This window comes from Microvirga sp. BSC39 (assembly GCF_000739015.1).
Classification (GTDB): Bacteria; Pseudomonadota; Alphaproteobacteria; order Rhizobiales; family Beijerinckiaceae; genus Microvirga.
The window spans coordinates 1-109,726 of the sequence record NZ_JPUG01000080.1 but is presented as its reverse complement, the minus strand read 5'-3'; the positions used below and the strand labels follow the sequence as shown (position 1 = coordinate 109,726).

The 109,726-nt window shown below is 61.0% G+C and carries 101 protein-coding genes and 11 pseudogenes; 75 read left to right on the top strand and 37 right to left on the bottom strand.

The features are described 5' to 3' along the window. On the top strand, positions 1 to 1,170 hold a 1,170-nt coding region (locus MA07_RS27330), incomplete at its 5' end, for an AAA family ATPase (RefSeq protein WP_036359923.1). Positions 1,171 to 1,943: 773 nt separating this feature from the next. Here MA07_RS27330 and MA07_RS27325 read toward each other — a convergent pair. Then, on the bottom strand, positions 1,944 to 2,432 hold the full coding sequence (locus MA07_RS27325) for an IS110 family transposase (protein WP_036359920.1): 489 nt from the start codon (positions 2,430 to 2,432) through the stop codon (positions 1,944 to 1,946). A 694-nt stretch (positions 2,433 to 3,126) separates the two neighbouring features. On the opposite strand from MA07_RS27325, the gene MA07_RS27320 reads away from it, so the two are divergent. Genes MA07_RS27320 through MA07_RS27290 form a run of 7 tightly spaced genes read left to right on the top strand, consistent with a single transcriptional unit; the run spans position 3,127 to position 9,776 of the window. Next, entirely contained in the window at positions 3,127 to 6,003 is a 2,877-nt protein-coding gene (locus MA07_RS27320) for a monovalent cation/H+ antiporter subunit A (protein WP_036359916.1), read from the top strand. A 2-nt stretch (positions 6,004 to 6,005) separates the two neighbouring features. Then, positions 6,006 to 6,368 carry a Na+/H+ antiporter subunit C gene (locus tag MA07_RS27315; RefSeq protein ID WP_036359913.1) on the top strand — a complete coding sequence of 121 codons (363 nt, stop codon included), beginning with the start codon at positions 6,006 to 6,008 and terminating at the stop codon, positions 6,366 to 6,368. Beyond that, positions 6,365 to 7,900, top strand: a complete 1,536-nt coding sequence (locus MA07_RS27310; RefSeq protein ID WP_036359910.1) for a monovalent cation/H+ antiporter subunit D — start codon at positions 6,365 to 6,367, stop codon at positions 7,898 to 7,900. Before MA07_RS27315 ends, MA07_RS27310 begins: the two co-directional genes overlap by 4 nt. Then, positions 7,900 to 8,388, top strand: a complete 489-nt coding sequence (locus MA07_RS27305; RefSeq protein ID WP_036359907.1) for a Na+/H+ antiporter subunit E — start codon at positions 7,900 to 7,902, stop codon at positions 8,386 to 8,388. The genes MA07_RS27310 and MA07_RS27305 overlap by 1 nt, the downstream gene beginning before the upstream one ends. Further along, positions 8,385 to 8,654 carry a K+/H+ antiporter subunit F gene (locus MA07_RS27300; RefSeq protein WP_036359904.1) on the top strand — a complete coding sequence of 90 codons (270 nt, stop codon included), beginning with the start codon at positions 8,385 to 8,387 and terminating at the stop codon, positions 8,652 to 8,654. Before MA07_RS27305 ends, MA07_RS27300 begins: the two co-directional genes overlap by 4 nt. 8 nt (positions 8,655 to 8,662) lie before the next feature. Beyond that, entirely contained in the window at positions 8,663 to 9,061 is a 399-nt protein-coding gene (locus tag MA07_RS27295; protein WP_036359901.1) for a Na+/H+ antiporter subunit G, read from the top strand. 10 nt (positions 9,062 to 9,071) lie between these two features. After that, positions 9,072 to 9,776, top strand: a complete 705-nt coding sequence (locus MA07_RS27290) for a DUF502 domain-containing protein (RefSeq protein ID WP_036359898.1) — start codon at positions 9,072 to 9,074, stop codon at positions 9,774 to 9,776. 984 nt (positions 9,777 to 10,760) lie between these two features. Here the strand turns inward: MA07_RS27290 and MA07_RS29315 are convergent. The 6 genes and pseudogenes from MA07_RS29315 to nthA all read right to left on the bottom strand — a co-directional run. Further along, positions 10,761 to 11,117 (bottom strand): annotated as a pseudogene (locus MA07_RS29315) (IS481 family transposase); the annotation flags it as partial. A gap of 121 nt (positions 11,118 to 11,238) precedes the next feature. Continuing rightward, on the bottom strand, positions 11,239 to 11,754 hold the full coding sequence (locus MA07_RS27275) for an IS630 family transposase (RefSeq protein ID WP_081929198.1): 516 nt from the start codon (positions 11,752 to 11,754) through the stop codon (positions 11,239 to 11,241). A gap of 11 nt (positions 11,755 to 11,765) precedes the next feature. Continuing rightward, entirely contained in the window at positions 11,766 to 12,287 is a 522-nt protein-coding gene (locus MA07_RS27270; protein WP_036359990.1) for a helix-turn-helix domain-containing protein, read from the bottom strand. A 309-nt stretch (positions 12,288 to 12,596) separates the two neighbouring features. Further along, positions 12,597 to 12,995 (bottom strand): nitrile hydratase accessory protein, encoded by a 399-nt coding sequence (locus MA07_RS27265; protein WP_081929197.1) that lies wholly within the window; start codon positions 12,993 to 12,995, stop codon positions 12,597 to 12,599. Continuing rightward, positions 12,964 to 13,623, bottom strand: coding sequence for a nitrile hydratase subunit beta (gene nthB / locus MA07_RS27260; protein ID WP_036359887.1), 660 nt, complete (start codon positions 13,621 to 13,623; stop codon positions 12,964 to 12,966). The genes MA07_RS27265 and nthB overlap by 32 nt, the downstream gene beginning before the upstream one ends. Then, the gene (gene nthA / locus MA07_RS27255; RefSeq protein ID WP_036359884.1) at positions 13,620 to 14,246 is read right to left on the bottom strand and encodes a nitrile hydratase subunit alpha; all 627 of its coding nucleotides are present in this window, start codon (positions 14,244 to 14,246) and stop codon (positions 13,620 to 13,622) included. Before nthA ends, nthB begins: the two co-directional genes overlap by 4 nt. Before the next feature lie 840 nt (positions 14,247 to 15,086). Here nthA and MA07_RS27250 point away from each other — a divergent pair. After that, the gene (locus MA07_RS27250; protein ID WP_036359881.1) at positions 15,087 to 16,514 is read left to right on the top strand and encodes an aldehyde dehydrogenase family protein; all 1,428 of its coding nucleotides are present in this window, start codon (positions 15,087 to 15,089) and stop codon (positions 16,512 to 16,514) included. Between the two features lie 387 nt (positions 16,515 to 16,901). Here the strand turns inward: MA07_RS27250 and MA07_RS27245 are convergent, their stop codons facing one another. Further along, complete coding sequence (locus MA07_RS27245; protein WP_244445370.1) at positions 16,902 to 17,141, bottom strand: PhzF family phenazine biosynthesis protein; 240 nt, start codon at positions 17,139 to 17,141, stop codon at positions 16,902 to 16,904. A 55-nt stretch (positions 17,142 to 17,196) separates the two neighbouring features. Between MA07_RS27245 and MA07_RS30560 the strand changes: the two are divergent. The 7 genes and pseudogenes from MA07_RS30560 to MA07_RS30360 form a co-directional block, all read left to right on the top strand. Then, positions 17,197 to 17,295: pseudogene (locus MA07_RS30560) on the top strand (IS6 family transposase); the annotation flags it as partial. A 357-nt stretch (positions 17,296 to 17,652) separates the two neighbouring features. After that, positions 17,653 to 18,615, top strand: coding sequence for an AraC family transcriptional regulator (locus tag MA07_RS29305; protein ID WP_081929196.1), 963 nt, complete (start codon positions 17,653 to 17,655; stop codon positions 18,613 to 18,615). Positions 18,616 to 19,184: 569 nt separating this feature from the next. Beyond that, the gene (locus MA07_RS28275) at positions 19,185 to 20,786 is read left to right on the top strand and encodes a calcium-binding protein (RefSeq protein WP_052003613.1); all 1,602 of its coding nucleotides are present in this window, start codon (positions 19,185 to 19,187) and stop codon (positions 20,784 to 20,786) included. A gap of 218 nt (positions 20,787 to 21,004) precedes the next feature. Beyond that, positions 21,005 to 21,490, top strand: a pseudogene (locus MA07_RS31350) (alpha/beta hydrolase fold domain-containing protein); the annotation flags it as partial. A gap of 93 nt (positions 21,491 to 21,583) precedes the next feature. After that, positions 21,584 to 21,739 (top strand): hypothetical protein, encoded by a 156-nt coding sequence (locus MA07_RS30370; protein WP_160195513.1) that lies wholly within the window; start codon positions 21,584 to 21,586, stop codon positions 21,737 to 21,739. Between the two features lie 573 nt (positions 21,740 to 22,312). Next, positions 22,313 to 22,522 (top strand): hypothetical protein, encoded by a 210-nt coding sequence (locus MA07_RS30365; RefSeq protein WP_036359875.1) that lies wholly within the window; start codon positions 22,313 to 22,315, stop codon positions 22,520 to 22,522. Then, the gene (locus MA07_RS30360; RefSeq protein ID WP_052003611.1) at positions 22,522 to 23,133 is read left to right on the top strand and encodes a DUF3124 domain-containing protein; all 612 of its coding nucleotides are present in this window, start codon (positions 22,522 to 22,524) and stop codon (positions 23,131 to 23,133) included. The genes MA07_RS30365 and MA07_RS30360 overlap by 1 nt, the downstream gene beginning before the upstream one ends. 33 nt (positions 23,134 to 23,166) lie before the next feature. Here MA07_RS30360 and MA07_RS31305 read toward each other — a convergent pair whose 3' ends face one another. The 3 genes and pseudogenes from MA07_RS31305 to MA07_RS31345 form a co-directional block, all read right to left on the bottom strand. Next, positions 23,167 to 23,298: a hypothetical protein gene (locus MA07_RS31305; RefSeq protein WP_280114263.1), complete on the bottom strand. Its 132-nt coding sequence runs from the start codon at positions 23,296 to 23,298 to the stop codon at positions 23,167 to 23,169. Between the two features lie 64 nt (positions 23,299 to 23,362). Beyond that, positions 23,363 to 25,888 carry a cation:proton antiporter gene (locus tag MA07_RS27220; RefSeq protein WP_081929195.1) on the bottom strand — a complete coding sequence of 842 codons (2,526 nt, stop codon included), beginning with the start codon at positions 25,886 to 25,888 and terminating at the stop codon, positions 23,363 to 23,365. A gap of 152 nt (positions 25,889 to 26,040) precedes the next feature. Further along, a pseudogene (locus tag MA07_RS31345) lies at positions 26,041 to 26,868 on the bottom strand (universal stress protein); the annotation flags it as partial. A gap of 232 nt (positions 26,869 to 27,100) precedes the next feature. Here MA07_RS31345 and MA07_RS27210 point away from each other — a divergent pair. The 14 genes and pseudogenes from MA07_RS27210 to zupT all read left to right on the top strand — a co-directional run bounded on the left by MA07_RS27210 (position 27,101) and on the right by zupT (position 36,650). Further along, positions 27,101 to 27,469, top strand: a complete 369-nt coding sequence (locus MA07_RS27210) for a sulfite exporter TauE/SafE family protein (protein ID WP_081929194.1) — start codon at positions 27,101 to 27,103, stop codon at positions 27,467 to 27,469. A 151-nt stretch (positions 27,470 to 27,620) separates the two neighbouring features. Further along, a complete protein-coding gene (locus MA07_RS27205) occupies positions 27,621 to 27,881 on the top strand; it encodes a hypothetical protein (RefSeq protein WP_036359872.1) in 261 nt (86 codons plus the stop codon). Positions 27,882 to 28,054: 173 nt separating this feature from the next. Beyond that, a complete protein-coding gene (locus tag MA07_RS29870) occupies positions 28,055 to 28,549 on the top strand; it encodes a hypothetical protein (protein WP_152569044.1) in 495 nt (164 codons plus the stop codon). After that, a complete protein-coding gene (locus tag MA07_RS27195) occupies positions 28,546 to 29,091 on the top strand; it encodes a sigma-70 family RNA polymerase sigma factor (RefSeq protein ID WP_036359867.1) in 546 nt (181 codons plus the stop codon). Before MA07_RS29870 ends, MA07_RS27195 begins: the two co-directional genes overlap by 4 nt. Further along, positions 29,084 to 29,845: an anti-sigma factor gene (locus MA07_RS27190; protein ID WP_036359865.1), complete on the top strand. Its 762-nt coding sequence runs from the start codon at positions 29,084 to 29,086 to the stop codon at positions 29,843 to 29,845. The genes MA07_RS27195 and MA07_RS27190 overlap by 8 nt, the downstream gene beginning before the upstream one ends. 20 nt (positions 29,846 to 29,865) lie before the next feature. After that, entirely contained in the window at positions 29,866 to 30,582 is a 717-nt protein-coding gene (locus tag MA07_RS27185) for a Bax inhibitor-1/YccA family protein (protein WP_036359862.1), read from the top strand. 31 nt (positions 30,583 to 30,613) lie between these two features. Continuing rightward, entirely contained in the window at positions 30,614 to 31,198 is a 585-nt protein-coding gene (locus MA07_RS27180) for a DUF2076 family protein (protein ID WP_036359859.1), read from the top strand. A gap of 122 nt (positions 31,199 to 31,320) precedes the next feature. Then, a complete protein-coding gene (locus tag MA07_RS29295) occupies positions 31,321 to 31,854 on the top strand; it encodes a PRC-barrel domain-containing protein (protein ID WP_160195512.1) in 534 nt (177 codons plus the stop codon). Positions 31,855 to 32,006: 152 nt separating this feature from the next. Continuing rightward, a complete protein-coding gene (locus MA07_RS27165; RefSeq protein WP_036359850.1) occupies positions 32,007 to 32,675 on the top strand; it encodes an exopolysaccharide biosynthesis protein in 669 nt (222 codons plus the stop codon). A 72-nt stretch (positions 32,676 to 32,747) separates the two neighbouring features. Next, complete coding sequence (locus MA07_RS27160; protein WP_036359848.1) at positions 32,748 to 34,040, top strand: hemolysin family protein; 1,293 nt, start codon at positions 32,748 to 32,750, stop codon at positions 34,038 to 34,040. A gap of 2 nt (positions 34,041 to 34,042) precedes the next feature. Further along, complete coding sequence (locus MA07_RS27155) at positions 34,043 to 34,510, top strand: hypothetical protein (protein ID WP_036359845.1); 468 nt, start codon at positions 34,043 to 34,045, stop codon at positions 34,508 to 34,510. 39 nt (positions 34,511 to 34,549) lie between these two features. Then, positions 34,550 to 35,307, top strand: a pseudogene (locus tag MA07_RS27150) (TerC family protein). Between the two features lie 71 nt (positions 35,308 to 35,378). After that, positions 35,379 to 35,834 carry a hypothetical protein gene (locus tag MA07_RS27145; protein ID WP_052003608.1) on the top strand — a complete coding sequence of 152 codons (456 nt, stop codon included), beginning with the start codon at positions 35,379 to 35,381 and terminating at the stop codon, positions 35,832 to 35,834. A 21-nt stretch (positions 35,835 to 35,855) separates the two neighbouring features. Next, a complete protein-coding gene (gene zupT, locus MA07_RS27140) occupies positions 35,856 to 36,650 on the top strand; it encodes a zinc transporter ZupT (protein WP_036359842.1) in 795 nt (264 codons plus the stop codon). 514 nt (positions 36,651 to 37,164) lie between these two features. Here the strand turns inward: zupT and MA07_RS27135 are convergent. Then, positions 37,165 to 37,845, bottom strand: a complete 681-nt coding sequence (locus tag MA07_RS27135) for a TetR/AcrR family transcriptional regulator (protein ID WP_052003607.1) — start codon at positions 37,843 to 37,845, stop codon at positions 37,165 to 37,167. 98 nt (positions 37,846 to 37,943) lie between these two features. Between MA07_RS27135 and MA07_RS27130 the strand changes: the two genes are divergently transcribed. The 5 genes and pseudogenes from MA07_RS27130 to MA07_RS31085 all read left to right on the top strand — a co-directional run. Further along, a complete protein-coding gene (locus MA07_RS27130; RefSeq protein ID WP_036359839.1) occupies positions 37,944 to 38,390 on the top strand; it encodes a hypothetical protein in 447 nt (148 codons plus the stop codon). Positions 38,391 to 38,399: 9 nt separating this feature from the next. Beyond that, positions 38,400 to 38,843, top strand: a complete 444-nt coding sequence (locus MA07_RS31290) for an NAD-dependent epimerase/dehydratase family protein (protein WP_348270428.1) — start codon at positions 38,400 to 38,402, stop codon at positions 38,841 to 38,843. Between the two features lie 20 nt (positions 38,844 to 38,863). Beyond that, positions 38,864 to 39,301: an NAD-dependent epimerase/dehydratase family protein gene (locus MA07_RS31285; protein ID WP_348270427.1), complete on the top strand. Its 438-nt coding sequence runs from the start codon at positions 38,864 to 38,866 to the stop codon at positions 39,299 to 39,301. Positions 39,302 to 39,639: 338 nt separating this feature from the next. Next, positions 39,640 to 40,044 (top strand): nuclear transport factor 2 family protein, encoded by a 405-nt coding sequence (locus MA07_RS27120; protein WP_036359836.1) that lies wholly within the window; start codon positions 39,640 to 39,642, stop codon positions 40,042 to 40,044. Between the two features lie 15 nt (positions 40,045 to 40,059). Continuing rightward, positions 40,060 to 40,134 (top strand): annotated as a pseudogene (locus MA07_RS31085) (L,D-transpeptidase); the annotation flags it as partial. Between the two features lie 391 nt (positions 40,135 to 40,525). On the opposite strand, the gene MA07_RS27115 reads toward MA07_RS31085, so the two are convergent. Next, a complete protein-coding gene (locus MA07_RS27115) occupies positions 40,526 to 41,413 on the bottom strand; it encodes a PhzF family phenazine biosynthesis protein (RefSeq protein ID WP_036359833.1) in 888 nt (295 codons plus the stop codon). A gap of 513 nt (positions 41,414 to 41,926) precedes the next feature. Then, positions 41,927 to 42,091: a hypothetical protein gene (locus MA07_RS30355; RefSeq protein ID WP_160195511.1), complete on the bottom strand. Its 165-nt coding sequence runs from the start codon at positions 42,089 to 42,091 to the stop codon at positions 41,927 to 41,929. Positions 42,092 to 42,698: 607 nt separating this feature from the next. Between MA07_RS30355 and MA07_RS27105 the strand changes: the two genes are divergently transcribed. Further along, a complete protein-coding gene (locus MA07_RS27105) occupies positions 42,699 to 42,977 on the top strand; it encodes a glutathione S-transferase C-terminal domain-containing protein (protein WP_280114260.1) in 279 nt (92 codons plus the stop codon). Positions 42,978 to 42,985: 8 nt separating this feature from the next. Here the strand turns inward: MA07_RS27105 and MA07_RS27100 are convergent, their stop codons facing one another. Further along, positions 42,986 to 43,966: a LysR family transcriptional regulator gene (locus MA07_RS27100; RefSeq protein ID WP_052003603.1), complete on the bottom strand. Its 981-nt coding sequence runs from the start codon at positions 43,964 to 43,966 to the stop codon at positions 42,986 to 42,988. A gap of 99 nt (positions 43,967 to 44,065) precedes the next feature. Here MA07_RS27100 and MA07_RS27095 point away from each other — a divergent pair, with 99 nt between their 5' ends. Then, positions 44,066 to 45,076: an NAD(P)-dependent alcohol dehydrogenase gene (locus MA07_RS27095; protein WP_036359831.1), complete on the top strand. Its 1,011-nt coding sequence runs from the start codon at positions 44,066 to 44,068 to the stop codon at positions 45,074 to 45,076. A gap of 274 nt (positions 45,077 to 45,350) precedes the next feature. On the opposite strand, the gene MA07_RS27090 is transcribed toward MA07_RS27095, so the two are convergent. Further along, positions 45,351 to 46,085 carry an SDR family oxidoreductase gene (locus tag MA07_RS27090; protein ID WP_036359828.1) on the bottom strand — a complete coding sequence of 245 codons (735 nt, stop codon included), beginning with the start codon at positions 46,083 to 46,085 and terminating at the stop codon, positions 45,351 to 45,353. 120 nt (positions 46,086 to 46,205) lie between these two features. Between MA07_RS27090 and MA07_RS27085 the strand changes: the two genes are divergently transcribed. Further along, positions 46,206 to 47,099 carry a LysR family transcriptional regulator gene (locus tag MA07_RS27085; RefSeq protein WP_200879438.1) on the top strand — a complete coding sequence of 298 codons (894 nt, stop codon included), beginning with the start codon at positions 46,206 to 46,208 and terminating at the stop codon, positions 47,097 to 47,099. Positions 47,100 to 47,304: 205 nt separating this feature from the next. Here MA07_RS27085 and MA07_RS31080 read toward each other — a convergent pair. The 4 genes and pseudogenes from MA07_RS31080 to MA07_RS27065 all read right to left on the bottom strand — a co-directional run. Then, a pseudogene (locus MA07_RS31080) lies at positions 47,305 to 47,458 on the bottom strand (IS3 family transposase); the annotation flags it as partial. A 23-nt stretch (positions 47,459 to 47,481) separates the two neighbouring features. Further along, a complete protein-coding gene (locus MA07_RS27075; RefSeq protein ID WP_081929192.1) occupies positions 47,482 to 47,967 on the bottom strand; it encodes a LysR substrate-binding domain-containing protein in 486 nt (161 codons plus the stop codon). Between the two features lie 55 nt (positions 47,968 to 48,022). Continuing rightward, positions 48,023 to 48,694, bottom strand: a complete 672-nt coding sequence (locus MA07_RS27070) for a transglutaminase-like cysteine peptidase (protein ID WP_081929191.1) — start codon at positions 48,692 to 48,694, stop codon at positions 48,023 to 48,025. Between the two features lie 204 nt (positions 48,695 to 48,898). Further along, positions 48,899 to 49,441 (bottom strand): MucR family transcriptional regulator, encoded by a 543-nt coding sequence (locus tag MA07_RS27065; protein ID WP_052003601.1) that lies wholly within the window; start codon positions 49,439 to 49,441, stop codon positions 48,899 to 48,901. A gap of 259 nt (positions 49,442 to 49,700) precedes the next feature. Between MA07_RS27065 and MA07_RS27060 the strand changes: the two genes are divergently transcribed. Beyond that, the gene (locus MA07_RS27060) at positions 49,701 to 49,931 is read left to right on the top strand and encodes a hypothetical protein (RefSeq protein ID WP_036359823.1); all 231 of its coding nucleotides are present in this window, start codon (positions 49,701 to 49,703) and stop codon (positions 49,929 to 49,931) included. A gap of 817 nt (positions 49,932 to 50,748) precedes the next feature. On the opposite strand, the gene MA07_RS27045 is transcribed toward MA07_RS27060, so the two are convergent. Further along, the gene (locus MA07_RS27045; RefSeq protein WP_152569042.1) at positions 50,749 to 51,858 is read right to left on the bottom strand and encodes a hypothetical protein; all 1,110 of its coding nucleotides are present in this window, start codon (positions 51,856 to 51,858) and stop codon (positions 50,749 to 50,751) included. 580 nt (positions 51,859 to 52,438) lie between these two features. Between MA07_RS27045 and MA07_RS31280 the strand changes: the two genes are divergently transcribed. After that, positions 52,439 to 56,173: an EAL domain-containing protein gene (locus tag MA07_RS31280; protein WP_081929190.1), complete on the top strand. Its 3,735-nt coding sequence runs from the start codon at positions 52,439 to 52,441 to the stop codon at positions 56,171 to 56,173. A 147-nt stretch (positions 56,174 to 56,320) separates the two neighbouring features. Beyond that, positions 56,321 to 56,557 carry a hypothetical protein gene (locus MA07_RS27035; RefSeq protein ID WP_036359812.1) on the top strand — a complete coding sequence of 79 codons (237 nt, stop codon included), beginning with the start codon at positions 56,321 to 56,323 and terminating at the stop codon, positions 56,555 to 56,557. 293 nt (positions 56,558 to 56,850) lie between these two features. On the opposite strand, the gene MA07_RS27030 is transcribed toward MA07_RS27035, so the two are convergent. Continuing rightward, positions 56,851 to 57,549 (bottom strand): IS6 family transposase, encoded by a 699-nt coding sequence (locus tag MA07_RS27030; protein WP_036359955.1) that lies wholly within the window; start codon positions 57,547 to 57,549, stop codon positions 56,851 to 56,853. A gap of 121 nt (positions 57,550 to 57,670) precedes the next feature. Here MA07_RS27030 and MA07_RS27025 point away from each other — a divergent pair, with 121 nt between their 5' ends. After that, on the top strand, positions 57,671 to 58,720 hold the full coding sequence (locus MA07_RS27025) for an IS110 family transposase (protein ID WP_036359808.1): 1,050 nt from the start codon (positions 57,671 to 57,673) through the stop codon (positions 58,718 to 58,720). A gap of 785 nt (positions 58,721 to 59,505) precedes the next feature. Here MA07_RS27025 and MA07_RS27020 read toward each other — a convergent pair. The 3 genes from MA07_RS27020 to MA07_RS27010 form a co-directional block, all read right to left on the bottom strand. Continuing rightward, complete coding sequence (locus tag MA07_RS27020) at positions 59,506 to 61,647, bottom strand: helicase-related protein (RefSeq protein ID WP_036359805.1); 2,142 nt, start codon at positions 61,645 to 61,647, stop codon at positions 59,506 to 59,508. A gap of 68 nt (positions 61,648 to 61,715) precedes the next feature. Further along, on the bottom strand, positions 61,716 to 62,522 hold the full coding sequence (locus tag MA07_RS27015; RefSeq protein ID WP_244445363.1) for an EcsC family protein: 807 nt from the start codon (positions 62,520 to 62,522) through the stop codon (positions 61,716 to 61,718). A gap of 184 nt (positions 62,523 to 62,706) precedes the next feature. Then, a complete protein-coding gene (locus MA07_RS27010; protein WP_036359802.1) occupies positions 62,707 to 63,519 on the bottom strand; it encodes an IclR family transcriptional regulator in 813 nt (270 codons plus the stop codon). 179 nt (positions 63,520 to 63,698) lie between these two features. Between MA07_RS27010 and MA07_RS27005 the strand changes: the two genes are divergently transcribed. From MA07_RS27005 to MA07_RS26935, 16 genes and pseudogenes are all read left to right on the top strand, one after another. Then, positions 63,699 to 64,766: an ABC transporter ATP-binding protein gene (locus MA07_RS27005; RefSeq protein ID WP_036359799.1), complete on the top strand. Its 1,068-nt coding sequence runs from the start codon at positions 63,699 to 63,701 to the stop codon at positions 64,764 to 64,766. Between the two features lie 9 nt (positions 64,767 to 64,775). Next, entirely contained in the window at positions 64,776 to 65,636 is an 861-nt protein-coding gene (locus tag MA07_RS27000) for an ABC transporter permease (RefSeq protein ID WP_152569041.1), read from the top strand. Positions 65,637 to 65,640: 4 nt separating this feature from the next. Next, a complete protein-coding gene (locus tag MA07_RS26995) occupies positions 65,641 to 66,435 on the top strand; it encodes an ABC transporter permease (protein WP_036359796.1) in 795 nt (264 codons plus the stop codon). 10 nt (positions 66,436 to 66,445) lie between these two features. Beyond that, a complete protein-coding gene (locus MA07_RS26990; RefSeq protein WP_036359793.1) occupies positions 66,446 to 66,736 on the top strand; it encodes a (2Fe-2S)-binding protein in 291 nt (96 codons plus the stop codon). Continuing rightward, positions 66,733 to 68,109 carry an NAD(P)/FAD-dependent oxidoreductase gene (locus MA07_RS26985; protein ID WP_036359790.1) on the top strand — a complete coding sequence of 459 codons (1,377 nt, stop codon included), beginning with the start codon at positions 66,733 to 66,735 and terminating at the stop codon, positions 68,107 to 68,109. The genes MA07_RS26990 and MA07_RS26985 overlap by 4 nt, the downstream gene beginning before the upstream one ends. Next, entirely contained in the window at positions 68,106 to 69,281 is a 1,176-nt protein-coding gene (locus MA07_RS26980) for an FAD-dependent oxidoreductase (RefSeq protein ID WP_036359788.1), read from the top strand. Before MA07_RS26985 ends, MA07_RS26980 begins: the two co-directional genes overlap by 4 nt. Continuing rightward, positions 69,278 to 70,330, top strand: coding sequence for an ABC transporter substrate-binding protein (locus MA07_RS26975; RefSeq protein WP_052003598.1), 1,053 nt, complete (start codon positions 69,278 to 69,280; stop codon positions 70,328 to 70,330). Before MA07_RS26980 ends, MA07_RS26975 begins: the two co-directional genes overlap by 4 nt. A gap of 826 nt (positions 70,331 to 71,156) precedes the next feature. Next, positions 71,157 to 72,962, top strand: a complete 1,806-nt coding sequence (locus MA07_RS29285; protein WP_081929189.1) for a histidine kinase — start codon at positions 71,157 to 71,159, stop codon at positions 72,960 to 72,962. After that, entirely contained in the window at positions 72,959 to 73,624 is a 666-nt protein-coding gene (locus tag MA07_RS26965) for a response regulator transcription factor (protein ID WP_052003597.1), read from the top strand. The genes MA07_RS29285 and MA07_RS26965 overlap by 4 nt, the downstream gene beginning before the upstream one ends. A gap of 416 nt (positions 73,625 to 74,040) precedes the next feature. After that, on the top strand, positions 74,041 to 74,256 hold the full coding sequence (locus tag MA07_RS26960; protein WP_036359783.1) for a hypothetical protein: 216 nt from the start codon (positions 74,041 to 74,043) through the stop codon (positions 74,254 to 74,256). A 54-nt stretch (positions 74,257 to 74,310) separates the two neighbouring features. Continuing rightward, on the top strand, positions 74,311 to 75,090 hold the full coding sequence (locus tag MA07_RS26955) for an outer membrane protein (protein WP_036359780.1): 780 nt from the start codon (positions 74,311 to 74,313) through the stop codon (positions 75,088 to 75,090). 81 nt (positions 75,091 to 75,171) lie between these two features. Then, the gene (locus MA07_RS29850) at positions 75,172 to 75,669 is read left to right on the top strand and encodes a hypothetical protein (RefSeq protein ID WP_152569039.1); all 498 of its coding nucleotides are present in this window, start codon (positions 75,172 to 75,174) and stop codon (positions 75,667 to 75,669) included. A 1,483-nt stretch (positions 75,670 to 77,152) separates the two neighbouring features. After that, on the top strand, positions 77,153 to 78,133 hold the full coding sequence (locus MA07_RS26945; RefSeq protein ID WP_036359775.1) for a histidine kinase dimerization/phosphoacceptor domain -containing protein: 981 nt from the start codon (positions 77,153 to 77,155) through the stop codon (positions 78,131 to 78,133). Between the two features lie 173 nt (positions 78,134 to 78,306). After that, on the top strand, positions 78,307 to 78,462 hold the full coding sequence (locus MA07_RS30350) for a glutathione binding-like protein (protein ID WP_160195510.1): 156 nt from the start codon (positions 78,307 to 78,309) through the stop codon (positions 78,460 to 78,462). 146 nt (positions 78,463 to 78,608) lie between these two features. Then, positions 78,609 to 79,013 (top strand): acyl-CoA thioester hydrolase YciA, encoded by a 405-nt coding sequence (yciA, locus tag MA07_RS26940; RefSeq protein WP_036359771.1) that lies wholly within the window; start codon positions 78,609 to 78,611, stop codon positions 79,011 to 79,013. A gap of 263 nt (positions 79,014 to 79,276) precedes the next feature. Further along, positions 79,277 to 79,857 (top strand): annotated as a pseudogene (locus MA07_RS26935) (alpha-ketoglutarate-dependent dioxygenase AlkB). Positions 79,858 to 79,892: 35 nt separating this feature from the next. Here MA07_RS26935 and MA07_RS26930 read toward each other — a convergent pair. Further along, on the bottom strand, positions 79,893 to 80,543 hold the full coding sequence (locus MA07_RS26930) for an EcsC family protein (protein WP_244445362.1): 651 nt from the start codon (positions 80,541 to 80,543) through the stop codon (positions 79,893 to 79,895). 349 nt (positions 80,544 to 80,892) lie between these two features. Here MA07_RS26930 and MA07_RS26925 point away from each other — a divergent pair, with 349 nt between their 5' ends. Then, positions 80,893 to 81,672 (top strand): DUF72 domain-containing protein, encoded by a 780-nt coding sequence (locus MA07_RS26925; protein ID WP_052003596.1) that lies wholly within the window; start codon positions 80,893 to 80,895, stop codon positions 81,670 to 81,672. 493 nt (positions 81,673 to 82,165) lie between these two features. Here MA07_RS26925 and MA07_RS26920 read toward each other — a convergent pair whose 3' ends face one another. The 3 genes from MA07_RS26920 to MA07_RS26910 all read right to left on the bottom strand — a co-directional run bounded on the left by MA07_RS26920 (position 82,166) and on the right by MA07_RS26910 (position 83,777). Beyond that, positions 82,166 to 82,438, bottom strand: a complete 273-nt coding sequence (locus tag MA07_RS26920; RefSeq protein ID WP_152569037.1) for a hypothetical protein — start codon at positions 82,436 to 82,438, stop codon at positions 82,166 to 82,168. Between the two features lie 162 nt (positions 82,439 to 82,600). Then, complete coding sequence (locus MA07_RS26915; RefSeq protein WP_160195509.1) at positions 82,601 to 82,981, bottom strand: cupin domain-containing protein; 381 nt, start codon at positions 82,979 to 82,981, stop codon at positions 82,601 to 82,603. A gap of 34 nt (positions 82,982 to 83,015) precedes the next feature. Then, positions 83,016 to 83,777: a Crp/Fnr family transcriptional regulator gene (locus MA07_RS26910; protein ID WP_244445361.1), complete on the bottom strand. Its 762-nt coding sequence runs from the start codon at positions 83,775 to 83,777 to the stop codon at positions 83,016 to 83,018. 221 nt (positions 83,778 to 83,998) lie between these two features. Between MA07_RS26910 and MA07_RS26905 the strand changes: the two genes are divergently transcribed. The 5 genes from MA07_RS26905 (at position 83,999) to MA07_RS26880 (ending at position 90,343) form a co-directional block, all read left to right on the top strand. Then, a complete protein-coding gene (locus MA07_RS26905) occupies positions 83,999 to 84,718 on the top strand; it encodes a Crp/Fnr family transcriptional regulator (protein ID WP_036359762.1) in 720 nt (239 codons plus the stop codon). A 493-nt stretch (positions 84,719 to 85,211) separates the two neighbouring features. Then, a complete protein-coding gene (locus tag MA07_RS26895; RefSeq protein ID WP_036359754.1) occupies positions 85,212 to 85,928 on the top strand; it encodes a Crp/Fnr family transcriptional regulator in 717 nt (238 codons plus the stop codon). Between the two features lie 176 nt (positions 85,929 to 86,104). Further along, the gene (locus MA07_RS26890) at positions 86,105 to 86,863 is read left to right on the top strand and encodes a Crp/Fnr family transcriptional regulator (RefSeq protein WP_348270429.1); all 759 of its coding nucleotides are present in this window, start codon (positions 86,105 to 86,107) and stop codon (positions 86,861 to 86,863) included. Between the two features lie 495 nt (positions 86,864 to 87,358). Continuing rightward, positions 87,359 to 89,989 (top strand): LuxR family transcriptional regulator, encoded by a 2,631-nt coding sequence (locus tag MA07_RS26885; RefSeq protein ID WP_052003593.1) that lies wholly within the window; start codon positions 87,359 to 87,361, stop codon positions 89,987 to 89,989. Between the two features lie 81 nt (positions 89,990 to 90,070). Beyond that, the gene (locus MA07_RS26880; RefSeq protein ID WP_036359748.1) at positions 90,071 to 90,343 is read left to right on the top strand and encodes a DUF4242 domain-containing protein; all 273 of its coding nucleotides are present in this window, start codon (positions 90,071 to 90,073) and stop codon (positions 90,341 to 90,343) included. Between the two features lie 372 nt (positions 90,344 to 90,715). Here the strand turns inward: MA07_RS26880 and MA07_RS26875 are convergent, their stop codons facing one another. Both MA07_RS26875 and MA07_RS28255 read right to left on the bottom strand, forming a co-directional pair. Further along, positions 90,716 to 91,114 carry an acyl-CoA thioesterase gene (locus tag MA07_RS26875; protein ID WP_036359745.1) on the bottom strand — a complete coding sequence of 133 codons (399 nt, stop codon included), beginning with the start codon at positions 91,112 to 91,114 and terminating at the stop codon, positions 90,716 to 90,718. 73 nt (positions 91,115 to 91,187) lie between these two features. Next, positions 91,188 to 93,101, bottom strand: a complete 1,914-nt coding sequence (locus tag MA07_RS28255; protein ID WP_052003592.1) for an HWE histidine kinase domain-containing protein — start codon at positions 93,099 to 93,101, stop codon at positions 91,188 to 91,190. Positions 93,102 to 93,320: 219 nt separating this feature from the next. Between MA07_RS28255 and MA07_RS26865 the strand changes: the two are divergent. Continuing rightward, positions 93,321 to 94,332 (top strand): annotated as a pseudogene (locus MA07_RS26865) (IS110 family transposase). A 520-nt stretch (positions 94,333 to 94,852) separates the two neighbouring features. Then, positions 94,853 to 95,536, top strand: a complete 684-nt coding sequence (locus MA07_RS26860; protein WP_036359742.1) for a gamma-glutamylcyclotransferase — start codon at positions 94,853 to 94,855, stop codon at positions 95,534 to 95,536. Positions 95,537 to 95,597: 61 nt separating this feature from the next. Here MA07_RS26860 and MA07_RS26855 read toward each other — a convergent pair whose 3' ends face one another. Beyond that, a complete protein-coding gene (locus MA07_RS26855) occupies positions 95,598 to 96,212 on the bottom strand; it encodes a DUF938 domain-containing protein (protein WP_036359740.1) in 615 nt (204 codons plus the stop codon). 495 nt (positions 96,213 to 96,707) lie between these two features. Continuing rightward, positions 96,708 to 97,406, bottom strand: a pseudogene (locus MA07_RS26850) (IS6 family transposase). Between the two features lie 189 nt (positions 97,407 to 97,595). Between MA07_RS26850 and MA07_RS26845 the strand changes: the two are divergent. From MA07_RS26845 to MA07_RS26810, 8 genes are all read left to right on the top strand, one after another. Beyond that, positions 97,596 to 98,618, top strand: a complete 1,023-nt coding sequence (locus MA07_RS26845) for a Zn-dependent oxidoreductase (RefSeq protein WP_036359737.1) — start codon at positions 97,596 to 97,598, stop codon at positions 98,616 to 98,618. A 58-nt stretch (positions 98,619 to 98,676) separates the two neighbouring features. After that, positions 98,677 to 99,672 (top strand): TRAP transporter substrate-binding protein, encoded by a 996-nt coding sequence (locus tag MA07_RS26840; protein ID WP_036359732.1) that lies wholly within the window; start codon positions 98,677 to 98,679, stop codon positions 99,670 to 99,672. 101 nt (positions 99,673 to 99,773) lie between these two features. Next, complete coding sequence (locus tag MA07_RS26835; protein WP_036359729.1) at positions 99,774 to 100,274, top strand: TRAP transporter small permease subunit; 501 nt, start codon at positions 99,774 to 99,776, stop codon at positions 100,272 to 100,274. Next, complete coding sequence (locus MA07_RS26830; protein WP_036359726.1) at positions 100,274 to 101,551, top strand: TRAP transporter large permease; 1,278 nt, start codon at positions 100,274 to 100,276, stop codon at positions 101,549 to 101,551. The genes MA07_RS26835 and MA07_RS26830 overlap by 1 nt, the downstream gene beginning before the upstream one ends. Before the next feature lie 7 nt (positions 101,552 to 101,558). Beyond that, complete coding sequence (locus MA07_RS26825; protein WP_081929185.1) at positions 101,559 to 102,278, top strand: GntR family transcriptional regulator; 720 nt, start codon at positions 101,559 to 101,561, stop codon at positions 102,276 to 102,278. Between the two features lie 13 nt (positions 102,279 to 102,291). Then, entirely contained in the window at positions 102,292 to 103,791 is a 1,500-nt protein-coding gene (locus tag MA07_RS26820; protein WP_036359723.1) for a mannitol dehydrogenase family protein, read from the top strand. Positions 103,792 to 103,816: 25 nt separating this feature from the next. Continuing rightward, positions 103,817 to 105,013, top strand: a complete 1,197-nt coding sequence (uxuA, locus tag MA07_RS26815; protein WP_036359720.1) for a mannonate dehydratase — start codon at positions 103,817 to 103,819, stop codon at positions 105,011 to 105,013. A gap of 183 nt (positions 105,014 to 105,196) precedes the next feature. Further along, on the top strand, positions 105,197 to 106,231 hold the full coding sequence (locus MA07_RS26810) for an Ldh family oxidoreductase (protein ID WP_036359717.1): 1,035 nt from the start codon (positions 105,197 to 105,199) through the stop codon (positions 106,229 to 106,231). Positions 106,232 to 106,424: 193 nt separating this feature from the next. Here the strand turns inward: MA07_RS26810 and MA07_RS30555 are convergent, their stop codons facing one another. The 3 genes and pseudogenes from MA07_RS30555 to MA07_RS26795 all read right to left on the bottom strand — a co-directional run bounded on the left by MA07_RS30555 (position 106,425) and on the right by MA07_RS26795 (position 107,399). Next, positions 106,425 to 106,646: a hypothetical protein gene (locus MA07_RS30555; protein ID WP_036359714.1), complete on the bottom strand. Its 222-nt coding sequence runs from the start codon at positions 106,644 to 106,646 to the stop codon at positions 106,425 to 106,427. Beyond that, a pseudogene (locus MA07_RS29280) lies at positions 106,620 to 106,866 on the bottom strand (IS110 family transposase); the annotation flags it as partial. The gene MA07_RS30555 and the pseudogene MA07_RS29280, both read right to left, overlap by 27 nt. An 83-nt stretch (positions 106,867 to 106,949) precedes the next feature. Continuing rightward, positions 106,950 to 107,399: a MarR family transcriptional regulator gene (locus MA07_RS26795; RefSeq protein ID WP_036359709.1), complete on the bottom strand. Its 450-nt coding sequence runs from the start codon at positions 107,397 to 107,399 to the stop codon at positions 106,950 to 106,952. A 194-nt stretch (positions 107,400 to 107,593) separates the two neighbouring features. Between MA07_RS26795 and MA07_RS26790 the strand changes: the two genes are divergently transcribed. Then, the gene (locus tag MA07_RS26790) at positions 107,594 to 108,610 is read left to right on the top strand and encodes an alpha/beta hydrolase (protein WP_036359706.1); all 1,017 of its coding nucleotides are present in this window, start codon (positions 107,594 to 107,596) and stop codon (positions 108,608 to 108,610) included. 610 nt (positions 108,611 to 109,220) lie between these two features. Here MA07_RS26790 and MA07_RS26785 read toward each other — a convergent pair. Then, a partial coding sequence (locus MA07_RS26785) for an IS110 family transposase (protein ID WP_036359703.1) occupies positions 109,221 to 109,726 on the bottom strand: 506 nt, incomplete at its 5' end.

Below are 109,726 nucleotides of genomic sequence, written 5' to 3'. Positions count from 1 at the left end.
ATCATCTTCATCGACGAGATCGATGCGGTCGGCCGCCATCGCGGCGCCGGCCTGGGCGGCGGCAACGATGAGCGTGAGCAGACCCTCAACCAGCTCCTCGTGGAGATGGACGGCTTCGAGGCCAACGAGGGCGTGATCATCATCGCGGCCACCAACCGTCCCGACGTGCTCGATCCGGCGCTCCTGCGCCCCGGCCGCTTCGACCGCCAGATCGTGGTGCCGAACCCGGACGTGGTCGGCCGCGAGAAGATCCTGCGCGTTCACGTGCGCAAGGTCCCGCTGGCGCCCGACGTGGACCTGAAGGTGATCGCCCGCGGCACCCCTGGCTTCTCGGGCGCCGACCTGATGAACCTCGTCAACGAGGCGGCTCTCCTGGCGGCTCGCCGCGGCAAGCGCATCGTCACCATGCGCGAGTTCGAGGACGCCAAGGACAAGGTGATGATGGGCGCCGAGCGCCGCACCCTGGTCATGACCGACGACGAGAAGCGCCTGACCGCCTATCACGAGGCCGGCCATGCCGTGGTGGCGCTCAACGTCCCGGCCACCGACCCGGTCCACAAGGCCACCATCATCCCGCGCGGCCGTGCGCTTGGCATGGTCATGCAGCTGCCTGAGCGGGACAAGCTGTCCATGTCCTACGAGCAGATGACCTCGCGTCTGGCCATCATGATGGGCGGCCGCATCGCCGAGGAAATGATCTTCGGCAAGGAGAAGGTCACGTCGGGTGCCCAGTCGGACATCGAGCAGGCCACGCGGCTTGCCCGCATGATGGTCACCAAGTGGGGCTTCTCGCCCGAGCTCGGCACCGTTGCCTATGGCGAGAACCAGGACGAGGTGTTCCTCGGCATGTCCATGGGCCGCCAGCAGAACATCTCCGAGGCGACCTCGCAGAAGATCGACTCGGAAGTTCGCCGTCTGGTGGAGGACGGGCTCAACGACGCCCGCCGCATTCTCACCGAGAAGCAGCACGAGCTTGAGGCCCTGGCCCGCGGCCTTCTGGAGTACGAGACCCTGTCGGGCGAGGAGATCCGCAACCTCCTCGACGGTCAGCCTCCGGTGCGGGACTCCGGCGACACGGTCACCCCGAGCCGCGGGTCGGCCGTTCCGACCACCCGGCCGGGCCGCCCGCGCGAGAGCGACGGGGAACTCGTCCCGCAACCCCAAAACTGAGGGATCTCCTCACCAAGGCGCGTGTGGCCCGGACACGCGCGCCTTCACCTCGTGTGACCCAGCATACCACCGCTTATCGGCAATGTGCCAAACGTCCTTGGATCAAGACCGTATAAAGATTCGCTGCCTTCAGGAACGTCCCGTGTTACGTCCAAAAAGCGATATTCAGCCTACTTCTGGGGTGTGCCAGGAGCGGCCATTCGCCAGCGGTGGAGCGGTTCTGGTCGCGTAAGATACTGAAGCCAATCTTCTACCAAGGGGCAGATTGGCTTCCCTTGTCGAGGAAGTCCCTTGGTGGCGGACGTGCTCGATGCTGTCGGAGTGGCCGCTGTGATGGTGGCCAGCAAGGACAAGTTGCGTCGTGGTGCTGATGGCCGGCACGAGGATCTGGAGCCACAACGCCAAGGGCGCGAGAACCGCTATGGCGCTCCGTCTGCAACGACTCAGGGGTGCCAATGTATGGTTCGGCCGTGCGTCGCAAGATGATGTTGGCAGACTGACGAACATGGGAGCTGCACCAATGTATTCGGCCTCAAGGTGGAGCTATTGCTCCGGGCCAGCATGGGGATCCGCGCGCATCCAGGACTCGCTACCGGAAAGACCTCTGTGGGCCAAAATGGCACCCAGTCTTGTGGTTGCGCCGGGCAGACCGTTCGTCCATCTCCTTCGTCATCTCGCAGACCTCGGCAGGACAGCCGGTGATTAGATCATCGACTTCATCGTTGTCTCATCAGGGCTGATCGGTTGCAGAAAGAGCCTGAAGCGCCCTCATCTTACATCGCATGGGAGGCGCTCCTCGGCTGGTAGGCATGTCCCTGCGCCAGCACCGCCCAGGCGATACGAGCAAGTTTGTTGGCCGGCGCAATCACCAGCATGTTGCGATGCAGCCGCCGGCCTGCGGTCTCGATCCAGGGCCACAGGCCGAGCCTCGCGCCAGATGGGCGGCGCACCAGGACAATGTGGGCCGCCTGCACGAACAGCGTGCGCAGGTACGTGTTGCCGCGTTTGGAGATCCTGCCCCGGATGGTGCGGTCGCCGGTCGATTCCTGCCTGGGCACCAGCCCGGGCCAGGCGCCGGCACAAGCTTCCATGCCAATCAGGCAGGGTGGGATGTTGGCCAGCCGCTGCGTGAGCTGGGACCGGGAGAGCTTAAGGCGCAGCACGATGGCGCCACGCTCATCCTGGCCGACAAGGTGGAAGCTGTTCTTGCCCACATCGATGCCCAGGGTGGCAATGGCGGCAGAGAAAGAAGACTGTGTCATGGGACGTGCTCCTTGCGTGGCTCGGAGCCCCACAGCTTACGAACATGCGGGGCAGAAGCACGGTCGGACCATCCCATTAGGAGACATCGCCCATGTCTGCATCGACCACCAAGAGGGGATTGATACGGTTAGCTGCGGCTCGGATCGAACGGGGGCACTTCTGGAGGATGATCCGGCGCCCGAACCATCGCAACTGATCGGCATCTGTGCCTTGGACGAAGGCTCTCTGCCCGCCGTGCTCGGGTGAGTCACACCGATCCTATTTCATGGCAACTGCAATGTACTCACCGAAACTAACAATGATCCTTGCTACATGTGAGATGCTGCAGAACCTTGTTCAAACTTGTCCGTTTCTTTTGCTGATGTCCGCCCCAATGCAAAGGAGATAAGCAGTGTTGAAGATGCAGCCTCCAGCAGGTCTCACCGCAACTTTTGAAGCGGCGGAGCGACCCGAAGAGGATTGCTGATGCCACGCTTGTCACCCTCTGGGCTCGGTCGCCCCATTCGGCTGGACCGCTTGGGATCATGGATCAAGACTTGCGGAAGAGCTTCACTCTGGATGAGGCGAGCACCCGAACCGGTGCCAGCATGGTCCTCCGGGTTCTTCAAGCATTGACAGTCATGCCCCTCAGCCCAGCTACCAGTGCTGGCGGCCAGTTCCATGCCGACGGTGTGGTCCAACCGGAACGTTACATTGAACATCGTACTGCTCCCCATCCTGCCGCTGCTGGCAGCCATCTTCCCACCGCTGGCGATCAGGTCCGGGCGCACGCTGTGTGCGGTGGCAGCCGCGGTTCCGACGGTTGCCGCGCTCCTCATCTTGGCGGCCGCCGCGCCGGCGGTCTACCGGGGCGAGATCGTCCAGGCGACCTACGAGTGGCTGCCCCAGTTCGGCCTGTCGTACAGCATATTTCTTGATGGGCTGGGCTTTTTCTTCGCCGCGATGATCCTTGGCATCGGCCTGCTGATCATTATCTACTCCCGGTTTTATCTGAGCCAGGACGACCCGATGGGGCGCTTCTACGCCTACCTCCTCCTCTTCCAGGGGGCCATGGTAGGCGTCGTGGTCAGCGACAACATCCTTCTCATGGTGGTGTTCTGGGAACTCACGAGCCTGAGCTCCTTCCTGCTGATTGGCTACTGGCGCGCCCTTCCGGAGGGACGCCAGGGCGCGCGTATGGCGCTGGTCGTCACAGGCGGCGGCGGTCTCCTGCTGCTCGCGGGTCTTCTCCTACTTGGCCAAATCGCTGGCTCGTATGAACTAACCGAGATCCTGCAGCGCGGTGATGTGATCAAAGCTTCGCCGCTCTACCTGCCGATGCTGCTTCTCGTTCTTGGCGGCGCCTTCACCAAGTCGGCCCAGTTCCCATTCCATTTCTGGCTTCCGCACGCCATGGCGGCCCCGACACCGGTGTCGGCCTACCTGCACTCGGCCACCATGGTGAAGGCAGGCGTGTTCCTCATGGCCCGCCTATGGCCTGCGCTTGCCGGAACGGAAGCTTGGTTCCTTATTGTTTCGATGACCGGGCTGATCACCATGTTGGTTGGGGCCTGGATCGCCCTGTTCAAGGATGACCTGAAGGCGATCCTCGCCTATTCCACTGTCAGCCATCTTGGCCTGATGACCATGCTGCTAGGCTTGGGCACGCCCATGGCCGCGGTGGTCGCCGTCTTCCACATCCTCAATCACGCCACCTTCAAGGCAGCCTTGTTCATGAGCGCGGGGATCGTAGACCACGAGGCGGGCACGCGCGACATCCGGCGCCTCGGCGGCCTCCTGCACCTGATGCCAATTAGCGCCACTCTCGCTCTCGTGGCTGCGGGCTCTATGGCCGGCCTGCCGCTTCTCAACGGCTTCCTGTCCAAGGAAATGATGCTGGAAGAGATCGTGCACACGCCCTATGCGGGCAACCCGTGGATTATGCCGATCCTGGCAACCGTCGGCGCCCTGCTCTCGGTCGCCTACTCGGCCCGTCTTGCCATCAAGACCTATCTCGGTCCTGTCCGCGCGGACTACCCGCACCATCCGCACGATCCGCCCGTCGGGCTCTGGCTTCCGGTGGCGGTGCTCGTCGTGCCGGTGATTGCCATCGGGCTCCTGCCGGCGCTGATCGCCGGCCCCGTGGTGGAGCGGACCGCCCTTGCCGTCGTCGGCGGCCAGGCCCTCCCGTCCTACTATCTGGCTCTCTGGCATGGCTTCACGCCAGCCTTAATGATGAGTGCCGTGGCCTTCATCGGCGGCGCGGCGCTCCTGATGGCTTTCAAGCCGCTCGATCGCCTCCGCCTCGCCACACCGCGCCTGGAGGCAAAGCGGGTCTTCGACCGGGTGCTCGACGGCGCCACGGGTGGGGCGAAAGCCCTAGTCGCGGCCCTCCACACCGAGTCGCTGCCCCGCTACTTCGCGACCATCGTTGTGGCTATCACGGTGGTCGGCACTGCTGGGTTCATGACGGGATCCCATGCGGCGGGAACCAGGGCGCACCTGCCCGTCAACGGGCCGGCGCTGGTCATCTGGGCCACCCTCCTGGCCACCAGCCTCGCCGTCATGGTGCTGCATCCCAATCGTCTTCTTACGCTCATCCTGACCAGCCTCGTGGGGCTCGGCGTCTCGATCGCCTTCATTCAGTTCTCGGCCCCGGATCTCGCCCTGACACAAATCTCGGTCGAGGTGGTCATGACGATCCTGCTGCTGCTGGCGCTCAATCTCCTGCCCCGCACGACGCCGAGAGAAACTGGCTGGATCCGTCGCATGTGGGACGGCGTCATCGCCAGTGTGGCAGGCTTCGGCTTGGCGGGCCTTGCCTACGCCGTGATGACGCGGGACTTCCAGCCGATCTCGGAATACCACCTGGCGCAGTCGAAGCCTGGCGGCGGCGGCACCAATGTGGTCAACGTGATCCTTGTCGACTTCCGCGGCTTCGACACGTTCGGCGAGATCATCGTGCTGTGCATCGCGGCCCTTGCGATCTATGCTCTGCTCGACAGTTCGCTCAAGGGCGCCGCCGCGCGCCGGCTAGCCTCCATGCGCCAGGGTGAGGAGGCGGCGGACGCCCACCCGCTCATGCTCGTCGTGGTGACCCGCGTGCTCCTGCCCCTTGCCATGACCGTAGGGGCTTTCATCTTCCTGCGTGGCCACAACCAGCCCGGAGGCGGCTTCATCGCGGGGCTCGTCGTTGCCATCGCGCTCCTGATGCAGGCGATGGCGAGCGGCTATATCTGGACGGCGGAGCGCCTGCGCCTGAACGCCCACACGATGCTGGGTCTCGGAGTCCTGCTGGCCGGTCTCACGGGCCTCGGCTCGCTCCTGTTCGGCCGGCCATTCCTGACCAGCACCTTCGGCTACGTCCATCTTCCCGTCATCGGCGAGTTCGAGCTTGCCTCCGCCATGGCGTTCGATACTGGCGTCTTCTTTGCTGTGGTCGGAACCGTGCTGCTGTCGCTGGCCCAGATCGCCCGGGTGGAAGCCCGCGCGGAACGCAAGCCGGTGCCGCAGGGCCCCTCGGACATTCGCCTCGTCGGCTCCGCCAGGGCGGTTTCACAGCCAACCATCGCTCACAGTAAGGAGAGCTGATAGTGGAGGTTCTCATCGCAAGCGCCATCGGCGTCTTAAGCGCAGCCGGCATCTACCTGATCCTGCGGCAGCGTAGCTTCCCGGTCATCATCGGCATGACATTCCTGTCGTACGCGGTGAACGTCTTCCTCTTCGCCATGGGACGGCTTACCGTCGACAGGCCGCCGATCATCTCGTCCGGGGCAGCAGCCTACGCGGACCCGCTGCCGCAGGCCCTGGTGCTGACCGCCATCGTAATCTCGTTCGGCATGACAGCCCTGATCGTGGTGTTGGCCCTGCGCGGGTATCTCGAAACCGGATCGGACCGGGTGGACGAGGGAATCCCGAAGCTGCCCGAGCCCGCCGAGGAGCGGCTGACCTCATGAGCAGCTGGATCGTCGCTCCCATCATCCTCCCGGCCATGGCTGCGGCGCTTCTGCTGCTGCTCCGACGCTCCCCGAACCTGCAGCGTCAGGTGTCGCTGGCGGCAACCGCTCTCCTGTGCCTTTCCAGCATCAGGGTCTTCATGCTCGCCATCGAAGGTGACGTGCTGTCCTACCGGCTCGGAGACTGGCCGGCGCCGTTCGGGATCGTCCTCGTGCTGGATCGGCTGTCCGCCACGATGGTTCTGCTCTCGGGCGTACTGTCTTCAGCCGTGATGCTTCACGCCATTCGGGGATGGGACGAAAAGGGGCACCATTTTCATCCCCTGTTTCAGTTCCAGCTCATGGGCATCAACGGGGCGTTTCTCACCGGAGACGTGTTCAACCTGTTCGTGTTCTTCGAGGTGATGCTGATAGCGTCCTACGGGCTGCTGCTTCATGGCGGCGGACCACGCCGCCTTGGGGCAGGCTTCCAGTATGTGGCCATCAACCTCCTTGGCTCGACGCTGTTTCTATTCGCAGTCGGCATCATCTACGGTGTGACAGGCACCCTCAACATGGCGGATTTGGCGGGAAAGGTCAGCCAGGTTGCGGCCGGCGACGCGGCGCTTTTGCGAACCGGTGCCCTGCTGCTGTTCCTGGTGTTCGCTCTGAAGGCCGCCTTGGTCCCCCTGCATTGGTGGCTGCCCACAGCCTATGCCGCGGCCCCTGCCCCCGTGGCGGCCCTGTTCGCCATCATGACCAAGGTCGGCGCCTACGCCATCATCCGAGTGTTCACGCTCGTCTTCGGTGCGGAGGGAGGAGCAGCCGCCTTCATCGCGGCGCCCTGGATCCTGCCGGCGGCCCTGACGACCTTGGCAATTGGCGCCATCGGCGTCCTGGCAAGCCGCGTTCTCGTGGACCTTGTCTGCTTTGCCGTGGTCTGGTCGATGGGCTCTCTTCTCGTCGCCGTCTCCCTGTTCGATGCCAGAAGCCTGACCGCCGCGCTTTACTACACCCTGCACTCGACCCTGATCGGAGGGGCCCTGTTCCTGCTCAGCGACCTGATTGCCTGCCGACGCGGACGCTGGCGTGACGATCTTGAGCCCAGCCCGGTCATGGCGAACGCCGCAATCCTCGGCGGCCTGTTCTTCCTCGCTGCCATCGCCATGAGCGGCCTGCCGCCTCTGTCCGGCTTCATCGGCAAGCTGATGATCCTCGATGCGACCCGCGGGTCCGACTCGGCCGGATGGATTTGGAGCGTCGTGCTCGCCACAAGCCTGCTGGTCATTATCGGCTTCAGCCGCGCCGGCACGATGCTGTTCTGGAAGAGCGAGGCCGTGGCCGGAACTCTCGCGCCGCCGGCGCCCGCCCGCGTTGCCTCACTCGCTCCTGCGGCGGTCCTCATTCTCGGAACCGCCCTGCTCTCGCTCGGCGCCGGGCCAGTGACCCGTCACCTGGAGGCGACGGCGCAGCAACTCGTGACGCCCCGGTCCTACATGGACGCGGTTCTAGGCGGGCTGGCTGAGGCGCAGCGGGCGACGGAGGTGCGGTGATGGCCCGTCTGTTTCCGCATCCGATCCTGAGTGTAGTCATCACCCTGGTTTGGGTTCTGCTCGTCAACGACATCTCGGCCGGCGCCGCGGCGCTCGGCATCCTTCTCGGCTGGGCGATTCCGAAGCTGACGCATCCCTACTGGCCCGACCGGCCGCGGATCCGGCGCCCGCTGGCGGTTCTGGAATACGTCGGGATCGTGCTGAAGGACATCGCGGTTTCGAACATTCAGGTCGCCTACCTCGTGCTGTTCCGGCGCGGCGATACGCTCCGGTCACAGTATGTCACCGTGCCGCTCGATCTGACCACAGCGGAGGCCATCACAGCCCTAGCCGGAACCATCACCCTGACCCCAGGAACCGTCAGCGCAGACCTCTCCGCCGACGGGCGCTCGCTTCTCGTCCATTGCCTGGAGACTGCCGATCCCGCTGCGACCGTCGCGCAGATCAAGGAGCGCTACGAGGGCCGCCTCAAGGAGATCTTCGAATGATCGACATCGCCTGCATCATCGCCACGGCGATCATCGCGGTGGCAAGCCTGCTGACCCTCTACCGCCTAGCGCGCGGCCCGGGCGTGCTCGACCGAATCCTCGCCCTCGACACCCTCGTCATCAACACCATCGGGCTGATTGTCGTGATCGGCCTGTGGTTTCGCACGACGATGTATTTCGAGGCAGCGCTCCTCTTCGCCATGGTCGGCTTCGTGACCACCGTCGCCCTGTGCAAATATCTCTTGCGCGGCAACATCATCGAGTGAGGAGCACCATGGTCATCGCGGAAATCGCAATCTCCCTTCTCATCCTTGTCGGCGCCTTCTTTCTCTTCGTCGGCTCCCTGGGTCTTGCCAAGCTGCCGGACCTGATGCGGCGCCTGCATGGACCGACGAAGGCCACCACCCTCGGCATCGGCTCGATGCTGATCGCCTCGATGTTGTATTTCTGGATCGTCGAGGGAAATCCCTCGATTCATGAGCTTCTCATCACGCTCTTTCTGTTCCTGACCGCGCCGGTAACCGCACAGATGATCGCCAAGGCCTACATTCTCCACAACATACAGGAGCGGGAAGTGCTTACCGAGACCGGCCGTCCCGTCGGCTGGGCTACGCTCGATGCGGCGGAGGCCGATGAACATTCGGAAGTCACGCAGACGTCCTCCAACGCATGATTGCTGCAACATGAGACCCGCGTCGTTTCTGGAACGCCTTCGCCGCAATACTCTGGCCGGTCTCCTGACGGTGATCCCTCTCTGGATCACGGTTTGGATCATGTGGTTCATCCTCGACTACATCATCTATCTCGGTCGCCCGATGGTGTTCGCCCTTGCGCGAGGCATCCGCCCCTATACCGATGACGCCGCCGAGCTTCTGACCCAGGGCTGGTTCCAATCGGCGATCGCCATCCTGTTCGTTCTGGCCGGCCTTTATCTGATCGGCGCGGCCACCAATGCGGTCATCGGGCGGCGCATCCTTCGGGCCGTCGACCGACTGATCGACCGGGTTCCGCTGGCCAAGACGATCTACGGCGCCACGCGCACTTTGATCGATTCCGTGAAGGATGGGCCACAAGGCGGCCAGAGGGCCGTTCTGATCGAATTTCCCACGCCTGAAATGCGCGCTGTCGGCTTCGTCACGGCGACGTTCCATGCTGCTGATACAGGAGAGGAGCTTGCCGCCGTGTACGTGCCGACGACGCCGAATCCGACATCGGGCTATGTGGAAATCGTACCGACCAAGCGCCTCGTCTGGCTCGACTGGAGCGCCAACGACGCGATGTCGTTCATCGTATCTGGTGGGACAATGACGCCGAAAGGCATCCGCATGCATCCGGCGCAGGAGCATCAAGCAGATGCCAAAAGCCGTGTCGGTGCCGAGCTTCAATGAAGCGAGCGGGAGCACATGGTGCGCCATTTGTGGCAAGCGCCACCTTCTTGTCTCAGGCGAGTTAGCGAACAGGGCGCTGCCAGCGCGCTGAGGTCGACGTCACATGCAGCTTGGGATCGTACCAAGAATTCCACGGCCGCCGGGTTTCGAGCACCGTCCCGTCAAATTGGTGGCCTGCCTTCTCCTCGGTGGCCGAACTCAGGCATCGGCAACTGTGATGTCATTCGAGATTGCGGCAGCCCGTTCGGCGCAGTTGATGGCAGTCATCCCCATTGATCCTTTCGCTCCCACGCCACATTTTTCCTTTAGCCAAAGCTTGCGGTCTTGGGTTGAGGATGTCGACCTCGCATTCATGCATGGCTCAGCACGGTCATCAATCGAACAGTTCGAAACCCATGGCCTTGGTAGGGGCATCAGGGTGAGCCGAGTCATTGGCGGCCCAGACATTCGGGAGCTGACTGCAAAGGTGGCGGAGGCGGACCTTGTCCTCATTCCGGCTAACGTGGGGATCGATGGAAGCAGGGCGGAGGTGTGGAGCGAAGTCGCGGAGGTCTTCGCCCAGCGGCAGCACGTTCCCATTCTCCGGGTTTTACGCAGACCGCTCCAGGTGAAAAAAGTGGTTCTCGTCGTCTCCAGTACGCGACGGTGTTCGCAGCTGGCCCGGCGATTAGTGGAGCTTGACCTCTGGCCCGAGGCTGCCATTTCGATTCTGCCTATCGGCGACTATCGTCCCCGTGTGTCACAAGGTGTGAGGGAGCAACTTGACCTGCTCCGGACCAGTGGCCGTGATGCAGCTCTTCTTCCAGCAATTGACCTCGACTTCGCAGCAGCGGATTTGGAGCAGATCCTCTCACCGTTTCAGGTTGCTGTGATGGGACATCTGAGCTACCGCGCCGGCTGGTTCGACTCCGTCAGACATGATCCATTCGAAGCAATCGCCTCATATGTTCCTGTAGTCCTCATGCCTTGAGAGCCATCCTTGCCGCCCTCCACATCCGGCAAGCGCCCGATCCCGTGGCGCTGCTGGCGGCGATGCAGCGACGAGCGGGTCAGGTGCGGGATCGTGGGCTGGAGGGCGTAGAGGCAGTCATCCAGCGGCAGCAGGGTGTGCCGGCGGAAGGCGACGATCACCGCCTCCTCATCAGCTGAAAGAACGGTCGACTTCGGGTTCTTGGTGCCGGTGGGCAGGTCAGCGACTGAGGTGAGCTTCTTCCATTTAGCGACTGTTTTCTGGTTGATGCCGTGGCACGTGGCCAGGGCTCTCAAGCTTGCTTGACTATTCTGGATTGCGCGACGGACCGCCTCAGTCGTGGTGGCGCTGCCGTGGAGAACCTGGCTCATAAAGCATCCCTCCATTCAGGCGATAAGAATGCACCATCAAACCCCGGGATCAAACATCCTAGCAACTGACCCAAGAGTCCGGTTCACCCAGCCGCGTGGAGACTAAGTACAGCGTCGGAACTCATGTGGGATGTGCACCGATGATGGTGCGCACCTTGTCCGGCGTGTTGTTGCAGCGGTCGAAGAAGGCTCTGGTGGCGGCGAGCAGGTCCTGCAGGGTGTCGACCAGCTCACAGGGCGTGACCTCGCGCCGGAACTGCCGCCAGAGCATCTCGATCGGTTTGAGCCACGGACTGTAGGTCGGCAGATACAGCAGCACGAGACGACCTGCGGCACCTCGTAGCACCGCTTCCACCTCCTCGTCCTCATGCGTGCTGGCATTGCCCCAGGCCACATACACAGTCTTATCACGATGATGATCAAGCAGCGCCTGGAGCAGTTCCGCCACCTCCCGCCGACGCTTGTGATGGCGCGTGATGACCAGCGTCTCGCCGGCGTGCCAGTTCACTGCCCCAAGGCCATAGCGGCGGGTGGGCTGCATCGGCGTAGGGATCATCACCTGCTGGCCTTTCGGGCTCCACATCGCGCGTAGGGTCGGATGCCAGCTGATGTTGAATTCGTCGGCGTAGTAGAACACCGCATCGGGCTTTAGCCTATCGCGGGCGTCCTCAACGGTCTTTTTTTGAGCGCATAATCAGGATCGGGGCTGGTGATCGTGTGCTGCGGCCGGCTCAGCGCCATGCCACCGGCTCGCAGGAGCCGCTGCACACTGGGCACACTCATTCTCAAGCCCGTCTCCCCGGCCAGATGATCGGCCAGCCGGGCGGCCGTCCAGAGGGAGAACGGCAGGCCCAAGGCACGTGGGCGCCGGCGCACCAGCTCCAGCAGACGGGCTCGGTAAGCGGGCGTGACTTTCGGCGGGGTGCCCGAGCGGGGAGCATCGGCCAGACCGGCCGTGCCTTCCGCCGCATAGCGGGCCAACCAACGTCGCACCGTCTCCTCATGCTGACGCACGATGGCAGCAATCTCGGCCGCCACCAGACGACGCTCAGCCGAGAGCAGGATCATCAGGGCGCGAATACGCACCCGCGGGTCTGGACTGGTGTGATAAAGCTGGTCAAGTTCGCCCAGCTGCTCTGGGCTAAGCGCATCCAGGCAAATGGGGTGCATGGCGGCCTCCCGGCTGCTCCCACACACCAACATACCACAGAACTTCCAATGCTGTACTTAGTCCGCAGAAGCAGACATCCGATCAGGAGCCGCTCCAGGCTGGAGCATGGATCCCTCTGGCATACCAAGATTGTGTTGACGTCGATTCAGGTAGTCCAGGATTGGGATCCAGACCTGCATGCACTATAGGTACCGCTCGATCATGACAGTCGAGCAGATGCATCTCGCAAGCACTGCGGTCGATCCACTGTTCCGACAATGAAGCTAAGTGTCATCATTATCTTGTGCGTGGTCTAGGCTCGCAGACTGTTAGAGTGGATCGTTCGCGAGCGAAATCGGTTGACCATGCGGTGTTGCGTGTGCCGCCCGATCCCAAGCGTTCCGTCGTTCCTCTAGGGTCTGTTCGCTTGCAATACCCTTGTCCCTGACCAACTGCTCGATCGTAGACAGCCAGTGCTGATAGTAGGTCGAGCCATCATCACAATCACCAGACGCTTGAGCCTCTTTGATCGTCGCCGAAAGTGCGGCAGCCCACTCCGTCCAGGTAAACACCCCCTGCTCGTAGAGAGCGAGCGTCATGGCAAAGGCTTGTGCCTCCCAAGGCTCGCGAAAGACAGGTTCGCCGTCATCCCCACGAGGGATCGGCGAAAACTCTGCGGCCACGCGGGCTAGATCCTCATGCCGGCTCAAGGTAGCTCTCCCAAGCATCAATTGAGACACTGATGGTCGGATCTGCCTGCTCACCCCACAGCTCCTGGCCCGAGAAGCAGATTGTGTAGAGCCATTGCGGCTGCTCGCCCTGTCCATGAGCGTTCGCGTCCGGAAACACGTGGGCGCCATGCACCAGTTCAACAACGCCCAGCTTGTTCCGCGCGTAGCGCGGCAGGCGGGTGTGGCCCTGAGGGTTTATGTTGCGAGTGCGGACCCGGTCACCCACCGCAAAGCGCGCCGGCTGCTCGATCGGGCGCTCAGCCGGACCACCGCGGGCCAGCACGGCCGGTACGTCCTCCGCCTTCAGTACACGCTTGATCGGTGCCGGCTCCGCAAGGGTTTGGCCGCGCGTCAGCTCCTCCTGGGAGACGAGCCCTGCCGCGACGACCAGCTTCTCCACACCCTTGGTCCAGATCTCGTAGTAGCTCGAGGAGAGATACTCACCCGGCGGCAAGGACTCGCGGGCGTGCCGGCTCATGTCGATGTTCCAATTACCGGTAGCTCCCATCGCCAGAGTCAGGCCAAAGGCCCGGCGTTCCCATGCAGCATGGAACCAGGGCTCGTCCTTTTCGATTGCGATCGGCCCGAAGCCCATCATACCGCCGAGATCCTGCGCGCCATTCATCGCACCGCCTCCGGCTCCAGGGCGAGACTGGTGCCAATCATGGAATCGCGGGTCACGAGGTCGGCCAGCTCCTCCTCGCTCATGCACTCTGTCCCTTCGGGACGCATCGGGATCACGAGGTACCGGACCTCCGCGGTGGAGTCCCAAACACGGATGCGGGTGGTCTCCGGCAGGTGCACGCCAAACTCGGCCAGAACCCCACGAGGATCGAGCACAGCCCGGGAGCGGTAGGGGGCAGACTTATACCAGACGGGGGGAAGGCCAAGCACCGGCCACGGGTAGCAGGAGCACAGGGTGCACACGACCATGTTGTGCTCATCCGGGGTGTTCTCGACCGCCACCATGTGCTCGCCCTGGCGCCCGATGAAGCCGAGGGAGGCAATGGCGGCCGTCGCATCTGTCCTGAGCCACTCGCGGTAAGCTGGATCAGCCCAGGCTTTGGCCACCCCCTTGGCGCCGTTGCGTGGTCCGACATTGACCTCATAGGTCTCGACCAGCGCATCAATGGCAGCTGGGTCGACATAGCCTTTCTCGACTAGGATGGACTCAAGCGCGCGAACCCGCAGCTCGATCTCGGAGAGATGGCTGTGGTCGTCATGATCATGGTGATGGTCGTGCCCCATACGTACCGCCCTCGCCTCCTCGAATGAGTCGAGGCCATGCTAACCGGGTGATGGTGGCGAAGCTAGCCATCGGCGTGCCGATCAGCCTAAGACGATTGGACGTCGCGCAGTTGCGGAGATCGTCTGGCTACCTGGAAGGAAAACGCTCAAAGGGCGAATGCCGGTAACCCTTTGATATTGTCAGTGAGCGCGCTGGGACTCGAACCCAGGAGCCTCTGATTACAATCAGAGGTTCCACTGGCGTTGCTTCACCCGCACACCATCCCGTTGTGAGCCAGGAAGCCGCCAAGTAACATGAATACAATCCGGTGGGTCTAACCCTCTAAGGTTATGCTACATTAATCTTCCATTCGGACAGCTGAGATGTAAGCGTGGGGCTGTCAGTGGGTCTGCTTGGTTTGGGATCCGAGGGAGTTGATTGTCCAGCATGCGAGTGGAGCCGGATCATAACTGGCGCTGCCCGGCCTCTGCTCCACTCCCCACCCTTGTACACCGTTCCGACACGAATTCTCCTGCGTTGATCTGTTCGTATGCTGCGGTAGAAAGTTACATGAGGCTCGGGAAGCGCCTGAAGAGCCCTGGAAAATCTCCGAGTCGTTTTCCGGTACAGCGTTACAGTTCGCCGAAACTGCGTTGGCCACGGAGAAGTAGCATGGGATAGCGCTACCCCTCTAAGATCCGTTCTTGGCAAGGACCCGTTTGCGCTGGGGGGTTTATGCACCCTGGGCTCTCTGCCCCTGATCATTGAGGAAGAGCAGATCGGACAGATAGTCGACAGGATCCGTCGTGCACTTCAGCTGGTGAAGTGATACTGACCACTTCTGAGCTGGAGGACGACACGTGAGATACCATCATCACTTCTACATTGACGGCCAGTGGGTTGCCCCCGAGGGGCGTGACGGCATCGAAGTCACCAATCCTGCCACGGAAGAGACTGTCGCCACGATTGCGGCTGGCGGGCCGGCTGATGTGGATCGGGCCGTTGCGGCTGCACGGCGTGCGTTCGCGACCTATGCCCAGACCAGCCGCGAGGAGCGCCTGGACCTGCTGGGCAAGATTGTCGCCATCTACCGCAAGCGCACGGACGAACTGGCAGAGGCCATCTCAACGGAGATGGGGGCTCCTCTCGCCTTCGCCCGCGAGCGGCATGTGCCTGCGGGCCTCGGCCATCTCACCCGCGCCATCGAGGTTCTGAAGACCTACGAGTTCGACCAGACGCTCAATGCCACCCTGATCACCCGCGAGCCCATCGGCGTAGTTGGGCTTATCACGCCCTGGAACTGGCCCCTGAACCAGATCGCCTGCAAGGTCGGTCCGGCTCTTGCCGCCGGTTGCACCATGGTGCTCAAGCCCAGCGAAGTCGCGCCCCTTTCCGCTCTCATCTTCGCGGAGATCCTCGACGAAGCTGGCGTGCCCGCGGGCGTGTTCAACTTAGTCAACGGCGGCGGTCCAAATGTGGGCCAGGCTCTCTCAAGCCATCCCGATGTGGACATGGTGTCCTTCACGGGCTCAACCCGAGCTGGCATTCTCGTCGCCAAGGCTGCTGCCGATACGGTCAAGCGCGTGCACCAGGAACTAGGCGGGAAATCTCCCAACATCCTGCTGGACGACGCCGACTTCGACACAGCGGTCACCCATGGCGCGCGGGCTTGCTTTGCCAATAGCGGCCAGTCCTGCAACGCTCCGACCCGCCTCCTTGTCCCGGCTGACCGGCAGGAGGAGGTGATCGCCATTACCCGGCGCATTGCTGAGGAGACGGTGGTCGGCGATCCGAGAGCTGCCTCGACCACGATCGGGCCCGTCGTCAGCCAGATCCAGTTCGACCGGATTCAGGCTCTCATCGAAGCCGGCATCAGGGAAGGCGCCACCTTGGTCACAGGCGGCCCCGGCCGCCCCGCAGGTCTCAACCGGGGTTACTACGTGCAACCAACCGTGTTTGCAGATGTCCGCAACGACATGCGCATTGCCCAAGAGGAGATCTTCGGGCCTGTTCTGAGCATCCTGCCTTATAAGGACGAGGAAGACGCCATCCAAATGGCAAATGACACCGTCTACGGTCTATCGAGCTACGTCACTTCCGGTGACATCGAGCGCTCGCGCCGGGTTGCCCGCAGGCTCCGGGCCGGCATGGTGCATCTGAACGGATCGCGCGGCGACACCGCGGCCCCGTTCGGCGGCTACAAGCAGTCGGGCAATGGTCGCGAGTGGGGCCGGTTTGGGTTTGAGGAGTTCCTTGAGATCAAGTCGGTGTTCGGCTACGCCGCGTAGACAATCCGGCTGAAGTAACGAAGTGCGGATCGGTCTTTAGTGTCCAACTAGATGGGGAGATCGATCCCAATCCTGCATTCCTGTTTCGCTCAAGAGTTATATATCGGCACAGTGCCTGCCCCCCTGTCAGTATGCAAGCCCTAGCCAGGGCACCGTCTAAAGATCAATAGAGGTCCAGTGTTTTGGGGTTCTGGTAAGAGCGCACGAGGACTGAGCAATCGGCCGCCCACTCTGGGGCCAAACTCTAAGCTACCCTGCCCTTCAGGAACGTCCGCTGTACCCTTCTCAAGGAGATATTCGGTGTACTTCCGCCTCGTGCCAAAAGCAGCCCTCGTCAAGTTCCGGTTGTTTATGGCACAGAGGGATACTCTTGGCGCACTCGGTTATCTAAAGCAGCGCTTCGTTTCGGAACATCGGTATGCAATGGCCGCCGACGCGCGAGTGATAGCCATCTTCAGCGCGCCACGACGTCCCCTTGAGCAAGCTCGGCCGGCCCATCTCGACGCCCTGTGTGAGGGAGAAGGCAACCCTGTCCGTACCGTCGAGCGAGAGCAGCAGCGCACCAAGTGTAGAGCTGGCGCTGCATTTCGCCGGGTCCTCCCAAGTGCCAGCAAGTGGGGCGAACACATCAGGCTCGGATCGTATTGCCGTGCGATGGAAGATGCGCACACGGACATCATGTGGTATCGAGTTGGTCCATATGCTGCGCAAACAGCAGGCAAAATATGCCTGCAGTCAGCAGCATTCGCTTGCCAGGCAATTGGAGCGGCTCGCTGCATGAGCGCGTAGCGACGACCTGCCATTCTCTCACGCTCCCCCCGATTCGCGACGGAACCGGCAAGGGTGCCCTGCCTCGACAAAGCGCGCCACCCGGCGGCGCAGCTCCAACGAGTAAGACTTGGTCATCGCTCATCTCCCCAAAGAGCGCCAAGGTGTGTGGATCACGAAGCCGCTAAGCCGCATAGCCTCAACGACTCCGTCAGAGCTGCCGTTGCTATAGACTTAACATTTCACTCGGATCGTACCAGTGCTCGTGATGGATGTTGAACATCTATTGAAATAATGGCAATATATTCTTCTGAATGTATAGAAAATATCCAGCTCTGATTAAGTAACAACATTATATCGGAGTATTACGATGTCCATCATTCCCGGCACCACTTCGCGATTGATCATGTCGACTGATGCCATTCCAGCACGTGAGCGTGAAGCTGTGGCGCGGGAGTTCTTTGGCAACATTGCAATGCGCCTTGACCTTGCCCCTGCAGAGGGAGGGCGTCTGAGGCTTAATACATCAACGCTGATCTTGCCTAACATCACGACCAGTTCCGGGGCCGTTGACCCCATGTCTTGGAACCGAACGAAGTCACTTATCTCGGATGGGAATGATGATCTATGTATCTCCTGGATGGCTGGTCACTACCGACTAGTTCAGCCTGGACAGCGTGACATAGAGATCCGGCCGGGCTCGGGGTGCCTGACCGCTCTGGACCGTCGCTGGAAGGGGACTACGTCTGACGGAAGCTGGATGATGTGCATCCATTTTAAACGTTCTACAGTTGCAACCCTGGTCAATAATGTTGATGATATTGCACCTGACAAGGTCGACATGGCAGCGCCTGAGAGCCGGCTGTTGTTCGACTACCTTCGCTTGATCCACACAATCGAAGGGTTGACGTCTCATAGTCCTGTTGTTGCGAGGCACCTTACCGATCTTCTCGCACTTGCTCTAGGTGCAAATCGGGATGGCGAAGAGACAGCTCGCACTGGAGGGGTTCGAGCAGCACGGCTTGCTGCTATAAAGCAGTATATTGCTGCTAATCTAACAAGCACGCGCCTTAGTGCAGAAACTACAGCAGCCAACCTGTCATTGAGTTCCCGCTACATCCGCTCCCTGTTTGCCGAGCAAGGTACAACGTTTACAGATTATGTAAATGAACGCCGACTGCGCCGAGCTTACGATAGTCTAAGAACGCAGGGCAGCCACAGCCGCCCTATAGCGGACATCGCTTTCGATGTCGGCTTTGTCGAACCCTCCACCTTTTATCGGCTATTCAGGGCGCGTTACCAACTAAGTCCCTCAGATGTGCGAAACCTATGACAATACCAGACAAGACTTCACAAACTGCACAATCCGTTAGAGACCAAGGCACTCGCTCCCTGATTGTGGGGGTTTGATCTTTGAGTCTCTTCAAATAAATCTGTGACGAAAAAATTACCTATAGGATCAATAATCAGTAACAACGGCAATTCACGCCAAGTAGAAGCCAATAATAGGGCCGCCTCCCCGCCCAAATCGGCATCTTTTCCGTTTATGGCTGTCAGCTTCTAGTCACTGCCGGTGTGTTGTTCGGCCGAAATATTCAAATCTATGAGCTGGCGGCTGAAGAAATGAGCCTGCAGTTCGCAGTCGCCACCCGCTGAACGATCCTGTCCTCTTGCTAGTTAGCAATTTCATGAGGCACCTCCTACTGCCGAACGACAGCCCATATGGGAGCGGGTGGGGGAACCCCATGCGCCCACGCTCCACTCGCCCAGAGGGGCGCGGCATCAAAAATTCCGAGTCACATTTCCGTTGGCGCTAGTCGGAGTTCCGTCTGTGCATCACGCAGGTCAAGCCGCTCAGGTACTGAGTAGCGCGTCGGACATTATTCCGTGTGGAGGGAAATTGTGACAACAAACTCAACAAATGAATTCGTTGGCGTAGGTGCAAACAACGACTTTTACTTCCAATTTGTACCTAGTGATACCGGCATCATCGTGCGATCAGGTGCTGGAGACGATTGGATCTCAGCTTCTAACGCCTCCGACTATCTTATCGGTGGATCAGGAACGGATGTTTTACAAGGCCTTGGCGGCAACGACGTAGTCTATGGTGAGACAAACGGCGGGATCTTCCTACCAGGAAACTACAGCGACGCCATTCTGGGAGGCGACGGTAATGACGCGCTGTTTGGGGTCGCCGGCGCTGATTACATCAGCGGCGATGCGGGTTTTGATCTTCTAAACGGCGGAACCGGCAATGACAGCCTGTTTGGAGGAACCGGAGCTGACACTTTGGAAGGTGGGTCGGGGGATGACATAATCTACGGTGGTTCGCCCATTGCGCCATCATTTGCGGCCTTCGGCACAATTTCAGTCAATACCTTGATAACAGATGACTCCGCTTTTGGACCCAGTATTTTGGCTTCTCCCAATCCCGAAGATGCCTCAGGCGATCTAAGCGCCGACAGCCTGTCTGGTGGTTTAGGGAACGATACTCTATTCGGACAAGGTGGTGCCGATACATTGCAGGGAGAGAGTGGAAATGACTTTCTCGATGGCGGAACCGGCGCCGACATCATGGATGGCGGCGTTGGCGACGACAGCTTCCTCGTCGATAATGCTGGTGACATCGTGATCGATGCAGTCGGCGGCGGCAGTGACGTCGTTACAACAAGCATCAGCTACATACTTGGCATGGCCGCAGACATCGAGCTTCTCCAGACAAGCAACGCAGCTGCGCTAGATACCATCAATCTAACTGGCAGCGACACAGGCAACACAATCGTCGGCAATGCTGGAACCAACACAATTTTGGGCCGTGGCGGGAACGATGTTCTCGACGGCCGTGCTGGCGCAGACATTATGGACGGGGGTGCAGGCGACGATGTCTACCTCGTAGATAACGCGTTCGATGCAGTCTCGGACGCTTCGGGCTTCGGCTTCGATCGTGTAGAAACCACGGTTAGCTACGCTCTCGGGCTCTCTGCGGAAATTGAGACGCTCGCGGCCTCTCAAACCGTTGGCGCAGCAGCGCTGGATCTAACTGGATCGAATACGAATAACACAATCGTTGGAACGGACGGTACAAACGTTCTTCTCGGGCTTGGAGGGAAAGACAATCTAATTGCCGGAGCTGGCAACGATAAACTGAACGGCGGACTTCTTTCTGACGCTTTATCAGGAGGAGCAGGCAAGGACACGTTCGTATTCAATACCAAGCTCGATGCTAAGGCGAACCTCGACAAGATCACCGATTTTATCGTGAAGGACGATACTATACATCTTGAAAATGGGATCATGAAGAAGGTTGGTAAAGCCGGAAAGCTTGCGAAGGATGCCTTCCAAATTGGGAGTTCCGCAAAAGACGCGGAAGATCGTATAATCTATAATAAGGAGAAAGGCGTACTTTACTACGATGCAGATGGGATAGGTGCAGCCAAAGCCGTAGCCTTCGCCACAATATCCAAGAACCTAAAAATGACTGCTTCGGACTTCTTCGTGATCTAGCCCAGTTGCAGCCGACGGCTTGGTCTGAGCCGCCGGCTGCGCCCTGGCCTGCGTGGTAAGAAAGATCATCCAGCGCTACCGCAATGCCGCTTGGCAACGGCTCATAAAGCAGGATGTCGAGCTACTCGCTGAGAACTAGAGGGCTGTACCGGAGAAGTTCCACGTGTGCAGCGGAAGGGGATAGCCTTCATCGACGCCTTCGCCAAGTCGGCCGGTGCCCGATCTACACCTTGAGCTACGATCAGGCCCACAACGTGCTGGCCGGTGCCCAGAGCCCTACCATCCCGAGTGCTCCGACTACTGTTGAAGATACCGTCTTCCCGGTCGGCCCCACCGGCAGGGTCAATGTTCGCATCGTCCGTCCCCCTGGCGCCACGGGTGTCCTGCCGGTGGTGATGTACTTCCACGGCGGCGGCTGGGTCATGGGTGATCCCAACACCCACGACTAGCTGATCCGCGAGATTGCTGCCGGTGCCAATGCCGCCATGGTCTTCGTTCACTACGACCGGGCTCCGGAGGTGAGGTACCCCGCCAACAACGAGCAGGCCGATGCTGCCACCAAGTACGTGGTCGACAATGCCAAGGCGCTGAACGTGGAGGCCTCTCGTCTGGTGGTGGCCGGCGACAGAGCCGGCGGCAACATGGCCGCCAAGGCTGCCATCGCTCAGGCCAGCGCCGCCCTCAAGATCGCCTTCGATCAGTAAGCCTTACAAACCTCCAAAGCCTGCCCCGGGACAAACACCCGGGGCAGTGCTGTGGGTACGACACTGGTTTTGTCACCTTCTCGGGAGAACACCATGAGACCGCCTCAGCGCTACCAGGATAAGGCTGTCGAGGCCGAGTGCCTTGTCAGCGATCCGCGCCATCGCCGGAACTCCGGTCGGAGCTTCGGGCCGTCGCGCGCCAGTGGAGGCATCGTGCCGAACTGGCCGACTGGAACGCGCGTGAGTTGAGAGCGTCCAAGACCTGGCTTCTGTGATATCTGCGCGGGCTGCGGACCATGGCGGAAGGGAACCTGACCCGTTCGCTCCGTCTACCTGCTGATTTTTTGAAGTGGGAGCTACAGAACCAGGGATGAAGGAAATGTTTGCTGCCTCGCAATAGATAAAGTCAGCTCTGGGTCAGGCACTGACGATCCCATACCCTCCAGCAACTTCCGCTGTTCCCCGCTTGAGCGGACATTCGTTGTACTTCTGGGATGTGCCATTTGAAGACATTGTCCTTTGTCCGGCCCCCATTCCACCTGACCTTTGTCCTATTCGACTCACCAACTTGTGGACTTATATCAGGCGGTGTTTCCGGTGCTGCCCGCAAAAGGGAGATTACCAGGGTTCGCCATCTTGGTTTGGAACCACCAATGGAGATGGTGGTGATTGCATCTGCCAAACGCGCAGGAATCCCCGATTCAATCAACGCTGCGAAATTCCTCGTGGCTGCTGTGCTCGTTGGAGGCCACCGGCACGTGCCTGACCCGCTAGTTGGACGGCATCTCCTGAAAGACGGGCTGGGATTAGGGCTTTGTAGGCATGCTGTTTCTCGGTGGCATCACCTTCCTGTCCAAGATCGTCAGCACGCTGACATCGTCCTGGATCAGCAATCCTGCCCTGACGATCAACGTTCTCCTGTTCGCCGAAAGTCTCGTCCTGCTCTACGTAGTGGCGCAAGATCCTTCAGACAAAATCACGCGCTTCAAGAGGTATTGCGCGGAGGACCTCTTGGAACCAAGGAGGTTGTGATGGACAGGCGCATGTTTGAGGTCATTGCCCTGCTGTTTCTCGGGATAAGCCTGCTGCTCTGGAGCACGGGACACCATCCCATCCAGATCATCCATGTCCGTGAGCAGGGCAGGATGGCGCTGTCGGAGATGCGGTCCGGGCCCTTGCACGCGCAAGTCGCCGATCCGGTCCATCTCTTCCAGGCGTCCCTCGCAGAGGCCCATCCGGCTAGTACCCAGGTCCGCCGCACCGTGTATGTTCCGGCCTATCCCGCGATCCGCATCATGAGCGGCCGCTCCCGCATCGACCTCGCGACCACGCTGAGCATCCACAACACCTCCCGGGACAAGCCCCTCCTGCTCAAGCGGATCAATTACCACGACACCGATGGCGAGCTCATTCAGAGCTATCTGGAGGAGCCTGTCGCCCTCAGGCCGCTCGGCACCATCGAGATATTCGTCGCGGGCGAGGATCGTCGGGCCGGGTCCGGCGCGAACTTCGTGGTCGACTGGGCGGCGGACGGTCCGATCAGCGAGCCCGTGATCGAGGCGGTGATGATCGGCACTCAGGGCAACGCAACGTACTCGTTCGTCAGCCCCGGCCGCCCGGAGCGCATCGTGCAGCCGGAGTGAGGAGCCGGGACGCGGGCGAGGGCTCAGCGTCCCCTAAAGCAAGGCTATCCGCGGGGTCGATGGGTCGAGATGGTACATGGTCAGCAGCGTGGCCGTCGCGATCAGCATGCCGAGAAGATAAATCCAGCCGTGCTTGAATATCCGCAGTTCGGGAGGAATCCCCATCGCGGTCTCGGGGAATGATCGCTTGGATCCAACGGGGGAGCCCACGCAGAGGTGCTGCCGCCACTTACGTTCCCGCTCGGGGCTGGGATGTCGCGGGAGAGTGAACAGCATTCTCGTTGTCTGCCACCCGCCGGGCCGCCACCTCCTCGATGTGCTGCCGGGTGGCCGGGTGCTGAGAGAGGAATGCCTTGAAGTCGCGCACGTCTAGGCGGAGCAGGAAGCAGTAGCCGATCGCATGCACGTCCGACTGGCGGGGCCTGCCGGTGAGCAGGGCGATCTCGCCGACGAAGTCGCCGCGGCCGAGCCGGATCTTCTGCCCAGGGATGCTCACCTCGACTGCGCCCGACGCGATGAAATACACAGCATCGCCCGGGCCGCCACGCCGGATCAGGCGCTCGCCCGGAACTGCGAAGATCGGACGGAGCCGCTTGGCGAGTGTGTCGAGTTGCTCCTGCGTGAACTCGGAGAACAGGGGCAGTTGAGCCAGGAGTTCCGGCGCGTGCAGCGCAAGGTCGAGCCGGGGCTCGATCTCGGCCTTGCGGCGCTCCTCCTCGATTGAGCGACGAAGGTTGGCGTGGAGCTCAGGCCCGATCAGGCCGTCAACCAGCAGCACGTCGTATTCGAGCTCTTCCTGCCGGAGGGCAGTCTTGCGCAGCAAGCGGTGCTCCAGGGCCTCTGCGTAGCTTGGATACTGGAGGCGCAGGGCCTCAAGGGCGCCGTCGATCGCCTCCCGCCGCCGCTCCAGGATCTCACCCAGGACCTCGCCCACGCGCGCGCCGAGGATGGGCACGATCTTGCGGTCAATGAACGGAGCCAGTTCCTCGACGATGATTCGCGTGGCGAACAGCATCTCGAAGCGGCGGGCGAGGAGGTGTTCTAGGGGTCCGCCGATGCCGAGCCGGCGGTGAAGGAACTGGACAACACCGAAGCGCCAGTCGAAGGCCAGCGTCTGCCGCACGGCACGCTGGAACTCCGCCCGCCCCCCTGCCCTGGCCTTGTCGATAAGCAGTTCGGCCTGGGCCAGCAGTGGCTGCACGAGCGCCGCCGACACAATCCGGGCTCGGTAATGTTCCAGGACGACATTCCGCTCCCGCCCGGCCAGCGTGACGAGGCCGAGGGACAGCCGCTCTAGGTCGGAGAGGCCCTGCCCCTGCTCGGTCCGGGCGGCGGTCGCATCGATCCGCTCGGCATAGCGGCGAGCCTCGGCGAGCGCCGTGGCTGATCCGACCTTGTACAGCTCGGCAACTCTCTCGACGGCCTCCCGCACGTTCTCCAGCGCCACAGCCAGTACCTGCCCGCGGAGCGCCAAGTCTCGGGCCGACAGGCGATTGAGGCCGAGCCCCCGGATCAGCCAGCCCATGGTGGTGCCCTGAATCAGCAGCGTGAACAGCACGAAGCCAGTCGCTAGGATCGCGACGATGCGATGCACCTCCGCCGACACAGCGGGGTTCTCCGTCACGGAGAGGGCCAACGCCAGGGTCACCGCGCCTCTGAGACCGCCCCAGAGGATCACAAGACGGTAGGACCGGCTGACAGGTGGAGAAAGCCGCATCGTCGTGAGCAGCGGGAGCACGCCGAACAGGACCACGATCCGCGCCAGCAGGGCCGCAGCCACCACCACCAGTATCAGGGCGAGGTCGAGCCAGGTGAGATCCGCCAGCAGCCGGGGCACGAGGATGGCAGCCAGCACGAACACCAATGAGCTGGCCCAGAAGGCGACCTGCTCCCAGATGCCGGTGAGATAGCTCCAGCCATCGGGTGAGGCACGGGCGGGACCGAGCAGGTTGAGGGTCATGCCGGCAACCACCACGCCGATCACGCCCGAGACACCGAGACCCTGCTCGGCAACGATGTACACGAGGTAGGGCAAGGCGAAGCTGATCGAGACCTTGGCTGCGCGATGATCCGGGATGGAGCCGATGAGCCAGGCCGCCATGCGGGCGCCGACATAGCCCACGAGCGCGCCGATGACGAGGGTGCGGGCGAAACCGAGGCTGGCATCCATCAGGCTGAGCGGCTGGCCGGCAACCAGCACGGCGAGAAAGACGCTGAACAGGGTGATGGCCGCTGCGTCGTTCAGCAGGCTCTCGCCTTCGACCAGCCGCCCGAGGCGCGCAGGCGCGCCTATGTCGCGAAAGATGCCGACCACTGCGATCGGGTCGGTGGTCGCCACGATGGCCCCGAGCAGGAGACAGACGATCAGCGGCTGTCCGGCGAAGGGCACCAGGGCATAGCCGATGATCACGGTCGCGATGAGCACGGCGAGCACGGCAAGGACGAGGATCGGCACCCAGTCTGGAGCCATGCGCCTGGCGTCGAGGGTCAGCGCTGTCTGGAACAGTAGGGTGGGCAGGAACACGTAGAGGAAGACCGTCGAGCCGACCGGGAAGTCGAGGACGGCACGGGCCACGTCGTTGAAGGCGTCGGTGAACTCCGTGTACCAGAGGAAGGAGGCGGCAGCGCCGATCACAATGCCGATCACGGCCAGGAGCACGCTAAACGGCAGCCGGACGATACCCGCAATGGGCTGGGCCAGGCTGATCACCACCAGGAGGACGGCAAGCACCAATAGAACGATTGGCAACTCCACGGCGGTTCGCGCTCCTCAGGGATGACGGGAAGGGTCGAGACCTTGTAGGGAGCATAACCCAGGTCGTCCATAGATGCCGGACAGGAACACGGCAGCGGAGCACGGTCTGCTCCGGCAAGCGCGAGCGTGTGGAAATCGGCGGGCCTGCCGCCTCACCGGAGCGGCGGGACCGCTAGGACGTCGACGTCGAGGGACCGCATGACCTCCTCGGTCACGCTCCCCAGGAAGGCCCTGGCGATCTCCTTGCGGCCATGCGTCCCAATGACCAAGACATCGGGCCTCAACTGCTCCGCGGTCTTGGAGATCACCTCCAGCGGAGAGCCCTCCTCAAGGCGGATCGACCATCCCTGGTGATCGAGTCCGTTCGCGTACAGGAACTTGATCAGATCCCTGGACGTCCGGACACGCTCCTCGGCCACGTACCCGTCAATCGTGCCCCGGCTGAACCCGGCACGGAACATCTGCCCTTTCGCCAGCGGCAGAAAGGCATGAACGAGCGCAAGCCGGGTTCCACCGAGAAACCCTAGGGTAATCCCGGTCATGATGGCGCTCACGGACGGCTCGCACACGTCGACCGCGGCCAAGGCCGTCCGGTACGGCTGATCCACCTCCCTGTTCACCATCAGAACCGAGAACGGGCCCGTGCGTATCACACGCTCAATGGTGGTTCCGACAAAGATGTCGCGCAGGAGCTGCTTGCGGTGGGCTCCCATGACGATCAGGTCCACGCTCGCTGACGCCGCGGCGCGCAGGATGCCGTCGAACGGGTCGCCTGCGACCACGAGGGCTCGCGGCCGGAGGCCACTCAACTCGCCCATCCCGCCGATCTGCTCACCAAGGATCCGCTCGGCCTCGCGCTTCTCCAGCGCGACCAAGTCCGGCGGCTGGTCATCGTCCACGACATGCACGAAGGTCAGTTCGGCACCGTTGTCCCGCGGCAGCAGGCCAGCCCGCCGCACGGCCCGCTGCGCGCGGGTCGAGAAGTCCGTGGCTGAGCAGCCGCTACTCCTCCTCGAGGATCAGCATGCTTCCCTCATCAAAGCCTGTCGCCACGCGGATGAGCTGACCGAGCCGCACGAGTTCACGCCCCGCCTGCGCCTGGCGACCATGCCTACAAAAGCTTACGTTCGCGTAGCACGACCACGGGCACTATCATGGCCATGATCATGCTGACTAGGACGAGGAGGCCCCGCGCGCGAACACTCCGATCATATTGCCCGGGAGCTTGCGGCCAACGGCGGTCAAGTCACCACGGGCCAGATCGCACTTTCTGGTATCACCGGCGGCCTGATGCCCTGCCCGACCTCGACCACCGTGCTGCAGATCTGCCTTCAACTCGGCCAGTTCACCCTCGGGGCCGCGACGATGGCCGCCTTCAGCCTGGGCTTGGCGATCACCATGGCGTCCATCAGCGTTGCGGCCGCCTGGTGCGTGCATCACGCCTCGAAATGGATCAATCTGCCAGATCGTGTCCTTCAACACCTCCCGTTGCCTTCGGCTGGCCTCGTGGAGGCACTCAGTGTCATCATGCTCGTGCAAGGCATGGTGGATCTCCCAGCGCCGGCAGCAGCATTCTCGTGAGACTTCAATCCTTGGGCCTTCGCTATCCGACAAACCTCGATGTAATCTCGGGATTCGTAGCCCCATCGGCTCCGTATACCACTATAGGAGAGCATGGAGCCGTACTCGCAACGCGGGCGAGTTTCATGTGGCGGTTGCAAGAGGTACGCTAATGCGGATGAACTATGCCGGTCACGGCATCAAGGCCAGCACTAACCGATTCTGGGGCGGTTTCACGAGGCTCATTGTTCTGGCTTGCGCCGCAGCTGCCCTTCTGGCCGTCCTACCCATCGGGCTGTTTGTCGTCCTGCCTTTAATGCTTGCCGGCGGCATTGCCCTGCACTTTTATCTCCGCCGCAGGATGCGTCAGGCACAGCAGCGGCCGAAGGATGGCGTAATCGATGCGGAGTATACGATCGTCGAGCACTGCTAGGGAGATCATCTCCCAGCCGCGATGGCGGGCAGATCTTGAACCCAAGCCTTGCCATCCTCACCTTTTAACAACGGGGTCCGGGCCCCTCTGGCGAGCAGGTCGCTGCTCGCGATGTCGGACACCTTCTCTTGCCCTTGCGCCCACGAGCGTGACCGCAACTGGAGGATCCGATTTTGGATTCCACTGCTCCTCATGGCGTCCAACCCGCCATTCTCTTTGTCGTGACTGATGCCAACCTCCGCGAGCTGATTGCCCGCCCCCTTGGGCAAGTCGGCTATGACGCTGTGCTGGCTGCTTCCGGATCCGGTGAGGCAGATCTCGATCCCATCTCCGCCGTCGATTTCGATGGCCTCGATTGTGAGGTTCAACTTCCCGGCGAGGTCGACAGCTGGGAGGTCGGCGCCACCTTCAGCTTCGTCTGGCCAGACAAGCCGACAGTCTACGCCTTTGCCTCGGTCTCCGGGCCACCGGGCCACCGGGCCACCGGGGCGGCTGCGGAAGGGCATTTTCCTGCGCAAGCCCTTCGGCCTGGACCGGCTCGTCACGGCTTTCGAGACCAGCGCAGCCGCCGCGCGGGCAAGGCAGGCGCTGGCATGATCGATCAAGAAACAAAAAATTTCGCAAGCATGCGGATTAAGCCCGCAAGCAGCTCCGTACACCTCACATGAACGACGCCACACGCACGGATGTGATCGGACTGCTCGGGCCCTTGCGGCGCTACGCCCGCTCCCTGACACGGGACGAGTCGCAGGCCGAGGACTTGGTTCAGGACACCCTTGTCCGAGCTTATGAACGGAAAGGGTCGTTCCGTACCGGAGGCAGCCTGCGTGGCTGGCTGCTGTCGATCCTGCACAACACCTTTATCGATCATCGGCGCAGCCATGTGGCGGAGTTTCGCCGTCTGGAGCAGGTCGCCTTCCTCATCGACACCGCGGCTCCCCCCGAACAGGAAAGCCGGGTGCGGCTTCAGCAGGTCCAGAACGCCTTCATGAGCCTGCCGGATGAGCAGAGGGCCGCCCTGCACCTGGTGGCCATCGAGGGTCTGTCCTACCAGGAAGCCGCGAATGCCCTGAAGATCCCGGTTGGCACGCTCATGTCCCGCCTGGCGCGCGCCCGCGCCGCGTTGCGGGGCTTCGAGGCGGGAGCCGATGTTCAGCCATCCGAAGCCAGGCGCCCAAGCCTGCGCGTCGTCGGAGGATCCGATGCCTGACCCCATCACCGAAGCGGACCTTCTCGCCTATATCGATGACCAGCTCGACCCGGCGCGGCGGATCGAGGTCGAGGAGCACCTTGCCCACGACCCGCACGCCGCTGTTCGGGTCATGGCCGATCTGAAGGATCGCGATGCCCTCCGGTTGCTCCATGCGGCGCCCCTGCCCCGTCCGCCCGAGCCGATGCTGGTGGCCGCTGATCGGCTCGAGCGGGCTCTCGGCTGGCAGGAGTTTCGGCTCAAGTTCCGCCGGGTCGCCGCTGTCGTGGCCCTCGTCGGCTTCGGCTGGTTCGCTCATGGACAGGTCGGCCTGGGCATCACCGACAGCGAGGCCTCACCCAAGCCGCCAGCTTTCGTCGAGGATGCCCTGCACTCGCATGAGACAAGCCTCCTGCGGGCCCGCATGGTTTCGCAGCCCGAGGTGGAGGACTACGACCCCGCCGAGATTTTGGCCGAGACCGGGATCCGGCTCCCGTCCCTTCCCGAGGACTGGCAGGTGCGGGACGCGCAGATCTTCCCGTCCCGCTACGGACACAGCATCGAGATCGCCATTGACGCCGGCGAGCTCGGTCGGGTGTCGTTGTTCGCCGCTCAGGCTCCCGCCTTCGACGTCATCGCTCCAATGCCGGCCCGCTTCGATAAAGCGACGGCGGTGTACTGGCAGACTGGCCAGCTCGCCTATGCGCTGACCGGCAACGGCAGCGACAAAGCCCTTGAACGGGCGGCCCTCCGGCTGTCCCGCAAGCTTCAGTAAACCACCAGGAGACACCATCGATGAACACACCTTATGCTTGGCAGACCGCCACGGCCCGCGCGAGCGGCGCCTTGTTCGACGAGGGCCTGCGCCAGCACATGCTGCGGGTCTACAACACCATGGGCATCGGCTTGGTGGTGACAGGCATTGTGGCCTTCTTCGTCGCCTCGACGCCGGCCCTTTACGTGCCAATCTTCCAGACACCGCTCAAGTGGGTGGTGATGCTGGCGCCGCTGGCGTTCATCTTCTTCTTCTCGTTCCGCATGGAGCGGATGACGGCGGCCTCTGCCCGTACGACCTTCTTCGCCTTCTCGGCGGTGATGGGCCTGTCGCTCGCCTCCGTGTTCCTGGTGTTCACGGGTGCGAGCATCGCCCGCACCTTCTTCATTACCGCCGCCATGTTCGGCGCCACCAGCCTCTACGGCTACACCACCAAGCGCGATCTCTCGAAGTTCGGCTCGTTCCTGGTTATGGGTCTGATCGGCGTCCTTATCGCCTCGCTGGTCAACATCTTCCTCGGGTCGAGCCTGCTGCAGTTCGCCATCTCGATCATCGGCGTGCTCGTGTTCACGGGTCTGACCGCCTATGACACGCAAAACATCAAGGAGCAGTACGCCGAAGGCTTCGGCCATGAGGCCAACAGCAAGATGGCCGTGTTCGGCGCACTCTCGCTTTATCTGAACTTCGTCAACATCTTCCAGCTGCTGCTGAGCCTCACCGGGCAGCGGGAAGAGTAATCACCGACCATTTCAGAAAGGATCGATTTACATGGACCATCAGGATCGTCAGGCCATCGAGCAACTCTTCGGCAAGATCGCCCAGGTTGAACGCCAAGCCACGCCTCCGGACGCGCAGGCGGCGGACTTCATCCGCTCGCAGATCAACCAGCAGCCGAATGCGCCCTACTACATGGCCCAGACCATCGTGGTGCAGGAGCAGGCGCTGAGCGCCGCTCAACGGCGCATTCAGCAGCTGGAGCAGGAACTCGCCAGCCGTCCTGCCGGAGGCGGTGGCTTCCTCTCGGGCCTGTTTGGTGGCGGGCAGTCCCGTCCCCAGCCGCATCAGCCCTACCAGCCGCAGCCGATGCACGGCATGCCCCCTCATGGTGGTCCTGGAATGGGTGGCATGGCTCCCGGCATGGCTCCCCGCGGAGGCGGAGGCTTCCTGGCCGGGGCAGCCCAGACCGCTATGGGCGTGGCCGGCGGCGTGGTGCTCGGCAACATGCTCGCCAGTGCTTTCTCGGGAGGCGACGACGCTAAGGCCGCTGATGCCGGTCAGGCCGAGCCGCAGCAGGCAGCAGCCGAGGACTTCGGTGATGCCGGCGGCGACTTCGGGTTTGAGGAAGACATCTGATCCTGAGGCTGGCGCGGCCCTGCGTTCAGGGCCGCCATGGTGCCTCGCCCCAATCAAGCACTGCCGTTCTGCCGGCGCATGGCGCCGGCAGAACCGTCTAAACCTGTATCAAGATAATGAGAATGACCAAAGCCTTTGTTCTGTCAGTAGCCACGCTGGCGGTATTGATGGTGCCCGCCACAGCGCAAACCTCCTCGCCTGAGACGGTCCCGACGCCACCTGCGTCCTCAAGCCCGGCCGTCGCTACCCCGGCCTCTCCTGGTGCACACACATCGCCCGCACCGGAGTCGGGCTCCACCACTGGCTCAACCACGGCCACGACAAAGCTCGGGGCGACGACGCGCATCCTCACGGTCGACGCCGTGGAGGACATGGATCTCGTCGGCGCGGATGGAAAGGGGATCGGCGACATCGAAGGTGTGGTCGAGAACAACACGGACAAGAAACAGTTCGTGGTCATCGAGCGCGGCGGCTTCCTCGGCTTTGGCGCCAAGGCGATCACGCTTCCGCTCGAGAACATCGCCGTTCAGGGTGAGAAGGTGACCTTACGCAACATGGATGTTGCCCAGCTCGCCGGCTTGGCGGAGTTCAAGAACGACAGCAACGCCTTCCGCGATCTCGACGACCGCCAACAGATCAGCGTGCCACAGCAGTAGCCCCCTCCTTCTGCAGTGTTGAAGACCGATGATCTCTCACGGCGATCATCGGTAAGGCGGTTCGGCTCCGGCCAGGACTTCCCAAGGATCCCTGACGACCTTTTGACCATCCCCACTCGCATTCCTCCATGTGAGCCACTATAGACAGGCCCATGCCCGACCCTTCCAGTAGTCTCTCCACGGTCGTTTCACCAGACGACGCTGTGGAGCCCCGACAACGGTTCTCCGAGGTCCTGAGCGACCTCGCCGGCCGATCCAGCCCGACCATCAGCATCGGCAACGTGCTGGACGCCTTCGGCGACCGGGCCTTTGGCGCCCTGATGCTCCTGTTCGCCGCGCCCAACGTGCTGCCGCTGCCGCCCGGCATGTCGGCGGTGCTTGGAGCACCCCTGCTCTTCATCACGGCGCAGCTGATGCTGGGACGCTCCACCCTGTGGATGCCGCACTTCATCCGTGAGCGGTCGATCTCCCGTGACTTCTTCACACTGCTTACCGCAAAGCTCAGTCCCACCCTGCACCGGGCGGAACGCTTCCTGCGCCCCCGGCTCGGCATGCTGCTTCACCCGCTTCCGGAGCGGATCGTCGGCGCGGCCTGCCTGCTGCTGGCGATCATCCTGTTCCTGCCAATCCCGTTCGGCAACATTCCCCCGGCCTTCGCCATCGCGGCTTTCGCGCTTGGCATCCTGGAGCGGGATGGACTGGCTACGCTCGTGGGCTGGCTTTCCGCCATCGGCAGCCTGCTGATCCTGGCGGCGATCTCGTCGGCAATCCTCGCCGGCATCAACGCCTTTTTCGACCAGCTGTGGGTGATCCTCGGATGAGAGCTCCCGATCAGAACCCTACACCCATACCGTCGATCCTCCTGGAGGGGTGCCCCTGGCACTCGATACATCGTGCTTGAACTCGGCATTGCCGTCCTTTTCATCGGCCTCAATGGCCTCTTTGCCCTGTCGGAGCTCGCCATCGTGTCGGCCCGGAAGGCCCGCCTGAAGATGATGGCGGACAATGGCCGGGCCGGCGCTGCCACGGCCTTGAAGCTGGCGGAGGACCCGGGACGGTTCCTGTCGACGGTTCAGATCGGCATCACGTTGGTCGGCATCCTGGCGGGCGCCTTTTCCGGCGCGGCGCTTGGTGCCATGCTCACCGGGATCCTGCTCGGCCAGGGAATGCCCGAGCGCGTAGCCGAGCCGCTGGGCTACGGCCTTGTGATCGGCTCCATCACCTATCTCTCTGTCGTGGTGGGCGAACTCGTGCCCAAGCATTTGGCACTCAAGAGCCCGGAGGGGATTGCTTGCACGGTCGCGCCCCTTATGGCCCTGATCTCGCGGATCGCGGCTCCCGTCGTCTGGCTGCTCGATGCCTCGACCAAGCTGATCTTCCGGCTCTTTGGCCAGAGCACGGCGTCAGAGAGCGCAGTCACCGAGGAGGAGATCAAGACAATCATGGCCGAGGCGGAGACCGCGGGCGTGATCGAAACCGACGAGCGCAAGATGATCGCCGGCGTGATGCGTCTGGGTGATCGGGCGGTACGCGGAGTGATGACGCCCCGCACCGATGTCGACTGGATCGATCTGAGCGACAGCCCATCCGAGATCCGCGATATCCTGATCAACACCCCGCATTCGCGTCTCCCGGTGGCGGAGGGCCATCCCGACAATATGCTAGGCGTCGTGCAGGCCCGGGAGCTCCTGGCCGCCACGTTGCGGGAGGAGGCTCTCGACATCCGCAAGCACTTGCGCAGGGCGCCGATCATCCCCGATACCCTCGATGCTCTGGACGCCCTGGAGGTGTTGCGGCAGGCCGAGGTCCCGATGGCGCTCGTGCATGACGAGTACGGGCACTTCGACGGCGTGGTCACGCCGGCCGACATTCTCGATGCGATCGCCGGCGCCTTCCGCTCTGACGAGCACGAGGAAGAGCCCGAGGCCGTGCAGCGGGAGGATGGATCCTGGCTGTTAGCCGGCTGGATGCCGGCCGACGAGATGGCGGACCAGCTTGGGATCTCTCTGCCAGAACGGCGCGACTATCAGACCGTGGCCGGGCTGGTGATCGGCGAACTCCAGCATCTTCCAGGTGCAGGCGAAGCCGTCGAGACGCTGGGCTGGCGCTTTGAGGTGGTCGACCTGGATGGGCGCCGCATCGACAAGGTGCTGGCCTCCCGGATTGAGGCCAAGGAGGCCGCCTGATCATGCGCAATCATGTCACTGTTCTAATCGCCGGGCTGCTGATCCTGACTCCTTCCATGGCCATGGCTGCGGTCTGCAAGCTGGAGAACGCCACTTTCCGGCCGAAGTATGCCGCCGAGCATTTCGAGATCCGCAGCAGCCGCGTCGACGGTGTTCCTGGATTCGGCGTGACTGTGCGGAAGACCAATGAGACCTTCCGCTTTCGCGTCGATGCCGATCGAGGCACGGGCGCGGGAACGATTACATCTGTACCCGACGCGGCAGGACAGGATCCCAGGATCAGGACCAACTACCAGCTGCTGGACGGCAAAGGTCTCAAAACTACCCCAGCCGGAGAGGTCGGCCACGTGTCCTTTCTCGATCTCGGGCGGGCCTTTGTCGATTCTCGTATGCGGACAAGCCGCAACGTGGAGCCCTACACGTCGCCGCCATCGGGCCTGTGGCACGTGACGGACTGCCGGCTGAAATAGCAGCACTCGCGGCGAACATTCGACCATAAGGAACATTGCATGGACTTCTCCTGGATCTCCGATCCGACGGCCCTTGTGGCGCTGGCGACCCTCGTGGTGATGGAGGTGGTGCTTGGCATTGACAACCTGATCTTCATCTCGATCCTCACCAACAAGCTGCCGGAGCACCAGCGCTCGAAGGCCCGCCGCATCGGCATCGGGCTGGCGCTGATCCTGCGCTTGGGGCTTCTTGGCACGATCGCGATCATCGTCACCCTGACGGAGCCGATCTTCACTCTGTTCGGACACGCCTTCTCCTGGCGCGACCTGATCCTGATCAGCGGCGGTCTCTTCCTGGTCTGGAAAGCGACCACGGAGATCCACCACAGTGTGGACCCGACGCCGAACGACGACGTGTTCGACACCACCAAGGCGACGATGACATTCGGCGCTGCAATCACCCAGATCCTGCTACTCGATCTTGTCTTTTCGCTCGACAGCATCATCACGGCGGTCGGGATGACCAACATCGTGATGATCATGGTCATAGCGGTGGTCGCCGCCGTGACGGTCATGCTGCTCGCGGCCAACCCGCTCGCCCAGTTCATCAGCAACAACCCGACGGTGGTGATGCTGGCCTTGGGCTTCCTTTTGATGATCGGCATGACCCTGATCGCGGAAGGGTTCGGGGCGCATGTGCCGAAGGGCTACATCTACGCCGCCATGGCGTTCTCGCCCTGATCGAAGGCCCCAACATGCTCTCGCGCCGGGCCGCCCGGCGAAAGGCCGCCGGATCTCCATCCGGATCGAAGCAGTGAGATCTCCCTCAACGAGGCCGCGTCAAACCTGGCCCCGTTGCCCTCAACTTTACCCTTGAAAGGAGTTCTGAATGATCCCCGTGAAGTCCCTCGTCGTTGCGGCTGCGGTCGGTGCCGGCACGCTTACTGTGCCTGACGGCGTCGCTTGGGCTCAGAGCAACAGTGCCTTCCGCAGTGCCGAGGTGGCCGCCGGGAAGCAGGAGCGTCTTGGGGTCTACGGCAACGTAGGGAAGGACTGCACGTCCGGGCCGCTGCCGACGATCCGGGTGTTGACCGCGCCGAAGAATGGCGAGCTGAACGTGCGCAGCGGGAAGCTCAAGGCGGGCCGGATCACCCGCTGTCCGAAGTTGGAGGCGACCGCACAAGGCATCTTCTACAAGGCGAAAACTGCCTACAAGGGAACCGACGAGGTGGCCTATGAGGTTCGGTCCGCCAGCGGCAAGGTGGAGAGCCACACGGTCAGAATCACCGTGAAGGACGCGCAGGCGTCCGACAGCGCAAAGCCGGGCCAGGAGGACGAGCTTTGACAGGCGTCGGGCTCAGTTAGGATGCCCGGTCTGTTCACGCCGGAGGTGCTGGTTGCGCTTGGGGTCTGCGCCAGGGCGGGTCTCGCCACAGTGCTGGGCAGCCTGTTTGTCCTGAGAATGGACAAGACAAACTCGCATCATCTCGCGCTGGCGCTGGCCTTCGCGGGTGGTGCCATGGTGTACATCTCGCTCCTCGAGATCTTTCCAAAGTCCGCTGCCTCGCTGGGCGAGGTTTATGGCCCCAAGGCCGGCTATGCCTGGACAGCCCTGGCATTCTTCGCCGGAATTGGTCTGCTGGTGCTGCTTGACCGCCTCGTTCCCAATCCGCATCCGGACGTCGCAGCCGCCACCATGCGGGACAAGACCACCATCGCCCGGATGAGCCTACTCACGGCGGCGGCCATCACGGCCCATAATCTCCCCGAGGGGCTCGCCACCTTCTTCGCAACTCTGGACGATCCTGCGGTTGGAGCCTCCCTCGCCGTCGCGATTGCCCTCCACAACATTCCGGAGGGCATCTCGGTCGCCGTTCCGGTGTACTACGCGACCGGAAGCCGCTCAAAGGCACTCCTGGCGTCCCTGGTGTCCGGCCTTGCCAAGCCACTTGGTGCTGTTCTTGGCTATGTGGCGTTGCCGCCACTGATGTCCCCGGCCACCTTCGGCATTGTGTTTGGCGTCCTGGCCGGGACGATGGTGTTCCTCGCCCTGGAGGAGTTGCTCCCGGCGGCCAAGCGCTATGCGCAGGGCCGTGAGACGGCCTATGGCATGGTGGCCGGAATGGCGGTGATTGCGCTCAGCCTGGTCCTGCTGCGATAGTTGGTCGAGGCGACTGGCAGCTCCTCAAGGGACGACCCATGTCTCCCTGAACATTCCTGAAGGCCTCCAGTCCGGCAATCACCGTGAGCAGGTAGAGGGCAACGCCAGCGGCCGAGCAGGCGGCCAGCGTCGGGATCATACCGACTTTGAACCGGAACCACCGACCGAAGGTCTGCACCGGGTCAGGTAGCAAAATTCGTCCATTGACAGGAACGGTTGGTGTTCCTGTCCAAAGCGGAAGTTCGGTCTACGTCGCAAACGTGCCACTTGCAGACCTTCACCCGTACAAGCCAAAACCGGTTGGAGGGCACCAGCGACCGACTGGCCGACATTGTGAACCAAGTCATCAAGCGTCTAGGTTGCCTGCGTACTCTCGTATTGGGCACTATCGCCGAGAACGTTGATCGAGTGTGCATGCCGAAAGCGGCAAGTATCATTGGATCGCCCAACGAGCCAAATAGACCGTGACTGCGTTGGTGGATCTTCCGATGAGCTCTCGCTGGTGGAGAGTCCTTTATAGAGGCTTCTCGGGCTCCGCGAGATCACGCTTTGGCGGAACGATCATCTGGCTCATGAAGAGACACAGAGCCCTGCGTACCGCGATGGCAGGCGGTTCGGACGGATGCCACTCCGGAAAGTGACCATCGATGGCCATACGTGCCAATCCATAGACAAAGGCGCGGGCGGCGAGAACAAGTTGTTCCAGGTCAACATCTGAGGCAAGCCGGCCCTGGTGTTGGGCTTGGGTCAACAGCTCAACCATTGTCTCACGAATGGCCCTGTTCTGGTCGAGCAGGCTTGAGGACGCTTCGAAGTCGATCAAGGTGCGGGAGCTGATGATCTGGAAATGTGTAGGATTGGCCAGCGCCCATTCGAGATAGCCGTGTCCGATCGCTTCGAACGCGGCTGCGGGATCAGCGTTGTCGACGTCCGACACGGCTCTGGCGACTGATGCCGTGAGCCGATCCATCGCCTGTTCGGCGACAGCAGTCAGGAGCGCCGTTTTCGATCGGAAATGCCGGAACGGCGCTCCGGGTGAAACGCCGGCGCGTTTTGCCACTTCGCGCACGGACAGTTGCTCGACCCCGCGTTCCTCGATGAGTTCGACAGTCGCCGCAATGAGCGCCTCGACCAAGTTGCCGTGGTGGTAGGGCTTGGGCTTTTCGCCTGCGCTAGTGACGGATTTCTTGGCCATTTCTGACACATAGCACGCTTAAATGTAATCAGCGATTATTTTGTTGACCCGGCCCCTCTCGCATGTAATCAGTGATTACACCATAGATGGAGATCCACATGTTTCGCTCTGCCTTGATGATCACTTTTGCTCTTCTGGCATCGCCGCTCGGGCTCGCTCAAGCTGAAGATCGGCCTACCTTGGAGATTGTCTGGCCACAGCCCGGTTCAGCCGTTGATCTTGGGAATGACCCTGAAAAGGCGATCGGCGTTGTGGTGAGGAGCAACTTCGCACTGCTGCCCGCAGGCCAGTGCGGCACGAACCGACAATGCGGCCATGTGCATATGAAGATCGATCCGGACGGGGACACGTGCAACATCCCAGGCAAGCCATACAACAGCATGAACAGCGACTTCGGGGGCAACCTCATCAAGGCCCGCTTCGGCCATTGCCCGAAGGCTGCCGGTCAGCATGTAATCGGCGTTCTTCTTGCCGATGATCACCACAAGCCTGTTCTGGTGGACGGCAAGCCGGTGACCGCCTTGGTGACCGTCACGACGAAGTAAGCCGATTGGATGCCGGACGACATGATTGCGCCTTTGATCAGGCATCCTGCATGGCGAAGCCGACCTCGTCTCAATCACTCCCTGTTTCATTTTTGGGAGCCGCCGCGGACGCGGCCGCAAGGATATCCGATGAACATTGCGCTCGATGACGATCCTAGAAATCTGACTGTTCTGGTGACAGGCATTGGCGGATTTCTTGCTGGCCACATCGCTTTGCAATTGCTCGAGCAAGGGTATCAGTTTCGGGGCAGCCTGCGGCACGTCGGTGAGAGCGATGCGATACGTGACGAACTTGGATCCCATAGTCATAGTGATGTTGCGGAGAAACTCAGTTTTGTGCGGGCCGATCTTGACAGCGATGATGGCTGGGCTGCCGCCGTCAAGGATTGTCGATATGTCATTCATACGGCGTCGTCCTTCCCGCCAGGGTTCCAGAGGATGAGCGTGAGCTGATCCGCACGGCCCGTGATGGTGTGTTGCGAGTGCTCCGCGCGGCAAGCCAGGCGCGGGTCAGGCGTGTCGTCATGATATCTTCGGTGGCAGCCACGAACCATGGCGACGGCCAGGCACCTTACATCGAGGAGAATTGGACCGACCAGGAGAGCCCCCGTGCGACCCCCTATTACAAGTCGAAGACGCTGACCGAACAGGCTGCTTTGGCCTTTGCGCGGGACGTCGGGCTCGACCTCGCTGTCATAAATCCGAGCGTGATTCCCGGGCCTTTGCTCAGTAAGAAGTTTGGGACATCTGTTAGTTTGATCCACCACCTGATGTCGGGGCACTTCGAGGGCAGCCCGCGCTTTGGCTTTTACGTTGTGGATGTGCGCGATGCTGCGGATGCCCACATTCGACCGATGACAAATCCAGGGGCTGGCAGCCAACGCTTGATTACCGGCGGCGGGTTGTTCTAGCTCGAGGAGTTGGTGGCGGTTCTTGCGCGTGCCTTCCCCGACCATGCTTCCCGGCTGCCGACCCGTGAGGTCCCCGATGATGTCATCAGAGACATGGCAAAGGAGGATCCCAACGCACGAAAGATCGTTCACGAACTCGGTCGGGATCTGAGCGTCCGCCCAGCAAAAGCAAGGCGTAAACTGAACTGGAGCTCGCGACCCGACGAGGAGTGTATCCGTGCCAGTGCACAAAGCCTCATCGACCCTGGATTGGTGCCCGCCATGAGGCCGAACCAGCACGCTTGACCTGCCGCTTCCAACAGAAATCAAGCGATCCACTTTTGCAATTGGAGAACCACATGACAATCCCGACCACCAGCGTGTCCGCACTGGCCAGCAACGCCGATCTTCTGCGGGAAACGGAACGTGCCAGGCTTCGCGCCCTGGTCAGCGCCGATATAGATCAGGCACAATACTTTCATGCTCCAGACTTCCAGCTGATAACACCGATTGGCGTGGCCCTTTCAAAGCAGGACTATTTGGGTTCCATCGCCTCCGGGCAGCTCAAGTACGTGACATGGCAGCCAGGCGACATCGCCGTGCGGCTCTACGACGGGGTTGCGGTTCTTCGGTATCGCGCTCAGCTCGAAGTGGTCTTCGACGGGCACAAAGTTCCCCTCAGTGGCTACTGGCACACCGACACCTATGAGGATCGTGGTGGACATTGGATGGTCGTCTGGTCGCAAGCAACGGCCATCCGATAGGTAAAATCCTTCGATCTCCTCAGTCAGAACATGATCCCGCTATATGCGCGTGTGCCGGTTAAGGAGAAGGTGGTCGTGCTGCCGGCATAGCAATTTCTCTGCATCGCACAAGCTATACTGCAGATTGCACTTCTCGGCATGATCTATAGCGCATCTCTGCACGGTACGATTTTTCAGAAACAGGGATGGAGCGTAGACTGGCTCGGAGATCCTGAACACTTTCGGCTCTACTGCGATCTTCACTCCGCCCGCAGAAGGCATGGCACTCCTGCGGCCCTCTACGAGCCCGCCTACCGATCCATCCCGGTTTGCCGGTTAGAAGTCTCAGTCGGGTCGGACAAGGAAATTGGCGCTCGTTCATGAGCGTCCGGTGTCACTCCCGGAAGCTGAACTCCAGTCTACTTCCGCCCCATGTTAGAAGCGGCCCTTGCCTGATTCCGGTTGTATGTCACGGAGAGACGCTCTTGGCGCACCGGGTCATCTAGAGCAGCGCTTCGCCCCGGAACATCGGGGTGCAACTGCCACCGACCCGCGAGCGATAGCCGTCCTCGGCGCGCCATGACATCACCTTGAGCGCGCTCGGCCGGCCTATCTCGACGCCCTGTATAATGCTGAAGGCGGCCTTGTCACCACCATCGAGCGAGAGCAGCAGCGCACCAAGCGCAGCGCTGGCGCTGCCCGTGGCCGGATCTTCCCAGGTGCCCGCAAGTGGGGCGAACATCCGGGCTCGAATCGTGTCACCGTCACGCGCATAGAGGAACAGGGACAAGCGTCCGGCCAGCTCGCCATGCAGCCGCACGAGCTTGCGAAAAGCAGCGAGATCAGGCGTCGCTCTGGCAAGAGCGTCCGGCCTGATCTGCATCAGCACGAACTTGACACCGACTGAGGCGTGCACCGGCTTGTGGGCTGATGTAGCGATATCATCCCGTGAAAGCCCGACGCAGGTGGCGATCTCGTCGATCGGCAACTCCATACCGAGGGACAAGGCCTGCGGCGCCGCAATCACTGCCCCTGTCACCGCTCCAGCCGCATCGCGCTCCACAGTGATTTCGACCAGTCCGGCCTTCTGCTCGAACCGCAGCACGCCGTCGCGGTCGCGGCCGTGGCACGCCAGCACAAAGGCCGTACCGACATTGGGATGGCCGGCGAAGGGCATCTCGGCCGTGCGATGGAAGATGCGCACGCAGGCATCATTGGCCGGATCCGCGGATGGCAGGACGAACGTTGTCTCGCTGTAGTTCATCTCCGCCGCGAGCGCCTGCATCTGCGTGTCGGACAGTCCACGCGCATCCGTGAATACTGCCAGCGGATTGCCGCCGAAGGCGCGGTCGGTGAAGACGTCTACAGTCTCGTACGGGAAGCGGGGCACAGCAGGCTCCGAAGGATGATTGGACTCGGCCTTTTCCTACCAGCGGAATCAACTGAGAACCAATGCAGTGATGGAATGCGACTGATCACCGTTGCTGATTGTCGGCCCTGACCTGAACGGCTTTCTGTCTCTGGTGTTGCAACGTGTAGAGCTCCTGGACATCCGCCCCGCAAGTCTGCACTGGATCAGGCGCTGATGGCCTCGTACCCTCCTCGAAAGTCCGTTTCGGTGGGCAAAGCCACCCTTGGGCATAGTCCCAGAAGGGCGAAGAGGCACCTCTCCTACAGTTCGGTTCGGGATCCAATCCTTGTTCCTGCGTGTGCCGCTACTCCGTCGTTTGGACCCAGCCTTTTGATGCATGCAGTCCTGTCGCGCAGGCCTTCAAGCCAGCCCCAACGGCCGTCGCAACAAGCAGCAAGGCAGTGCTGCGGAAGGGTCCCTCATGACCGTATGTCGCGATCAATGGTGTGCTCAGGAGGGGCGAACAGAACTGGCCGATGAACACGGAAGCGGTCAGGACACCGCCAGCCAGCCCTCTCCGCCGGGGCGAAGCAACCCCAAGGCAAGGGTCACGAAGCTTGGCGACACTAAGGCATAGCCTGCACCGATGGCAGCGGCTGCCACGAACCAGGTCAGAGGTGTCGCCGCAAGGGCCAGCAACGCGAAACCAAGCGCCATCGCACCATAGCCCAGAGCGAAGACGCCGCCGTAGCCGGTTGCCCCCTGGGCCCGGCCATATAGCAGCGCGGGCTGCCGCCGGAGAGCATCAGGATGCCGAGCGCCGAGCCAGTCAACACCGGGCTATCGTAGCCTGCCGCTTCGAAGAAAAATGACAACTGGGTCGGCATGACGAAAAAGATCATGTTCGTTACAGCCTGGAGTAGCACGAGCAAAGCAAAGACGAAGCCCCATGATGAACGCTCTGGGGGCTGCCCAACGCCCTAGCACCAGGAGTGGGCGTTGTCGGTGATGGGTCCGTGATCACCTTCCACATTAATGGCAGGAAAGCCGCGAGGACTGCATAGATCGCGAATGGCAGTCGCGGCGACATCGCTGCGAACCATCCAGCGAGCGAGATGAAGGCGAGCCCGCCGAAGTTCCGAGCAGATATCTGAAGTCCTGATAACGCGCTCCGGTCGTCACTGGTGAAGTAGTCGCCGATGAGCGCGGTCTGTGCCGTCATGATGAGCGCCACAGCGACACCGAGAACCAAGCGGCTGGCAAAGATGGTCGGGAGATCGGCGAGGCGGACCTCAACAATGCTTGGTGGGTCGCCTTCCAGGGATTGATCCGGAAGAACCCCGACCACCGGGACCCGGAGGCGATTCGGCGCTCACTCGCGACGTGCTCTCGCATGCTTGCCGTGATCGATGCGCATCTGGCCGGCTCAGGCGGCTACATGTGCGGCGACACGTTCACGCTCGTCGATATTCCGACCGGCCTGTCGATTCATCGTTTGCGATCGCTCCAGGAGCACCCGCCCCTGTCCAACATCAGCCGCTATTATGAGCGGCTGTGCGAGCGCCCGGGCTTCCGCCAGTACGGCCGCGACGGAGAGCCTTAGGGCTTCCATCATGGCATCGTGTTCGCGCGATTAACGCGGCGGTCACTCGGTTCCTGGACTGGCGGATCCCAAGGCAGCGGCGACAGCCGTGCAGCGACCCAGTCAGCGAAGGCACGGGTCTTGCCGGCCGTGAAACGCCCGGATGGCCGGACCAGATGGATGGCGGCCTCGCCGCCGGTATTCCCACCGACGGCCCAGTCCGGCAGCAGCCGGACTAGGCGCCCGCTGGTCAGTTCCCGGCCGACCAGCCACTCCGAACACATTAGGATGCCTTTTCCGGCCACCGCTGCATGGACGAGACTTTCGGCGTTGTCGGTTAGCAGAGGACCGGATACCCGCACCCGCGCATGCTCGCGCGCCCGGTTGAAGTGCCATTCCGAAGGCGAATCGAACAGGGCAAAGAGCAGACCATCGTGCGCAGCAAGATCGGTGGGCATCTGCGGGGTTCCCCGAGCAGCGAGGTAAGAGGGAGCAGCACAGATCAGTCGTCTCTCAACCCCCAGCTTACGCGCGACGAGCGAGCTGTCGGAAAGCCGGCCGATGCGAATTGCGAGGTCGATGCCCTCACCCACCAGATCGACGAAGCGGTCGCTGTAGAAAGCCTCGACCCGCACACGGGGATAGGCAGCAAGGAAGTCAGGCAGCAGTGGCGCGATCCACAACCGGCCGAAAGCCTCCGGCAGGGACAGCCGGAGGGTACCCTGGGGAGCGGCACCGGCGTCTGCGGCTTCCCGCTCGGCATCGGCCAGCAGCGTCAAGGCCACCCGCGTCCGATCAGCGAAACGGCGCCCCGCTTCCGTCGGTGTGACCCGCCGCGTCGTGCGTTCCAGCAGCCGGACTCCAAGCCGCCGCTCAAGCGCTGAGACCCGGCGCGATAGAACTGACGGATCACGCCCAAGAACCCGAGCGGCGGGTGCGAAGCCGCCGTTGTCCAGGACCGCCAGAAGGGCGGCCATCTCTTCCAGACCCTGATCGCTCAATTCGTGCATGGTATGCAGCAATATCATGCACAGGAACCGGATTAAAGGCCAAGCTGCAAGCGGCTAGCTTCATGGACATCGCTCAACCGATACCGAGGATTGTTTCCGATGCGTGCCTATCACCTTGAAGCTCCGAGCCTTGACGCCCTGCGTGTGGTCGATGTTCCGCAGCCCCGCCCCGGGGCTGGTGAGGTTCTCGTCCGCCTGCGGGCCGCGAGCCTGAATTATGTCGACCTTGCGGTGGCGACCGGGGCCTTCCCCGCAACCTTGCCGCTTATCCCCGTGGCAGACGGCGCCGGGGAAGTGGTAGAGACCGGCCCTGATGTGACCGGTCTGGCTGTAGGAGATCGCGTTATCCCGCACTTCCTGCCAGACTGGTCCGCTGGACCTCTCCCGACGTATACCAGCCGGCGGATGCGCGGCATCACCATGCCGGGGTCACTTGCCGACTACACTGTTGTCCCCGCAGCGAGCCTCGTGCCGATGCCTCAGCATCTCTCCTTCACCGAGGCTGCTACCCTTCCGATTGCGGCGACCACCGCATGGAGGGCCGTTCGGACGGCGGTGGTGCGCCCGGGGAGCACGGTGCTTCTGCTCGGCACCGGTGGCGTAAGCCTGTTTGCCTTACAATTCGCCAAGGCATCAGGCGCACGGGTGATCATCACCTCCTCGTCCAACGAGAAGCTGGAGCGGGCGAAGGCACTTGGGGCTGATGAGACGATCAATTACGCATCAAACCCGGACTGGGACCTGCGGGTTCTGGAACTGACGGGCGGGGTGGGTGCCGATCTAGTGGTAGAGACCGGCGGCGCCAAGACGTTTGCGCGCTCCCTCAATGCCGCCGCCGCGGAGGGCACCGTCTTCGTGGTCGGTTTTCTCAGCGGCGACGAACTCAAGACCTCGCTGTTCCCCATCATCCTGAAGATGCTGAGGGTTGTCGGCAGCAACACCGGATCGGTGGCGGACCTGCGAGAGGCCGTCCGGGCCATCAACACCGCTAGGATCCGCCCAGTGGTTGACCAAGTCCATGAATTCGATGACGCGGCTGGCGCATATGCGATGCTGTCGCGCGCCGGTCACTTCGGCAAGATCGCGATCACACTGGGGGACAGGCTCTGATCGCGGTACTGGCCGCGTCCGCCGGCGAGACAGAGGCTTCGCCCGACGCCTCTCGCCGGCGCGACCCGCCCTTTAGGAACAGGAGTACCGCTGACGATCGACTGCGCAACTCTGAGGTCGCTGGCGGCATGTCGGATATTCAGATGCTCTGCGACCGCAAGGATCTATATTAGGGTGATGAGCGGCACCCTATCGCTTATCACCCTACAGGTCGCCGGAATATGATGTTTCCGGCGCACGTTGTGGCTCCCCACATCCTTGAGGAACGCAGAACTCAGACGAAACGCCCGCCGCCATCGATATGCAAGACTTCACAATTCATGTAGCCATTGGTGAGAAGGAAGATGATCGCATCTGCGATTTCATCCGGACGGCCAATGCGCCCGACTGGCAGAACATCTGCAGCCTGCGCCAATAACGCTGCGCGGCCTTCTTTTCCGAAAGCATCGTACAGAGGGGTATCAACGAAGCCTGGCGAGATCACGTTGACGCGGATTGGTTTGAATTCGAGTGCAAGTGAGCGCGCAAGTGCTTCTATGCCGCGGCAAGCCAAAGCCATAACTGAGGTCCCGTTTCCGGACGGACGATCTGAAAGCTGCCCGCCCATCAGAACAATCGAACCAGTGGGAGGAATCCGAGAGATAGCGGCCTTTACTGCGTACAGAGATCCGGCGATATGTTCGTTGACCTCAGTCAGCAGCCTGCCCGGGTCGGAATCCGCCAGCTTACCTGCATGCACGCCACCTCCGGTGATCACCAAGTGATCGACCCGCGATATGCTATCGAACACAGCCTCGATGCTCTGCCTGCTCGCTAAATCGGCCATGGCTGTCTGGGCACCTCCAATACTATCGGCGGCGCTCTGAAGCTTTTCCAGTGTCCTGCCGACGATGGTGATGTTCGCTCCCTTAGCCTTTGCGGCTATAGCTGTCGCTAAGCCGATGCCAGAGCTTCCGCCAAACACAACGACGTGGCTGTCATGCAGCGATGTCGGGGATAGAATGGTCATCCGACTTCCTCACAAAAATGACTACGCAAACGACCCTATCTCATTCCACTTCATTACTGATTGCGCTAACATGGCATATAGCTCATGCCTATGGGGAATAAGGTGGACTCACTCCAATCAATGCGGATGTTCACGCGCGTTATCGAATTGGGGAGCTTTTCTGCCGCCGCACGAGAGGAACGCGTCAGCCAGCCCACGATAAGCAAGGCTATCGCTGCTCTCGAGCGAAACTTGGGGGTCCGGCTGCTCGATAGAACGACGACCAGCCTAACGCCGACCGAAGAGGGCAGGCGCTTTTACGCGCGAAGCAAAGGGGTGATTGAGGAGTATGCCGAGGCTGTTGCGGAAGCGCGAGGCCAGACCCACCGGCTTACGGGGATGCTGCGGATCAGTGCACCTGTGGGGCTAGGCGAATTGCGCCTGAATGGCTTGTTTCTCGAATTCCTCACAATTTACCCACAGATCGAAGTTGAACTGATCCTCAACGATCGCATGATCGACATGGTCGAAGAAGGTATCGATGTGGCTGTCCGGCTTGGGGATAATCTCCCGCCGAACGTCATCGCTCGCAACATTGCGATGTCGCCGCGCGTTCTAGTAGCAAGGCCGGACTATGTGAAGCGCACAAGGCAAATACGCAGCCCCAAAGACCTCGAAGAGCACGAGTATATCCGCTATGCCGGCATCGGCTCTGGAAGCCAGATGGAGTTTTCCAACGATGGCGAGACAATAATGGTCTCGACCCGAGGACGCTATAGCGTCAACAACTCGCTCGCCCTGCGCCAGTGCTTTTTGGCAGGAATGGGGTTAGGGACGGCGCCAGCCTGGCTCGTCCAAGACCTAATTGATGCCGATGATTTGGTCCGTCTACTTCCAACATGGAGGATGCCCTCCCAGGCGCTTCATCTGGTCTATCCGTCCCGCAGATACCAGCCGCTCCGGACCAAAGCTTTTCTGCAATTTATGACCGAGAAAGTCCCAAAATTGCCTGGGTTCGGCATCGCTGGACAGTAATGAGTACTGGCGTGGTTGATCTGCACCATCAATACTGAATTCGGTGATCTAGCGGATTAATCGGCTTTGTTGCATTAACCTGAAAAGGTCAAAGCGAACCTTGTCAAACGGATCATTCAGGCCGCAAGCCCGAGGAACTGGTTAACGAGACCGATTTCGCTTGGCGCGCCAGGCTGTGACAGGACGCAGTGGCCGCGTCGCTGTGCAGGCGCTCGCTGACCGCCCAGCCAAATCACCCGCCGAGCAAACATTTCGAGGATCACAGCCAAATACAGCCAACTCTCGTTCGTCCACACGGACGAGATATCCGCGTTCCATTTCTGGTTCATGCCTTCGGCCGTGAAGTTCTGCTTAAGCAGGGTTAGAGCTTGTGTGGGATCAGTCAGTCGGTTGCCGGATAACGGTTCTCAAGGGCGGAGGCAGCGCTCGCAATCGTTCTTGCAACGAAGTCACTCACTGTGCGTACCCGGGCAGAGTGAGCAAGGTTGGCGTGCGTCACGAGCCAGAGGTCCTCGACGAGCACCCTAGACGGCGGCAGCACCTCGATCAGCGTCGGCTCATCCGAGGTCAGGAAGCAAGGCAGCACTGCAAGCCCGAGACCGGCGCGTGCCGCGGCGAGGTGAGTGGATAAGCTTGACACTGTGAGCGCAACTGGAGCGCTGGGCCAAGCCTTTGCCGGCCATCGCGCCGCGGGCAGGTTCGCGTAAGCCTCATCCCAGACGATCACAGCGCGTCCCCCGAGCGGGTCATTCGCTGGTGCTGGGTGGCGCTTCAGATAGTCCGCCGATCCATAGAGTGCATGCGCCATTGCGCCGACCCGTCGCACGGTGAGGTTGCCGGCCTCGGGGCGAACTAACCGGAGTGCCAGGTCCGCTTCACCACACCCGCATGGTCAGGCATTTCTTTGCCACATCCGGCCCGATCTAACGGTTGGCTGTGACAACTGGTGCAGGCTGATCTCCGAGAGCGACCCAGGCTTTGCCGTTGGTGCCCTCCCGCTTGATGAAGGTATAGCCGGTCCGCCGCCAGGGCAGGATCGCGTTACGCTTGTTGTCGAGAATGAGATCGCCCTGGTCTGTGAGGACCATGAGCACGGCATGACCCTGCCCCTGATCGTCGATGACGGCTGCCATCCGTAGGGCGCGGTGCGGCAGCCCGGCCTGGACCAGTAGCTTGCGCTTCAGAAGCTGGATGTCCTCGCAATCGCCGAGCCCATCTTCCGGATAGTCCCATCGGTCAATAACACCCCAATGATCCTGGTCTGTGACGGCTAGGATCGACGAGTTTACTTGCTCATTCACCTGGGTGAGAGCCGCCCAGGTGTTAGGGGTAAGGGAGATGTGCGCAGGCTGCGTGAGATCGACCCGACATTCGTGGGGGTGGAACTTGCAGAACCTAACCCAGGCATAAGTCGGGCCTGCGGGACCAATCACTTGGATGGGGCCATTTGCTCGCACCGGAAGCAAGCTCTCGGCAGAGGCAGCGCTTGCAAGTGCCACAAACGCTGTGCCGATCAGCGCTGCCTTCAGAGCCCTTCGTCGGGTGCCGATGCTCCAATCAGGATGGGTGGAAAGGGCCTGATCAACATGATCCATGGCAAGGCTCCAGTCGCGGAGCCAATACGATGAGCAATCATGGTAAACAGGTTCTTAAAGTCATCCGCACACAAGGAGCGACATAGCAGCCGCAGCCCATGAATAGCAGCGTAGAGAGAGGCATAGAAAACCCGGCGCTTGGTAGCACCGGGTGTAGCAGGCAGCATCTGCGCGACTATGGCCGATCCAGATCAGAAGGATGAACTATGCAGCCTTCTTTGTCCGGCGTTCCTTAGCCGGTGCAGTCACTTCCTCGGATGTCGCAGCGGTCTTAGCGGCAGCCCGCTTCGGCTTAGCGGGAGCGGCATCATTAGCAACAGCCTCCACCGGAGGCTTGGCCTTCTTGCGCTGCTGACCCAGCCCCATGCTCCTAGCAAGCTCGGACCGAGCCTTGGCATAGTTCGGCGCAACCATTGGGTAATCGGCTGGGAGGTTCCACTTGGCGCGGTACTGCTCGGGCGTCATGTCGTAGGTGGAGCGCAGGTGGCGCTTGAGCGACTTGAACTTCTTCCCATCCTCCAGGCAGATGATGTAATCCGGAGTGACGGACTTCTTCACTGCGACAGCAGGAACCAATTCAGCCTGGGGCTCGGTCTGCTGACCCTGTGCGGTCTTCGTTAGGGCTGCGTAGACGGACTGAAGCAATGAGGGTAGGTCAGCGGCGGGAACCGAGTTGTTGCTGACGTAAGCTGACACGATGTCAGCAGAGAGTTCAATGTAGTTCGGAGAGGTTGTGCTCTCGCTCATGGTTTTCTTGTCCTCGGCTACACGAGAATTATTTTCAAGGGTAGGCAGAACAGAATAATGTTCCAAAAGATCAGCAGGAACGGCTCGTGCAGCACAACAGATACCTGTGATCTGAACCGCACCTATGCCATCCAGCACAGTATTGCAAGATCGAATTTCATGAAACAACACCCCCTACGGTGAGAAAATCCAGTCCTTTATTCGTTCTAAACTTTCGTCATGTATCCGGAAGGCTGCCCGCCCGCCAAGGAGGACCCACATGTTTGGTCGCTCGAATGCGCATCGGTTCTGGCGCATGATGCAGGTCCTGATCGAGGCTCATCCTGAATGGGCCGATGAAGATGTCTTTGAGACGGATCGCGCTCGCCTGCTCAATTTCGGCATCGACATCGGCATGAGCCTGGAGGAGCTTTTCGGGATTCAAGACCCAAAACGAATTTTGGAATTGTGGGACTGCATGGTCTCCATGGAAGTGGAACTTGCTGATTGATAATGGACGATTGGCTACCAATAGGTTGCCCATGAGGGCGTTCAAAACGTCGTTTGTCAGCAAAACGACGTTTTGAACAGGGTCGCGTCGCCCCCGCTGGCGAACCGAAACCTATAGCCCGTCAGACATCCCTGGCCATCTCGCATCGCCTCGATCTCATGATCGGCTGTGCAATGAGTGCGACACCAATCTCTCGCCTCCCGAAATACATCTTCGAATTTGTCATCGCCCATCGCTGCCCTTGTGAGACCTGGACAATCGATAACGTACGGTGTCGCGGCGCGACGGGCATCATCGACGAAGCCGGCCTTCAAACCGGCTGAAGCTTCTAGGTTAGGAACCCAGTGGATGGGGGCGGCTTGCCGGGCAAATTCATAATAGCGCATTTCAGGAACCTCGATTTTGTGTTCGAGGTATTTATCTCTACTACAGGCGGGATTTCGTCGGAGGAATGACCGTGAGGTCAGGGCGCAGATCATTTTTTCTCGTAACAGTCTGCTTGGTTCTGCCATCCCTCGCTGTGGCGCAGGCCGTGCCTAAGGTGGGCACCTGTCCTTCCGGCTATCACACCAGTGGCGGAGCATGTATCCCCTCGTCGTCTGATCCGAGACCTGCTCTTTCCAAGATCGGCACATGCCCCAGCGGGTATCACTCGTCAGGCGATTACTGTCTAGGGTATCGCAATGCCCGCCATGCTATCCCGAAGACTGGCTCCTGTCCGAGCGGATATCATTCGAGCGGGTCGTATTGCCTCTCGAACCGCTGAGCCGCTTAGCATGAATCCTGACTTCTGATATTCGTCGGATGGATCACGGCCTTAGAACCCGCGCATCTTCCATATTTCGCCAAACGTCCTTTCCATCTCCAAGAATCGGCTTGTTGCCTCGTCCTTCAGGTGGGAAGGTTTGGCATCCGGGTGCAGCCGCTTGCGAGATTCCTGGCGAACCAGTTCTGCAATCCACCGTGGGCAATCCTGGTCCAAACCTACACGGCGGAAGACAGGGTGACCACGCGCTTCGCCCCGCTCTGAAGCATTTGCCTTTGCGAACCGCCTCGATGCCTCCAAGTCGCTCCCAAGTTCATCGAGATCGTTGTCATCTTCGAAGCCGAGATTGGCTCCGAGGCCGCCGTGCCCGACTCCAAGAAGGCTCAGGATGCCGCTGGTGCGGGGATGCATACTCCCTGGAGACAAAGCTGGAATGCCACAACTGGCCAACTTGCTCCGAAACGCTGCTGCGGTGACGGGGTCCACCCGTCCGTTTGCTTTGGCATGAATGTCAGTAAGGACCCATCCGCCATCAGTCAGGCGATGGCATTGCGCGACGAGCCCAGGAGAGGGTTTCCATTCGAGTAGGACCTCAAAACCTACGGCAGCGTACACGACCCTTGTTGTCGCACAGTTGCGGAACCGTCGTCCGAGCGACGCCATCGCCTCCCCGGAAGTCATCACCGCAACCTCCGGATCGTTCTCGGGGACCAGCGGGCGGGCAGGAGGACGGTCCATCTTCGCGAGCCAGCGGTTAAGGAAGGTCGCAAGATCAATCTTATCCCCCAGGTTCTCAATGGCCTGGCGGATTGCGTCCTCCGTGGCCGACAATGCGGTGTTCCGGATGAGGGCAAGAGCCGCGTTGGCATCCTCAGCCTCGGAGGCGCTTTGGAGGCGCTCCAGAACGTTCTTGTGTACCAGGACAGGATCGAGCCGGTGAATGATCCTGATCTGGGTCGCGGTAGTTGGCCCACCGTGTTGCCGAAGAACATCCCGTCTGACGCGGTGTTGCGGAGAGGCGAACATTTTGAACAGGATGAGGTAGAGGCCAGGATCAGGAAGCGGATCAGGCCCGATCCGAGTGAGCACGCCGGGAAATCCACCGGGGACCTCACCGAACACGCCCTGAATGAACTCGCGCCCTCGCGTGATGGTCATCAAGGTGCGGGCAATCCACTCGTGCGGACTCTGGCGATCTGGTCATCGACAGGATTGAGGGACTGAAGGCGGGACGCGACGTTTTCAGGACCATCTCGATCCAGGGCAGCCAAAGCTGCGAAAATAACCTGCCTTTGGAGGAACGATCCAAGAAGGAGCGTGGAAAGGAAGTTTGGATACTGGGTGTCGAGATAGATGGCGATGCCCAATGGCCAGCCCGAAACGGAGCGGGGGCGGAGAACTCGGTTTGCGGGAAATGGTACCAATGGCAGGCTCCGTGATGGCCTCAGATGGATCGAGACTCTCACGAACGAGCGTTAACGCAACTATTACTCGGTGGCGTCTGATGCGATATGCGACCATATCTGACATAGAAGACCTAAGTTTGGCATCCCATTTCCGAGCGAGACGGCCGCTCTCCTCTCAAACCACCGTTTTGATAATCCAATTTGCAGCTTTCGCCTACAGAACATCCCCTGAAGCACCTTTCGCAACTGCGGCATTTCCTTAGTCAGCCGTTCAGGATTTCAAAGTATCATGCCAATCAAAGTAAGAGCAACTTTGTTCGGTTGGGTAAACGCTCATGTCGCCTTCTGTTACCAGGAGTGCCCCATCTTCCTGGGTGGAGCTAGATCGTCTAGCTGCTCTTCAAAGCTTTGAGATTCTCGATACCGCGCCGGAAGCTGCCTTTGATAATCTCGCAAAGATTGCCGCCCACGTCTGCGATGCTCCCATTGCTTTCATCTCCCTCGTCGATGAGAAGCGGCAGTGGTTCAAGTGCGAGATCGGCTTGAACGGGCTACAGCAGACCCCGCGTGAGATAGCCATCTGTGCCCACGCCATCCTCCAGTCAGATGTGTTCGTCGTCCCGGATACGACCCAGGACCCTCGATTTTCCAGTAATCCCCTGGTCACAGGCGACCTGCACGTGCGCTTCTATGCCGGGGCTCCCCTTGTGACGGACGAGGGCTTGCCCCTCGGCACAATCTGCATCCTCGACAACACGCCCCGTCCAAGCGGTCTTACACCATTTCAGACAGAGACCCTGGTTGCTCTTGCGGGTGCTGTGGTGGACCAACTTAAGTTCAGAAGGATTAACAAGGACCTCGAGCAGCAAAGAAGAGAACTGACAGCCCTCACGAATGCACTGCCGCAGATGATCTGGTCAGCTTGCCCGGACAAGCGCTCCGAACATAAGAACACACGGTGGTACGAGTTTACCGGGATTGAACCCGGCACCGCTGGGGCGAACCACTGGACCGACCTCATTCATCCCGAGGACCGAGAGCAGGTCGCAGCACTCTGGCAGCACTCTCTCCAAACGGGTGAGCCATATGAATGTCGTTATCGCCAGCGCCACCACTCGGGCGAGTATCGTTGGATTCTGTCTCGTGGGAATCCCATGTACGATGATAACCAGCAGGCATGGTGGTGGTACGGAACCAATACGGACATCCATGAGTGGAAGAAAGTCGAAGAGGCTCTCGTTGAGAGCGAAAATCGTTATCGCGCCTTGATCGAGGCGAGCACCGCGCTTGTCTGGCGCGCAAGGCCGGATGGCTCCATCATCCACGGTTCCCCTCAGTGGAAGGTACTCACCGGACAGGAGCCCGAGCGGTCCGAAGGACATGGCTGGTTGGGTGCCGTTCACCCGGATGATCGGGAGCAGGCAACAGCCGTCTGGCATCAAGCTCGTGCTAATCGCCACTTGCTGCTGAACGAGTTTCGCCTCAGCAACATCAGCGGGGAATACCGCTGGGTCCGTGCCAGAGGCGTTCCGCTGCTCAATGCGGACGGCAGTGTTCGAGAATGGGTCGGGACCCTAGCCGACGTTCATGACCGGAAGCAGGCTGAGGACAGGCTTCGGGCCAGTGAGGAAAGGCTCCGGCTTGCCATTGAAGCAACATCTCTCGGCATCTGGGACATCGACCTCGTCACCGGTGAACGTCAGTGGACTCCAGAGGCCCGAAATATACTTGGAACCATAGCAGACTCTCCGATCACGTCTGAGACGTTCCTGCCGTGCGTCCATCCTGACGACCGCGAGCGCGTCAAAAGGTGGTTTGCCCGACGCTCTCCCAATGGAGCACAAACCTATCAGGACCACTTCCGCATCATTCCGCCAGGGGCTGGAGAGGAGAGATGGATTGCCGCACTTGGCCGGGATGTCCTAGATGAGAATGGTCAGCCCATTCGAAAGATCGGAACGGTTCAGGACATTACGGACCGCAAGCGCGCCGAAGCGGAACTTGCCAAGAAGGCGGCGCTTATTGAAGCGACTTTGGAGAACATGGACCAGGGCCTGATCATGGCGGATGCCGCTGACAAGGTTACTGTGTTCAACAAGCGCGCTCTGAGCCTCCTCGATCTGCCGTCTGAGTTCTTGGCAAATGGCCCCCTCGTTCCGGAGTTAAAAGCGTTCCAGAAGCGCATGGGTGATATCGCTCCTCATGACAACGAGCTTCTGAAGTCGGCACAAACCGGCGGCCTTTTGTCCGATCCGAGCATCTACGAGCGGACTCGGTCCAACGGAACTGTCCTTGAAGTCAGGACGGTGCCACTACCTGAGGGTGGCGCAGTCCGTACGTACACCGACATCACAGCCCGGAGAGAAGCAGAAGGTGCACTTCGCGCCAGTGAGGAGCGTCTGCGCCTCGCTCTCCAGGCGGGTCGGATGTTCGCCTGGGAGCAGGACCTGACAACGAACCATGTCACCCGCTCGCAGCACACGGTCGAGTGGCTCGGAATTGGGTCTGGGCCGATCTCAGAATTCGTTGAGCGGTTTCATCCTGACGATCAACATCTACGTGACGAGTTTCTCACTCGTGTCCTGGAGAGCGGCTTCGGCACGATGGAGTTCCGCTACATGCTTCCAGGCGGCAAGGCGTTATGGCTTGGAACCCGAGGCGAGCGGGCTGGACCTAATCGGGTTGTTGGTGTGACATTCGACATTACAGACCGGAAACTGGCAGAGGAAGAAATCTGGCGGATCGCCAATCATGATCCCCTGACAGGCCTGCCCAACCGCATGCTGGCCCAGAAGAGGCTGGAGCAGGGTCTTGCCGACGCTAAGCAACATGGCACCAGCTTCAGCCTAATGGTCATCGACCTGGACGACTTCAAGGATGTCAACGACTCCTTCGGCCATGATGCCGGAGACGCTCTGCTGAAGGAAACCGCTGCCCGGCTGTCTGCCGTGGCAAGAGACTGTGACACCGTAGCCCGGCTTGGCGGCGATGAGTTCGTCGTGCTGCTGGCGGGTTCCTCGCTGGAACTTGCGGCCACACTGGCCGAAGGCGTTGCGAAAAAGCTGAGCCAACCTGTTTCGTACGTAGGCCAGATGATCGCGAGCCGCGCCAGCATTGGAGTTGCAGCATTCCCGAACCATGCTGCCGAAGCTGCCGATCTGGCGAAAGATGCAGACCTTGCGCTGTATCGGGCCAAGACAGAAGGCCGGAACCGAGTTGTGACATTCTCGCCGGAGATGCGGGCTGCGACTGAGCAGCGAAACACTCTCAGACGGGAGATGCGGGAGGCGATCTCCCTCGATCAGATCAGGCCTTTCTACCAGCCGAAGGTCTGTCTCTCCACGGAGGGTATTGTCGGGTTTGAGGCCCTTGCGCGCTGGGAGCATCCGACCCGAGGTCTGCTCACACCCAGTATTTTCGGCGATATCTTTGACGACCCCGAGCTTGCAACGATGGTTGGAAGACGCCTGATCGGCAAAGTTGCCTCAGACATGCGGCATTGGCTGAGGAGCGGTCTGAGCTTCGGGCATGTGGCGATCAATCTGTCCCATGTCGAGTTCAGCCAGCAGGGCTTGGCCGACGACATCCTTCGTATTCTCGACCTTGCGAAGGTTCCGCCAAAGCACTTCGAGATTGAGATCACCGAGAAGGTCCTGCTCGATGCTGGGACCGACGCGGTAACCTCATCTCTGGAGAAGTTCCGCGCACGAGGGGTCCAGATCGCTCTCGACGACTTCGGCACCGGCTATGCCTCGTTGACCCACCTGAAGCAGTTCCCGGTTGACCATATCAAGGTGGATCGCAGCTTTGTGCAGGACATCGAGGAAGACCCGGACGATGAGGCTATCGTGACAGCGGTGGTCGGCCTCGGGCGCAGCCTGAACTTGAAGGTTACGGCAGAGGGCGTCGAGACCCTCGGGCAGGCGCAGCGGCTACGCGAGATGGGGTGCGCTACTGGTCAGGGATACCTCTATGCCAAGCCTATGGCAGCCGCGCAGGTGCCGGACTTCCTGGGAGGCTGGTCAGCCCGTCTAGTGCCAGCAAAGCGGCTGATTGTTGTGGAGGGGTGAAGAAGGTCAGGCGACGCCTTCTCACGCCGCCTTTACGTCTGCGAGGAAGAATGAAGTCTCGCGGCTGAGGCTGTTGGAGTGACGTGCAAGCTCCTGGACGGCTCCCAGCTATAGCCCCCCTGATAACCGGGTAGGACGGGCAGTCACATGCACAAGATTTTCATCGACAGGTTCCCCTTCGAGTACTGCCGTTACAAGGATACGACTAAGCCCGGCTGGTTCTGCGGCTACAAGGACGGCACCTACGACCGGTCGCCCGACGAAAGCAAAGCGCTGGAACTCACCACCCGGAGGGCTGTGGCCCTGGTCAACGAGATGCGGGACAAGGGATACAATGCCTCCAGCCTGCCTCCTACCCCGCTCCCGCGCGGCATGATGAGATAGCGGGTGACCGTGCGCCGGTAGGCTGAGCTTATGATCTTTCTGCCGTCATTGAAATTAATCGTCAGCTTGTCAAGCGCGCCAATAGGACAATGACCATTGCTCCTAGTGTGGCAGTGGCAACACGGTGAGCCAGCGGGTTTCTGATGCCCAGATCAATGCCGAGGCGGTCCAGGAGGAAGCCGCCGATGAGCGATCCTGGCGAACCAAATTGAACAATTGCAAAACCACGTACAGAAGCCGGGGCATCGTCAACTTAATGACTTGAGACAGATCCACCCTTCAGGAGTAACAGATCAGGCCCTCGCGACCTCACTCACGTCAGTCCAAACCTGAAAAGCCCGAGCACGCGCCCGGCGACGATCAGCAGCGTTGGTGTTTGCAGTACAGCGGAAGAGATTTGCAACCTGATCACGGGCCGCGAGGAAGCGCTGCGCCTGCCCGGCTGACTTGAAGCGCTTCATGATGCGCTCCCGTCGTCGGGTGGGCTGATGGCTGTTCTCGGCGCGGTTGTTCAAACCCCGATGCTGCCGATGTTCAACACTCGGCATGATCTCTCTCTTAGCCGCGCCATAGCTGGCCAGTTTGTCTGTGATCAGCACGCGAGGGGCCACGCCCTGCTTCTTGCGCAGCAGGCGCTTGGCGGCTTTCGCATTACGGCGACTTTGAACCACAATGTCGAGCACGACCCCACGCTGATCAACAGCGCGCCAGAGCCAATGCTTCTTACCAGCGATGCTGATCACCATCTCGTCGAGGTGCCATTGGTCTCCGGGTGCGGGCAAACGGCGGCGGATCTGCTTGGCGAAGCTCTGGCCGAATTTCAGCGCCCACAACCGCACCGTCTCGTAGCTGACCAGGACGCCTCGAGCGGCGAGCATCGCCTCGACCATCCGGAGAGTGAGCGGAAACCGGAAGTACAACCACACGGCATGGCTGATCACATCCGCCGGGAAGCGGTGACGGGCATAGCGAGGATGACGAGGCGGGTTCATTCCTCCCATATGCCTCGCTCCAGTCACCCTCCGGTTAATTTGATGTCGTGAATGGCGCCCTCCACCAGCGTCAGACGTGCCAGAATGGGCATTTTGGAGAACCGAAGAGGAGCCACTCGTCATGCCTGAGATTGTCACGATCGGCCTTGATATCGCGAAGAACGTCTTCCAGCTGAACGGCGTCGACAGAAGTGGAACGATCGTCCTGCGCAAGCCGCTGCGCCGCAGCCAGATCCTAGGCTTCTTCAGAACCCTTCCACCTTGCCTGATCGGGATGGAGGCGTGCGCGACGGCTCATCACTGGGCCCGCACGCTCATGGCTTTTGGTCACGACGTCCGACTGATCCCTCCGGCCTGTGTCAAACCCTATCTGCGTCGGCAGAAGAACGATGCCGCGGACGCGGCTGCGATCTGCGAGGCCGTCACACGGCCGTCGATGCGCTTCGTTCCAGTCAAGAGCCCGCAACAGCAGAGCACCCTGATGCTGCACGGCGCCCGAGATCTCCTGATCGGGCAGCGGACGGCCCTGATCAATGCCCTGCGTGGTCACTTTGCCGAGCTGGGCATCGTGGTGGCGCAGGGCGCTCGCAACACGCGCCAGCTGATCGCCTATCTTCAGGATGACGCCAGTCCCGATCTCCCCGTCACAGCTCGGTTGGCGCTCCAGCCTCTGGCGGCGATACTGCTTGGGATCGAGGCGCAGATCGCCAAGCTCGACAAGGCCATTCTGGCCGCTCACCGCAGCGATCCGGTCAGCCTCAGGCTCGTCACCATCCCCGGGGTCGGTCCGATCGTGGCTTCTTGTCTCTCAGCCAGCATCCCGGACGCCAGCCTGTTCCAAGGCAGTCGGGAGTTTGCCGCCTATCTCGGCCTCGTGCCCCGGCAGCACTCAACCGGCGGCAAAGCAAGGCTGGGCTCCATCTCCAAGATGGGCAACCGCCATCTGCGCAAGCTGCTTGTGGTCGGAGCGCACGCGGCGCTCTACAGCATGAAGTCGGGCAAGACCCGGACGGCGCTGGCGGACTGGGCCCGGTCTCTGTTGGCCAGGAAGCCCTTCAAGGTGGTGGCCGTCGCCTTGGCCAACAAGATGGCCCGGATCGCCTGGGCGGTGATGGCCAGGAGCACGGCTTACGAGCCCGGGAGCAAGGGAGCTGCCGTGTCGGCGGCCTAATAGACGGAGAGCTCAGACTATTCGCCCTTAGGGCAACCCAGTTGGCAGGGTGATGATGATGTGATGTGAAGCCAAAGCGGACATGGACCGCCGGAACTGGACAACCCTGGCATCGTCTTGCGTCAGCCAAGCGCGATAATTTGAGAGGGACCAGCTCCAGCGTAAAACATCAGGGCCGGCGGTCATGAAGCACCGCGTTCAAAGGCCGGAGACATGACTTGCACCCGCCCCGCTAGGCCGAAACGTCATCAACAATCACGTTGCCAAACGGGCGCCATCCAGACATGACGGTGCCATCAAGGCAGTGATCAACTTCCTAGAGCATCGTGCGGAAAAGTGGACCCGGCTTTCCGCTCCGAACGATGCTCTCGATTATAGAGGAAGCATCGGATTGGTCCCAAAAGTGCAAATCCACTTTTGAGTCCGATGCTTTAGCAGACGACTGACGGCCGGTGCACGCCATGCTCATACAGCAGTCGAACTCTATGAGAGTTTGTGATTCCTGGTGCCGGTTTCGACCAAAGGTCGGCTGCGGTTCAACTGGGTAGTAGCGGATGTTCGTGGGAAGGTCCGCTCATCCCAGCTAGGCGGAAGCACGGCTAGCGTCGGCCCCGTGGCATCTTGAGACCTTCCGGGCCTAGAGCCGAGGGTAAATCTCGCGGAATGCTGTTTATGAAACCGGATGGAAGCATGCACATGCGGCCGCGAAGCAATTGCCGGCGGCACACGCTCTTAGCAGCCCTCACTCATTCCGGAGCCCATGCAATAAGCTGTGGACTCTCGATCTAATCCGTATGTCCGGCGGTCACGCGCTTGGCCACCCGCTTCGTGGCGGTCTCCTGCAAATGGCGCTCAATGGCCTCGTTGGCCTGCGCCCGCACCTTCCGCATCTGGTCCGCGTCGTCGAAGGCGTCCGGGAAGCGGCGCGACAGCCACAGGTAGACCCCCGCGAGCCGCACCGTGCGCTCCTGATGGTCGAGCTCTGCGAAGGGTTTGCCGCGCAGCGCCGGAACTCCGGAGCCCGAGGCCAGCATCTGCGTCCATCCCTTGAGCACCTGGAACGAGAGCTCGTCGCGCTGGTCGATCGGCGCCACCGACAGGGCGAACCTCTGCGTCAGGTTCAGTCTGGTGCGGTCGACCATCTCTGCGGCCTGCAGCATGGCGTCCATGTCGGAAGGCTGGAACGGCGAGCCCTCGTAGAAGGCGGTTTGGGCGAAGTGCGTGAGCACCGCGTGCAGGCTCTCGGTGCGCAGCTCCGAGGCCGCGGCCCTGATCGCCACAAGATCAGGGCGGGCGTAGAAGCGCGAATCTGCGGCTGGTGCCGCCGGGGCGCCGGCAAGCGCCTTGCGGATCGGATCAATGCCCTCCTCCGTGGTGGCGGCCACGTAGCCGACGTCGTGGTGGCCGAAGCGGCCGGCGCGCCCGGCAATCTGGCGTATCTCGGGGTTGGTGAGCGGACGGTCCTCGCGCCCGTCGAACTTGCTCAGGGCGGAGAACACGACCCGCTGCAGGGGACCCAGGTTGAGGCCCATGCCGATGGCGTCGGTGGTGACGAGCACGTCGGCCTCGCCCGTGCGGAAGCGCTCAGCCTCCGCGCGGCGCACCTCGGGGGAAAGCGCCCCGTAGATGGTGGCCACAGTGTGCCCCAGGCTGACGAGGACCTCGCGCTGCTCGTGCACCGCCTGGCGCGAGAAGGCCACGACGGCGTCACCGGCCTTCACCTCCTCCAGCGGGACCGGCTTGTCGAGCAGGACGAGCGGCGTCTTGCGCTGGAAGGCGACCACCTCCATGCTCTCGTTCGCAGCCTCGGCCGCACGGCGAACGTACGGCAGGGCGTCGTCGGAGCCGGCCAGGATCAGGGTCTTGGCCGGGATACCGAAGAGCGCGTTGGTCCAGGCCCAGCCGCGGTCTGGGTCTGAGATCATCTGGATCTCGTCGATCACCGCCACGTCGACGGTGTGCTGCAGATCCGCGGTCTCGATGGTGCGCGAGATGTGAGTGGCGCCCTTGTCGCCGAAGACCTCCTCGCCTGTGATCATGCCTGCGTTGAGCCCGCGGTCGCGCAGGGCCTCGTAGTTCTCGAGGGCCATGAGCCGCAGGGGAGCCAGGTAGGCGCCCTTCTCGGCCGCCGCGAGCCTCTCCAGAGCGGCGTGGGTCTTGCCTGAGTTGGTGGGGCCCATGTGGAAGACGATGTGACGGGCCATGCCGCGCGCCGCGCGAAATTTGTCGATGTAGGTGCCGAAGCCGACCCGCTCGCGCAGGTTCCGGATGCCAATATCCTGGCCGGCGAGCTTCTTCGCTCGGGCCCGGAGTTCCTTGAACTTGCCGGGCAAGGCCCGGACCAGGTCCGGGGAGAACTCGTACTGGCGCGAGCGCAGGGCATGGTCCATGTGCTCGGCGTAGCTGGCGGCGCCCGAGCCGACCTCGGCTAGGTCCGCGCGCACGTCCTCGCGCAGCTGGTTGACTACTCGGTGTATGGACTTACCCGTCTCCCGCTCGACGCGGGCGACCTCGGCCTTGAACTTGTCGAAGCGGTGGCGTGGGTCGTTGCGGATCGCCATCCCGTGCAGGATCTCCAGCATCTGCGGCGTAGGTGGCAGCATAAGGCGCAGCTCCATGCGCCCGTCGTCGAGGAGCGGCAGGCTCACCCGAACGGACCACGAGACGGCGCCGTCCTCACTCTCGGACCAGCGCAGGGACGGGACTGCTTTGGCGAGCGCCCTGGCCCCTTTTGCAGCCCATTCCTCAAGGCTCCGCATCTCAGTGAGGGCGGAGGCCACCCGGCCATCGTCAACGAAGCCGTCGTGCTCGGGCAAGCCCAGGTAGCGCCGGAGGCCCTCGGTGTCGACGTCGCGCCGCGATGGGACCACCCTGCGGATCGCGTCCTGAAGGATGTCGGCGGTCTCTTGGATTCGCTTGCGTGCCATGCCCTAGCGTTCCCGCCCGGAAAGACAGTGTCAACGCCGCTCGTCGCGAAGCTGGATAGTTATGGGGCTCAAACACCCCTCCCAGCTGACGGCAGACCGGCCAAGGCCTTATTGGATGCAGGGCGGGTACCTGCCCGTTCCTGGATATTGTCGTAAGCCTGCCGCACCACCGCCCGACCGTAGATCCGCTCCAGCCGCCGCACGGTAAAATGGGCCCGAGCTAAGTCTTGATAATGATCCATAAAGGCAGCGTTCACAGCCGCCCCGCCGAGCGCCCCGATGACAGGCACTGCCTGCACCGCGACCTTCTGTGAGACCACGATGCCGAAGCGGGTGGCGATCTCCGAGGCGAGCCGGATCATGATCGGGGCACCCTGCCCAACAAAGCCATGTTCAGCAATGAAACGCGCCGCCTCAGCCATGGACTGCGCCAGCGCGGCCCCCACGGCAAAGTAGCTGCTTTCGGCCGGGTTCACGTCCTCCTTGCCACTGCCCAGGGCAAAGACCTGGACGCAGGCCAGAGCCGCTTCAGGATCCGACAGGTCCTCTCCTTGGTGACGCGCGATCTCAGCTATGGAGCGCAGGATCAGGGTGGTCGAGATAGGCAATTCAACCGGCAGCGTGGCAAGACCAAAGGTGCCGCCCACAGCGCCCGAGCCCGCAGCCGCCACCTTGTGCAGGAGTTCGCTGCGCCACAGGGGTTTAACGGTCAACGTTGTCATCGCCAGCCGGAGGGCCGCAAGCAGCGCTTTCTGGCTGGCGCGTGCGACCAGGCCTGAGATCGCATTGGGCGTTAGGTTGCCGATCAACTCAACCGGCTTGCCGGCCAGCCCCGCCAGACGGGTTATCCAGTTGGGCTGCTCCAAGACAGCCACAGCCTCCTCCAGGGCAGCGCGGTCGTCGCTGGCGATGTCAAGTTGCAAAATGCTCATGCAGCCTCAACGCTGGGCATCAGTGCGAAGGTCCGCTCATCTCAGCAGTGCGGAAATATGGCTAAGGTCGCGTCCGTGCCAGCAGCGAACCTTTGGATATCACAGCCAAAGCCGCTTGCCAGGAAGACTATATCCCTTCCACCCCGAGGCTTCGGGTAGGGTAACGGAGGGTTGGATCGAAAGGGTTGAGCTGCCGGGCGATTCCTTCGGCTTCGTTTCGTATCAGATCGACTACCAGCGGCAGCCGATCCCCCTCCAGGCGCTCCGACAAAGTGCCTATGCTCAGGGCCGCAACAGCCCGCCCCTCAGAGTCAAGGATCGGCACTCCCACGCCGGCCATGCCGGGGATCAGGCCCGTGTTGAGGCTGCAGAAGCCCGTCTTGCGGACGTTCTGGATCTGCATCCGCAACCCGATCTCATCGAAGCCGCCCCGGTCGAGGAGGCGGGGAACGTTGAAGCGGATCACGGCTTCGCGCTCCTCCTCCGGCAGGAACGACAGAATAGCGAGACTGCCCTGACCAATGCCGAGAGGCACCTTGCCGCCGATATCGCCCGTGAAGGTCCTGATCGGGAACGGGCCCTCCACGCGATCCAGGCAGACGGCGTCGAACCCGTTCCGCACCAGAAGGAAGATGCTGTCGCTCAATGTGGAGGACAGGCGCAGAAGCGCTGGCCTGGCCGTGCTGCGCAATCCGCCCGACTGCGCGGCCCGTGCGGCCAGGACGAAGAAGTCGAGGGCCAGCCGGTATTTGCGGCTCGCATCCACCTGCTCGACGAAGCCCTCGGCCATGAGAACCTTCAGGGCCCGATGAGCGCTGGGTTGGGTGGTCGCGCCGGCTGATGCGATATCGGTCAGGCGCATCCCATGGGCATCCCCCGCCCCGAGAACCTTCAGGAGCACCAAGGCCCGCCGCGTGCCAGATATGCTATCTTCCGACATATACAATAAATCTCGCTTATTTGTCAGTTATATTTCAGGCAGTGGAACATATGTCAAAAAACTTTTATATAGCGAAACATTAGCATTGACTTGGGCTGGGGCCTCGCTCGTGATGCCGATCCGGGCGTCGTGCGCATTCGGGCTTATGGCTGAATGCTTTGCAAGGATCGGAGACCAGAATGGCATTCCTGACACTCGAAGGAGTTTCCAAGGAATTCGGCACGTTCACGGCCGTTCGCGATGTCAGCCTTACAATCGACAAAGGCGAATTCGTTTCGCTTCTCGGCCCGTCGGGCTGCGGGAAGACAACGACCCTGCAGATGATTGCCGGTCTCGTCGAACCCACTGAGGGCCGGATCTCCCTCGACGGGCGCGATATCACGCGCGAGAAGCCCAACCGCCGCGGCCTCGGCGTCGTCTTTCAGAGCTATGCCCTATTCCCTCACATGACGGTGGCGCAGAACGTCGCGTTCGGGCTCGAGATGCGACGCGTTCCGCATGCCGAGCGGACCGATCGCGTGCGGGAGGCGCTCATGCTGGTGCAGCTTTCCTCCTTCGCCGACCGTTATCCCCGCCAGCTCTCCGGTGGTCAGAGGCAGCGTGTGGCTGTCGCTCGCGCCCTAGTCATTGCGCCGCCCGTCCTCCTGCTGGACGAGCCTCTCTCCAACCTGGACGCCAAGCTGCGCGAGGAAATGCAGTTCGAGTTGCGGCGGATCCAACGCAAGGTCGGCACGACCACCATCATGGTCACTCACGATCAGGCCGAAGCGCTCTCCATCAGCGATCGCGTGGTCGTGATGGAAGGCGGGCGGATGACTCAGGTGGATGCGCCGTACCGGCTTTACGAGCAGCCCTCGAACGCCTTCATCTCGTCCTTCGTCGGCAAGACCAATCTTCTGGCCGGCACCTGGCGCCGCAACGGCACAACCAGCGCCGCGGACATCGGCGGCGTCCTGCTGGAGGCCTCCGCTCCAGAGATTGCCGCAGGAACCCCGGTCACGTTGTCGATCCGCCCCGAGAAGATCCTTGTGCGCGATGCTGGCGCAGGCCGCCTGAAGGGACGTGTCGCCAGCCGCTTCTTCCTGGGCAGCCAGTGGCTCTTCACCGTCGAGACTCCAATCGGGATCATGACGGTCTCCACGCCCAACCTGGGCGTCGAGCCGGCCGCGGAAGGCTCCCCGGTCGGGCTCGACTGGTCGCCGGACAACATGCGCATTATCGCGGGTAACGCCGCAGCCGCAGCGTGAGGTGGTGAGATGATCGCACGCTCCTCCACCCTGTCGGCCCCATGGCTCCTAGCCGGCCCTGGAGCCCTGTTCTTCTTCGGGCTGGTGCTTCTTCCGCTGGCGCTGACGGTCATCCTGTCGTTCCACGCCTATGATCATTCCACAGGCATTCAGAACGCCTTTACCGTGTCTCATTATATCACCGTCGTCACCGATGGATATTATCTCGAGATCTTCTGGAGGACATTGCGGATCGCAGCGCTGACTACGCTCATTTGTGCCGCGATCGGAGTTCCGGAAGCTTACATTCTGTCGCGCATGCGCGATCCGTGGCGCTCGGTTTTCCTTCTCGTCATCATTGGTCCATTGCTCGTTTCCGTCGTGGTCCGCACCTTTGGCTGGAGCATGCTGCTCGGCTCGCAGGGGCTCGTGAACCAGGCACTCCAGCTTGTCGGATTCGCACCAGTCAGGATTCTCTACACCGAGACCGCCATCGTTATTGCTCTCGTCCACGTCATGCTGCCGTTCATGGTCATTCCTGTGTGGACGGCCTTGCAGAAGCTCGATCCTATGGTCGAGGCAGCAGCCTGGACGCTTGGTGCCTCGCATTTCACAGCTCTTCGTCGAGTGGTCATGCCTCAGGTGACGCTGGGCATGCTCTCCGGCAGTTTGATCGTTTTCGGACTATCAGCCAGTGCCTTCGCCGTGCCGGCTCTGCTTGGCGGCCGTCGTCTCAAAATGGTGGCGACGTTGGTCTACGACGAATATCTGCATGAGCTCAACTGGCCCCTCGGAGCTGCTATCGCGATCATCGTGCTTGTCGCAAACCTTTGCATCATGCTGGCCTACAACCGCATGGTCGAGGCCCGCGCTCGCCGGACCCTCGGGTGACACCATGCAGAAAAACGGTCCGGTCGCTCTCATTTTTCACGTTCTCGTCCTGACGTTCGTTTTGGCGCCTCTGGTCATCATCTGCCTCGTCGCGTTTACTCCCGAGAATACCTTGAGCCTGCCAACGACTGGTTTATCCCTGCGCTGGTTCAAGGCCGTCTTTGAGCATCCAGATTTCATGGCGTCCTTCTGGAACAGTATATGGCTGGCAACGCTCTCTGCGACCTTGGCTGTTGCATTCGCCGTACCTGCCGCGCTTGCTATCAGCCGCTATACGTTCCCAGGCAGGGACTTTCTCAATGCCCTGTTTCTGTCGCCACTGATCATTCCTCATCTGGTTCTCGGAGTGGCCTTTCTGCGACTGTTCGCGCTTCTTGGCGCCACGGGCAGCTTTGCATGGCTGGTAGCAACACACATCATTGTCGTGACGCCTTATGTGCTCCGTCTCGTGCTCGCTGCCTTGTCAGGGCTCGACCGCAGTGCTGAGCAGGCCGCGCGGACGCTCGGTGCCGGGGAATGGACTGCGTTTCGCCGCATCACGGCTCCCATGATCCTGCCCGGCATCACGGGCGGCTGGCTGCTTGCCTTCATCAACAGCTTCGACGAACTGACGATGTCGATCTTCGTCACCTCACCCGCAACCGTCACGCTGCCGGTCCGCATGTACATGTATGCGACGGAATCCATCGATCCGATGATGGCAGCGGTCTCAGCCCTGATGATCGCCATCACGGCCGCTGCCATGCTGGTACTGGATCGCGCATTTGGGCTCGACCGCATCCTCGTCGGGCAGCGCTGAGGAAATGAATATGGCTCTTCTCAAGCGCCTTTCCCGACATGAGCTTCCTCTCGTACCCTTCACGCTGAACGGTGAGGCCTGCTCCGGCCGTGCGGGCGATACGGTTTTGACCGCCATTCTCACTCAGTCCGACCGGCTGCGTCTCAGCGACTTCTCGGGAGACCCCAGGGCCGGCTTCTGCCAGATGGGCGCGTGCCAGGACTGCTGGGTTCTCACAAGTGACGGCGGGCGCGTCCGCGCCTGCAGCACGGCCCTCAAACCCGAAATGAGTCTTCGAACCATCACGGAGCCGAGATCGTGAGCGACGCCATTCGACCATTGATTGTCGGCGCCGGCCCTGCGGGCATCCGTGCGGCGCAAACACTCGTGAACGCCGGCGTCAGACCTGTCGTCATCGATGAAGCGCCATCGAGCGGCGGGCAGATCTATCGCCAGAGGCTCGTGCCTGACGAGCGATCCGCGAAAGATCTCTACGGATCGGAGGCCGCGAAGGCGATCGCCTTGCACGAAACCTTCGCGCAGATCCGCGACCGGATCGATTATCTACCCGGAACCTTGGTATGGAACCTCCACGACAAGGCTGTGGATGCGGTCACGGGTCAACGCACGCGCCGCATTGCATTCAGCCATCTGATCCTAGCCACCGGCGCGACCGACCGCGTTCTCCCCGTCCCCGGCTGGACCCTTCCAGGCGTCTTCACCCTGGGCGGCTCTCAGATCGCCTTAAAGTCGCAGGGCTGCGCCATCGGCGATAAAGTTGTGTTTCTCGGCTCGGGACCGCTGCTCTATGTCGTTGCGTGGCAATATGTGAAAGCCGGCGCCAACGTTGCAGCCGTTCTCGATACGGCACCGTTCTCAGCGAAATTCCATCTCCTTCGTGGATTATTCGCTCAGCCCTCCGTTGTCCTGCGCGGCTTTCGCTATGCCGCCGAACTCATGGCACACGGCGTTGCCGTTCGCTTTGGGGTTCAGCCTGCTCGCATCGACGGCACGACGCGAGTCGAGGGGATTGTCTGGCGCGAGCGCGGCAAGGAGCATCGCCTCGCCTGCGATGCGGTGGGTTATGGCTTCTCCCTGCGGTCCGAAACGCAGCTTGCGGATCTTGCGGGATGTCGCTTCACCTTCGATACGCGGGACCGGGCATGGCGGCCTGAACGCGACGGCGCGGGTCGCACCAGCGTGTCAGGCGTCTATATCGCGGGTGATGGTGCCGGCATTGCCGGCGCGGATGCCGCCGAACTCGCCGGAGAACGGGCGGGCCTCGCGCTTCTCGATGATGCAGGCCTCCCGGCTGACCATGCGAGGATCGGCGTGCTGGAGCGCAAGCTCGCCAGCATCCAACACTTCCGTGACATTCTCGAATCCGCGTTCCCGTTTCCGGAAGCCTGGGCCACCAGCATCGCCGATGACGTGACCCTGTGCCGGTGCGAGGAGATCGCCGTCGGCGATGCGCGCGCTGCCGCGCGCGATCAGGGTATTTCCGAACTCAACCGTCTCAAGGCGTTGACCCGGGTAGGCATGGGCCGGTGCCAGGGGCGGATGTGCGCCAGCGCGGCAGTGGAAGTTCTGGCCTCCACCTGCGGTCGATCGCCAGATGCGGTCGGGCGGTTACGCGCTCAGCCGCCCGTCAAACCCATTCCGCTGGAGGTTGCGGCCGAGGGAGAAGCCGCATGAGCCGCGCCCTTCACAAGGATGTCGCCATCATCGGTGGCGGACTCGTCGGAAGCTCCGCAGCCCTTGCCATGCGACGCATGGGCTTCTCCGTCGTGCTTCTCGACAAGGGCTTCTGCGGTGCCCAGGCCAGCGGCGTGAACTACGGCGGCGTGCGCCGTCAGGGCCGCCCGCCGGAGCAGATCGCTCTGTCTCAACGGGCTCATGCCATCTGGCCGCGCCTGAAAGACCTCATCGGCATCGATGGTGAATTCCTGCGCTCAGGCCACCTGAAGCTCGCGAGAACTGAGGCCGAGATGACATCGCTCGAAGCCTATGCGGCCCGCGTCGCGGATCTGGGGCTCGACCTGGAGCTGATCGGCGGGAACCAGCTGCGGGAACGCTTTCCCTGGATCGCGGGAGACGTCACAGGCGCGTCTCTGTGTGCGGGTGATGGCCATGCCAATCCCCGCCTCGTCTCCGCGGCGTTTGCCCATGCGGCGCGACACGCAGGCGTGGATGTTCTCGAACACACCCCTGTGTCGCATGTCGAGAAGACGCTCGACGGTTTTCATCTATCGGCAGGCTCGAACGCCGAGATCAAGGCAGGGTTCGTGATCAACAGCGCCGGCGCCTGGGCGGGTCCTTTCGCGGAAGCATTCGGCGAGCCTGTGCCGCTCCATGCGATCTACCCGAGCATGATTGTCACTGAGCCCATGAACGTTTTCATGAATGTGAACATCGGGGCCGAAGGCGGCGGCATTTATGCGCGCCAGGTTGAGCGCGGCAACTGCATCGTCGGCGGCATGCGCGGCGAGCCGCTTGCAGAGCCCGACTTCTCCCGTCCAACGGGCTCGGGCGCCGTGACCATCATGAACCGCGCTGCAGCCCTGTTCCCGGCTCTGCGCCATGCCTACGCCATCCGCTTCTGGAGCGGCACGGAAGGTGAGATGGCGGACCGGAACCCGGTGATCGGCTTCAGCCGGACCACACCGAATCTCATTCACGCCTTCGGCTTCTCGGGAGCCGGATTCCAGATCGCGCCGGGAGTTGGCGAAGTCCTGGCCGAACTCGTCCGTGACGGTGAAAGCCGCACGCCGATTCAAGCTTTCGCCATCGATCGATTTGCCCGCACGACCCAAGGTTCCCGGGCGGATAACGAACCTGAACTAAAAAAGAGGGAAGCAGCACAATGAAAACGATAACGCTTTTGCAAGCCACAGCCTTTGCCGCGCTCGCCATCGCAACCTCCGGCGCAGCTCAGGCGCAGACCAAGACACTCTATGTCGGCATGAACGGCGGCAACTTCGAGAAAACCTTCACGCAGAATGTCTTCCCGGACTTCGAGAAGGCGAACAACGTGAAGGTTGTCGTTGTGCCTGGCACATCGTCTGACATTCTGGCTAAGGCCACCGCGGCCAAATCAAATCCCCAGATGCATGTAATGTTTCTCGACGACGGCGTTATGATCCGCGCCATTGGTGCAGGCCTGTGCGAGAAGATCAAAGATACACCAGCTCTGGCCGATCTTGCTCCGGGCGCCCGGCTGAAGGATGACATGGCGATAGGTATCGACCTCGGCATGACGGGCCTCGCTTACAACAAGAAGATGTTCGAAGAGAAGGGCTGGGCTCCCCCGACCTCATGGATGGATCTCGCCGACCCGAAGTACAAAGGGAAAGTCGTGTTCCAATCCGCTGCAGCCTCGTCCTTCGGACTGCATGCCTTTCTCATGTTCAACCGCATCCAGGGCGGCAATGAGATGAACGTCGAGCCGGGCTTCTCCAAGTTCAAGGACACCATCGGTCCGAATGTACTCGAATACATTCCGAGTTCGGCCAAGATCTCCGAAATGGTACAGACCGGCGAAGCCGCGATCTTCCCGCTGACCCCAACCGCCGTGGCGGCTCATCAGGAGAAGAACATTCCAGTGGAATACGCGCAGCCTAAGGAAGGCTCCGTTATCCTGATGGTGACCGAGTGCGTCATCGCGAATAACAGTGAGCCCGAACTAGCTCAGAAGCTTGCCGCCTATCTCCTCTCGCCTGAGGCTCAGAGTAAGGCACTTCAATACGGCAATATCGTTCCCTCGAATGTGAACGCCAAGGCGCCCACCCCCGAAGCAGAGACCAAGCTCAAGAAGTTCCACGAGTACATGAAGACTGCCGTCACGCTTGATTGGGATACGATCAACGAGAAGCGGCCGGAATGGAACAGCCGCTGGAACAAGACTATCGAGCGCTGATTAAATTAAGACAAGGCGGGTGCTCGATGCATCCGCCTTGTCCAAATCCCATAATGCCTGAACCGTGGCGGAAGCCCCGGCTGACACAGTGGCTAGCGCTCGTGTCCGTCTCCGATCCGACCCATTGACTCGGACGATCTCCAGGCTGAAAGAAAGGCTTCTGCACTCGTTCGGATAGTCCGCTTGGGGTCAAACTATGAAACCTGCTGCCCCTCAGGAATGTCCGTAGTTCCCGGCCTAAGCCGACATTCGCTGTACTTCCGGGGTGTGCCAGTAGCTGCCCTTCCGCTAGATCGGTTTGTCCTCGTGAGGTCATCCTAAAGCGGCTGAAGCGCCTGGATGTGGTGCCGGAACTATCACTACTCATTCGTTAGCTAGGGCTGCCCTACGCGGATGGTTCAGCCCGAGTGAGACTCTGCACCCGTAACACGTCTCCAGCCTTTAACAGCGGGACGAGCGCGGTTGAGGGATCCAGGTGATGCCATGAGGTTCCACACCAAAAGCATGGAAGACATCTAACAGGGCTGCTCAGCCAGCAGGTTGACAGTTCGATGCGCCGCGTGGCCGGTTATCCCGGATGTCGGGTCATGGGTGACGTACCGTTGGAAAGGACTTAACAATTGAACCGTGAAAGTCCGAAATCGCATGGACATCCGTCCCGAATAAGGGTTGTACCGAGGAGAAGCGATATAGGTATCTGAGTTGATAACACCCGTGTCCATGTAATCTCCATGCTGTCCAGATCAGACTGGAGGAAGCAAAACACAAAGCAGATTCAGGTGGCACTAAAGGATCTAACTTAAGATGACTTTATTTCTTGGCTGAAATGCCATCAATCCAAAAAAAAGAGGAATACACTAACAAAGTTATTCAGCTGCGCTGGAAAGATAATCAGATGAATACAAATAAAAGGCCAACATTTACAGCAGCAGCATTGCGTCTATCAGTTGAAAATGTCGTAAACATATCCCGTTTAGCACTTTCAAGTCTTAGCTTGGTGGCTCTCTCTATCGACCCGATCGACAATTATAAGTTTGCCAGCTATGCGTATATTGCATCTACAATGTACGCGGTCTACGCAGCTCTCACATATCTCTTCAATAGTACTGGGCGTACGCCTAAGCTGGTACATGCATTCTCGTACGTAGCAGATTTTTCTTTCTCCTCTGCGCTCGTATTCTTAACAGGAGGAGCATCTAGTCCCCTGTCTATGCTGCTGTCATTTCCGTTACTTGTTGCAACGCTCCGCTGGAACTGGCGAGGGGCAATCACAACATCCGCATTGTTGATAGCTCTCCTTGTTGGCCTCAGCTTCGCCGATGATGGCGCGCTGACAGGAGCCCACGACGACATCAATAGATTTGTCATTGGAGGCGCGTTCCTCCTCGTTGCAGGCCTCATGCTCGGGCATGTTGGCGCATTTCGGGAACGAAGCCTTGAGCGACTTGCCGCTCTTGCATCTTGGCCACCTGAAGTAGCTGCTGCAGGAGAATTCCCCCAGCTTGAACCTTCACTTGTGCATGCAGCAGCTACAATGCGCGCGAACCGGGTTCTCGTGCTTTGGGAACAGGAAAATGAGCCTTTTTTGTTCATATCAGTTTGGGGCAGCGGGAAATGCAAGAGCAGGCGTGAGGAACCGGGGACGTATGATGGGTTGGTAGCCCCAGAGTTGGCTCAGACTGCTTTCATGATCGGAGAGCCTCAACATGATCGCGCCATAGCCAAGCAAATTGGCTGCAGCGAGCCCCTTCAATCGTTGAACCGGAGCCTGGCTTGGGACTACGGTATAACCCGATTTGTGACGGCTCCCTTCACTACTCAAAACTCATCTGGAAGAGTTTTCATTTTAGAGCCTGACTCCACCAGCGGGGAACTGATCGCACTCACTAGCATCGTTGCCAACCGAGTTTCGATTGAGATTGAGCATCATATTTTACGGATGGAACTTGACGCTATCGCGGCATCAGCGGAGCGGGCGCGCCTAGCGCGCGACATGCACGATGGAGTCCTTCAAACCCTAACAGCCATCGGACTTCGCTTGGCATCTGGCATGGAGAACGCGGGACAGAGCAACATTGATACGCTGAATGAGCCCCGCGAAATGCTCGCAGATGCTCAGCGCCGGCTTCGTGAGTTTGTAAATAGCGCCTATGTAGACAAAAGAATTCCGTTAGACGGCGGAGGATTTCCAATTATGGGGGCCACGGAGGTCACATCAAAGCGAGTCTTCGACTTGGAGGTTGATTGTTCAAAGGCGCTGGGCGAAGCTCGTCGCCACTGGAAATGCAGCACTCACCTGAGAGTATCACCGCAAGGCGCCCAAGTGGCTCACCATATTGGACGGCAAATCCCACCTATTTTAGCCGAAGCAGTTGCCAACGCGATCCAACATGGGGGAGCGAGCACGATCAACGTCGAAATCACACGCAGGGTGCACTCGCTTGAACTTACTATATCCGATGACGGAACAGGGCTACCAGGTCCTACGGGAGAATTTGATTACGAGACGGTCTTTCTACAGAAGGTCGGTCCGAAGACGATTCGCGACCGGGTGCTCGAGGTCAGGGGCGATCTCACTATCTCTAACTCCTCCAGTGGCTTGACCCTTAAGATTGGTATTCCAATACGATGAATCGACAAGATGCCCGAACATCACTCGTTGTTGCGGACGATCACCCTCTCGTTCTGCAGGGTTTAGAGGGAATTATAGCACCAGAGCCCGACCTCCATATCGTCAGCCTCTGTGCCAATGGATTGATGACCTTGGAAGCTATTCATAAGTACGAGCCTGACATAGCGCTTCTCGATGTAGCAATGCCAACGATGAGTGGAGTTGAAGTGCTAGATGCACTCACCAGGACTGGATCAACAACAAAGGTGATCTTTCTAAGCGCCACGATGTCCGACACACAGATCTACGCCGCTGTAGAGAAAGGAGCTTACGGAGTCGTCCTGAAGGATGTTGCTCCACATTCGCTCCTCGATTGCCTCCGCCGTGTTGGTTCCGGAGGCCGATGGTTCCCGCCGGAGTCGGTCGGTGAGCCCATACAGCGGGAAATTGGCCGACGCCAAGCTGCAACGACGATAGCCAGCCTGTTAACATCGCGCGAGCGGGAAATCCTACTTCTCGTCGGTTATGAGTTCTCCAACAAGGAAATTGCTCGCCGCCTCTGCATATCCGATGGAACGGTCAAGCTGCACATTCATAAGATCTATCAAAAGCTGGGCACATCGAGGCGCTCGGATATTGAAGCCCTCGCAGCTTCATACGGGGACATCCTTGGAGGCAATTGACTCCCTGAGGTCTGTTCATGTCGCGGGCGACTCTGGAGCGTATCTCAGGATGACAGACCCGCTATCATAGGCGGATCTGCTTGACGCATGTTCCGCACCAATGAGCGGCTTAGAAAAAGACCTCGTGAGTGGCGGCAGGTATAGTAATGCCGATAAAGAATAGCGGCCGAGGCTATTCAGTCCTCCCACCGTCAGGCAGTTTGGCTTGGTCGGAGCACCTGCGCAAAGCCCTCATATCCCCTCGGTTATATTTCCCACCTCCCAGTCGCCCTGTAAACGTGTTCATGGTCTCCATGCTTCATCGCATGTAGCTCAACACTGATCTGAAACTGTGTGGATCCGGACACCACAGAATGAAAATTCCATCTTCCACGCCTAACGTGGAATTGTAGCTGTCTAACTGAAGGGCCTGACAAATGTATATACCCGATCAGCAGGTCGAGCAGATAGCCCGCGCGCTTTACGAAGCCACTGACAACCACTTGGTATGGGATGATGCCTTCGAAACCACAAAGGCGCAGTTTCGCCTCTATGCCCGCGAAGCGATTGCTCTTCTTGACAAATACAAAGGAGCTGAAGGCCGCCGGGCGCATGACTCACCATTCCTGAACCGGGTCCGGGTATCACGCTAAGCCTAGCCATCTTATCAAGAAGACTTCAACGGCAGATACACAGGAGCAAATGATTTGAATCGTGTACTTCTCTCGGCAGCGGCATTGATAACCTTTACAGCAGTCAATGCAAAAGCGGCTGACCTCCCGTTCCAGCATGCTGCTCCCACTCCAATACTTGCGACAGCGCCACTCTTCACATGGACGGGCTTCTACGCTGGCGTGAATGCTGGTTCTGTATGGGACGACAGCAAGCTGACTCTGAGCGATATTGATAGTAGCTTCGTTCTCGTCAACAACTCAGATAACGCCCGCTTCACTGGTGGCGCGCAGATCGGCTACAACTATCAGTTCGGAGGTGCCGTTTTCGGTCTCGAGGCTGACATTAACCGCCTCAACCTAAGACATTCATACGCGGAGGCGTTTGCCGACGATTTCAACACCGGGACTTTGACGGCTGAGCAGAGGGTCCGCTGGTTTAGCACCCTGCGCGGCCGTCTCGGCTTTACACCCATGGAGCGCCTGCTGGTCTACGGGACTGGCGGACTTGCATTCGGCAAGGTTAGAACCAGCACTTCGTATGTTGGCAGCGGCGTCGACGACGGCGCTCCCTTTTCAATCAATATAGCTGGCTCAGACTCCACCACGCGATGGGGTTGGACACTCGGCGCGGGAGCTGAATACGCATTCACAAACAATCTGTCCCTTAAGGGCGAGTACTCGTACGTTGATCTCGGCTCGAAGAACTATGCTGCTGTCGATCCGGTGCGAGATGAGCCTAACTACAACGTGAAGGCTGAGTCCAGGTTTCACGTTCTTCGAGCTGGCCTGAACTATAGGTTCAACACTCACTAAGATCAAAGAGTTCAGATCGGTAAGGAGACGCCCGGCTTTGTGCCGGGCGTCGCATTGTTAGGCTGCAGTGGGACCTGAAGCATGTTCGAGCACTTTCATGCTTTTTCCAGAATGGGAATCGAAGTTCGAGCCGAAGCGCCTGCGCTGACTGTCCTTGCAATTAACCGGCCATACCCGCTCGATCAACAAAAGAGCGTTGAACAATCCTTCTCACCGCATCCGCGCGAGGCTTCAGGACGTGCGATACACGGGTATCCAGTGAGCAGCTTCGTAGTAGCAATCTTAGTTGGTCATGTCCTCACGACTTCATCGTTGTCCGCTGCCACTGCAGAATGGCGCTACTGCTTCGCACCGTCTGATGCCACACGCACGATCTATCTGTCAGACATATCTTTTACTTCTGCGCTAGTGGGCACATTGGAGATAAGCTTCAAGCAAGTGCTGGCGAATTCCAATATTGTCTATGACACAGTTCAATGCCCCCTCGCCAGAGATAAAGCCGGAATCAGTGCCTCGCGCGATCACGCTATTAGATTCAGCAAGGAGTTCTTCATGCGGAGCGCCATCGAACTCCGCTGACCTGCTGTTCAGCTCTCAGATGTCCGGCCCTGAATGCGGCTTTGGCATGCCGACGAGCTGGATCGAACCAACAAGCGACATAAATGTATCCATAGGGTTTAATGCCACCCAATTTCACAACGTCTGGATCACACCTCAAATAATCTGAGCTCGTCGCCAGCGCGATATTCTCGGGACCAGTAGCGGGCACTCGCACCCGCCTCGATGCCGATCATGCAGGTTGGGAGAGGCAAAGAACTTGAGCACCTGCCCTCCCTGACCTGACGTTGGATCGGCACCTCGCCTGCGGCGGTGATGTGGTGCAGGTGGAAGACAGACTTGACGATGTCCAGACCAATGTTAGTGGCTGTGCATATGGTCTCCTCCTGTGCCCCTAGCTGGCCGGGGCAGCTACATTACCTCACTACTGAGTGAGAGCCATCCACAGCATCAGATGCAGAAGTTTGCCCCTATTTGAGCGCGGGCTCTCCTCCTCGTTATAGCTCAAAAACCTGAGCACCAGTCTGATAGTCGGATACATAGAGGTCCCATATCATCATCGTAGAAGTGATCCAGATCTCCTCCCAATGCTCCGCGGCGGAAAAGCTCTCGGACTTACGCAAGATAACGAAGATTTGTTGGCTTACTGTGCAGAACGCTCTCAGCCGTGAGGCGTTCTTTCAACAGTTGCCTCCTGTATACCATCGTTATGGCGGCAGGGGCGGCACCCCATATGGCCTGCTGGAAGTTCGGCACACTTGATGGTTCTGAGCATGAAATCATTGTTGCACGCAGTAGCTCCTGCGGCTTGCATCCTACTGTTCCTGTCTTCCGGCGCTATGGCTGCCCGGCCGGACGAGGCCGAAGAGGCGGTCGCCGCACAGGGTCAGGTAGCGCCAGTGGCGCTCGAGCCTGAGAAGACTATCCCGCTGCCCTCAGCGAAACCCTTGAAGGGGAGTAGTTCTTTGAAGTCCCAGCGGCCGGGAATGGCCCCAGCCAAGGGTCAGAAGGGATCCACGAAGGGCACAAAAGACCGCAGCAAATCACCTCCTGAGGTGACTTCGTCCGCCGTCCGGGAGTACAAGGTCAAAGGCTATTCAGTAACGGTCCACTCAGACGCTCAAACGGGGGTCGAATTCTACTGCCGTAAGATCAGGAAGCGCCTTTGGATCAATGGGGAGGGCTGGGTTATCCGCAGCATGCCTTCCTGCTTCTGATACAGCGGAAGGCCAGGGGCCGCTCACCGGTCCCAACTTCGACTTAAGTAACCACCGCCTTCCGGGGGCAAGTAGAAATCTGCCGCATGGTTGAACCTGCTGCTTCACCTGTCATGTAGGGATCAACTGAGTATGACACGGTTGGTCTCATCAGCCGAACTTTCATATCGCATTCTGCTCACGGTATTGTGTCGCCTCCACAAACGATGACGGTGGACCGCACATTCTCGCCGATGCCATACCAGATGGATTGCGGGCGTGGGGCAACCCCCAGTTATGAGGAATTTGTGGAACACACCATCGAACGACTGCTGCCGCTCCGCGAGCGGCCGGCCTGGCTGCAGTACAGCGCCGCCGCCGCGATCGTCGGCGCGTTCGCCCTGCTCCGGGCCGGGTTGAACAGCCACCTGCACGACTACTCGTTCTTCCTTTTTGTGCCCGCCGTGTTCCTGTCCTCACTGCTGTTCGGACGGGGACCAGGATGGGCGGCCACCATCCTGGGCACGCTACTCGCCGTCGGACCTTTCAGCTACCCGCCCACGCGCATCACCGTCGCGGAGGACGATGTCATTCCGCTCACGCTCTTCGTCCTGACATGCCTCGGGATGTCGGAGATCAGCGGTGCGCTGGGCCGCGCCCTGAGAAAGGCCAGGGAGGCAGAGCGACGCTACGTGCTGCTCCTGCGCGAGACCGAGCATCGCACGAAGAACAACTTTCAGATCATCCGCTCGGTGCTGTCGGCTCAGGCCCGAAACCAGTCCGATTCAGCCGTCCGTCATGTGCTTGAGGCGGCCGCCGCTCGCATCGACGTGATCGCAAAGGCGCAGGACCGGCTGCGGTTCGAGGATGGGGATAGCCGTATCCGTCTCGACGAGTACCTGACCGACCTGTGCGACGGTCTCCGGGAGGTGCTATGCGAAGTGCGTCCGATCGAGCTGTCGGCCATGGTGGAGGAAATCGAGGTTCCTAGCGCCTCCGCCGTGCCGATAGGGCTGATTGTCAACGAACTCGTGACGAACTCCTTCAAGTACGCCTTCCCGGACGGACGGCCCGGACGGATCAGCGTATCCCTCGCAAGAACGGACAACGGCCACGCGGAGCTGGTGGTGGCCGATGACGGGGTCGGCTTGATCCAGGAGGGATCACGGCAAGGGCTCGGCACGCGCCTCACGGATCTGCTCTGTCGACAGCTCGATGGCACGATCCGACGGGAGACCGACGGTTCCGGATGCAGAGTCGTAGCCGAAGTGCGGCTGGAGCCAGCCTGACGGCAGTCTTGACTTCGTGGAGCGGCTTGAATGCAGCTCCGGTTCATTTGTCTCTGCTGGCATGCTGACATAATACCGGGTGAATGGCATAGTGGCGACCCGCGCCGGTTTGTTTTGTGATCTGTGCTGTCGCGCCCAGGTCTTAGGCTTCTTCCCGCGCGGGTAGAAAGGTCGTGCTGACGGAGCTCATGCGCATCAAGGGATCGTCGCCGTTCCTGGCGGGCAATGAGGTCTCGATCGCCGATCTCTATCTTGCGCCGCTCTTCGCCTATATTGCGCTCACCCCGCACCTTGAAGAGTTCGCCGGTCTACCTGGCGTCGGGGAGTAGTGGGAGCGCATTTCAAGCCGTGACAGCGTCAAGAGTACCTAGCCATGACCCACTAGCTGCAGGTAGATTATTGAGGCTTGAGCACCCCACCGAGTCCGAAATGGAAGTTTGGTCGCCGCGCATGCCAATCAAAGAAGGGCAAATAGATGACAGACGAGGCCGAACCACAGGGCGATCTGACGGTACGCACCATCGCGATGCCTGCCGATACGAACGCCAACGGCGATATCTTCGGTGGATGGGTGATGTCGCAGATGGACCAGGCAGGCGGCATCGCTGGAGTTGAGCGGGCGCAAGGCCGTGTGGTGACAGTCGCAGTGGACGCCATGCACTTCATCCGTCCTGTCCGCGTGGGCGATGTTCTTTGTGTGTACACACGCGTCGAGCGTGTCGGCCGGACATCCATGACCATCAAGATCGAAGCGTGGGCGCGCCGCTTCCAGACCCAGATGCGCGAGAAGGTCACTGATGCCACCTTTACCTTCGTAGCCATTGATCAAGATGGCCAGCCGCGCCCTATCCCACCAGCCGCCGAGGTCGTTGTTTCCTGACGAGACAACACGACTGCGAGCCACAGAATGGACAGTCACAGCACTGGAGATCTGCATGCAGATGCGAGCTATTCCCTCCACAGCGGAACAGGTGCCGGTGATCGGGTGCGGCACATGGCCGACATTCGATGTCGGCTCCTCGGCCGCTCAATGCGTGCCGCTGATTGAGGTGCTCAGAACGCTGGTTGCAGGAGGCGGATCGGTCGTCGACACTTCGCCCATGTATGGGCGGTCCGAGGGTGTTCTCGGCGATCTGGTGGCTGATGCCCGAGCAACTCGACCTGTTCACGCCCGTCCCTTCTCTGCCGCAAGGGTTCAAGTATCAGCCGGAGTTCCTGTCACCAGCTGATGAACAGGAACTGGTCAGACGCTTAGCGGAGCTGCCGTTCAAGGAGTTCGAGTTTCAGGGTTAGCGGAGCAAGCGCCGCGTGATTTCGTTCGGGTGGCAGTACGACTTCAACGGGATGGAACCGCACAGAACCGGGACCATCCCTGAGTTTCTGCTCCCTTTGCGTGAGCAGGTTGCTGAGTTCGCCAACATGGCCCCTGCCAATCTTCAGCAAGTCCTTCCCACCGAGTACGCTCCTGGAGCCGGCATCGGTTGGCGCGAGGACAAACCAATATTTGACCAGGTGGTAGGCATCTCGCTCGTTTCTCCTTGTCTGTTTCGCCTGAGACGGAGAACAGGCACCAGATGTGAGCGGACCTCCCTCACGGTGGAGCCGAGGTCTGCTTATTTGTTGCAGGACCTTCACGATCGGAATGGGAGCACAGCATCCCGGCTTTGGACCGTCTGCGCTACTCGATCACGTTCCGGAATTTCAAATCGTCCGGTTCCCGATAAAAGGATCTCGCCTGAACCCAGGGATGTGCGAGCGCTTACAGGCCCTCGCTCCTTCGGATCTGGTCGTAAGCCCGCCGGACAGTTCCCTTGCCGTAGGTCCGCTCCAGGCGACGCACGACGAAGTCTCCGCGAGCGAGCGTCTGAAAGTGATCTACGAAGGCGGCGTTCACGGCTGCGCCGCCAATCGCTCCAAGCATAGGCACCGCTTGGGCTGCGACCTTCTGCGAGACCATCACCCCAAACCTTGATCCGATCTGGGCCAGCAGGCGCACGATGGCCGAGGCGCTCTCGTCAACGATCCCCCGGCTAGCCATCTGCTGCAAGGCACGGGTGACGGACTTCGCCATCGCGGCCCGCACGGCGAAGTAGCCGGTCTCGTGCAGGTTGTCCGAGCCTGTGCGCCCTCCTAGAGCGAAGACCTGTAGGCAGGCCAGTGCCGTTTCTGGATCCTCAAGGTCCTCGCCCTCGCTTTGGGCGATCCGGGCGATTGATCGCAGAATGATCGTCGTCGAGATTGGAAGCTCCACCAAGACGGCGGAGACGCCGAGCGCCCCGCCCATGGCACCGGACAAAACCGCAAGCGCCTTATGTACCCGTGTCTCGGGATCCCTGCCCTCTTTAGGAATTGTCCGGAGCGCATACCGCAGAGCCCGCGTGAGCGCCGCTTGTGTCGCCTTCGAGATCATGCTGGACGGCCACCTGGGGAAGAGCTTGCCCAAGCATCTCGATCGGCCGCCCGGCCAGGGCGGACAGCCGGGCTACGTAGCTCGGCCCTTCCAGCGCAATGACTGCTTGGCGCAATGCCTCGCGGTCCACGCTGGTTAAGGCGATCTCCGGTGACGCAGCGCGGGCTGTGGAAACCGGAAGCGGCTCCGGGCAACGAAGTTCCTGGCTCATGCCAGCCTATTTGGGAAGCTGAAGCCGCCGTTGACAGTCCCGGCTTGCGTGCAGGGCTGGAATCACGCGTGCAGAGACGGGCGGAACGCCTAATCGGCAGGCTGCGTTGGCGCAGAAAGGCCATTCGAGCGAGGAGGCATGCAGGTCTTTCCCGAAGCAAATCACCTGGCATCCCAGGGACCCGGTTCAGCCACAATCCGGATCGGCACCGCCGCTTGGAGCATCCCGAAGGAGCATGCAGCTCCCTTCCCCGTGGCGGGATCTCACCTGGAGCGTTACGGCGCCGTCCTGAACGCGGTCGAGATCAACTCTTCGTTCTACCGTCCGCATAAAACGGCCACCTACGAGCGCTGGGCGAGCTCGGTACCGGAGGGCTTCCGCTTCTCCGTGAAGATCCCGAAGGCCATCACCCACGAGCGCCGGCTCAAGGATGTGGGCGACCTGCTGGATCGGTTTCTGTCAGAGGTAGGTGGCCTCGGGCCCAAGCTCGGCCCGCTTCTGGTCCAGATGCCGCCAAGCCTGAGCTTCCAGCACGGTGTCGCCGACTGTTTCCTAAGCGGTCTGAGGAGTCAGACCAGGGGCAGCATCGTCTGTGAGCCCCGCCATGCCTCCTGGTTCACGCCTGAGGTCGAGGCTCTGCTCGCCGAGTTACGGATCGCCCGCGTGGCGGCCGACCCCGCCCCAGTCCCAGGTGCTGATGAGCCGGGCGGGTGGCGTGGGCTGTCGTACTATCGCCTGCATGGTTCTCCACGTATCTACTACTCCGCCTATAGTCCCGAGTACCTATCGGCCGTCGCAGAGCTGCTCACTCGCGACGTTGCAGCAGCCGTCGAGACTTGGTGCATCTTCGACAATACGGCGGCCTTCGCTGCCATCAGGGATGCGATCACGATCAAGCATTTGGTGCAAGCCAGCTGAGCGTTACCGCTGGGCAGAAGGCCACAGCATCCTTCAGCCGCTATGATCCCCTTAGGTTCTGCATCATCTATGTCATGTGCCGGCCAAGGGTCACGCCCACAGCTAGGCTCTGGCATGAACTTTCCGTTGACCAGGGTGTCCTCAGGGGCGGGCCTAGCCTGACGGAATTCAACAGCAGGACATGCAGCGAGTGCTGGTAAAGGACCGCTCTGGGTCAATGCGTAACGTTGGACCGACCTAATGAACGTCCGGTATTCATGCTTCAAGCAGACATCCGGCGTACTTCCGGGATGTGCCAGAAGCTGCCGTTCCACCCGGTACATAAGCTCGGTATGGCAAAAACTGCACAAATGGCATGGTTAGGACGGAGCATTCACGTGTGCTGGCGCTGGGCTCCGTCACGCACTCATCATCAACGGTATGGCGCTTACCCCTACGCCTTGGCTGGCGATGTTGAGCTTGCCCGCAGACGAGCCAGAGTCGATCCGATTTCTTACCCGTTTGCCTGTCGCAAGGAGTAGACGTTGTCCAGTTGTGCCTGGACCCATGGGCCCGCCTCTTCAAACGTCTTGAACACGACCAGAGAGTTGCCTGCGTCGCAGCGGCCGAAGCCTGCCTCCAGGTGCCACCATCCCTTCATCTTGGGATCATGAGCGTCCCCGTCCAGACGGGCCAGAACGGCTGTCAACTCGCCGTCCGCCAGCACAAGCTGACCCTGCGTGTCATGGCCGTCGATAAGAATGGGAATGGCTTGGAACGTAATCATCTTGGGCACAGCTACGCCTTGGTTGGGGCGTAAGCACGGTCCTGCGGACACCCAGGGAAAGAGTATCCTCTGTACGATACCGAACAGAGCGGAAGTAAGGCCGATGTGTACGGTTTCGACTAAACAGTCATCGTGTCTCACCTGGCAGGCTCGGATGGCATCTCAGGTCAGGGACAAGGCCGGCTCACCCTCTGCGGCTCCACCGTCGGCGGGCTTTCCCACCACGATCCTCCACGTCCTGAACTTCGGGCTCACCTCCTCGAACTGGTGCCAGGCGCCGGCAGGCACCATCATCACATCGCCTGCGGTAAACTCGATCCGGGCTCCGTCCCGGCAACGCAGGACGCCGTAGCCTGAGATGATCACATAGACGATGTCTGCCTCAGCGACCTCGGCTATCGCCTCCAGGCCATCAGTGCCGTGGATCGAAACAGCAAGATGTGACCGGGTCAGCACCTGGGTGATCCCGTGCTCCTTCGTCAGCCCGGCAAGCTCGGCATCGGCTGTCAGGTTCACTGACTGGTTAGGATCGTTGGGGAGCATCAGCCCAACCTCGCCCATAGCGGTCGCCGGTTCGTCAGACTAGGTCGCCCACGCGATCAGCAATGCCGTCCCGCTGATCATGAGCCCGGTCCAGATGAAGGTAGTTTGGGTTGTAGCCTGCAATCTCCTTCAGGCGCTCCGGATCAAGGATCGTCAGGGCCTTACTCTTGAGGCGGATCAGGTTCTCGTCCCTGAGCTTGTTGAGCATGCGGTTGACATGCATGGGGGTGAGCCCCGTCGCATCGGCCAGGTCAGCCTGGGTGAGTGGGAACTCCAGGGTCTCGCCCTTGGACCTTTCCACTATGCGGTAGCGCACCAGCATCTCGTAGAGGAGATGCGCGATCTGCTCGTAGGCGTCCCGCCTGCCGTGGTTGACCACCCACTCGCGCAGCACCGCCAGGTCGGTGAGCGTGCCCCACCAGAGCGCTTGGGCAATGCGACCCTGGCCGCTGAGCAGATCCTTCATCTGGTCGCCTGAGATCAGGGCCACGCTTGTAGGCATCATCGCCACCACCGAGTGGTCCATCTCTTTCAGGATGAAGATCTCCGCGTCGCACAAGTCGCCCGGCACCAGGAACGCCATGATCTGGCGCCCACCGTCCGGCAGGAGCTTGTAGCGGGAGGCAAAGCCCGACAGCACGACATGGCAGTCGGGCGAGTGATCGCCTTCTCTGAGGATGTCCTCGCCGGGCGCGTATTGCCGCTGCCGCTCCGAGATCAGCCTGTTGAGCATCTGCCGCTCCTCCTCGGAGAAGCGGGTGAACTGCTCCATCTTCATGGTCCAAGGGTTCGCCACGGGTAAGCCTCTCACAATGCCGCACGGGAAGGCTGGCCTTGGATCAACGCATCAAGCGACGGGTCAGCCCCATTCTCTTGGTCGAATTCGTACAGAACCGATCCATGTTGTTGGCGGCGCCTCTGTTCGGCCTCATACCAGATAGCATCACCTGCACAGTTCCCTCTGGGCGCGGGTGACTGGGAGACGCTGTGTGCTCTTGCCCTGAATGGGAAAGAGCCATGACCCTCTCCAAGTCTAGTGTTCGCAATCGTCTGCTCCAGGCCATGTCCGAGGACGACTTCGCTCGTCTGGCGCCTCACCTTGAGCCGGTGACCTTGAGCGTGAAGCAGGTGCTGGTCGAGGCAAATGAGCCCATCGAGTATGTCCACTTCCTGGAAGCGGGGCTGGCATCCGTGGTGGCGATCAGCCCTGACAATGAGCGCCTGGAGGTCGGGCACATCGGCCGTGAGGGAATGACGGGCGAGCCCATCCTCCTCACGGTCGATTACACTCCCCATCAGACCTTCATTCAGGTGGCTGGATCAGGCTTGCGGATTCGGGCCGACGACCTTTCGGCCGCCATGGAGGGCAGCCCCTCGCTCAAGGGTCTCTTGCTGCACTGGGTGCAGGTGTTGATGATCCAGACGGCCCAATCAGCCCTGGCGAATGGCCGCTTCGCCATTCAGGAGCGGCTCGCACGATGGCTGCTCATGTGCCATGACCGCATGGATGGCGACGACCTGCCGCTCACCCATGAGTTCCTGTCCCTGATGCTGGGGGTAAGGCGTTCAGGAGTGACGGAGGCGCTGCATGTGCTAGAGGGCGTGAAGATCGTCAGAACCAGCCGTGGCCGCATCCACCTTCTCGACCGCGCACGGCTCGAAGAGATCGCGGGCGCCTGCTACGGCCTCCCAGAGGCTGAATACGCGAGGCTCATCGGGTTGCCGTTGAAGAACTAGGCGGGATGGCTTTGCTGTGCTTCAGTGCGGACGCGCATTGACTATCCCCGGCACGGGAGGGTTGACCCTCATTCCCCTTCCGTGTGGCCCTGATCCAGTCGAGCGATGAGACTAAGGAACTGCTCCGGCAGCGGTTCCTGCACGAGATCATTATACATTGTTCGCAGATTGGAGGCGATGTGGCGCTGAGCCGTGGGACCGAGGACTGGGCTGGTCTCTTCACCGGGCCGGATGAACGGAAAGGGCTCCAAAGGGGGGCCGCGATCTTCAATAATCGACATACGCTGCCCCATCATCAGCCACTCTGCACCAACACTCAACGGCAGAGTTGAGCCGAAGTTGCCGACAAATGTACGGTACCGCACATTTGCCGCACGCCGCCTGCCGCCGACCTCCTCGCTTGAACTGGGGCAGTCAGCCTGTATATCCGCTCCTGCTGGTCATCCTGGCAGCTAAAGCATAAGCTTCTCGTCGTATTTGAACTCGTCCCGGCATGCCTGATCTGACCCAATCCTCCGTTCACAACCGGCTGCTGGCCAAGCTGTGTCCTGAGGACTTCGACCTCCTTCAGCGGTCTCTCGAGCCTGTGACGCTCAACCGAGGCGATGTGCTGATCACCCCTCACCAGCCGATTGAGCACGTCCACTTCCTTGAGGCCGGCATCACCTCGATCATTGCGAATACGGCAGGCGGACGGCGCATTGAGATCGGCCTCACCGGACGGGATGGTCTGGCGGGCACTCCTGTTCTTCTCGGGGTCGACAGCACCCCGCACGAGACGTTCATGCAGATCGGAGGGTCAGGACTGAGGATCGAGACGGAGCGCCTGCGGCAGGCGATCCGGCAGAGTTCCTCGCTGCATTCCCTGCTGCTTCGGTATGTTCAGGCCTTTACCATTCAGACGTCGCACACGGCTTTGTCCAACGGCAGCCACAGGATCGAGGAGCGTCTCGCCCGCTGGCTTCTCATGTGCCACGACCGCGTGGACGGGGATGACCTTGCCCTTACGCACGAGTTCATCGCGCTGATGCTGGGAGTGCGCCGGGCCAGTGTGACGGAGGCGCTCAACATCCTCGAAGAGCGGGAGATCATCCAAGCCAATCGGGGCAATGTCGTGGTTCTGGATCGCCTTCGTTTGGAGGAAACAGCCGGGGACAGCTATGGCGTGCCAGAGGCGGAATATGAACGTCTCATTGGTTCGTTCCGCTAGACTAGCTCAGCAGCGTCAGATCTTAGCCTGTCCGTTGCCTGACCCGAGCGGCAATATCCTCGTAGGTGGCTGAGCATAAGGGTGTTGGCACCAGGAAGCCGGGGCTTGGGTTCGAAAATCCCTGACGGACAAGGTCATGTCAGTCTCTCTCGTCTTCCTGCGCGTGGTCCGCTAAGCTGAGGAGTATTGCCAGCCGTCCTTCGCAGGAGTCCGTCCTGAGCGCAGCATTTATCCATAAGCTTGAGCAGTACGATCATCTCTCAAACTCGGAACGAGAAGTTCTTGGGAGAGCTGTCGTCAGGCAAGGAGCGGTAGGAAAGGGAGAGGATCTGGTCCGCGAAGGTGATCGCCCGTCCGAGAGTATCTTCCTCATCACGGGCTTTGCTGCGCGCTACAACATCCTGCGCAATGGGAAACGCCAGATCACGGCCCTTCACGTGCCGGGCGACTTCGTGGACCTCCACAGCTTTCTGGTGAAGGTGATGGACCATGCCGTCATGGCGGTCACGCCTTGCACGATCGGCATGGTTCCCCACGAGGCTCTTCGCGAGATCACCGAAACCCACCCTCATCTAACCCGGTTGCTGGCGGTGAACATTGTCGTCGATGCCGCCATCCACCGCCAGTGGCTCGTGAGCATGGGGCGGCGCTCGGCCCTTGAGCATACCGCTCACCTGCTCTGCGAGCTTCTTCTACGCCTTCGGGCCGTCGGATTGACCACAGATGATAGCTTTCAGCTCCCCCTGACCCAGGCCGAGTTGGGCGACACCCTTGGGCTCTCAACCGTTCACGTGAACCGGGTTATCCAGGAACTTCGTAAGGAGGAATTGATCACCTGGCATGGTGACACTGTGGTCATCAAAGATTGGCCGCGCCTGCAAGGGATCGCCGAGTTCGACCCAACCTTCCTGAGCCTGAAAGCTGAGCCACGATAACGGGACACCGTGGGATGCAGCGCCAACGCTATTCCGCGTCATCCCAGCATCTTGCCAACCACCGGAAGATCCGAAACGGTCGATGCTGTTGAAAAAGTACTGAGGGCTGGTTCCTCCATCTATTACTAGCGCCAGCGTACAAGATCAGGCCCAGCATCCTGTATGCTGACAATGCGAAAAGCGACAGTTGCGGAGTTTTTCAGCAGCATCTGCCAGGAGGAGACATTTGAACAACTCTAATGACTGATATTCCCGGGCACTCTCCCGATCAGCCGCTCTCCAAACCTGAACACACATCGTGAGCCCAGCGTGTATGGCTGATTGATCTCGAAGTGCATCCTGCTTGCTGCAAATGTGGGCTGTGCCCTTGCAACCTCGGCTTGTGAGAACGCCAAGCCCCGACACAAGGGCTCAGCAAGAGAAAGCGAAGGATACGCTGGGTCTAGCGCGCTGCCTGTAGATCCGGCAGGATTGAAGCTTAAGCGGAACTCAGCCATGCAACTCCTTGAACGCCAGGCTTCGTTAGAGGTTTTACAGCAATCCGCGCGTGACTTGCGTGCTGGAGAGGGGCGGGTCGTGCTGGTCAGCGGCGAGGCCGGTCTGGGCAAGACCTCACTCCTGGAATCTTTCGCCTCAACCCACCGTGGACGGGAGCGCGTCCTGTGGGGCCGATGCGATCCCCTGTTTACCCCCTCGCCCTTGGCACCATTCCAGGAAATCGCGGCGCAGATGGGCGGCAGGCTCTCGGCCCTGCGAGACGATCAGGCAAGCGTCACCGTCGTTTTCCCCGAGTTACTGCAGGAGCTCCAGCGTGCCGGTCCGGCAATCTACATAATTGAAGATTTGCATTGGGCCGACGAGGCGACCCTGGATGCCATCAAGTTCCTGGGGCGGCGGATCCAAGCCGTTGAAGCTTTGCTGATCGTGTCATTCCGCGACGATGAGTTCGATCAGAACCACTCCTTGCGTAACCTGCTGGCCGTACTGGCAACATGCCGAGCCGTCCGCCGGATTCCACTCGCCCCACTGTCGGTGGGGTCGGTCCGTCAGCTCACCCAGGACGAGTGCTTCGATCCCGATATCGTGCACCGGAAGACCGGCGGCAATCCCTTCCTCGTGACGGAACTGCTGATTTCGGGCGAGGCTGACCGTGTCCCGTCCACCGTTCGTGATATTGTTCTCCAACGTGCTGCACGCCTTCCCAAGGCTGCCCGGAACGTTCTTGAGGTTGCTGCGGTGATCGGCCCGCGCTCTGATGCTCGCCTCCTCCGGCGCATCGTGGGTGAGGATGCCGATCTGACCGATGCATGTATGGGCGTGGGGCTCCTGCGTGCCGAGGGAGAGACACTCGTTCTGCGCCATGAACTCACCCGCCAGGCAGTGCTCGAGTCGATCGCACCCCCGCGCAGGGCGGTTCTGCACGGTCAGGTGCTGGAGGCGCTGCTGGAACTCGGGACCGCCAGCGGGAGCCTTCTTGCACACCATGCGGACGCGGCTGGTGACGCGGAGGCAGTTCGGACATACGCTCCTGTTGCAGCGAAGCTGGCCAGATCTGTGGGATCGCACCGCGAGGCCGCTGATCAGCTCGCCAGAGCCCTGCGGTACACCGGGCCAAACCGCCCTGAGGAGCGAGCCAACCTGCTTGAGGCTCTCGCGGAGGAGTGCGCGCTCCTGGACCGCCAGGGCGAGGCTGCTGATGCCCGGGGCCAAGCGGTCAACCTATGGCGCGAGCTCGACAACCCGCGCAAGGAGGGCAGCAATCTCGCCGCGCTTGCCTGGCCGCTCGTTCGCTCAGGCCTGAATGCCGAGGCGGACGCGTGCAGTCTCAGGGCAATCGCGATCCTGGAGCGACTCGGACCCAGCCGCGAGCTCGCTGCCGCGCTGCGGATGCAGGCACACCTGCGAATGCTCGATCGCGACAAGAGCTCGGCCATGGCGTGGGGGCGCAAGGCAATCGCGATGGCCGAGGCCGTGGGCGATCAGGAGACCTTGGCATCGGCCCACCTCGCGGTCGGGGCCGCGATGCTTGTGACGGACGATCTGCGCGGCCGCACCCATCTCGATCGAAGCATCGCATTGGCCAGGGAGCACGGCTTCGATGGCCTCGTTGCCCTTGCCTACCTCAACATCGGCTCCTCATATGGCGAACAGTATCGCTTCGCCGAGGCCGAGCAGATCCTAAAGGAGGGGATGGCGTATGCCTCCGAGCGCGACCTCGACCATGCCCTCCATTACACTCAGGCATGGATTGCCCTCACGTACCTTTACCAGGGCCGCTGGACCGACGCTGCTGACATGGCACATGAGGTTCTGCAAACCCCCGAGTTGGCTGTAGTCAGCCGTATCATGGCACTCGTGGCACTTGGGCGGGTGCGGGCCCGCCGCGGTGATCCAGGGGTATGGACGGCTCTCGACGAGGCTCTGGACCTGGCACAGCGCACCGGCACTCTCCAGCGTCTGGCACCGGTGCGCGCCGCCCGGGCCGAGGCGGCCTGGCTTGCCAGGAACCCTGAACAGGCGCGAACAGAGGCAGAAGCGGTCTGGGATATTGCACTTGCGCACCGCCATCCCTGGCATGGAGGCGAGTTCGCCTTCTGGCGCAGGCGGGCGGGATCAGAGGTTCATCCCCCAAATTGGATAGCACGACCCTTCCTACTAGAGCTCGATGGCGAGTGGCAGGATGCGGCCATTGCCTGGGCGGCGCGGGACTGCCCGTACGAACGGGCCCGTGCGCTCGCCGAGGGCGACGAGGTTGCCTGCCGGGAGGCATTGGCGCTGTTTGACCGCCTCGGGGCCAGCCCCGCCGCCGATGCCCTGCGGCAGCGCCTGAGGAGCGAAGGGGTCGGCCGCCTACCGCGTGGCCCGCGGACCGCAACCCGTAGCAACTCGCTGGGGCTGACCTCTCGCCAAGCGGAGATTGTCTCGCTGCTGAAGGAGGGTCTGACCAACGCAGCCATCGCAAGCCGACTGCACATTTCGGCAAAGACAGTGGACCACCACGTCTCGGCAGTGCTCGCGAAGCTGGGTGTCTCATCGCGCCTTGAAGTCGCGAGGTTTGAGGCAGGCCCGCAGCCGATGATATCGGGTAGTGTCGCCAAAAATGGGGGTACCGGCCGCCCAAAATAGGGAGGTGTTCCCGATGCGCAAAATTAGAACCTGCGCGAACCTCCTAACGTAGCCCAAGCGGCTGCTTATGGAGGAGAGACAATGACTCGATATCTTGTGGAGCGGACTTTTCCAGATGGACTGAGCCTGTCAGCCGACCAGACCGGTGCCCAGGCCAGCAACGCCGTGGTTAGCGTGAACAACCAGGAGCAAGTCACCTGGGTGCACTCCTATGTTACCCCAGACAAGAAGAAGACGTATTGCATCTACGATGCCCCCTCACCGGAAGCCATCCGCAGGGTTGCGGAGCGAAACAACCTGCCGGTTGATCGGATCACTGAGGTGCGCGTACTCGATCCATACTTCCTTTATTGATGCGCATGGAGAGCGGCCTCCGGCCAACGAGCACGGAGGCCGCGCTACTCAGAGCCAAGCCGACGGCTTGAAAATCTGACTTGAGGAGTTTGATAAGATCAGCATCGGGTCAAAATGTGCTGTAGAGCATACTCGCATGGACGTCCGCTTGCTGGCCTCAAGCGAACGGATCTACACCAAAGCCTGCGTGTGGAGGCTTCCACCGGAAGGACGAACTCGAAACGGATGCCATGGGCACTCTCGTGGCGGAAATCGATCTGGAGGAGCAGCAGATCAGGACTGCACTGGGCGAGCGGTGACCAGGATGTCAATCGCCATCTGGCAGGAGCCGCCGATGCTGGAAGCATGGAGCCGACCCGATCGGCCAGCGACCTATCCCTGACCAGAATTGGGGAGCGTTCTCGGTTTGCCGTGCTCGTCGATGGCCACAAAGGTGAAGGTGCCCTCCGTGACTTTCTCACCCGCCTGTGTCCCTCTCGCCTTGGCCCAGGTCTCGATGTGAACCGTGAGGGAGGTCTCGCCATTCTTGACCAAGGTGCAGTAGCAGGAGACCTCGTCACCAACAGAGACAGGCCGCAGGAACTCCATGGCATCAATCGAGACCGTGGCAACGCGCCCGCCTGCGGCCTGAGCCGCAAAGGTTCCACCAGCCAGATCCATCTGGGACACAGTCCAGCCGCCGAAGATGTCACCGCTCGGGTTGGTGTCCCGCGGCATCGCTACCGTCCGTAGATGTGGGCCGCCTGGCACGTTAGGTTGCTGGTCTGTCATAGAAGCTTCTCCCCTGTTGCATCATCCCTGCCCATGGCTGCAAGCGGTGAACGCTTGTCGTTCATGAGTTCTCTCATGCGGGGGGCGGCGAGCCGTCGGGCAGGAGGGGGGCGTCCACGGTGCACGTGACCCCGCCTGGGGCAAACGCAATCCGGACATCGCCTTCCAGATCCAGAGCCAAGCTGCGCTCGATCAGCCGCGTCCCGAAGCCCCTTCGCGTCGGCACTTGGACCGATGGGCCGCCGCTCTCCTCCCACGTGAGGTGCAGGCGCGGCGGCTCCTGCGTGCGATCGAGGGTCCACTGGATGCGGATCTCGCCGACCGCGTTCGAGAGAGCTCCATACTTAACGGCATTGGTCGCCAGCTCTTGCAAGGCCATGGCGAGCGCCAGCGCCATCCGGGGCGGTAGCCGCACGTCGGGTCCACTTAGGTGCAGCCGATCCTCGCGCCGGTTGCTGTAGGGTGCGACCGCCTCGGCCACGATCTCGCGCAGATGGGCACCATCCCAGTTCTCGCGGGTGAGCACGTTGTGGGCTCTGGAGAGCGCCAGCAGGCGCGCCTCGAAGGCAGCCAGGGCTTTCTCCAGGGTCGCGGCATTGCGCAGCGTCTGGCTGGCGATAGACTGGACAGTGGCGAGCGTGTTCTTCACCCGATGGTTCAGCTCGTTGATGAGAAGCCGCTGATGCTCCTCCATCTGCTTGGTTTCGGTGATGTCCCGCGAGACCGACAAAAGCTTGTCAACTGAGCCGTCCGGATTGGGGATCGGGCTTACTGCCACGTCCCACCAGCGGGGCTTGCCCTTCATCGTTGGGGTATGGCCCTGAAAACGGGCGTTGCCGCCGGCGAGCGCCGTTCTGACTGCTTGCTGGGCTTTTTCATGATCAGGTCCCGTCCAGAAATCACGCCAATCGCAGCCCTCGATGGAGCCGAAAACGTCCACCTCCATGACGTGCAGGCCACCCGGGCTCATGAACCGCAGGCGGGCATCGGCATCGAGTACCTTGATGCAGTCGGTGGAGCTTTCCAGGATGCGGCGGGTGAACTCCTCGCTCTCCTGAAGGGCCGCCTCCGATTGCCTGCGCTCGGTGAGGTCAATCATGGCGCCGATCATCCGAACTGCGCATCCGCGCTCATCCCGGATTACGTAGCCGCGGTCGAAGACATAGGCGTCCGATCCGTCGGCCCTCAGGAAGCGGTACTCCATACTCCAGTGCTCGGGACCACCGTCGATCACCGCGTGAATGGCCTGCACCACCCGCTCCCGGTCATCGGGATGGATGTGCTCCTTCCACCAGGAGCCATTCGTCTCGCCTTGCGGGTAACCGAAGAATGTGGTGAGAGCCTCGTTCCAGAGGATCCGGTCGGCAGCGAGATCCCAGTCCCAGATTGCATCATTCGTGGCCTTGGCGGCGAGACGATAGCGCTCCTCTGTATCGCGCAACGCCTGCTCGCCCTGGCCCCGTTCAAAGGCAACTCCAAGGAGATTAGCAAAACCCTGCATGAAGGCAATGTCGGCTTCAGTGAACCTGCTCTCAATGGGGCTGTCCGCCTCGAGAACACCGTAGCGCCTGCTGCGAGTGGCAATCGGGACGTTGATCGCCCGCCTGATCCCGTGCTCCACCAAGGCTTGGGGCGTGCGAAAGCAGGTCTCGCCATCCAAGTGGCTGGAGATGACGGGTTCTCCCTTCTTGTAAGCATAGCCTGTGGGGCTTTGCAGATCCCCACCCGTCCTGGAACCGATCACGCGGGGCTTCCATCCCACTCCAGCTCGCACAATGAACTGATCCTCGTCGGGCAGATACTCCATAGCCTTGCAGTAACGAGTGTGCAGCCCCTCGGCGCAGAGGCGTGTCGCCTCTTGAAGCAGGAGGGTGAAATCCGGTGTCTCAAGAGCGAGGACGCCGAACTGGGCCAGCCGCTCCTGTTGGTGGAGACGGTAGGTCAGTTCGTCACCGGAGAGTTCCGCCGGCTCCGGGGAGCCTGTCATCGAGCCTCCCCGCTGCTCATGGTTCATGCTGGTGGTCCGGCTAAGATCGCGATGGAGTGTAACGCGCAAGGTCGCTTAGGGTCCCATGTAGGAGCCGTTCATCCCGTATCAGTGCAATTCGCTGGATCGTTAAACGTCCGCTAATGGGATGGACCGGCCGTGCTTACCGGCGCACCCTTCACCAGGGGCGGCCCAGCACGAGGATCTGAGCCATGCCTAATGCTCCGCTTCAGCACGCTGCCCAGTGGCAAGAACAGCTTCCATCTCATGGGTTTGGATACCCGAGGTGCCATTGTTCTGCGCCAGAAGCTCTCCCGCGGACAGGTGGAGCAGCGCCTTGCCAACATGCCCACCTGCCTGATCGGCATGGAAGCCTGCGTTGGAGCCAATCATCTCAGTCGCCAGTTGCTGGCCCTCGGCCATGATGTGAAGCTGATGCCAGCGCAGTTCGTGAAACCCTTAAGCAAGAGCCACAAGAACGATTTCCGCGATGCCGAAGCCATTGCCGAAGCGGTCCAGCGTCCAACCATGCACTTCGTGTCGATCAAGACGCTCGAACGGCTCGACCTGCAGGCGCCTCACCGCGTTCGCTCGCGCCTGGTGAGCCAACGAACAGCGGTGATCAACCAAATCCGCACCTTCCTGCTGGAGCGCGGCATCGCCGTTCGGCAGGGACTGCGTTCACCGCGCCAAGCCCTGCCGGATATCCTCGCCAACCGCACCGATGTCTTCACTCCACGTATCGCGCGCCTGATCGAAGGCTTGGTGCAGGATTGGCATCACCTGGATGAGCGTATTGATGCAGTGACCGAGGAGATTGAGGCGCTCGTGGCGGCAGATGAGGCCTGCCAGCGCCTGATGAGCCTGCCGGGCGTAGGTCCAATCATCGCCAGTGCCATGGTGGCAGCCATTGGCAACGGTACGGCTTTTAGCCGAGGGCGCGAGTTCGGCGCGCGGTTTAGGCTGGTGCCAAAGCAAACCTCGACGGGTGACCGCACGATCCTGCGGCCGCCTGTCGAAGCGCGGCAACAGTTATCTGCGCTCCTTACTGGTTCAGGTCGCCCGTGTGCTCCTGCTTTGGCCCGCCAAGTGGCGCCAGCACAGTTTTGGGAACTGGCTGACGGCCGCCTCTATGCGCCTGCATCACAATGGGCTCGCGGCGGCTCTGGCCAACAAGCTGGCGCGGATTGCCTGGAGCGTGCCGAGCCAGAACCGCACCTATGAACCATGAACTGCCGCTGTGACGGGTAAGGGCAGTATCGCCCCTCCCCGGCCACAAGGCGCTTTGGATCTCGCCGAGGTCTGCGAGAGGAATACGAGATGGAGAACGGTCGCGCCGTCGCGTTCACGCTCCGGTGACCCGGTGAGCCATAACGGGCCGATCCGCTTATGAGACTGAATGCGCGCGGATATCCATGGTGGCCAGGAGCATTGCTCCGCAAGGGCCGGATACATTAGCGCAAGACCAACCTCACCATCTCCAAAGCCTCTTGCGACCCACGGCCGGTCCATACATCAGGGTCAAATCAGGAAATCGCCTGCCTTTCAGGGATGTCAGGAGTGCCTGCGCAAAGCGGACATTCGGCCTGCCGCGTGGCACTGCCATGCGTCAGGGGTATGAACAGAGCGCTCCTCAAGCACCTACATAACACCTGATGCCGCGGATCAATGCCAAGTGGATCCGCTCCCGAACACAGGTTACTCGCGGCCCAGTCCGGGCTGCTCATGCGGAGAATGGAATGGAAGGATCAATGGGGAAGAAGCGGCTCCATCCCCTCACCCGGGAAGCCCTCCAGAACGGCTTCGTTGACGAGATGATCGCGCGCTCAGGAACTGACCTTCGGGTGCTGAGCGATGAGGAGCGACGCCTATCCTTGGAGGCGACTCTTGCTGCTCAGCCCACCCCAGATGATGTCTGGCTGTTTGGCTACGGCTCGCTGATCTGGAACCCGGCTTTCCACTATATCAAGCGCGAGCCCGTGCTGATCCGAGGCTGGCACCGACAGTTCTGTCTGGCCACTCCCATCGGACGCGGGACGCCGGAGCACCCTGGTCTGGTTCTTGGATTGGATCGCGGCGGCTCCTGCCGGGGTGTGGCCTTTCGCATCGCGCGTGCTGAGGCTGAGGCTGAGCTTGAGTTGGTCTGGCGGCGCGAGATGGTGACAGGAGCCTATGTGCCGCGCTGGGTCAGGCTATACGGATCAGGCCTGCCCCACGGTGTGTCTGGCATAGCTTTCACCATCAACCGCGCGGCACCGAACTATGTACGTCCTGTCTCAGAGGTCGATACAGCCCGGGTGATTGCGACCGCCTCTGGAGCGCTCGGCTCCTGCCGGGACTATCTCTTCGACACTATCCATGGCCTGGAAGGGTTTGAGATCCACGACCCTCACCTCAATCGGATCGCGCGCCTAGTGAGTAAGCACCGGGACTGAGCCATAGCAAGCCCGGCTCAAGGTCGGGTGAACTCCGGTACGCTTTCTTGCTCGCGGGCCCTTAGCGGCGGAAGACAAGGCTCAGATTGTTGGCGGGCATCGGAATGCGTTCGGCAAGCTCCAGCTCATAGCTTCCGGCGAGCTCCGCCACCTCTTCCAAATCGCGGACACCCCAATCGGGATTTCGGCGCCTGAGGTCAGCATCAAAGGCTTCATTGCTTACGGCCGTATGGGCGCCGTTTTCCTTGTAGGCTCCGTAGAGGAAGAGCACGCCTCCGGGTGAGAGCACCCGCCCTGCCCCGGCCACCAGCCCCTGCGTTGCCTGCCAAGGGCTGATGTGGACCATGTTGATCGCGACAACGGCATCGGCCTGCGCGACAGGCCATTCGGGAGCAACAGCATCAAGGTTGAGCGGCGCGAGAAGGTTGGGCAGCCTGGCGACCGCCCGATGGGCCGTAATGCTTCTCAGGGCCTGCTCGTCCTGATCCGATGGCTGCCAAGTCAGATGCGGCAGCGCAGCCGCGAAGTACACCGCGTGTTCGCCTGTCCCGCTGGCGATCTCCAGAACCGTCCCGGCTGGCGGGAGAACCCTGCGAAGTACGGCCAGGATTGGATCCCGGTTGCAGGCCACAGAAGGTGAAGCCAGTGCATCTTGGGAGGTGAACGTCTTCATCATGTGCAGATATATACCGCAGTCTAGGGGCGCGTGTCTGACCCTTGAATGGGAGGGTTGCCGACGGATCAAAATAGGGAAGTTCAGGCATGCCAGACAGAGGTCTGCTCATTGCACGATATCATGTCTTTGTGACTTCATAACAGACTGTTCCGTGACAGAAGCATGGTTGAGCTGAGGGTGAACCAAGGGCAGGCTCCGACCGACTCACTTCGTCAGTCACCGTTCCGAGTCCGGAACCACTTGAGACACAAGCCGGCTGCTCCGGCTTCAGCGTTTGGCTACCTATTGGCTACCTGGAGGAAAGCAGCTCAAAGGGCCTATGCCGGTAACCCTTTGATAGCGTTCGTGAGCGCGCTGGGACTCGAACCCAGGACCCTCTGACTAAAAGTCAGAGGATCTCACTGCCTGTGGACGGCGAGCGTAAAAGCACCCACCATGGGTTTTGTCGCAAATCGTGGCTACCAACAGAACGATGGCGAAGTGGCTTGCCACCGCTTATGCAGCAAGCCGCTCGAACTGCTCTGCGAGTGACGGTTGCGGATTCTTGGCACACTTCGCCTGTCCTTTCCGGATCATGTGGATCATCTCGATTCCACTGAGAATCGCGCGAGCGCTGTCGATCGACTTGAAGCCGAGCATCGGTCGCACTCGGCGCTTAATGCGCCGATGGTCATGTTCGATACGATTATTCAAGCACCGGCTTTGTCGGATCTGGATCAGCTGGAGCATACACCTTGACCGATCCTGCAATCGGTCTGTCGTGTCGCAGGCTACGATCGCTTCTCGGTTCGTCTGGCTGCCATCGATGACAATCCGCTCGGGTCGGCCAGGTCGTTTAAGTGCCTTGCGCAGGAACCGTTTGGCGGCAGCCAGATTGCGTTGTTCGCTGAACCAGAACTCGACCGTGTCACCGTTGCTGTCGATGGCGCGGTAGTGAGACTGCCACTGCCCGCGGACCTTGATGTATGTCTCATCAATGTGCCACTTGCCCGTGACGGCTCGCTTGCGTGAATTGGAGCGCTCCAGCAGTTTGGGTGAGTAACGGATAACCCACCTGTGGATCGTGGCATGATCAACCGAGACGCCACGCTCGGCCATCATCTCCTCCAATTCTCGCAGGCTGAGATCCTAGGCTAAGTACCAGCGCACGCAGAGCAGGATCACCGAACGATCGAAATGCAGGCCCTTGAACACCTGTTCCTCCAGTACTGAGACCTCCACCCCAGCAGCTGAAACTCTGAAACAAAAGATTTGCGACAAAGCCCTCGGGCACGTCACAAGATTTCAGAAGGGCGGATCTATTTAGACTAAAGTTCAAGCGGATCTCAATTGACCCTCATGCTGTCGCTCGTTACTGGTCGACTAGTCGACAAGGATGACGCCATGCTTGCTGTATCGGTTCAGTCGCCCCATCAGCTTGAGGTTCGCGAGGTTGCCGCGCCCGAGAAACCCGCACCTGGCGAAATCCTGCTGCGGACCGTAAGGGCGGGCATCTGCGGCTCGGATATCCATATCTTTCATGGTTCAAATCCGTTCGCCCGCTATCCTCGGGTCATCGGGCACGAGTTCGCCGGGGTCATCGAAGCTGTAGGCGCGGGCGTAGAAGGCCTTGCTCCAGGCGACCGTGCTGTGGTCGATCCTGTGGTCCCGTGCGGACACTGTTATGCCTGCCGAGTCGGACGCTCCAACGTCTGCGGCAATCTTGAAGTGTTTGGCGTCCATCGTGACGGCGGCTTTCGCGAGAAGCTCGTCGTGCCGGCAATCAACTGCGTGAAGGTGCCGGACACGATGCCCTTCGAGATCGCAGCTTTGGCCGAACCCTTCTCCATCGCTGCCAACGTTCTCTCCCGCACCGGCATTGATGCGGGCGACACGGTGCTGATCTACGGAGCCGGCACCGTTGGCCTCACAGTCCTCCAAGTCGCCAAGCTTCATGGTGCCCGCTGCCTGATTGCCGACGTCGATGCTGCCCGGCTTGAACGGGCACGCGGCCTCGGCGCTGATGTGACCATCCACTCGCGGGAGCAATCGGTTCCGGATGCCGTCAAGGACGAGAACGACGGTTTTGGGCCCACAGTCATTATTGATGGTGCTGGCATCCCTGCCCTCCTGGAAGAGGCTTGCCGGATTGCAAGCCCGGCCGGACGGATTGGTCTGCTCGGCTTCTCGCCTGCACCCTGCAACATCAGCCAGCAGGAAATCGTCAAAAAGGAGCTGGCCCTGGTCGGCTCACGGTTGAACCGCAAGCTCCTGCCCCAAGTCATTTCCTGGCTCGCCGAGGGGAAACTCAACCCGGCAGCCATGATCACTCAGACCTTCCCGGCCCAAGAGGCCCGCGCGGCCTTCGACCTGATCGAGACGCGTCCCCAGGACACCATCAAGGTTCAACTCGCCTTTGGCGAGTGAGGAATGCTTCGCCCGGCCGACCCCGAAAGGGCGCGGCTCTCATCAAGGAGGAAAATCGATGTCACGCCAATCCAACCTTACCCGCCGCGCCACTGTCGGCGCTCTGGGAGTCCTGCTCGCCCTCGGCGCAGCCACCCCCTCTTTTGCCCAAGCCAAGATGACCTTGAAGCTGGGTCACCTCGGCAATGAAGAGAATGTCTGGCACAAGGCAGCCATGAAGTTTGCCGAGGAGGTATCGAAGCGCACCAATGGCGAAATCGAAGTCAAGGTCTTCCCGAACGAGCAGCTCGGCAAGGAAACCGATCTGATCAAGGGAATCCAGCTTGGAACCGTTGACTTCACGATCACGGGCGAATCGCTGCAGAACTGGGCTCCCTCCGCAGCCCTGTTGGCGGTTCCATACGCCATCCGCGATTTCGATCACCTTGACAAGGTCGTGAATGGCCCCGTCGGTCAGAAGATTGCACAGAACATTGAGGAAAAGACCCAGCTCAAACCGCTCGCCTACTTCGCTCGTGGCGCGCGTGAGCTGACCTCGAACCGGCCCATCAAGACGCCGGACGATCTCAACGGCCTCAAGCTGCGTGTTCCCAACGTGCCGCTTTTTGTGAAGGTCTGGGAAGCTCTCGGGGCCAAGCCGACGCCGATGGCCTTCTCGGAAGTGTTCACGTCACTGCAGAACCACACGATCGACGCGCAGGAAAACCCGCTCGCGCTGATCAAGTCGGCGAGCCTCAGTGAGGTGCAGAAGTACGTTAACCAGACGGACCACGTGCTGAGCTGGATCTATTTGGTGGGCGGGAGCAAGAAGCTCGGACGTCTTCCTGCTGAGCAGCAGAAGGCCATCGCCGAGGCGGCCAAGGCCGCTCAGGCCTATGAGCGTGAGCTGTTCCTGAAGGACGAACAGCAGCTCGCTGCCGATCTCAAGGCAAAGGGTATGGAGTTCGTGGCGTCTGATAAAGCGGCCTTCGCGGCGAAGGCCCAGCAGGCCGTTGCCTCCGCTCTCCCGGCCGAGATCAAGCCGCTCTACGACGAGATCGTCGCAACGAAGTAATCCTCGCTTGGGCCGACGAGGCCTTGAGTTGCGTGCCCCTGGGGGATGGCTCAAGGCCCGTCGGCATTCCATCAAACGATGACCTCCGAACGAGAGCGAACATGCGCAACATATTTGCCGCCTTGATGTCGGGTGGGCTCACCCTCTGCCGCTATGGCACGATCATCGCCTTCAGCGTTCTCATCGCGGTTGTGACAATCCAGGTACTTGGCCGAGTCCCGGGCTTCCCGTCACCTTCCTGGACGGAGGAGGTCGCCCGCTTCGCACTGGTTTATCTCGTGGCTTTCTCATGCGGGATCGCTGTCCTTCGGGGCGAGCTCGTCAATGTCGATCTCTTCGTCGGACCCCTTCCTGCTCGCGCACGCGCAATCGTCGACAGGATCGTTGATGTCATCATCTTCGGGTTCGCCATCGCGATCATTCCAGGTGCCTATGATTATGTCACAGGAAGCATCGGTGAGCGCGCGCGTTCGATCGATATCCCGATGATCATTGTCTACGTGGTCACGCTGATCATCCCAGTATCGCTGGCCTTCTTCTCACTCGCGCGGCTCTTCGGTTTCGGACAATCCGCTCCCGCAAGCCATGGGGAGCTCGTCTGATGCTTGTCACCCTTCTTTTCACGACCTTTGCGGTCTGCCTCGTTCTCGGCGTTCCTGTCGGCATATCCCTGGGACTCGCCGCTGCTGTGTACCTTATCGGAGCGGATATCGACTTGAGTGTCGTACCGCAGTTCATGTTCGCAGGGATGGACTCGTTCGTCCTTCTCTGCATACCTGGCTTCGTACTGGCCGGCAATCTCATGAATGGGGGCGGCATCACGGACCAAATCGTCCGCTTCGGCAATGCCGTCGTTGGCCACATCCGAGGCGGCCTCGGCCTTGCCAACGTCCTTGGCTCGATGATCTTTGCAGGTATTTCGGGAACAGCCGTCGCGGAGACGGCCTCAATCGGCTCCGTCATGATCCCGGCGATGCGCAAGTCCGGTTACGATGCCCCCTTCGCCGCGGCCGTGACAGCCTCGGCCTCGACGGTCGGACCGATGATCCCACCAAGCGTCCCTATGATCATCGTGGGCACCCTCACGGGACTGTCCGTCGGCAAGATGTTCCTCGCTGGCGCAGTCCCGGGCATTCTGCTTGGCCTCGGCATGATGATCACGGTCTACATCCTATCGCGAAAGCGCGGTTATCCTAAGGGTGTTTGGGGCGGCCTAGGCCATGTTCTTTCCACCAGCAAAGGCGCCTTCTGGGCGCTGCTGATGACGGGTGTCATTCTGTTCGGCATTGTAGGTGGCATCTTCACACCAACCGAAGCCTCCATCATATCGGCGCTTTACGCGTTCGTGGTTGGCCTGTTCATCTACAAGGGGTTCAAGCTGACCCACCTGCCGACAATCCTGCTCGAAAGTGCAATAGGTTCGGGAGCTCTGATTCTTCTGGTGGGGCTAGCGAATGTATTTGGCTGGATTCTCACAAGTGAGCAGATTCCCCAGATGATCGCCGACGCGATGCTGTCGATCACCACGAACAAGTATGTGATCATCCTTTTGATCAATATCCTGCTGCTGATCGTCGGCACCTTCATGGAAACTATCGCGGCGCTGATCATCCTATTCCCACCGTTGCTCGCAGTCGCCGTCAAGGTTGACATTGATCCAATCCATTTTGCGACGTTCGCCGTGCTCAATCTCATGATCGGCTTGACGACGCCGCCAGTGGGAGTGTGTCTCTTCGTGGCAGCGAACATTGCGAAGGTCTCTCTTGCTGCGGTCTCCCGCGCAATCGTGCCCTTCCTAGTGTGCAACATCATCATCCTACTCTTGGTATCATATATCCCCGCAATCTCACTGTGGCTCCCCAGCCTCTTTTACAAGTGAGGTGTTGATGTCCTCTTCAAGCATGAACGCCAACAGAGAGCGTGCGCAAGGCACGGCGGCTTCGCCACCATCTGTGACGGTCCGCAGCATCCGGGAACAAATCCGTAATGATATCGTCACGCTCCGCCTCAATCCCGGGACGCGGCTATCGGAGAATGAGCTCGCCTTGCGTTTCGGCACCAGCCGTGCGCCGGTTCGCGAGGCCCTCATCCGATTGGTTGAGGAAGGGTTGATCGAAGTGCTGCCTCAGCGCGGCAGCTTCGTGAGCCGGATCTCCCTCGCGTCCATGCAGCGAGCGCGTTTTGTACGTGAAGCCCTGGAGATCGCGATCGTCCGGCGTGCGGCTGAGCGCGGGCTTTCATCATCCGCCCAGAAGAGGATTGCGGCAGCACTGGCCGATCAGGAGAACGCCCAGGCAGATCCCGAGCACTTTACTCTGGCGGATGACGCCTTTCATCGCGCGTTTGCCGATGACATCGGCATTGCCCAAGTCTGGTCGGTGCTGGAGCGGGAAAAGTCGCAGTTTGACCGGATCCGCTTTCTCAGCCTGCCCGTCAGGACCCCCGTCGAGGCCCTGATCGGCCAGCACAGGGAGATCCTCAAGGCTGTTCTGAGCGGAAATCCCGAGGAGGCTGAAGCAGCGATGCGCGTCCACCTCTCCGAGGTGCTCAAGATTACAGAGCAATTGGCCGCTGAGCACCCGGATCTGATCGCAAACGATGTCTGATCAGCATAAACCGATGGCGGCAGACCGCCCCCTCCTCTCTCCGGCAACTCTCGCTCTCGCCAAGGCCGGAACGCAGCGCCCGGCCTATGATCGCAGCCGGCTTCGCACTGGCATCGTTCATCTTGGCCTTGGTGCCTTCGCCCGCGCGCACCAGGCGCTCTATACAGAGGAACTTCACGCCGCCGAGATCAATGACTGGGGGATGACAGGTGTCAGCCTTCAGCGTCCCGATCAGCGCGACCGTCTCATGCCGCAAGCAGGGCTGTATACTGCGCTCCAGAAGGATCGCACGGGCGTGTCGGCGCGCATTGTGGGCTGCGTCAACTCGGTCATGGTGGCCCCAGAGGATCCTGTTGCGGTGGTGGAGGCCATGGCTGATTCCCGCGTGAAAATCGTCAGCCTGACCGTGACTGAGAAAGGCTATTGCATCGACCCGGCCACAGGGCGCCTGCAGCAAAGTCACCCCGATATTCGCCATGACCTTGAGCATCCGGGCGAGCCGCGGACCGCTGTGGGCTTTATTCTGGCGGCTCTGGAGCGCCGACGGGATGAAGGCATGGCCCCCTTCACGGTTCTGTGCTGTGACAACCTTCCTTCAAACGGGCGCCTGCTCGCATCACTCGTCAGCGATTTCGCTGCCCTGCGCGATTGCGGGCTCGCTACCTGGGTTGAAACGCATGCCTCCTTTCCCTCCACCATGGTGGATCGGATCGTTCCGGCAACGACCGCTGAGGATATCGCGGAGACCGCCCGGCTCACGGGGCTCGCGGATGCAGCACCCGTCGTGCACGAGCCTTTCCGTCAATGGGTAATCGAGGATCGCTTCATCGAGAACGCTCGCCCGCGATGGGACCGCGTTGGAGCCGAACTGGTCGGGGATGTTGCTCCCTACGAGCACATGAAGCTTCGGCTCCTCAATGGTGCCCACTCAGCACTGGCCTATCTTGGCTATCTGGCGGGTCACGAGACCATCGCAGACACGGTCGAGGATCCTGTTCTGCGCGCGTTTGTCCAGGGGCTCTGGCGAGAAGAGATCATTCCTGTTGTTCCGGCGCCACCCGGTACCGACCTATCCAACTATGCCAGGATGCTCCTGGAGCGCTTCTCAAACCCTGCAATCCGGCATCGCACATGGCAGATTGCCATGGATGGGTCGCAGAAGTTGCCGCAGCGGTTGCTCGCGACGGCGCGCGAGCGGCTCTCCCGCAATCTGCCGCTGCCGAGGATTGCGCTCGCCCTGGCGGCGTGGCTGCGCTATGTCGGCGGCATTGACGAGAGCGGGCGCGAGATCGACGTCCGTGATCCCCTCGCCTCCCATCTCCGGACTGTTCTCGACCAAGCGGGCAACACACTGCATGACCGGGTTCGAGCTGTTGTGGAGATTGAAGCGATCTTCGGTTCCGATCTGTCACGCGACACCCGCCTCACGAATGCGCTGACAGACGCCTACACCCGGCTTCTTACGCGCGGCGCCCGCAACGCTGCGGCGGAACTTAGCTCTGCCGGTATCTGAGCCCGGCACCTACGAGGTTATTACCATGGAACAGACTTGGCGCTGGTTCGGCCCTGACGATGTCGTTCAGCTTCCCCACATCCGTCAGACCGGCGCGACCGGGATCGTAACGGCGTTGCACCACATCCCATATGGGGTCGTCTGGAGCATCGAGGAGATCGAGAAGCGCAAGGCGCTCATTGCGGCCGACCCTTCGCTCGGCCTGCGCTGGAGCGTGGTCGAGAGCCTGCCGATCCACGAGAATATCAAGATCGGCGAAGGCGACCTGACGCCCCTGTTCGACAACTATCGGCAATCGCTGCGCGATCTGGCCCAATGCGGCGTCACCACGATCTGCTACAACTTCATGCCAGTCGTCGACTGGACGCGCACCGAACTCGCCTACCCTCTTCCCGGCGGCGGCACGGCCCTGCGCTTCAACGCGCATGAATTCGCCGCCTTCGACTGCTTTATGCTGGAGCGCCCTGGGGCGGAGGCGGATCACTCGCCTGAAGTCCTGAAGCGGGCAAGGGAGTGGTATGACCGTTCGTCGGAAACGGATCGGCGCCAGCTTCTGTCGAACATCATGGCCGGGCTACCCGGCGCCTATGACCGCTACGACATCCCTGGCCTGCGTGTCATGCTCGACCGCTACCGGGACGTCGACGCCGTTGCGCTCCGTGAGAACCTTGCCCGCTTCCTTCGCGAGGTGATCCCGACCGCGGAAGAGGTCGGCATCCGCATGTGCATCCATCCCGACGATCCGCCGCGTCCCCTCATGGGCCTGCCGCGCATCGTGTCGAATGCGGACGACATCGCGTTCATTCTCGAAGCCGTGGACTCGCCTGCGAACGGGCTTACCCTCTGCAGCGGCTCCCTCGGGGCTAACCCGATCAATGACGTTCCGGCGATCGCCAGGCGCTTCGCGAACCGGATCTGGTTCGCCCACCTGCGCAACGTGGCCAAGGAGCCGGACGGCTCCTTCATGGAGGCGGATCACCTTGGCGGCGATACCGACATGGTGGCTCTGGTGACAGTGCTGCTGGAGGAGCAGCAGCGCCGCAAAGACGCGGGAGACGCGCATTGGCGCATCCCCATGCGTCCCGACCATGGCCATGAGCTTCTGGACGATGTGGGCAAGCCCACCCATCCGGGCTATCCGGCCATCGGCCGCTTGCGGGGCCTTGCCGAGCTTCGCGGCGTGATGACAGCCGTCTCGACCCTGCGCAACCTGCCGCTCTAGACTGCTTTATCGGCGGGCTCCCGCTGCCGCGAGCATCGCTGCGCCAAGACTTTGGATACTTTGTAAAGATGTCGAAACGAGGGGATTGGTATTGACGTTTGCTGATGGTACAGCCGATTGGACCATCGCCAGACATCGCTCCACCTGTCTCCATCCGGTAGCGGGCTAACTTACGAGGTCTGGATGAACGACGTTGTTTTCCTACCCGAGCAAGTCTTGGAAGTGCGCACCTTGGCCGCGCTCCGGGCTGCCGGCGCAAACGAGCAGACAGCAGGGGCAGCCACTCGTGCGATGCTTCATGCCTCACGCCTTGGTGTCGACAGTCATGGAGTCCGCTTGGCAGCCCATTATGCAAAGGTACTCCGCAGCGGGCGCGTGAACCCTGGCCCTGTAATGAAGTCACATCGCACTGCGGCGGGTGCGGCTACTCTCGATGCGGATGACGGCTTGGGCCATGCTGCAGCCTATGCCGCTATGGAGCTGGCCTGCAGCATGGCCAAGGAGGCCGGCGTGGCGGCTGTGGGGGTCGTACGCTCGTCCCATTACGGGGCGGCGGGGGCCTATGCTCTTGCAGGCGCCGAGGCCGGTATGATCGCGGTTTCGATGTCGAACACCGATGCCATCGTGGCCCTGCATGGCGGCGCCGAACGCTTTCACGGCACCAACCCGATGGCAATCGGCGCACCTGTCCCAAACCAGAAGCCATGGCTTCTGGATATGGCCACCTCGTCGATCCCGCTCAATCGGGTTTTCCTCTATGAAACCTTAGGCAAAACCCTTCCTGAAGGTGTGGCCGCAGATCAGTTAGGTCAGCCGACCAGAAACCCGGCGAACGTCGAAATGCTGATGCCTCTGGGCGGCACGGATTTTGGCTTCAAAGGTGCGGGCTTGGCCGGACTGGTGACGCTACTATCGGCCGTACTGACCGGCAGCACTCTCGATCATCTCATGATCCGGATGGCTGAGACCGATGACTTTGAGACACCCCGCCGAATGGGCCACTTCTGTCTGGCCATCGACCCGGACCGCTTCGCCGGACGAGCTCTCTTCGACGAGGCAATCACGCGCTATCTCGCTGGTCTGCGCGCGAGTGCTGCACGGGAGGGGCAGAGCGTCATGGCTCCTGGTGATCGGGAATGGGCTGTCGAAGCCGAGCGTGCCCGCACCGGGATCCCTGTAGACCTGCAAACGGCAGAGTTTCTTAGACTCGCGGAATAGAACACGAGCTGCTGACCTAGAGATGTGCTTCAGTCCTGGCAAAGGAGCAGAGGTCTGCTCCGGGGCAGGAACTGAGATTTCTTATGCCTTCTGAATGTCTGGTTACGTGAGGATTGCTGCCCTCAATTTAGCGTCCCAAGTGTGCCGAGAGCTGCCCTTTAGCTGCCGCCCTTCGAAGGGTGTGAGCCATAGGTCAGGAGCCCCGGCCAGCCGTTCTCTCCTGTGCAGCGGCACGATCCGGGACGGCTCTGTCCATCCCGAGGCCGATCCTGGTGCAGTTGCGCCCCTCCGCCTTGGCAACGTAGAGGGCCCGATCGGCCCGGTAGAGGATTGAGCTGCGGTCATCATGTGGCAGGGCTGCCGTTAGGCCCGCACTGAAGGCGATGGGATAGGGCTTCACATAAGACGCAGGCATGAGCCGGACTTCATGGGTCAAGGGCAGCCAGTTCCCGCGCCTAGAAGTGGGCGGTGGAACATGCCTCCATGCCAATCAGGCAAGGCGGCAATCGGCGGAAGAAGCCGATGAATTCACCCCGGCGGAGCTGACGGCGGATCAGAACCTGTCCGTTCCGATCGATGCCATGAACCTGGAACACATGCTTGGCGAGATCGAGACCTAATGTCGTGACTTGCATTGGAGCGGCTCCCTGTCTGGCGCTGAGGCAATCACCCTATCTCATAGGGCGCTGCCAAGAGCAGGCGCCGTCCACTCCATCATTTATGTAACGATCTGCTCTTTGATACCGTCGCGGAGTGTGACGAGGGCTGCGCGCAGCTCCTCGATCTGCACGTTGGATGCCGCCATGATGGCGGCAATCTCGGTCGGCACGGCCTTGGCCTGGGCCTTCAGAGAGCGGCCTTCCTCAGTGAGGCTGATGCGCACCACCCGCTCGTCCTGGGTGTCCCTCGTCCGCTTCACGAGGCCTGCCGCCTCCAGCCGCTTCAGCAAGGGGGTGAGTGTGCTGGTTTCCAGCAAGAGCTGCTCCCCGATCTCCCCCACCGTCTGACCGTCCTTCTTCCACAGGGTGACCATGGCCAGGTACTGGGGATAGGTCAGGCCAAGCCGATCCAGGATCGGCTTGTAAGCGCGCCCGATAGCGCTGTTGGCGGAATAGACCGCAAAGCACAGGAAGTTGGACAGGTCGAGGTCGGTCGGGGCTTTGGTCATGGCAGGAGCTCGCATCGAAACGGACCAAGATATATCGCGATCGATATAATCGCAAGAGCCACTACTGCATAGCTGGTCTGTGCGGTTTTATATTGATCGCGATATAATCGGACGCGATATTAATATCACTGACACGGTGATCACTACCGAATGTCAGGGCCTCTCAACCCTCTGCCCTTGATAAGGAACCTGCCATGTCCAAGCTCTCCTCCTCCGCTGCCGGTGTTGCTCTCGCCTCCGTCCTCGCCACTGGTGCCGCAGCCTCCCCGGTTCTCGAGGCCAAAACCCAGACCTTCATCGACGCCCTCGCCCAGTCCGGCGGCGCTCCGATCTACACCCTGACCTATGATCAGGCCCGCAACGTGCTGGCCGGTGCCCAGAGCCCTACCATCCCGAGTGCCGCGACCACGGTTGAAGATACCGTCTTCCCGGTCGGCCCCACGGGCAAGGTCAATGTCCGCATCGTCCGCCCGGCTGGTGCCACGGGTGTCCTCCCGGTGGTGATGTACTTCCACGGCGGCGGCTGGGTCATGGGCGATCCCAACACCCACGATCACCTGATCCGCGAGATCTCTGCCGGGGCCAATGCCGCTGTGGTGTTCGTGCACTACGACCGGGCTCCGGAGGTGAAGTACCCCACCAACAACGAGCAGGCCTATGCCGCCACCCGGTATGTGGTTGAGAACGCCAAGTCCCTGAACCTCGATGCGTCTCGCCTGGCGGTGGCCGGTGACAGCGCCGGCGGCAATATGGCCGCGGCCGTGACCCTGCTGGCCAAGGAGCGCAAGGGACCGCAGTTCCGCCACCAAGTGCTGTTCTACCCGGTCACGGACGATGTGTCGGAGAATAGCTCGTACAAGAGCTTCGGCGAAGGACCCTGGCTGACCACAAAGGCGATGCACTACTTCCTGAGCGCCAACTTCCCGCAGGGCTCGCGCCAGGAGATCACTGCCTTCCCACTGAAGGCCTCGGTTGAGCAGCTCAAGGGTCTGCCGGAGGCTACCATCATCGTGGCCGAGAACGACCTGCTGCGGGACGAGGGCGAAGCCTATGGCCGCAAGCTGACGCAGGCCGGCGTGACGGTCACCTCCAGCCGCTACAACGGCACGATCCACGACTTCGTGCTGCTCAACGCGCTGGCCAACACCCCTGCCGCCAAGGCCGCCATCGCTCAGGCCAGCGCCGCCCTCAAGGCCGCCTTCGCCCACTAAGCTTCACAAACCTCCAGAACCTGCCCCGGGCCAAACACCCGGGGCAGGGCTGTCGGTCCGACACTCGTTTCCTCACCATCTCAGGAAAACAATATGACACCGTCTCAGCGCTACCAGGACAAGGCTGCCGCGGCCGAGCGCCTTGTCAGGGATCCGCGACAATCGCCAGAACTCAGGTCCGAGCTTCGGGCGGCAGCACGTCACTGGCGTCATCGTGCGGAACTGGCCGACTGGACCGTGCGCCAGGTGAGAGCGTCTAATTCTTGGGTTCTATGACACCGGCGCAGACCACGACAGACGTGAACGTGACTCGGTTGCTCCGACGGCCTCCGATTTTCCGATAACCCATGTGTGGACGGCGCCTGCGTGGCAAGGGGTTTTTGGCGTTTTGACGATCTGGTCGTGGGCAGCCATGTGTTCGGCCTTGTGATGCGGCCTCATGACCGCGGGCCTTGATGAAGTTCGCGGATCAGGTCCCCAACATTTATGCTGCGTCAGAGCGCAACGGCTTATCACGGGTTTGTCTGATCCCCGGCTCGACCGGTTCGTCATCACACCATCACCACCTCCACCAACCTTGCAAACCTCTCATCCGGCTTCTGGGGGCAGCTTATGCGGCCGCAGCAGCCGGAGCGCGATAACCCTGGTTGCCCTGCAAGACGGCCCAGGCGACCCGAGCCAACTTGTTGGCGATGGCGACCTTGACGACGCCGGCTGGGCGGCGGGCCAAGAGCGCGTTGATCCATCCCGCAGCCGCTGAGGCTTTGCCGCGGGCATGCCGCAAGAGTGTCGTGGCCCCGAGCACCAAAAGCCGGCGCAGATATCGATCTCCTTCTTTGGAGATGTGCCCGAGCCGCACCTTGCCGCCTGTCCCACTCTGGCGTGGCACCAAGCCGATCCAGGCGGCCAGGTGGCGGCCCGAGCGGAAGGAGCGCGGATCCGAAATGGTGGCCGCAAGGGCGCTGGCCGTGATGATGCCGACGCCGGGGATCGTCTCCAGGCGCTGGCTGACCTCATTCGTGCGATGCCAGGCCAGGATCTCCTGCTCAGCCTCAGCAACCCGGACTTGGGCCTCCTCAAGTTGCGCGATGATCAGGCGCGCACACCGCCATGCCA

What these genes read in the sequence shown, in the direction of transcription:
- MA07_RS27190 (WP_036359865.1), top strand. Translation starts at nt 29,084, where the DNA reads ATGCCTGACCCCATCACCGAAGCGGACCTTCTCGCCTATATCGATGAC.
- MA07_RS27270 (WP_036359990.1), bottom strand. Translation starts at nt 12,287, where the DNA reads ATGCACCCCATTTGCCTGGATGCGCTTAGCCCAGAGCAGCTGGGCGAA.
- MA07_RS26960 (WP_036359783.1), top strand. Translation starts at nt 74,041, where the DNA reads ATGTATATACCCGATCAGCAGGTCGAGCAGATAGCCCGCGCGCTTTAC.
- MA07_RS27290 (WP_036359898.1), top strand. Translation starts at nt 9,072, where the DNA reads ATGAGACCCGCGTCGTTTCTGGAACGCCTTCGCCGCAATACTCTGGCC.
- MA07_RS27205 (WP_036359872.1), top strand. Translation starts at nt 27,621, where the DNA reads ATGCGGATGAACTATGCCGGTCACGGCATCAAGGCCAGCACTAACCGA.
- MA07_RS27065 (WP_052003601.1), bottom strand. Translation starts at nt 49,441, where the DNA reads ATGAGCGAGAGCACAACCTCTCCGAACTACATTGAACTCTCTGCTGAC.
- MA07_RS27180 (WP_036359859.1), top strand. Translation starts at nt 30,614, where the DNA reads ATGGACCATCAGGATCGTCAGGCCATCGAGCAACTCTTCGGCAAGATC.
- MA07_RS27305 (WP_036359907.1), top strand. Translation starts at nt 7,900, where the DNA reads ATGGCCCGTCTGTTTCCGCATCCGATCCTGAGTGTAGTCATCACCCTG.
- MA07_RS26915 (WP_160195509.1), bottom strand. Translation starts at nt 82,981, where the DNA reads ATGCTCCCCAACGATCCTAACCAGTCAGTGAACCTGACAGCCGATGCC.
- uxuA (WP_036359720.1), top strand. Translation starts at nt 103,817, where the DNA reads ATGGAACAGACTTGGCGCTGGTTCGGCCCTGACGATGTCGTTCAGCTT.
- MA07_RS26980 (WP_036359788.1), top strand. Translation starts at nt 68,106, where the DNA reads ATGAGCCGCGCCCTTCACAAGGATGTCGCCATCATCGGTGGCGGACTC.
- MA07_RS26895 (WP_036359754.1), top strand. Translation starts at nt 85,212, where the DNA reads ATGCCTGATCTGACCCAATCCTCCGTTCACAACCGGCTGCTGGCCAAG.
- MA07_RS27060 (WP_036359823.1), top strand. Translation starts at nt 49,701, where the DNA reads ATGTTTGGTCGCTCGAATGCGCATCGGTTCTGGCGCATGATGCAGGTC.
- MA07_RS27185 (WP_036359862.1), top strand. Translation starts at nt 29,866, where the DNA reads ATGAACACACCTTATGCTTGGCAGACCGCCACGGCCCGCGCGAGCGGC.
- MA07_RS27090 (WP_036359828.1), bottom strand. Translation starts at nt 46,085, where the DNA reads ATGACCATTCTATCCCCGACATCGCTGCATGACAGCCACGTCGTTGTG.
- MA07_RS26880 (WP_036359748.1), top strand. Translation starts at nt 90,071, where the DNA reads ATGACTCGATATCTTGTGGAGCGGACTTTTCCAGATGGACTGAGCCTG.
- MA07_RS27005 (WP_036359799.1), top strand. Translation starts at nt 63,699, where the DNA reads ATGGCATTCCTGACACTCGAAGGAGTTTCCAAGGAATTCGGCACGTTC.
- MA07_RS26975 (WP_052003598.1), top strand. Translation starts at nt 69,278, where the DNA reads ATGAAAACGATAACGCTTTTGCAAGCCACAGCCTTTGCCGCGCTCGCC.
- MA07_RS27265 (WP_081929197.1), bottom strand. Translation starts at nt 12,995, where the DNA reads ATGCTTGGGAGAGCTACCTTGAGCCGGCATGAGGATCTAGCCCGCGTG.
- MA07_RS26855 (WP_036359740.1), bottom strand. Translation starts at nt 96,212, where the DNA reads ATGATGAAGACGTTCACCTCCCAAGATGCACTGGCTTCACCTTCTGTG.
- MA07_RS26790 (WP_036359706.1), top strand. Translation starts at nt 107,594, where the DNA reads ATGTCCAAGCTCTCCTCCTCCGCTGCCGGTGTTGCTCTCGCCTCCGTC.
- MA07_RS27195 (WP_036359867.1), top strand. Translation starts at nt 28,546, where the DNA reads ATGAACGACGCCACACGCACGGATGTGATCGGACTGCTCGGGCCCTTG.
- MA07_RS30355 (WP_160195511.1), bottom strand. Translation starts at nt 42,091, where the DNA reads ATGGCGCTTGGTTTCGCGTTGCTGGCCCTTGCGGCGACACCTCTGACC.
- MA07_RS26845 (WP_036359737.1), top strand. Translation starts at nt 97,596, where the DNA reads ATGCTTGCTGTATCGGTTCAGTCGCCCCATCAGCTTGAGGTTCGCGAG.
- MA07_RS26925 (WP_052003596.1), top strand. Translation starts at nt 80,893, where the DNA reads ATGCAGGTCTTTCCCGAAGCAAATCACCTGGCATCCCAGGGACCCGGT.
- MA07_RS27025 (WP_036359808.1), top strand. Translation starts at nt 57,671, where the DNA reads ATGCCTGAGATTGTCACGATCGGCCTTGATATCGCGAAGAACGTCTTC.
- MA07_RS31290 (WP_348270428.1), top strand. Translation starts at nt 38,400, where the DNA reads ATGCCGGACGACATGATTGCGCCTTTGATCAGGCATCCTGCATGGCGA.
- MA07_RS26795 (WP_036359709.1), bottom strand. Translation starts at nt 107,399, where the DNA reads ATGACCAAAGCCCCGACCGACCTCGACCTGTCCAACTTCCTGTGCTTT.
- MA07_RS27310 (WP_036359910.1), top strand. Translation starts at nt 6,365, where the DNA reads ATGAGCAGCTGGATCGTCGCTCCCATCATCCTCCCGGCCATGGCTGCG.
- MA07_RS29295 (WP_160195512.1), top strand. Translation starts at nt 31,321, where the DNA reads ATGACCAAAGCCTTTGTTCTGTCAGTAGCCACGCTGGCGGTATTGATG.
- MA07_RS29285 (WP_081929189.1), top strand. Translation starts at nt 71,157, where the DNA reads ATGCCATCAATCCAAAAAAAAGAGGAATACACTAACAAAGTTATTCAG.
- MA07_RS27020 (WP_036359805.1), bottom strand. Translation starts at nt 61,647, where the DNA reads ATGGCACGCAAGCGAATCCAAGAGACCGCCGACATCCTTCAGGACGCG.
- MA07_RS26965 (WP_052003597.1), top strand. Translation starts at nt 72,959, where the DNA reads ATGAATCGACAAGATGCCCGAACATCACTCGTTGTTGCGGACGATCAC.
- MA07_RS29850 (WP_152569039.1), top strand. Translation starts at nt 75,172, where the DNA reads ATGTTCGAGCACTTTCATGCTTTTTCCAGAATGGGAATCGAAGTTCGA.
- MA07_RS27120 (WP_036359836.1), top strand. Translation starts at nt 39,640, where the DNA reads ATGACAATCCCGACCACCAGCGTGTCCGCACTGGCCAGCAACGCCGAT.
- MA07_RS27100 (WP_052003603.1), bottom strand. Translation starts at nt 43,966, where the DNA reads ATGCACGAATTGAGCGATCAGGGTCTGGAAGAGATGGCCGCCCTTCTG.
- MA07_RS27145 (WP_052003608.1), top strand. Translation starts at nt 35,379, where the DNA reads ATGATCCCCGTGAAGTCCCTCGTCGTTGCGGCTGCGGTCGGTGCCGGC.
- MA07_RS26840 (WP_036359732.1), top strand. Translation starts at nt 98,677, where the DNA reads ATGTCACGCCAATCCAACCTTACCCGCCGCGCCACTGTCGGCGCTCTG.
- MA07_RS27030 (WP_036359955.1), bottom strand. Translation starts at nt 57,549, where the DNA reads ATGAACCCGCCTCGTCATCCTCGCTATGCCCGTCACCGCTTCCCGGCG.
- MA07_RS28255 (WP_052003592.1), bottom strand. Translation starts at nt 93,101, where the DNA reads ATGACAGGCTCCCCGGAGCCGGCGGAACTCTCCGGTGACGAACTGACC.
- MA07_RS27000 (WP_152569041.1), top strand. Translation starts at nt 64,776, where the DNA reads ATGATCGCACGCTCCTCCACCCTGTCGGCCCCATGGCTCCTAGCCGGC.
- MA07_RS31280 (WP_081929190.1), top strand. Translation starts at nt 52,439, where the DNA reads ATGTCGCCTTCTGTTACCAGGAGTGCCCCATCTTCCTGGGTGGAGCTA.
- MA07_RS27130 (WP_036359839.1), top strand. Translation starts at nt 37,944, where the DNA reads ATGTTTCGCTCTGCCTTGATGATCACTTTTGCTCTTCTGGCATCGCCG.
- MA07_RS29305 (WP_081929196.1), top strand. Translation starts at nt 17,653, where the DNA reads ATGTCCATCATTCCCGGCACCACTTCGCGATTGATCATGTCGACTGAT.
- MA07_RS26860 (WP_036359742.1), top strand. Translation starts at nt 94,853, where the DNA reads ATGGGGAAGAAGCGGCTCCATCCCCTCACCCGGGAAGCCCTCCAGAAC.
- MA07_RS27085 (WP_200879438.1), top strand. Translation starts at nt 46,206, where the DNA reads ATGCGGATGTTCACGCGCGTTATCGAATTGGGGAGCTTTTCTGCCGCC.
- nthB (WP_036359887.1), bottom strand. Translation starts at nt 13,623, where the DNA reads ATGAATGGCGCGCAGGATCTCGGCGGTATGATGGGCTTCGGGCCGATC.
- MA07_RS27300 (WP_036359904.1), top strand. Translation starts at nt 8,385, where the DNA reads ATGATCGACATCGCCTGCATCATCGCCACGGCGATCATCGCGGTGGCA.
- MA07_RS27295 (WP_036359901.1), top strand. Translation starts at nt 8,663, where the DNA reads ATGGTCATCGCGGAAATCGCAATCTCCCTTCTCATCCTTGTCGGCGCC.
- MA07_RS26835 (WP_036359729.1), top strand. Translation starts at nt 99,774, where the DNA reads ATGCGCAACATATTTGCCGCCTTGATGTCGGGTGGGCTCACCCTCTGC.
- MA07_RS26920 (WP_152569037.1), bottom strand. Translation starts at nt 82,438, where the DNA reads ATGATTACGTTCCAAGCCATTCCCATTCTTATCGACGGCCATGACACG.
- MA07_RS27010 (WP_036359802.1), bottom strand. Translation starts at nt 63,519, where the DNA reads ATGTCGGAAGATAGCATATCTGGCACGCGGCGGGCCTTGGTGCTCCTG.
- MA07_RS31305 (WP_280114263.1), bottom strand. Translation starts at nt 23,298, where the DNA reads ATGGGGATTCCTCCCGAACTGCGGATATTCAAGCACGGCTGGATTTAT.
- MA07_RS27165 (WP_036359850.1), top strand. Translation starts at nt 32,007, where the DNA reads ATGCCCGACCCTTCCAGTAGTCTCTCCACGGTCGTTTCACCAGACGAC.
- MA07_RS26875 (WP_036359745.1), bottom strand. Translation starts at nt 91,114, where the DNA reads ATGACAGACCAGCAACCTAACGTGCCAGGCGGCCCACATCTACGGACG.
- MA07_RS27095 (WP_036359831.1), top strand. Translation starts at nt 44,066, where the DNA reads ATGCGTGCCTATCACCTTGAAGCTCCGAGCCTTGACGCCCTGCGTGTG.
- nthA (WP_036359884.1), bottom strand. Translation starts at nt 14,246, where the DNA reads ATGGGGCACGACCATCACCATGATCATGACGACCACAGCCATCTCTCC.
- zupT (WP_036359842.1), top strand. Translation starts at nt 35,856, where the DNA reads ATGCCCGGTCTGTTCACGCCGGAGGTGCTGGTTGCGCTTGGGGTCTGC.
- MA07_RS26930 (WP_244445362.1), bottom strand. Translation starts at nt 80,543, where the DNA reads ATGATCTCGAAGGCGACACAAGCGGCGCTCACGCGGGCTCTGCGGTAT.
- MA07_RS26905 (WP_036359762.1), top strand. Translation starts at nt 83,999, where the DNA reads ATGACCCTCTCCAAGTCTAGTGTTCGCAATCGTCTGCTCCAGGCCATG.
- MA07_RS30370 (WP_160195513.1), top strand. Translation starts at nt 21,584, where the DNA reads ATGAGACCGCCTCAGCGCTACCAGGATAAGGCTGTCGAGGCCGAGTGC.
- MA07_RS27135 (WP_052003607.1), bottom strand. Translation starts at nt 37,845, where the DNA reads ATGGCCAAGAAATCCGTCACTAGCGCAGGCGAAAAGCCCAAGCCCTAC.
- MA07_RS27070 (WP_081929191.1), bottom strand. Translation starts at nt 48,694, where the DNA reads ATGGATCATGTTGATCAGGCCCTTTCCACCCATCCTGATTGGAGCATC.
- MA07_RS26995 (WP_036359796.1), top strand. Translation starts at nt 65,641, where the DNA reads ATGCAGAAAAACGGTCCGGTCGCTCTCATTTTTCACGTTCTCGTCCTG.
- MA07_RS26885 (WP_052003593.1), top strand. Translation starts at nt 87,359, where the DNA reads ATGCAACTCCTTGAACGCCAGGCTTCGTTAGAGGTTTTACAGCAATCC.
- MA07_RS30360 (WP_052003611.1), top strand. Translation starts at nt 22,522, where the DNA reads ATGGACAGGCGCATGTTTGAGGTCATTGCCCTGCTGTTTCTCGGGATA.
- MA07_RS30555 (WP_036359714.1), bottom strand. Translation starts at nt 106,646, where the DNA reads ATGCCTGCGTCTTATGTGAAGCCCTATCCCATCGCCTTCAGTGCGGGC.
- MA07_RS26830 (WP_036359726.1), top strand. Translation starts at nt 100,274, where the DNA reads ATGCTTGTCACCCTTCTTTTCACGACCTTTGCGGTCTGCCTCGTTCTC.
- MA07_RS27325 (WP_036359920.1), bottom strand. Translation starts at nt 2,432, where the DNA reads ATGACACAGTCTTCTTTCTCTGCCGCCATTGCCACCCTGGGCATCGAT.
- MA07_RS30365 (WP_036359875.1), top strand. Translation starts at nt 22,313, where the DNA reads ATGCTGTTTCTCGGTGGCATCACCTTCCTGTCCAAGATCGTCAGCACG.
- MA07_RS26810 (WP_036359717.1), top strand. Translation starts at nt 105,197, where the DNA reads ATGAACGACGTTGTTTTCCTACCCGAGCAAGTCTTGGAAGTGCGCACC.
- MA07_RS27035 (WP_036359812.1), top strand. Translation starts at nt 56,321, where the DNA reads ATGCACAAGATTTTCATCGACAGGTTCCCCTTCGAGTACTGCCGTTAC.
- MA07_RS27155 (WP_036359845.1), top strand. Translation starts at nt 34,043, where the DNA reads ATGCGCAATCATGTCACTGTTCTAATCGCCGGGCTGCTGATCCTGACT.
- MA07_RS26820 (WP_036359723.1), top strand. Translation starts at nt 102,292, where the DNA reads ATGGCGGCAGACCGCCCCCTCCTCTCTCCGGCAACTCTCGCTCTCGCC.
- MA07_RS26990 (WP_036359793.1), top strand. Translation starts at nt 66,446, where the DNA reads ATGGCTCTTCTCAAGCGCCTTTCCCGACATGAGCTTCCTCTCGTACCC.
- yciA (WP_036359771.1), top strand. Translation starts at nt 78,609, where the DNA reads ATGACAGACGAGGCCGAACCACAGGGCGATCTGACGGTACGCACCATC.
- MA07_RS26825 (WP_081929185.1), top strand. Translation starts at nt 101,559, where the DNA reads ATGTCCTCTTCAAGCATGAACGCCAACAGAGAGCGTGCGCAAGGCACG.